Consider the following 112,044-nt stretch of genomic DNA (forward strand, 5'->3'; position numbering starts at 1 on the left):
GAAACCGCCCTCGGCATCCTCCTTGGCCGGGTGCCGCAAGGCTACACCGCTCCGCAGGCTGACATACTCTCCATCGCGCTGCCCGCCGCAGAACCCGGCCTGCCATCCGATCTGCTGCTGCGCCGGCCAGACCTGATGCAGTCCGAGGCCAGCCTGCGCGCAGCCAATGCCAATATAGATGCGGCCCGCGCCGCCTTCTTCCCCAGCATCGATCTGGGGGCAGGGCTCTCCAGCGCGTTGACAGGGGGCACCGACCTTATCGGTTCGCTTTCGGCCTCGCTCGCCCAGACGATCTTTTCCGGTGGCCGCCTTGATGCCCAGCTCGAGGGCGCTCAGGCCCGCCGCGAAGGCCAGCTCGCCGGTTATCGCCAATCGATCCTCAGCGCGCTGCGCGATGTCGATGTCAGCCTCAAAGCCATCGACGCGAACGAAGTCCGCGAAGACCAGCTGCTGATCGCGCGCGACGCCGCCGAAGACGCGCTGCGCGCCGCTGAAATCCAGTACCAGGCAGGCACGGGCGACCTCACAAGCCTCCTGAACGCCCAGCAGAACTATTTCGATGCCGCCAACAGCTATGTGCTGGGCCGGCTCGACCGGCTGACCGCCGCCATCAATCTCTATGTGGCCGTTGGCGGCGGCTACTGACCATAAATCGGGCAGGCGAGGTGGTGGCGCCCGCTCAGACGCGTGCGGCACAAAATTCAATGGTGCCAAGGGGATAAACGCCCCTGCGACACCTTGAACAAACCGGGCTTTCAATGTGAGAATGACTTGCAATTGCGTCTGAAGTCGGGCAGGTGCAGTGCCAACAGATCACCGGTCCGGGCCACTCGCATTGAAACAGTTTTTCGCCACCGCACGCGCTTCCGATGCCTGGAGCAAATCGCCCCTCCGACATCTGGAGAAGTGGCGCACCTATGCCTTCTGGAAGCGTCAGGCCCGCACCTGGCACTGGATGTCCGGCGCCATCTGCCTCATCGGTATGCTGCTGTTTTCGCTCACCGGCATCACGCTCAACCATGCCCACCAGATCCCGGCAAAGCCGAAGATCACCGAGTTGGAAATGGTCCTCCCGGAAAGCGCCCTGGCGGCCATTTCACCCGACATCGACATTGCGGACGCGTCCGCCGTGCCGCCGGAAACGGCTGCTGAAATCCGCCGCGAACTGGGCGTCGATCTCTCCGGCGTCAAAGGCGAATGGACCGATATTGATGTCTATGTCAGCCTTCCACGCCCCGGCGGCGACGCCTGGATGAGTATCGACCGGGAAACCGGAGACGTATTCTACGAACATACCTCCCGCGGGCCGATCTCCTATCTCAACGACCTTCACAAAGGCCGCAGCACCGGCCCGGTCTGGTCGCTCTTTCTCGATATTTTCGCCGTGGCCACCATCGTCTTCTGCATGACCGGGCTCTGGCTGCTGCAAATTCACTCCCAGCGCCGGGGCTCCACATGGCCGCTGGTCATGGGCGGTCTCGCCATCCCTGTCGTCATTCTCCTTTTCTTCCTTCACATATGAGGTGCTCTGTATGCGTGCAGTTCTGACAATCGCGGGTCTCTCCCTACTCACGGGACAGGCGGTGGCCGATGATGTCGCCATCGAAGTCGGCATTCCGCGTCTGGATGTGGCCGAATATCACCGCCCCTACGTCGCCCTCTGGATCGCCAATCCCGATCACTCGGTCGTCAATAATATCGCTGTCTGGTATCAGCAGGGCGAAACCGGCGAGGGCAAGGGCGAAACCTGGCTCAAGGACATCCGCCAATGGTGGCGCCGCACGGGCCGCGAACTGGCGATGCCGGTTGATGGCGTCTCCGGTCCCACGAAAGCGCCGGGTACGCATGAAATCGTCCTGCCAACAGACAAGGGCGCCTTCGCGGGCCTGAAGCCGGGCGAGTATCAGCTCGTCGTTGAAGCCTCGCGGGAAGTCGGCGGCCGTGAACTCGTCAGCGTGCCGTTTACCTGGCCGCTCAAGAAAGACGCGCTCTCCGCCGCTGGCGAGCGCGAACTCGGTAAAGTCACCCTCCGCCTTGCGGGCAACTAGCGCCCCTCCGGGCGACACCATAACGGGAGTCACACTATGAAAACGACCTTTCTCAAAGCCTGCGCCGTCGCCGCTCTTGCGCTGACGATTGCCGGATCTGCCAGCGCCCACCGCGCCTGGATGCTGCCATCCTCCTTCACCCTCTCTGGCGAAGGCCAGTGGGTCACCGTCGATGGCGCCATCTCCAACAACCTCTTCTACCCCAACCACCACGCGATGAACCTCGACTCCGTCACGGTCACCGGCCCCGATGGCGCGGCGGTCGAAGCGCAGAACAAGGCGTCAGGCAAATATCGCTCGGTGTTCGATGTCGCCCTCGAAAAGGAAGGCACCTACCGCATCTCGTCTGGCGGCGACGGCTACATGGCCAGCTGGGAAGAAGCCGGTGAGCGCAAGCGCTGGCGCGGGGATGCTGAAAAGCTGAAAGCTGAAGGCATCGAAGCCAAGCCCGGCGTTCAGGTCTCCCGCAGCGTTCGCCGCATCGAAACCTTCGTCACCCTCGGCGCCCCCAATGAAGCCGCCTTCGCGACGGATGGGACAGGTCTTGAACTCAAGCCCGTCACCCACCCCAACGATGTGTTTGCCGGCGAAGAGGTCTCCTTCCAGCTGCTGCTCGATGGCGCTCCCGCCGAGGGCATTGAAGTCGACATCATCCGGGGCAGCGACCGCTACCGCAATTCCGAAGATGGCCTGAAGCTCACCACCAATGCCGACGGCACGATCACCTTCACGCCTGAAGAAGCCGGTGCCTACTGGCTGAACGCAGGCGCCGAAGGCAAGAGCACACTCAATGGCAAGGAAATTGATGTGCGCTCCAGCTATGTGGTCACCTTCGAGGCCCTGCCTCTTTGAGCGGGGCCAACCTCATCATACCTGACGATTTCGGCCGCGGTGACATCACACCGCGGCCGGACGCATTTATGGGCCAGCGCCTCACCGGCGAAACCATGGGCACCACATGGTCGGCCAGCTGGTGCGCCGCCCCCGGACTATCCGAGGAGAGGGTGAAGGCGGCGCTGGAGGCCAACTTCGCAGCGATCATTTCCTCCATGAGCCCGTGGGAGCCTGCCTCCCTCATATCGCAATTCAACCGCCTTCCGCGCGGCGGCAGTCTCGCCATCGACACGGCCTTTGCCGAAGTGATGGCGATGGCGCTGGAGGTGGCTGATGCCTCCGGCGGCGCCTTCGATCCCTGCCTCGGCGGCGCAGTCATGCGCCGGGGGTTTGGCCCTGCCGGTATTGGCGCGGGGCAGGAGGGCAGGGCGCATGGCCCCGCCGTGTGGAGCCAGCTGCTGCCCGAACCTGTCCGCCTCTATCAGCCCGGCGGTGTCACGCTGGACCTCAACGCCGTCGCCAAGGGCTACGCCGTCGATCAGATGGGCCGCGTGCTTGAGGGGCTTGGCCTCACCCAGTTCCTCGTCGAAATCGGCGGCGAGTTCACCGCGCGGGGCGTGAAGCCGGACCGGTCGCCCTGGTGGGTCGATCTGGAAAACCCGTCACCTCAAGAGGCGCCGTGGCGTCTTGCGCTGGTCGGTCATGGTGTGGCGACGTCTGGCGACTATCGGCAGCAAGTTGTCCAGAATTGTCTCAAAGTGTCCCACATCGTCCCGGCGATGACCCGGCAATGTAGCCAGTTGGACCTCGCCTGCGTCACGGTTGTCCACGATAATTGCGCCCTTGCAGACGCCTGGGCCACCGCGCTTTTCGCCATGGGCGATACAGCCAGCCTCACCCTCGCCAACCGTCTGAACCTCCCCATCCTCCTGCAATACCGCGACGCCCCTGCCAGGGCGTCGACCCTCATGTCAGGCTGGCTCATCTGACCTTGGGGCAGGGCGCTCTGCGGCTGCGTCAGCGTGGGTGAATATCCATCTGACACCCAGGCTGACGAAATAATACCCTGTAAAATATAGATATATAAATTGAGAATGATAATCATTTTTGCTTGATCCGCTGGGCGTATGCACGTAGGGAGACTGAGAATAATTCGCAATCGCAGGGGTCTGCAATGAAATCCTATCTCGCCCGGAAGGCCGTCATCAACGGCGCCATGCTCGCCGCTGTCCTCTCAGGACCGGCCGCTTTCGCTGATGAAACCGATACAGAACGCCAGATGCGCCTCAACGAGATCGTCGTCACCGCCGCCGGCTTCGAACAGAAGCTCGTCGACGCCCCTGCCAGCATCAGCATCGTGACGGTAGAGGAGCTCAAGGAGCGCCCTTACATGACCCTCATTGATGCCGTCCGCGATCTGGAAGGCGTAGATGTCGGAGAAACCTCAGACAAAACAGGGCAGCGCACGATCAGCATGCGCGGGATGGGCTCCGACTACACGCTCGTCCTGATCAACGGCAAACGCCAGAACAACCATGGCGACATCTATCCCAACAATTTCGGCGGCAACCAGTTCAACCACATTCCGCCCCTGGACACGATCGAGCAGATCGAGGTCATCCGCGGTCCAGCATCCACCCTCTATGGCTCCGATGCGCTGGGCGGTGTCATCAACATCATCACCAAGAAGGTCGCCGATCGCTGGACTGGCTCGGGCACCATCAGCCGCAGTATTCAGGAAGACAGCGCCTTCGGTGACGATACGACCGTCGACCTCTTCGCCTCCGGCCCGCTGGTGCCAGGCAAGCTCAATCTGAGTGGCCGGGGCAGCTGGTACAAACGCGATGCGTCCAATCCGGCCTATGAGCCTGTAACGGATCCCGACGGCAATATCGTCAACCGCTCACTGGGCTTTGGCGGCGGCGGCAAGACAGTGGACAACACCAACATCTCCTACGGCTTCACCCTCGCCTGGGTGCCCACCGCCAACCAGACCATCACATTCGACTATGATGGCTCCAAGCAGGACTACGACAACAAGATCAAGATCAACGACGAGGGCGAAGAAGAATACCCGGTCGGTACGGTCGACAACATCAACAGCATTTTCACCGCCGGCAACTATTGCCTGGGCGCCGCCGGGCGGAACGAAGAAGCCTGCCTTGAGGGCGGCGGAACCTGGGCGCGCCGCGCCAATCCCCGCGTCGGCTACAGCCCGACACAGGAGTTCACGCGCGACAGCTGGTCATTGACGCATGACGGGGAGTGGGGCTTCGGCAACAGCTTTGTCTCGCTGGCCTATTTTGCCACCAACAATAATGGCCGCACATTGCCGTTCAGCGTGGCAGAGCGTGAACTGCTGCTCGAAATCGTTGATGGCACCGGCGAATATGCCGGTCTGACTGAGGACGAGCGCCGCAACATTGCCGAGACCACCTTCCTTCCACGTCCCAAGCGGACACTGGAAAGCGCGCAATATACCCTCGATGCCAAACTCGACATGCCGTTTGAATTTGCTGGCAAGCACACCGTTGTTGTGGGTGGTCAGGTTATTCAGGGCGAGTTGACCGATGGCGTGTTCGGCCTGGAAGATGGTACGGCCGGTGAGGCGCAGGAACACAACATGTTCTCGCTGTTCGCCGAGGATACTTGGGAGATCGTCGAGCCCTTCTCGCTGACGGGCGGTGTGCGCTATGACAATCACGATGTGTTTGGAGATCAGGTCAGCCCGCGCATATATGGCGTCTACACCATTTCGCCGAGCCTGACGCTGAAAGGCGGCGTCAGCACCGGTTTCAAGACGCCCAAAACCACCCAGCTCTATGACGGTGTCGTCGGCTTTGGCGGACAGGGAACATCACCCTTCTTCGGCAATCCGGACCTTGAGCCGGAAACCAGCACGAGCGCTGAAATCGCCGTCTACTGGCAGCATTCCAATGGCCACAACTTCAACGCAACCGTGTTCCGCAACGAGTTCAGCGACAAGATCGCTTCGCAGCCTTGCGGCATCGGGCTGGAGCTCAGCTGCTCCAGCACCGGGGAGTATGCTGACCTGGGGTATGCCACGAGCAGCAAGACGGTGAACATTGACGAAGTGGTGATTGAGGGGGCCGAACTGGCCGGCCGCTATGAGATCCTCGACAATCTGAGCTTCCGTGCCAACTATACGTATACGGACAGCGAACAGAAAAGCGGCGCGCAGGCGGGCCAGCCCCTGAACAATACCGCCAAGCACATGGCCAATGCGACGCTCGACTGGTCAATTACGGACAGGTTCAGCACGCAGCTGTCGGTCGAAGCCCGTTCCAAACGCTATCGGGGTGTGAGCAGCACGACGGGGGATCATCTGTACTACAAGGACTATGAGCTGTTTAATCTTGGCGCCCAGTACCGCGTGAATGACTTCGTGACGCTCAGTGGCCGGGTGAACAATCTGCTGGATGAGGATTTCACCAGCTACCAGTATGAATTCCTCGACAATGGCGACGGCACATATGAGCTGAGCACGCAGGACAACTACAACATCAAGGACAAAGCCCGTAGTTTCTGGGTCAGCATGAACGTCCGCTTCTGATCCTGTAATTCCGGCATCAGAATTGACCTGAAACAGACAGGCGCTCGCGACATGCGGGCGCCTGTTCATTTTCTGGGGAATTCTACCGCAATGCCTTCATTCGCTTGATGGTTTCCCGGTGACGTGGATCATCACCGGAATATTGATGATACCTAATCGGCATGATCTCAGACGCCGCCTTGATTCGAGAACTCAAAGTCATTGTCGGCTCTGGTCATGTAAACGTGCGTGACGACAGGCGGGCCTCTGGCAAGCCGGTTACATTTGTGCGGCCGCGCACGCTGGTTGAGGTATGGCGCGTGGCCAGGGCGAGCGTGCGCGCCGGGCGGATCATTCTGATGCGGGCGGGCGGCACCAGCCTTACGGGCGGATCGGCGCCGAACGGCGCGTATGATCGCGGTGTGGTGGTCATCAACACGATGCGCCTGAAGGGTATTCACATGTTGAATGCCGGGGCGCAGGTGCTTTGCCTGCCGGGCACAACGCTGTTCGAACTGGAACGGGAATTGCGCCCCTTGCAGCGGGAGCCACATTCCGAGCTCGGATCAACCTGGCTCGGCGCTTCCGTGATTGGGGGGGTCTGCAACAATTCCGGCGGCGCGCAGGTGCGGCGTGGCCCGGCTTATACTGAAGCGGCGCTTTATGCGCATGTGGATGAGACGGGCGAACTGCGGCTGGTCAACGAGCTGGGCATGGATCTTGGGCGCGACCCGGAGGAGCAGCTGGAAAGTCTGGAGCGTGGAGAATTCGTGCGGGTACTGCATGACATGCATGAGCGCGCCTGCTCGGCACATGGCTTTGTGGAGCGGGTCCGCGATGTGGACGCCCCGTCTCCGGCGCGGTTCAATGCTGACCCGCGATACCTGAAGGGCGCGTCCGGAAGTGCGGGCCGGTTGATCGTGTTTGCCGTGCGCCTGGATACATTTCCAAGGGCGGCGAATACCCAGGTGTTTCATGTCGCGACCGACGATGCCGGTGTGCTGTCGGATGTCCGGCGGCGGATGCTGGGGCAGGCGGCTCTGGTGCCGATTTCGGCCGAGTATATGCACCGGGACACATTCCGGATGGCGGAGCGCGAGGGGAAGGATCTTCTTCTGGCCGTGCGGACGGCCGGAGCCGACAGGTTGCCTTTCCTGTTTGGATTCAAGGCTGGAGTTGATGGGGTTGCCCGATGGCTCGGATTTGGCCGTGCGTGTTTGACGGACCGGCTGCTTCAGGCGGTTGGGCGGCTGGCGCCGCCGCAACTTTCCGAGACGTTGCGGCAGATGGGCGAGCAATATGCGCACCACCTGTTCCTCAAGGTGGAGGCCGATCAGGCCGCTGGCGTGCGCGCGCTGCTGGCCGATGTGGTGCCCGCACTTAAGGGCGCGTGCCATGAATGCTCACCCGCAGAAGGCAGGCAGGTGTTCCTGCATCGGTTTGCGGCAACTGGCGCGGCGGCGCGCCATGCCGCTATGAGCCGAGGCAAGGCGGGCGCCGTGGTGGAGTTGGACGTGGCGTTGAGGCGGAACGACAAGGCCTGGTGGTATGTGTTGCCAGATCACCTGAAGGGCATGGTTGAGCATACGCTCGTACACGGTCATTTCTTTTGCCATGTGTTTCAACAGGATTACATTCTGAAGAAGGGCGCTGACGCTGCCGCGTTCCGGCGGGGCATGGCGGCCCATTATGAGGCGCGGGGCGCTGAATGCCCGGCAGAACATAATGTGGGGCATCGCCACAAGGCCAAGCCGGCGCTGGCGGCGTTTTACCGGAAGCTTGATCCCACGAACACGCTCAATCCCGGCATCGGCAGGACATCGCGCGACAAAAACTGGAAATAGACCGGCCTAGCTGTGGTCGTGCCAGACCACGCGCTTGGCAAGCTCGCGTGGGTACTCTGTCCGCATGGTGGCCAGATAAGCCTCTTCCAGCCGCCGCAAGGCGTTGGCCGCGCCGGCAGGATCATTGGCCGCGACAGAATCCCGAAGCGTGCAGAGGCCGCCCAGCGCTGCTTCGCGCTGGGCTTCATTCGGCCGGATGCCCGAGGTCCAGGTGATGCGGCGCAAGGCGGGTAGCAGAAAGAGGAACAGCGGATTGCGGGCGGTCAGGGCCAGCTGGTCCCAGAATTCCAGATAGAGCTGATAAAAGGCGTCATAGTCGCCGAGATTGAGTTTGAGCTCGTCCAGAAGATCGCTCAATTCCCGGACGTCATCGGGCGTGGCACGCTGGGCGGCGAGCGCGGCCATGCCCGGTTCAATGGCAATGCGGGACTCGATGAGGGATTCAATGGTGGCTTCCGAGAACTGGAGCAGGAGGGCGATTGTGGAGGCCAGGTTTTCCCATTGCGGATTGGCGACGAAGTGTCCGCCATTGGGGCCGGTCCGGATTTTCAGGACGCCCTGAAGCTGGAGATAGCGCAGTGCTTCGCGCAGCGTGCCTCTGGCGACGCGGTAACGTTCGAGCGCGTCAGCTTCCGAGAGGTATTTCTGACCGGGGGGAATGCGTTCCTCATAGATATGGCGCACGATTTCGCGCGCGACTTTCAGAGCGCCTTTTTCCCGGTCCTTGCGAGGCGCGGTCATCCCAACGGGATTGCGCCCAGCAGGCCGCTGGTTTTCCGTAAGTGTGTGTTTCATTCCCCGTCCAGACTCGTAACCAATGCTGTGCATTCCGGGAGTATTCCCAGGCAGTGCAGCGTCCCCTTGGCTAATATGGTTAATGCGCCGTCCTTGGTCTGGCAGTCAACCTTTACGGAGACGGTGCACGGGTGAATGGCGCGAGGGAAACTGAAATCAGGGGTAAATTCCGGGCGGCAACAGCGACCGCAGCCGTTTTGCCCGGAACACGCGATGGGCGTGGCCGGCAGGGGCTGAATTGGTGGCAAAGGCGGGCGTCAGGACGTGTCCGCGAAGTGGCCGGGCGCAGCGCGCGCCTTTGGCGGCGCGGCATGATTGAGAAGCGCCCAGAGTTCGGCGCGGGGGATAACCGGTTTGACGCGGCGCATGGGAATGCCGGCCGCTTTCAGAAGAGAGGCGAACCGGATGGCATGGGCATGGGGATCGTCGAGGATCGCCCGCATGGCCTTGAGACGCGCATCGAGCAGGCTGAGGGGATCGGCGACGGGCGCAGCGGCTGTCGGGCCGCGCGGTGTCTGCGAGCGATCTGGTGTCTGGGTGGGCGATGACCGGCGTTTCTTGCGGTTTGCCAGGGCGGGCGCAGGCGCGCCGTATTTTTCCAGGTCTTTGGCCAGCTGTGAGAGATTAAGGGAAAAACGCGCCGGCAGGCGGCGGGGCCGGGGTGGCCGTGGCGCGCAGGCCGAAGCGCGGGGCGTGAAGGGCGCGGGTTTGGGGGCGTGCGGGGCAGCGCGCATGCAGATGAGGAGGCAACGGAAGATGTGTTCCATCCTGCCGGTGCGCGCTTGCAGAAACCGCAGGAGCCGCGTGCGGGTTTTGCCGCGCGTCATGCCGGGCAGGCAGCGGCAGGCAATGATCAGCGCAAGGAGCAGGCTGCGCGCCAGCGTCCAGGCGGCAGAGCCGGGACGGGGACGGCGCGCGCGGGCGTAGGAGGACGTGCCTTTGATCATGCCGTCAAATGTGGCGGCAGAGCCTATCCCGGCGGATTCGATGGCGGGGATGTGTAATGGTTACAGGAAAACCCCCGTGGACAAGGGCTTTTCCTATCCCCGCAATTTACGTCTCAGCGATCAATCTCCAGATCGTTTTCGCCCGCTTCGCCCATGGAGACCTCGTTCCACATAGCGTTGAGGATGCTGAAGGTCAGCGCGAAGCCGAGGCCGAGTATCCAGGTGAAGTACCACATTGTTTTCGTCTCCTCAGTATTTGCCTTCGCTGGTGGCTTCTTCGACGGTCAGGCGGCCCCAGAGAACCTTGAAGACCCAGGCCGTGTAAGCGAGCACGAGCGGCAGGAAGATCGCGGTGGCGATCAGCATGATGAACAGCGTGATATGGCTGGAAGAACTGTCCCAGACGGTGAGGCTCACCGACGGGTTCACGCTGCTGGGCAGGATGAAGGGGAACATCGAGGCGCCCACGGACGCGACGATGCCGGCCGATGCGAAGCCCGAACCTGCCAGTGCAAGCGAGGATTTGCGCCCCAGCGCCCAGAGCGCAAGCAGGCTGCCGCCGAAGCCGGCGAGCGGGGCCAGCAACAGGAAAGGATAGCGGGCATAATTGCCCATCCACGCGCCGGCCTCGACGACCACATCCTTGCGCAGCGGGTTTGCCGGGCCGTGGGGGTCGATGTCGGACACGATGCGGTAGCCCATGCCGGACTGCCAGAGCCAGATGCCGGCGATGGCGTAGAAGGCGATGACGGCGATGGCGGCCAGGCGGCCATACAGGATGGCGCGGTCCATCACCGGGCCATGCTCGATCTTCACCACCAGCCAGGAGGCGCCGTGCACCACCAGCATGGCGACGGAGGCCAGACCCGCGAGCAGGGCGAACGGGTTCAGCAGGCCGAGGAGGCCGCCGTCATAGGTGGCGCGCATGGTGCGGTCGATGTCGAACGGGACTCCCTGCAACACGTTGCCGAGGGCAACGCCGAAGATCAGTGCCGGGACGAAGCCGCCGGTAAAGAGGGCCCAGTCCCAGTTGCGCCGCCATTGTTTGCCGGCGCGTTTGGAGCGGTATTTGAAGCCCACCGGCCGCAGGATCAGCGCGGCAAGCACGACAAACATGGCCAGGTAAAAGCCCGAGAAACTGATGGCGTAGACATAGGGCCAGGCGGCAAACAGCGCGCCGCCGCCGGTGATCAGCCAGACCTGGTGGCCTTCCCACATCGGGGCAATGGAGTTGATGACGAGGCGGCGCTCATCATCGGTCTTGCCGACGAAGGGGAGAAGGGTGGCAACGCCCAGATCATAACCATCCGTCACCGCGTAGCCGATGAAGAGGACGCCGACGAGCGCCCACCAGATGACCTTCAGCGTGGCATAGTCGAGTGGGATGTCCATGTGTGTTCTCCCTCAGACGTCGAATTGAACCGGACGGCCACCGGTGGGGCCTTCGCTGGTCACACCCTCCGGGAGGATGCGTCCACCAGGCCCGGCCTTGATGGCGCGGAGCATGAGGCTGATCTCGATCACGGCGAGTGTGCCATAGATCAGTGTGAAGCCCACCATCGTCATGATGACCTGCGTTGCCGACAGGCTCGAGACGCCCAGGAAGGTTGGCAGGACACCGTCGATCACCCAGGGCTGGCGGCCGACTTCGGCCAGTACCCAGCCAAGTTCGGCGGCGATCCAGGGCAGCGGGATCGTGAACAGCGCGACCCGAAGGAACCATCGGGGGACTTTCCGCTTCATGCTGATGAAGAAGAAAGCGAGGCTGAAAATGACGATGCAGAGAATGCCGATGCCGGCCATGATGCGGAAGGAGAAGAACGCCATCAGGACGTTCGGGACCGTATCGAAGGCGGCTTTGGTGATGGTGTCGGCGTCAGCGGTGCGCGGGTCTTCGACATACCGCTTCAGGAGGAGGGCGTAGCCGAGATCCTGTTTGGTGGTTTCAAAGGTTTCGCGGGCGGCCAGATTGGCGGGATCATCGGTGATAAATTGCAAGGCATCATAGGCGATGAGGCCATTTTCGATGCGGTCTTCGGCGATGGCGACGAGCGGCAGAATGCCTTCGACTTCACCGTCCAGCGAGCGGGTAGCGATGAGGCCGAGGACCCAGGGGATCTGAATTTCAAAGTGGTTTTTCTGGGCGCCCTGATCGGGAAGGCTGATCAATGTCAGCGCGGCGGGGGCTTCTTCCGTGTGCCACATGCCTTCGAGGGCGGCGAGCTTCATCTTCTGGTTATCGGTGAGCGCGTAGCCGCTTTCATCGCCCAGGACGACGACGGAAAAGGCGGAGAGGAGACCGAAGCTGGCAGCGACCGTCATCGAGCGTTTGGCGAGGCCGAGATGGCGGCCTTGCAGTACATACCAGGCCGAGATGCCGAGCACGAAGACCGACGCGGTGACGTAGCCGGCGCTGACGGTGTGGACAAATTTCGCCTGGGCGACGGGGTTGAAGATCACTTCCATAAAGTTGGTGATTTCCATCCGCATGGTTTCGGGATTGAAATCGGCGCCGACGGGGTTCTGCATCCAGCCATTGGCGATCAGAATCCACAGGGCGGAGAAGTTTGACGCCATCGCGACCAGGAAGGTAACCAGCCAGTGGATGGGCCGGGAGAGCTTGTCCCAGCCAAAGAACATGAGGCCGACGAGCGTGGCTTCCAGGAAGAAGGCCATCAGGCCCTCGATGGCCAGCGGGGCGCCGAACACGTCGCCGACATAGTGTGAGTAGTAGGACCAGTTGGTGCCGAACTGGAATTCCATCGTGATGCCGGTGGCGACACCCAGCACGAAGTTGATGCCGAAGAGGTTTGCCCAGAACTTGGTTGTCCGTTTCCAGACTTCCTTGCCGGTCATCACATAGGCGCCCTCCATGATCACCAGGATCATCGAGAGGCCGAGCGTGAGCGGCACGAACAGGAAGTGGTACATGGCGGTGAGGGCAAACTGCCAGCGTGACAGGTCTGCTACGAGGAGGTCGGGCATCGTCCCAGCTCCGTTGAGTTTGCAGCGTGGTGCTGCCTTATTTCACGAATCTCTAATGTAATTCGCGGGGGAAGTCTCGCCGCGATAAGTCGCATGCGTCACTTGGAGCGTCCACAGTACAACTACGTAGATGGCTGAGACAGGCAGAGAGCGCGGATCGGGGGCGAAGCACTGGCTCAAACGCTGGCGCGCTGCGGCGCGTGGGGCGGCGGGACTGGCGCTGCTGATGCAGGTTGTGGGGCTTCTGGCCTGGATCGCCATCGCGTTTGGCGTTGGGTATGGCGTGGATAATCTGTCGCGCGGGGAGCCGGTAGGCTGGGCGCTGGGCATTGCAGCGGGTGCGGCATTTGTGCGTGCGCTGGCGGGCTGGGCGCACGATGGCGCGGCGGCGCGGGCCGGTGTGGCAATCGTTGACGCTGGGCGCGCCGAGATTTTTGCAGCGCTGAAACTGCGCGGGGCGGGCCTGCTGGAAGGCGCGGACGCCGGAACGCGGACATCGCAGGTGATCGACCGGACGCGCAAGCTGGCAGGCTATGCCGCGCGGTGGTTGCCGGGGCAGCAGATGGCGGTGATCGGGCCGGTGATCGTGCTGGTGGCGGTTGCGACGCAGAGCTGGCTGGCGACGGTGTTGTTGCTTGTGTCGGTGCTGGTGTTGCCCGGATTTATCTGGCTGACGCTGAGCGAGGTTGCGGCAGTTGCGCGGGCGCAGCAAGCCTCGCTGGATCAGCTGTCGGGCGCGTTTCAGGTGCGGGCTGCGCAGGCGGGGATCATTCGCGCATTCCGGGCGGTGACGCGGGAAACGGCGGCGTTGGCCGAGGCGTCTGATGCCCTCCGGGAGCGGACGATGAAAGTGCTGCGGGTGGCGTTTCTGTCGACGGCGGTGCTGGAGTTTTTTGCATCGGTTTCGGTGGCGATGGTGGCGGTTTATGTGGGGTTCAAGCTGCTGGGCGTGTTTCCCTTCGAGACCGGGGAAACGCTGACGCTGGCCGAAGGGCTGACGGTGCTTATTCTGGTGCCGGAATTCTTCGCGCCGATCCGGAAACTGTCGGCGTTGCACCATGACCGGGCCGATGGCACGGCGGCGGCGGAGTTTTTGGGTCGTTGGCTGGAGGGGGCAGCGGCGCGGCCCTTGCCGGTGAAACTGCCCAGCCTGGAGGGCGCGCTGGTGATCGAGTTCCGGAATGTGTCGGTGGCGTTCGGCGAGGGCGTGGGCCTTCAGGGCGTAAGTTTTACCGTGCGCCCCGGCGAGATGGCAGCACTGGCTGGGCCATCGGGCGCGGGCAAGACGACATTGCTGAAACTGCTTTTGGGGCAGGGCGTTGTGACCGGCGGCGAGGTTGTGGTGGACGGCATCGCGCTGGCGCCGGGGGCCAGCCTTGGCGACAGCGTGACCTGGATCAGCCAGACGCCATGGATGGTGGAGGGGAGCGTTGCCGAGAACCTGCAGATTGCGCGGGCGGACGCGACAGACGCCGAACTGCGCGCCGCTGTGATCGCCGTGGGGCTCGCGGATGAAGCCGGGGCCGGCGCGATGCTGGCGCGCAAGCTGGGGCGCGGGGGAAGCGGGCTTTCCGGTGGACAGCGGCAACGGATCGGGCTGGCGCGGGTCATGCTGCGCGGGTCGGGGCTGCTTCTGCTGGACGAGCCGACGGCGCATCTTGATGACACGTCAGAGGCGGACTTTATCGCAATCCTTCGGGACATCTGCCGGACACGCACGGTCCTTCTCGGGACACATTCGGACAAATTGAAGACAAACTGCGACACGGTGGTCGATGTTTCGCGCTCCCGGGTGGAGGGCGCGGTATGATGAGCCTCTGGTCAACGCTCGGCAGGCCCGGACGCCTGCAATTCTTCCTCGCGATGGCGCTGGCCGCACTGGCGGCGATTGCGGGCGTGATGCTGATGGGGTTGTCCGGATGGTTCCTGGTGGCGGGCGCGCTGGCGGGGATGTCCGGGCTGGGGCACAGTTTCAATCACCTCTATCCCAGCGCCGGGGTGCGCGGGGCAGCATTGGTGCGAGTGCTCGGACGGTACGGCGAACAGCTGTCGGGCCATGACGCCATCCTGAGCCTGTCGGCGCGGTTGCGGCCGCGCATCTTTGCGGCTGGCGCGCATGGCCGGCGGGGGCTGTCGCCGATGGCGTCGGCGGAGCTGACAGCGTTGGTGGACGACATGGACGCGGCCGAAGGCGCGTTCCTGAAGGTGGTGTTGCCGGCGATTGGCGTGATTGCCGGATTTGTCGTGGCGCTTGGCTTTGCGCTGGCGAGTGACGCGGTGGTGTTTGGCGCTGCGGCACTGGCGGCCGTGCTGGCGGGCGGCGCATTGCCTTACCTGGCAGTCCAGGCGGCGCAGCGGCGCTCGGCCGCGCTGAGCGCGCAGGCCGACGCCTCGCGCGCCGATGTGGCCCGCCTGATAGAGAATGCGACGGAGCTCGACGTTTATGGCGCGCTGAGCGGGTATGCCGATGAGGCGGAGACCTTGCTGCGCGGCTGGCAGGATCAGGGCGAGCGGCTGGAGCGGCCCTTCCGGGGATTGTCGGCGATGCTCAGCGCCTGCGGCGTGTTGATGGCAGTGCTGGCCCTGTGGCGGGTGTCGGTCACGGGCGGAGACCTGCCGGTCGCGGCAGGCGCAGCGCTGGCGCTGATGGCGGCGTTTGAGGCGGCGTCGGCAATGCTGAAGGTGATGGAAGCTGCGCCGAGGGCGAAGACGGCCTCCATGCGGCTTGCCGGCAAGCTGGCCGTGGAAGGCGCGGCCTGGGATGCGCGGCAGGACCGCGCGGTATCGCTTCAGAGCGTGCTGCCGATTGAAGTCCGTAACCTGACAGTTTGCGCGGAGCCGGGCGCGCCTCAGACCCCGGTTGCCAGTTTCACGGTTGAGCCCGGCACGGTGACCGAGATTACCGGCGCCTCCGGTATCGGGAAGTCAACTCTGGCAGAGGCGCTGATGCGGTTGCATCCTGTGCCCGAAAGCGCGGTGTTCTATGCCGGCGTGGAGGCGGGGAACGCGCGGATTGCATCTGTACTCGAACATATTGCGATGAGCTCGCAGATGCCGTCATTCCTGCCGGGGACCGTGGCGGACCTGTTGCGGCTGGCCAAGCCCAATGCGAGCGAGGCAGAGATGCGCGGCGCGCTGGAGACGGCGTTGGCGGATGTGTTTGTCTTTGCCCGGCCTGAAGGGCTGGACAGCGCTATCGGCGAGAATGGCACGGGGTTTTCCGGCGGGGAAATGCGCCGCCTGGGATTGGCACGGGCCATTCTGGCGGGGCCGGAAGTGTTGATCCTGGACGAGCCGTTTGCCGGTCTGGACCGGGCATTGGCCGGGCAGCTGGCCGGGCGGCTTTCAGACTGGCTCGCTGGCGGGCGGCGGGCGCTTGTCGTGCTTCAGCACAAGCCGGGCGCGGCGCTCTGGCGCGCGCAGGGCGTTCATCATGTGGCGCTGGACTAGAAGACGCCTTTTTCGGTGGTCGTGTAGCTGTCGACCAGCGCTTCTGCGAGGGCTTCGGCCAGCCGGTTATAGGCCGGGGGCACATATCCGGGCTCGGCGCTGGCGGGCAGGGCGGGGGCGCGGCTGACGCTGATGACGAAGGGTTTGCCGTCAACTTCCACAAAATCAATGCGGCCATAATCGAGGCTGAGATGGGCCCGCAGGTCGAGCAGTTCTTCGGGCGGGGACCATTCTTCCAGGCTCTGGGGCGTGGATGTGCGGATGATCGAGGCGCCGGATGTCAGCAAGCTGAGGAAATGTGCGTTTCCGAGGAAGTAATACTGGCGGAGAACATAACGTCCTGCGTCTGCTTCTGGCAGGAATTTCTGGACGATGTGGCCGGGGCCGAACTTTTCTGGCGGAACATCGTTCAGGGACGGGTAGATCCGGTAATTGTCATTGGCGCTGAGCGTCTGAAGGGCGGATGCTCTGGGACGCCGGGAACCGCTCAGCAGGCTGAAGAAACCGGCGCGGGGGGCTGGCGGGGTAATCGGCGTGATGAAGTCGTGATCGGCCTTGACGATGACTGCGCCTTTGTAGGGTGATCCGGCGCGCAGGAGACCATCGGCATAGAGATGTTTGCGCAGATCGCCCGCGCCGGCATTGAACGAGACCGGGTATTGCGCTGCAAAGCGGCGGTATTCTTCCGGCAGAACCGGGCGGCTGAGATTGAGGAACAGCAGGTCTGCTTCCACAAAGGTACCGGCGCCCGACAGTTCCATGACTTCGATTCCGGCGGCGCGCCACTGGTCGGCAAGGAGCGCCGTGAGGTGGGTACGGTCGCCCGGCGAGTGGCCTGAATTGTTCAGGATGGCGATACGATCGAGCGTGTGGCGCTGAGAGCGCGGCCCCATGGGGGGGATCGGTGGCCGGATTGGGGCCGCGTTAAGGTGAGGGACCGTCAGTTTGCGCACGGTGTATCCTTCCAGCTGTCACATAGTCTCGGCCGGACAAGGCATCCGGCAGGGTCAAGCCGGGACTGGTGCAAGTTCGGCGCCAGAAACGGGAGGGCGGGGCGACCGGTTTCGTGTGAATGGTGAATTTTCATGCCCGAAATCCTAACGAATGGGAGCGCCGAAGGGCTAATTGACACCAATCGTGCCAATAGATACCGTTTTCTGCAGGAATTTAAGGCGCCGTCTTTGATCGGGACCGGTGCCGAGAAGCAGCCTTGATGCTGCCGGGAGAGGAGGGGTCATGTCGCTCAAAACGAAGCTTGCCTCTCATGTGATGCAATATGTGACAGCGGAAAGCCGCCTGGCGAAGCAGCGCGCCGCCGTTGAGCGGCGCCGGCAAAGGGACGGGCGGATGCACCAGATCGAGTATTTCCATGTTGCCGGCGACCCGTATTCGCATCTCGTATTGCAGGCGTTGCCCGCGCTGATGGCGCGGTATGATGTGGCGGTGAAGCCGCATCTGGCGCCGCCGCCGCCGGATTGGGCGGCGCCGGAACGGCAGAAGCTGGAGGACTATGCGCGGGAGGATGCCGCGCGGTTGGCGGTGAAGGCGGGGCTGCGCTTTGTTGATCCGGGCGCGCAGCCTTCTGCGGAGCGGATTGCCGGGGCAGAAGCCGCGCTGGCAGCCATTCTGGAAGCGCCGGACTTTGCGGCAAGGGCGCTGGCGATCAGCGAGGCGTTATGGGCGGGCGAAGCCTTGCCCGGCGGTGTTTCGCCGGCGTCGGCGCTGGCCGAGGGCGCGGCGCGGCGGGAGAAGCTGGGCCATTATCTGGGCGGGATGCTGGCCTATGAGGGCGAATGGTATTGGGGCGTCGACCGGCTGCATTATCTGGAGCGGCGGCTGAGGGGACTGGGCGCGCAGAAGGCCGGCGCGCCGGACGCGTTTCTGTTTGTCCAGCCAGATAGTCCGCAGGCAGAATTAATGGCAGGCAGCGGCGCGGGCAAGGAAGTGCACTTCTACCTCTCCTTCCGCAGCCCCTACACCTATATTGCGGCAGAGCGCATTCGGGCGTTGGCGCGAGCCTATGGCGCGGAGCTGAAGCTGCGGTTTGTGTTGCCGATGGTGATGCGCGGGCTGCCGGTGCCGCGGATGAAGGGGTATTACATCACCACCGATGTGGCCCGCGAGGCGCGGCGGATGGGTATACCGTTTGGCAAGATTGCCGACCCTTTGGGCACGCCGGTGGAGCGGGGCTATTCGATCCTGCCGATGGCGATGGAGCAGGGCGTTGGGTTTGAGTTCTGCCAGTCTTTCCTGAAAGGCGTGTGGGCGGAGGGAATTGATGCGGGCAGTGATGCGGGGCTTAAGCAGATCGTGGAGCGGGCGGGGCTGGATTGGGCCAAGGCGCGGGCGCTGATCGGGGGCGATCACTGGCGCGCCGAGGCAGAGGCCAACCGGGCGGAGATGATGGATCTGGGCATCTGGGGCGTTCCGAGTTTCCGGGTGGGCGAGGTGGCGACCTGGGGGCAGGACCGGATGTGGATTATCGAGGACGCGCTGGCGGAATAAGCGGGAAATGCGTGTAGGGAGGATATGAATGCAGGTGATCAACGAAGTGTTTCCGAGCGATCCGGAACAGATCAAGGCGCTGATGCAGCCGGGGCCGGACGGGCCGATCTTCATGGTCAATCTTCTGAAGTTCAAGGCGCGGGCCGAGTATGAAGATGGCCGCGCGGCGGACATGACCGGCCGGGAGGCGTATATGATCTATGGCCGGGCCGTGACGGAGATCCTGCCGAAGTTTGGCGGACGGGCTGTGTTTGCCGGGGATGTGACGTTTCTCTCGCTCGGCAAGGCGGAGGAGCTGTGGGATGAGGTGGCGATTGCGATGTATCCCCGGCGCGCGGACATGGTGCGGATGTCGATGTCGCCCGAATGGCAGGCGGCGGCAGTGCATCGCACGGCGGGCCTGAAAGGGCAGCTGAACATCGAAACCGTGCTGCAAGCTGACATGAAAGAGGGCTTCCTGTCGCAACTCGGCATCTAGCCATAGGCAGGCGGGGACTTAACCGCTATTAAGGAGGCTGAAACTGGCCTCGCAAGGATGTGGAATGCCCGATCTTCTCGAAAACACTCCGGATATTGGCGATACGGCCACCGAAACCGAGGATGGGCGTAAGCGCCGTTCGGAACGGAGCCGTGAGCAGATCATCGAAGCGATGTTCGAGCTTGTACGCGGCGGCGAGCTGGACCCCGGCGCGGCGCGGATAGCCGAGGTTGCGAATGTCAGCCTGCGCACGGTGTTCCGTCACTTTGAGGAAGTCGACGGTCTCTATCTGGAGATGAACCGGCGGGTGAAAGCCGAAGTCATGCCCATCGTGGAGGCGCCTTTCAATGCCGACAACTGGCACGACAATGTGCTGGAGCTGGTCGGGCGCCGGTCTGAAGTGTTCGAGCGGATCATGCTGTTCCGTGTCTGTGGCAGCATTCGCCGGTACCGGTCGGCGTTTCTGATGCAGGGGCATCAGGATTTTGTGGCGCTGGAGCGCTCGATCCTGGATGCGGTGCTGCCCGAAGAGGTGCGCAAGAATGTTGTGCTGGAGGCGGCGTTTGATTCGGTGCTCGGCTTTGATACGTGGCGGCGGCTGCGTCAGGATCGGGGCCTGACCGTGGAAGAAGCGCGCGCGACCATGCGCAAGCTTGTTGAAGCGCTGCTCGCGTCAGTCTGATCTGCAGACCCATGCGCGGGAGACTTGCCCTTCTGTCTTTATGCGCGATTGCCGCGTGTGGCGCGTCTTCTTCTGACGATCCCGTCTCAGGGAGCTGTGGCCTGAACAGCGCCGCGATGGGCGCGTTTGTCGAGGTTCCAGGCGGGGTGCTTCAGAAAGGGCGCGGGGCGATCTATCCTGAGGAGCGGCCGGAAGTGACGCTGCATGTGGATGGGTTCCGCATCCAGGCGCACGAAGTGACCAATGATCAGTTTGCAGAGTTTGTGACGGCGACGGGATATGTGACCGATGCCGAGCGCGGCGTGATGGAGGACCGGCCGGGCGCAGGCTCTGCCGTGTTTCAGGGCGCACGCTGGCATCTGATGCGCGAGGCGAGCTGGAAAACGCCAGAAGGCGCGGGGTCTTCCATTGAAGGCAAGGGCAATTGGCCGGTCATGCATGTGTCGCTGGCTGACGCGGAAGCCTATGCGGCCTGGGCCGGTGGGCGCCTTCCGAGCGAGGAAGAATGGGAGCATGCCGCGCGCCTTGGCCTGCCAGACCCGGACCGCGAGACGTCGGGCGCCTTTGAAGACGATGGCAAGCCGCGCGCCAATACCTGGCAGGGCATCTTCCCGGTTGCTAATGCGGGCGAGGACGGATTTGCGGGCGCCGCGCCTGTGGGATGCTTTCCGGCGGACCAGTTGGGCCTTTATGACATGATCGGCAATGTGTGGGAGTGGACGGATACGCCGTTTGCGCCGGGCAACAATACGATCAAGGGCGGCAGCTATCTGTGTGCGGACAATTTCTGTCAGCGTTACCGGCCCGCGGCGCGCCACCCGCAGGAGATTGATTTCTCCTCCAACCATATCGGCTTCCGGATCGTGAAAGAGCTGGAAGCCGAATAGGCCGGGTCAATTGGGCCAGTAGACGTATTCCTCGCCTTCGACATACGGCGCGTCGATGGTGTGGTCGATCTTGATCGGGCTTTCGATTGTATAGGGATAGAGCGGTTCGCGTGCGTCTTTCCAGTGCGCGTCGATAAGGGCTTGCAGTTCTGCCAGCTTCTCGGGCTCGGACGCGGCAAGGTTTGTCTGTTCGGTGGGGTCTTCGTTCAGATTGAACAGCCAGCTTTTTTGCTGGCGGCCGTTGACCTGAAGTTTCCAGCCGCCAGCGCGCACGACTTTGTAATAGCCGCTGGACCAGAAGAGCGCGTCATCCGGGCGGGTGATGGGTCCGGTGCCGGTTGCCAGCGGCAGGAGGTTCTGGCCATCAATCTCGACGCTTGAGGGGAGGCGCGCGCCGGTGGCGGCAGCAAGGGTCGGCATCAGGTCGATATGTGCGACAGGTTCGTCGATCACGGTGCCGGGCTGGATGGTGCCGGGCCATTTCATGAAGAGGGGTACGCGGATGCCGCCTTCAAACAGAGTGATCTTCCAGCCGCGATAGGGCGCGTTGACTTCGGGAATGCCGATATAGCCCGCGCCGCCATTATCGCTGGAGAAGACGATGATGGTGTTGTCGGCGAGACCTTCTTCTTCGAGTTTTTCCATAATGCGGCCAACGCTGCGGTCTACCGCGCGCAGCATGGCGGCGTAGACGCGCAGGCGATGGGGCTCAATGTCGCCGACAGCTTCATAGTCTTCCTTTGTGGCCTGAAGCGGCGTGTGGACGCCCCAATGGGCGAGATAGAGGAAGAAGGGACGGTTCTTGTTGGCGTCAATGACCTTGAGGGATTCGTCAGTCCAGTAATCGGTGAGGTAACCGCCCGGCTCGAACCAGTCGCTGCCATTGTAGCTGGCGGCGAAATCCATGCGTGCCCAGAGGAATTTGTCGATGGGGTCAAAGTCCAGCCTGGCTTCGACGCCGCGGGGATCGCCGGGCGGCAGGAACAGGCCGCTGGCCATGTCGAGGCTTTCATCAAAGCCCTGATCGTTTGGCCGGAAGGGGCTGGTGTTGCCCAGATGCCATTTGCCGATATGGACGGTGTGGTAGCCGCGATCTTTCAGCACTTCGGCAAGGGTGACTTCTTCTGTTGGAAGGCCCTGTTCGGCGAAGGGCGGCATCAGCTTTTCGTTTTCCTTGACCTGTTCCGTTGGCGGAAGGCCGGTTTTCATATCGTTGGCAAACATCGGCACGATGCGGGACATGCCCGGTGGGGTGGGGGTGTACTCAAAGCCGGTGCGCGTGGGATAGCGGCCGGTCATGAGCATGGCACGGGAGGGCGCGCAGGTGCCTGTGCCGGAATACGCGGTGGAGAACAGGGCGCCTTCTGCGGCGAGGCGGTCGATGTTGGGCGTTTGTACGCGCCCGTCGGCCATGCCACCGCCGAAGGTGGAGATGTCGTTTATGCCGAGATCATCGGCCAGGATGAAGATGACATTGGGCGGGCGGACAGCCTGCGCCGGACCGGCCGTCTCTGGTCCCTGCATCCATTCCACAGGGCGGTTTGGCGCGACCGTGGGGCGGTCGGCATTGGTGACGAGGTAAAGGATGATTTCCTTGCGGTTGAAGAAGGCGATTGCAGCAGCGGCAACGACAACAAGGAGGACGCCAATTAGGATCTTACGCAGCATTGCCTTGGGCCTTTTTCTTCCGGTTGCGGAGAATGTTGTAGATCAGCCAGACGAGCCCGCCGAGGAGCAGGAGGCCACCGATGCTGAAGGCGATGATCTTTGGCATAGCGCGTTTCAGGACGGCGGCGGTCATGTTCTTTTCGACTTGGGCAACGGAATCGTAGCCTGAAGGCACCTCCAGCACGCCGACGCGGGCGGCATAGGCGGCGTAATCGGCCTGCATCTGTTCGAACAGGGCGGCATTGGCGGCGCTCAAATCCTGCGTCTCGCCGGGATCGGTTTCGAGATTGAACAAGCGCCATTGGCCATCGCCCCAGGGGGTGAGGTTGCGGGTGATCTTCCACGGGCCTTTGTAGAGGGCGGCATTGCCGGACACTTCGATGCCGATGGCATCCTCGTCGCTATAGACGGTAGGCGCCGCGCCGGAGAGGACCGGTAGAAGGCTGCGGCCATCCAGCGTGACGGCGCCTTCCGGGGCAGGACCGGCGTTGACCATTTCGAGCAGGGTGGGCGTCACATCTGTGACCATCGCGAAGGCATCCACCCGGCCGGGCGCTATGCCGGGGCCGGCCATGATGAGAGGTACGCGGAGGCCGCCTTCAGAGACGTAGAATTTGAACAGGTAGCTTGGCGAGGACGCGGCGCTGGCAAATTCGGGACCGATGAAACCATAACTGCCCTTCTCGCCGATGCCTTCGATGCCGACATGATAGCCATTGGCGCTAAGCCAGGTTTCAAAGCGGGGATCTTCGGCGGAGGACGGCTCCGGGCCGTTATCGGAGGTGATGACGAAGACGGTGTTGTCGTAGGTGCCGTTGGTTTTGAGGTGGTCGATCAGGCGGCCGACATGATGGTCCATCGCTTCAAGCATGCCGGCATTGACGGCCATGCGGGCGGCGAAGAGGCGTTGTTTGTCCTCGGGCAGGCCATCCCATTTGCGCAGGTCCGGGTGGAGCGCGGGTTGCGCGGCGCCCTCAGGCACGAGGCCGATTTCCTGAGCGCGTTTCCAGCGGCGGGTTTGCAGGGCTTCCCAGCCATCGCTGTAGGTATCGAGATAATTGGCGGTGAATTCCGGGGGGGCTTGCACCGGGATGTGGAGCGCCTGGAAGCCGAGATAGGCGAGGAAGGGCGCGCGGTTCGTGTCCTCGTCCATATATTCGATCATCTTGTCGACGATGAAGGTGGAGGAATAGAAATCTTCCGGCAGAGCAGCTGCCTGCCCATCTTCATACCAGGGCGCGTCGGCATAGAAGGGCATGTAGGATTTGTCTTCCCAATTGTCCGCCCCCGAAGCGTCCAGCGCGAAGGAGCGGACAAAGCCGTGGCTGTCGGGCAGGTCGCCTTCGCCGCTGCCAAGATGCCATTTGCCGGTCATCAGGGTACGGTAGCCCAGCGGCTTGAGGCGGGCGGCGAGGGTGGTGACGCCGGGCTCGAGGCTCATCGTGTAGCCCGGCTGGCCGACATGTTCCGGGGGGAGGACTTCGGGAATGGTGGAGATGCCGGTGCGGTGGTTGTCGATGCCGGTGAGCAGCATGGCGCGGGAGGGGGAGCAGAGCGGTGAGGAGCGGTATTGCGTGAACATGGCGCCGGCGCCCGCGAGCGCGTCGATGTTGGGTGTGGCCGCTTCGCCGCCATAGATGCCGAGGTCCATCAGCGCGCCATCATCGATCAGCAGGATCACGATATTGGGTTTTTCGGGTGATGCCTGCGGGAGAGCCGGGGCCGCAATGGCCGTAAGAGCCGCCAAGGCGGCGAGAAGCCTGAGCTTCATGGTGGAACCCTCCCGGATCGTTTTATTTTCACCATCAAACATTATGGCACGATCCGCGTCAATTGAATCCTGAGCGTCTGCTTGCCTGCCAGCCGGAAAGGGCCAGATTGAACCTTCAGGGACGCCGGTGCGTTCTGCTGTGAGGATGAGTTTGCCAATCGACTGGATAAAGCCCGGCGCAGGCGGAATTGAGGTGGCCGGCGGGGCGGCATTTGTCGACCCGTCGCTGCCCAAGCCGCTCGCTATCGTCACGCATGGTCATGCCGACCATGCGCGCGCCGGCCATGGGAGAGTGATCGCTACGCCCGAAACACTGGCCATCATGGAGGCGCGCTACGGGCCGACGGAAGGTTGGCCGGTTGCGTATGGCGAGACGGTTGAGGTGGGCGATGTACGGGTGACGCTATATCCCGCCGGGCATGTGCTGGGCTCGGCGCAGGTGTTGCTGGAGCGGGCGGGGGAGCGTGTGATCGTGACGGGCGATTTCAAGCGCGCGGCGGACCCGACGTGCCCGCCTTTTGTGCCTATTGCTTGCGATGTGTTGATCACCGAGGCGACGTTTGGGCTGCCGGTGTTCCGGCATCCGCCGGCTTCCGATGAAATAGCCAAGGTGATGGAGCGCCTGGCCGAGAGCCCGGAGCGGTGTGTGCTGGTAGGCGCGTATGCGCTGGGCAAGGCGCAGCGGGTGATCTGCCATCTGCGCGAGGCGGGGTATGACAAGCCGATCTATCTGCATGGCGCGATGGAGAAGCTGTGCGCACTGTATGAGGCGCATGGGGTGGCGCTGGGGGAGCTACGCTCTGCGACCGGGGCGGAGGCGGCTGAGATGGCCGGACATGTTGTGGTGGCGCCGCCGAGCGCGCTGCGGGACCGCTGGGCGCGGCGGTTGCCTGATCCTGTGCTGGCGATGGCGTCGGGCTGGTTGCAGGTGCGCCAGCGTGTGCGGCAGAACAATATCGATCTGCCGCTGGTGATCTCCGATCATGCCGACTGGGAGGAACTGACCCGGACGATCCGCGAGGTGGCGCCGTCGGAAGTGTGGGTGACACATGGCAGCGAGGCGGGGTTGTTGCGCTGGTGCGAGCTGAACCAGATTCGCGCGCGGGCGCTGCATATGGTGGGGCGGACGGATGAGGGCGAGGCATGATCGCCGACTTTGCCCGCCTGCTGGACCGGCTGATCATTACGCGTTCCCGCAATGAAAAGTTGAGCCTGATTGCGCGGTATCTGCGCGAGGCGGACCCCGGAGACCGGGGCTGGGCGCTGGCGGCGCTGGGCGGGTCACTGGACCTGCCGCAGCTGACCTCCAGCGTCATTCGCAAGATGGCGGCCGAGCGGGTGGATGAGGAGTTGTTGCGGCTGAGCCGGGAGTTTGTGGGGGATACGGCTGAGACCGTCGCGTTGATCTGGCCCGCGATGGAGGGCGCTGAGCAAGGGCCGCCTCTGACGCTGCGCGGTGTTGTTGAGGCGTTGCAGAACGCCCGGAAGGGCGATGCGCCGGGGCTGCTCGCGCGGTGGCTGGACCGGTCTACGGCGGAGGAGCGGTTTGCGCTGTTGAAGCTGGTACTCGGCAATTTCCGCATTGGTGTTTCCGAGCGATTGGCAAAGACCGCTTTTGCCGAGGCGTTTGGTGTGAGCCTCGCGGATGTCGAGGAATACTGGCATGCGAGCCCCGCGCCGCATGATGACCTTTTTGCCTGGGCGACCGGGGTGGCGCCTGCGCCGGATGTGAGCGCGGTGGTGCGGTTCCGGCCGTTCATGCTGTCTGTGCCCGTCGAAAATACGCCGCCGGACCTGACGGACTTTGCGGCAGAATGGAAATGGGATGGCATTCGCGTTCAGCTGGCGCGGGCGGCAGGCGAGGTGCGCCTCTACAGCCGGGGCGGGGAGGATATTACCGGCGCGTTTCCGGAATTCGCTGATGCCCTGCCAAAGGGCAGCGCGGTGGATGGGGAGCTGCTGGTGGCAGACGAGGCGGCGCCTTACCGTGTGGCGCCATTTTCCGAGCTTCAGAAGCGCCTCGGCCGCAAGGCGCCGCCGCGCAGCCTGCTGGAGGCGTCGCCCGCCTTCATTCGGCTCTATGATCTGCTGGAACATGAGGGGGAAGACCTGCGGCCCCTGAGCTGGACCGAGCGCCGGGCGCGGCTGCAAGAATTTGCGGCGACACTTCCGGCAGACCGGTTTGATCTCTCGCCTGTAATTGATGTGGCGGATGTGGGCGTGCTGGAACAGCTTCGCCGCGAGCCGCCCGCGCCCGCCATTGAGGGCGTGATGCTGAAGCGGCGCGCCAGCCCCTATACCGCGGGGCGTATTTCGGGGCTGTGGTATAAATGGAAGCGTGATCCGCATACGGCCGATTGCGTGATGATGTACGCCCAGCGCGGATCGGGGAAGCGGTCCTCCTTCTACTCCGATTACACGTTTGGCTGCTGGACGGAGGACGGCCAGCTTGTGCCGGTCGGCAAGGCGTATTCCGGCTTTACCGACGAGGAGCTTGTGCGTCTCGACAAGTTTGTGCGGGGGAACATCACGGCGCGGTTCGGGCCGGTGCTGGAGGTACGCAAGGAACTTGTGCTGGAAGTGGCGTTCGACTCGATTGCCGAAAGTAAGCGGCACAAATCCGGCGTGGCCATGCGCTTCCCGCGTATCAATCGCATCCGCTGGGACAAGCCTGCGGCGGAAGCCGATACGGTCGCCAATCTGCGTGCCTTGATGGGGCAGGCTTCTTCCGCCGCAGAGTGAAGGGCGGGGTTGGCAAGGTGCTCGAGGGGCGATAGCTGTTCTAACACGAGACGTGCCAATACAGACACGCCGAGAACTTCCGGGAGGACACTCATGCGCCGTTACATTCTGGTGGGCGTTGCGGCCCTGTTGGCGCCCGCAATAACAGCTGTGGCCGAAACCGGCACAGCCACGCAGGCGACGATCGAGGCCAATCGCGCCTTTTCAGAGGGGCTGCCCTGGGACGACACGACTGAAGCGGAGCTGTCTGATCGCGGCTTTGTTGCCACGCGGGAAGACCCCATCATTCTGGGAGCCGATGGCGAAGCTGTGTTTGATCTCAACGCCTATGATTTCACGGCTGGCCCAGCCGCCGAGACGATGAACCCCAGCCTCTGGCGCCATCTCAGCCTGCTGAAGAAGCACGGGCTTTATGAGGTGACGCCGGGCATCTGGCAGGTGCGCGGGTTTGACCTGTCGGTGATGAGCATCATAGAGGGCGAGACAGGCTTCATCATTGTTGATCCGTTGACGGTAACGGAATCGGCAGCGGCGGCGTTTGAGCTGGTGAAGCAGCATCTGGGCGACAAGCCGATCCATGCGGTGATCTATACCCACAGCCATGCTGATCATTTTGGCGGGGTCAAAGGCATCGTAACGGTTGAGGATGTGGCCGCTGGCAAGGTTCAGATCATCGCGCCGGACGGCTTCATGGAACATGCGGTCAGCGAGAATCTGATTGCGGGCGGCGCGATGAGCCGGAGGGCGAATTTCCAGTTCGGATCGCGCCTGGAGCCCGGCCCGGCGGGGCAGGGCGGCGCCGGCATCGGCACCGGCATTCCCCGCGGCACGATGAGCCTTATTCCGCCCACCCATTCGATCACGGAAACCGGCGAGACGATGGTGATCGACGGGATCGAGATCGAGTTCCAGCTGACGCCCGGCACCGAGGCGCCGGCTGAGCTGAACTTCTACCTGCCGCAACTGCGCGCGCTATGCCTGGCGGAGAACGCCAATGCGACGATGCACAATGTGTTGCCGCCGCGCGGGTCGCTCGTGCGCGATGCCAAGGCGTGGGCGGATTATCTGACCGAGTCGATTGCGCTCTATGCGGACAAGACCGACGTGATGTTCGTGTCCCATGGCTGGCCGCGCTGGGGGCAGGCGGAGGTGACCGAGTTCATGAGCCATCACCGCGACGCGTACAAATTCCTGCATGACCAGACCATCCGCCTGATGAACAAGGGCTATACCGCGAGCGAGATTGCCGAAGTGATCGCGCTGCCCGAAAGCCTCTCAAGCAAATGGTACAATCGCGGCTATTACGGCACGATGGCGCACAATTCGAAGGCGGTCTATCAGCGCTATCTCGGCTGGTATGATGGCAACCCGGCAAACCTCAATGCCTGGCCGCCGGAAGAAGCGGGCAAGCGCTATGTAGCCGCCATGGGCGGCGCAGCGAAGGCGCTGGCTGTGGCGCAGTCGGCCTATAACGCGGGCGACTATCGCTGGGCGGCGCAGGTGGCGAGCCATATCGTGTTTGCCGATGATACGGACGCGAGCGCGCGCGAAGTGCTGGCCAAGGCATTCGAGCAGATGGGGTATCAAGCCGAGGGGTCTCTTTGGCGGAACATGTATCTCACCGGCGCGGCCGAGGCACGGGAAACGCCGGCGGATCGTCAGATCACGACCGTTTCGCCGGACATGATCGGCGCGATCACCACGCCGCAGGTGTTCGACATGCTGGCCATCCGTGTCGATCCGGCAAAGGCTGAGGGGATCGATACCTCGGTGGCGTTCGTGTTCCCGGATCGGGAGGAGACCCGGCGCGTTTCGTTGCGCAATTCGGTGCTGGTGCATGAGGAGGGCGTGACCGGGCCTGTGGCGGCCACTGTCACCATTCCGCGCCCGGCATTTCTGGCCATGCTGTTTGCCGGGCAGACGCCGGCTGCACTGATGGAGGCAGGCATCATGAAGGTGGAGGGCGAAGCGGGCGCGACGGCCGCGCTGATGTCTGCCTTCGAGCCTGCAGACACGGGCCCCCCTTTCGAGATTGTCACGCCATAATGCAAAAGGCCGGGTGATGAGCCCGGCCTTTCAGTTTCCGATTTCGGCGGCGCGCTTATTTCTTCGCGCAACGGCTGTTGAAAACGGCAATGTCGTCATTGTAATCGCTGACGCTTGCCTGAAGCGCCAACTCGCGCCGCGCAAGAACCTGTTTGGCAGCGTCATACGCCGCTTTGGCTTGGTCCGCCGTGGCGGCATGGCCTGAAGACACGAGCCGATGGGTTTCGGCGTCTTCCCAGGCTGTGCCCGCCGTCTCGACTGTTTCGGCGGCGGCGTCACGCGTTTCCGTCATCCGGGTGATGTCGGTTTGTTTTGGCGGCAGGGTTGCCGCCATCGCCTTGCAAGCTTTGACATCCGATGCGCCATTGGCGCTGGCGGTCGCCGCAACGGCGCCGAAGACGATCACCGAAAGCACAAGAGGGCGGATTACTGGCATGGGGAACCTCCGAATTTCTGCACGCCAGTATCAAAATTTCCGATGAAGCCAAGCTGAACGCGCGCGCCGTGAAATGGCCCCATTTCAATCGTGGTGCTGTTCCACCCTGATCTGCCCGGCGGTGATCTCATCGATGATGTTGAAGACCGCTTCAAAATCCTTGAGCAGATCGCGGACACGGTCAGCGCTGTCCAGCGGTTTGAACATGCTGCCGGGCTCGAAGAGGTTGCCACCCTGAACGGTAATCAGGCATTCGCCGCCATCAAAACAGGCCTTCAGTTTCCCGCCTTTGAAGGCGTTTTCGATATCCACCAGTTTCTGCATGACATCCGGTGTCAGCAGGTAACGGCTTTCCACCTGATCGGTGGTGTAGACTTCAAAGATCTTTTCAAAGGTGGGGTCTTCCAGGCTGGCGCGCTGCATGCCTTTGCTTCCGCCGCCGCCAAAGCGGTTGAAGAATCCGGCATCGCGGGTGATCAGTGTGCGGCCATAGAAGGTTTTGTGAAAGTCCAGCCGCAGGCACTGGCCCTTGAAGACGGTGACCCAGGTGGTGCGTGTCCGGCCTTTGGAGTCTGTCGTTGTACGCCGCTCCTCGAGGTGAGCTTCGAACAGCTCAAAATTCACCTCACGGCGAACGCCTGTGATGAAATCCTCATACTTGGCGCGGTCCCAGCCGGGTACGACACCGAGTTCCTTGTGGCGTCTGATGGACGCGACCTCCCCCGGATCAGCGGTGAAATTCAGGCCGAGTTGTTCTGCGATGGGCAGGACGATCAGCGACTTTGCCTCTTTGGAAAATTTGGTGATGCCGTGTTCGCCGCCGGCATAGGCGACAATGCCCAGAAATCCGCCGATGAAGCCGACCCATATCTGCTGGGTCACGGCAGCGATCGCGATGCCGGCAAGGAAGACACCCCCGGCAATCCAGCGGCACAGGATGGCCCGTTTGGCCGCCTTGATCCGGTCAGCTTCCCGCTCCAGCAAGGCGGGGCGGATGCGTTCCTCGAAGATCTGCCCGAAGCCCTGAAACTCTTTCGGGAGGCCTGACAATGCATCCAGAACTGATTTGTCTGCCGGGGAGGGCGCCTTGGGGGTTGTGTCATCCGTCATTCAAACTGTGTCCCGATCTGCCGTCTTTTGTGGGAAGCTTAGGGCGAGTTGGCGCCGGCTGAAAGGCCCTGTTCGGGGGTGTCAGAGTTTCAGACGGAGCAGGAATTCGAGATCTTCGTGACGGCCGACCGGGAAGATGAACTCGCCAACCTTCTCCCAGCCATAACGGGCGTAAAGGCGTTGGGCGCCGAAATTTTCCGAAAATACGCTGAGATACATCTCTGGCGCGTTCCGCTTGCGCGCCCAGGCCAGCGCTTCATCGACAAAGCGCGAGCCGAGGCCCTCGCCCTGAAGCGGGGTATCGACATAGAGGCGCTTCATCTCCACTGCGCCGGGCAATGCGCCCTCCGCGGGCAGTGAGAGCGGGCTGCACAGGAGGTAGGCGCCGAGCTTGCCATCGCCATATTCGGCGACACGGACAAGATTTTCCGGGCCGGTCAGATAGCCCCGATAGGCATCCATCCCATGGGATTCTTCAAGAAAGGCCGCGAGGTCTTCCGGGTTGTAAAGCTGCCCGAACTTGTCCGTGAACGTTTTCTGCGAGAGGGCGGTGAGCGCGGCAAGGTCTCCCGGCCCGGCATCGCGCACCTTGAGGGACGTCAGATTAATCGGCATCGTCTTGGCCATAGATAGCTGTGCCCGACCCTGACGCATCGATCCAGCCGCGATACATGCCGGCGGAGTTGAACACGAAGCCATAATCGCCCGTTCCGCCGATCACGATGACGCCGCCATCTCCGCCCAGCGCGGCCACTTCACCCAGCGCAACGCCAGCGGCGGTCTTCACGTCTTCCCCGCCAAGTTTCACGCGGTCGCAGATCGTTTTGGCAACGCCGACGCGGATGAAATATTCGCCATGCCCGGTGGCGGAGACCGCGCACACGCCGTTTTCGGCATAGGTGGCTGCGCCAATCAAAGGCGCGTCGCCCACGCGGCCTGCGGCTTTGGCGGTCATGCCGCCCGTGGTGGTGGCGGCGGCGAGGTTGCCTTCAAGGTCCATGGCGACGGCGCCCACCGTACCGTGACGATCTGCGGCGGTGCGGGCCCGCTCGCGCAGGACACGGTCCAGCGCTTCGCGGCGGCGGTCGGTATCGAAATATGTGTTGTCCACCATCTCGAGGCCCTGGTCCTGCGCAAACGCATCGGCGCCTTCGGCCGCAAACATGACGTGTTCGGATTTTTCCATGACGGCGCGGGCCGCTTTGATCGGATTTTTCACGCGCATCACGCCGGCCACGGCGCCCGCATTCCGGTCGCGTCCATCCATGATGGAGGCGTCAAGTTCGTGCGTGCCTTCAGCCGTGAAGACGGCGCCTAGCCCGGCATTGAACAGCGCGTCGTCTTCCATCGTCAGCACGGCGGCTTCAACGGCGTCAAGCGCGCTGCCGCCTTCGCGCAGCACGGCGGCGCCCGCCTCAAGCGAGACGTTCAGCGCGGCAATATAGGCCGCCTCCATTTCAGGCGTCATGGAGCCAGGCAGGATCACGCCGGCCCCGCCATGGATCACGAGGCGCCACTCGGGCGTCGCAGAGGCAGGGGCGGCTATTGGCTCAGAAGAGGCACTGGCGCAGGCGCTCACGATCAGTCCACTGAGGGCGAGGGCAACATGCGTCAGTCTCTTCATGGGTCAGATACCTTCCAGGCTTTTGCGGGCAGCTTTGAGTTTTTCCCGGCGGGCGCCCCAGTCGCGGATACGCTCGCGGTTTTCCTCAACGATCTCTTCGGGCGCCTTGGCTACGAAATCGGCATTGGCCAGCTTCTTTTCAGTGCTGGCAATGTCCTTGTCGAGGGTGGCGATTTCCTTGTCGAGGCGTTTGCGCGCTTCGGCCACATCGATCAGGTCGGCAATGCTCATCGCCGCTACCGTTGATCCGACTACGGCAGAAACCGCGCCGGCAGGCATCTCGTTGGGCAGGGTCACGTCTTCCACGCGCGCCATGCGGCGCAGGATTTCCTCATGGGCGCCAACGCGCATGAGGTCGATGTTGGACGCATTGACGATTGCCAGCGGAACTTTTGCGCCGGCGGGCACGCCCAGATCATTCCGCAGCGAGCGTATCTCGCTGATCAGGTCGATCAGCCATGTAATCTCGTCCGTGGCGGCGCCGTCGCGCCAACCGGCGCTCTTTGGCCAGTCCTGACGCATCAGGAAGCCTTGATCATTCGCGCGGCCCGGCGCGCGGCGTTCCCAGAGTTCTTCTGTCACGAACGGCATGAACGGATGCAGCAGCTTCAGCGCTTCATCAATCACATAGCCACAAACCATGCGGGTTTCGCTCTTGGCGCCGTCATCCATCCCCGCGAGGAGGGGCTTGATCAGCTCCAGATACCAGTCGCACAGCGTGTTCCAGATGAAGCGATAGAGCGCGCCAGCGGCCTCGTTGAAACGATACTCCTCCAGCCCGCGCGTGACATCGGCTACACAGGCATCGAGTTCGCTCAAGATCCAGCGGTTCACCGGGCGTTCAATCGTGGACGGATCAATCGGGCCGGGCGCGCCGCACTCGTTCATCTCGGCAAAGCGCACGGCGTTCCAGAGCTTGGTCGAGAAGTTCCGGTTGCCTTCCACCACCTGTTTGGACAGGCGGATATTGCGGCCTTGGCCAGCCAGACGGCTCATCGCAAAGCGCAGCGCATCGGCGCCATACTCGTTGATGAGGTCGAGTGGGTCCATGACGTTGCCCTTGGACTTCGACATCTTCTGGCCCTTCTCGTCGAGGACGAGGGCATGGATGTAAACGTCCTTGAACGGAACCTGGCCGGTAAACTCCATGCCCATCATCATCATCCGGGCAACCCAGAAGAAGATGATGTCAAAGGCGGTAACCAGCGTGGCCGTGGGGTAAAACGTCTTCAGCGCATCGGTCTCATCCGGCCAGCCCTGCGTGGAGAACGGCCAGAGTGCGGAGGAGAACCAGGTGTCGAGGACGTCTTCGTCTTGAACCAGTTTTTTGCCTTTACCGGCAGCCGCCTGCGCTTCCTGCTCAGTTGCGGCGACGAAGACATTTCCGTCCTCATCATACCATGCCGGAATCCGGTGGCCCCACCAGAGCTGGCGCGAAACGCACCAGGGCTGGATATTGTCCATCCAGTTGTAATAGGTCTTCGACCAGTTCTCGGGAACGAAGCGCGTCGCGCCGTCCTGTACCGCCTTGATGGCCGGCTGGGCGAGGGTGTGCGCATCGACATACCACTGATCGGTGAGCCACGGCTCAATGACAACGCCGGAGCGGTCCCCGAAGGGCTGTTCGATCTTGAGCTTTTCGATCCGCTCAAGGAGTTCCAGCGCTTCAAAGGCTTCAACCACCTTGTCGCGTGCCTTGAAGCGGTCGAGGCCGCGGAAATCTTCCGGAATGCCCGCGGCGTCTGCCTCGGCGCCGTTGACGATGGCGGCCACGGCAGTGAGAATATTCAGCGGCGCATGGCCCGCGCGCTTGCCCACTTCAAAGTCGTTGAAATCGTGCGCCGGCGTGATCTTAACGGCGCCGGAACCCTTCTCGGGGTTGGCATATTCATCCGCCACAATCGGCACGCGGCGGCCAACGATGGGCAGCTCCACGAATTTTCCGACGAGACCGGCATAGCGCGCGTCTTCGGGATGAACCGCAACGCCGGTATCGCCCAGCATCGTTTCCGGGCGAGAGGTGGCGACCACGATGTAATTGCGCGTCTCTGTGCCCGCCGGATTGCCGTCTTCATCCTTGACCGGATGTTCGTAGGTAACACCATCGGCGAGGGGATAGCGCAGATGCCAGTAATGCCCGTCGACTTCCTTCTGCTCGACTTCGAGATCGGAAATCGCCGTCTGGAAATGCGGATCCCAGTTCACGAGGCGCTTGTCGCGGTAGAGCAGTTTCTTGCGGTAAAGGTCCACGAACACTTTGGTGACGGCTTTGGAGAGGCCCTCATCCATCGTGAAGCGCTCCACGCTCCAGTCGCAGGAGGCGCCGAGGCGCTTCAGCTGACCAACAATTGCGCCGCCGGATTCTTCCTTCCATTTCCACACGCGCTCGACAAAGGCCTCCCGGCCCATGGAGCGGCGATCCGTGTTGCCTTCCTGGGCCAGCTGGCGCTCGACGACCATCTGCGTGGCAATGCCCGCATGGTCGGTGCCTGGCTGCCAGAGCACGTTCTTGCCGCGCATCCGCTCGAAGCGGATCAGCACATCCTGAAGGGTGTTGTTGAGCGCATGGCCCATGTGCAGCACGCCGGTAACGTTGGGCGGCGGAATGACGATGGAATAGGCTTGGGCGCTGGTATCGCCCGATGGATGGAAGCAACCCGCTTCCTCCCAGGCTTTATACAGCCTTGGTTCGGCTTCGGCGGGGTCAAATCTTTGATCAAGCATCGGTTCTTATGGGCTTTACGGGCAGGGCAAAAAGAAAAAGCGCGCCTGTGAAGGCGCGCCGTTCCCTATAGCAAGTTTGAGGGATGAGGCTAGCGCGCCATGCGGGCAATCCGCTGTACTTCGGCTTCTACCTTCTCTTCGACGATACGGGCGAGGTTGGCATCGAGCCATTCCTTGACCATCGGCTTGAGCAGTTCGCGCACCAGGCCTTCCAGCGTGTTGTCGCTGCCCATGTCCATCTTGGAGATCAGCTTGCCCAGCGCACCAGCGGCCGATTCGGCCGTATTTGCGTCAGTCAGCGGCTCATTCGCATAGCGCGGGGCGGCGGGCATCTTGGGCTCCGGTTCGGGTGCGGGTTGAAAGGCGCGGGCCACAGGTTGGGCGGCTGGGCGATAGGGTTCAGGCTCGGGTTCGGGCAGTGGCGCTGGGGCGGGCTCGGCCTCACGCGCCTTCGATGCGCCGAGAATCGCTTCGAAGGAGAATTCCGGGCCCTTGATCTCGGTCGTGAACTCTTCGGCGATTTCATCGGCGATGTCGTCTGCCAGATCGGGCTCGTCACCCTCGAACATGCCGAGGTCATCGGCGTCGTTATCATAGGAGAAGTTCGGGCGGCTGCCGGCGCTCTCCGGCGCTGCGTCCCGCATGACCGGCTGGCCCGCAGTCGGGGCAGGGCCGTCATCCGCGATGATCTTGCGGATCGATGCGAGGATTTCCTCCATCGTCGGTTCTTTATGCGCTTCGTTGGCCATCTCAGCCCCTCGCTGGTGGAATCACAATCTCTGAATACCACCGATAGGGTGGTGGGGTTAACAAGCGTTTGACATCGTTAACGCTCAGGGCCCCGGTGTATCAGCCAATCGTGCCAAGAGCGCCGGTCGCGCGCAGCAGGTTGTGGGCGGCCACATAAGCGTCGCGCTCTGCCGCCACGAGGGCCAGGCGCGCGTCAAACAGCTGCTGTTCCTGATCGAGCGTGTCGAGCGTCGAGCGGACACCGACGGACAGCTCCTCCATGGCGCCCTCATAGGCGATCTCGGACGCCTCGACCTGACGGCGGGAGGCCTCAATCGACCGCAGGGAGGCGTCATAGCTGTACCAGGCCTGGGTCACCTGGGCGCGTACCTGCGTTTCCAGATTGTCGATGAAGCGGCGGGCCTGTGCCCGGCGCAGTTTAGCGCTTTCAGTCTGCGCCTTCACGACGCCGCCCGAAAGCAGTGGAATGCGCGCCTGCGCAAGTGCGGAAACGCTGGTGTCCCGCTGGTTGGCATCACCGAAGGTTTCCTGCGCGCTTGCCGTGCCGACAAGGCTGATCTGCGGCCGGCCATCGGCGCGGGCCGAATCAACAGCCGCTTCGGCCGCGCGCAAATCCTCGCGGGCAGCTGCAATGGATGGGTTATTTATTGTCGCCGCGGCGAGCGCGTCTTCAAGGGTCGCGGGCAGGGGCGGAACCGGCGGGGGCGGGGCAAGGTCGCCCGCCTGAAGGCCGGTGAGAAACTGATAGTTGGCCTCACTGGACTGGAGGGTCGCCTCTGCGCCCGCCAGCGCCGCACGCGCGCCTTCCAGACGCGCCTGTGCCTGGGCAACATCCGTGCGCGTTACAACGCCCACTTCGAAACGGTCACTTGCCGCGCGAACCTGTTCGCCGGTCACGGTCACATTGTTCTGGCGGATGTTCACCGCTTCCCGGTCGCGCACCACATCCATGTAAGCGGTCACCACCTGGAGGATCAGATCCTGGCGCGCCGCCGAGAATCCCAGATCGGCCGAGCTGATGCCTGCCTGTGCCTGGCGGATGCCTGCCGAAATCTTGCCGCCGGTATAGATGGGCTGGATCGCCTGCAGCTGCGCCGTGGCAATCGGGCGATCTCCCACGCTGAAGGCAAAGGGGCTGGTCGTGTCGATGTATTCGTAGCCGCCTGTGGCCGAGAAATTCACCGTCGGGCGACCGGCGCCGCGCGCCACTTCGAGGTTCTGCCGCGCAATATCCGTGTTGTAGCGCTCGATCTCGAGCTGCGGGTTGGTCGCAAACGCTGACTCAATCGCTTCGGGCAGCGTTTCGGCCATCGCCGGAGATGTGATGCAGATTGCGAGGAGGCTGGTCCCGAGCAACAGCCGGGGCGAAAGCTTGCGCATGATGAATACCCTGTTGGTCCTTACAGCAGGATATATATGCCTTTATTGGGATAAGGTGAACGCTGTTCACCAAACAATAAAGACGCAGGCATTTTCAGAAGGTGAAGCTGGCCTTGCGATCAAATTCTGCGAGCTTTGGCGGAGAGGCGTCAAACCCATCGCGTGAGGACAGCGTGTCTCCGGCCTTCGTGAATACCTTGCCGCGGCCAAGGCGGCGGTTGTCGTCGGCCATCACGGCCACCAGGCGGCCACCTTCAGCAAGCTGTGCGCCCCAGGCCTCGGGCAGCGTTTCGACCATGCCGCAGACATAGATGACGTCGAAGGGCGCCTGTGCGGGCAAACCCTCGGCGATCTTGCCTTCCACGGGCGCGATGCGATCAATGCCCAGGTCCGCGAAACGGCTGGTCATGGCGTCCACCAGGCCCGGCTGATCATCCAGCGCGATGACCGTGTCGGCGATATGGCTGAGCAGCGCGGCCTCATAGCCCGAGCCCGCCGCGATCACGAGGACCACATCGGTGGGTTTTACCTGCGCCATCTTCACCAGCTTGGCGGTGTCGCGCGGGGTCCACAGGGCGCGGCCTTCGGATGTCTGGATTTCCATTTCCGAATAGGCGACGGAGCGGCGCGCGCTGGGGACGAATTCTTCGCGCGGTGTGCGCATGAAGGCGCCCACGATCGCCGGGTCGGTCACATCATTCGGGCGGATCTGGCTGTCCACCATGATTTCGCGCGCTAGGTCGAAGTCCATCTTGAAATCGCCGTTTCTGAATCGCTGGATCGGTATGCCCCCTCTAGCATGACGGCGCGCCCGCGCAATGCGCAGGATCGCCGCGACATGCTTCTTCTGTGAAAGGTGATGAAAGGCCGATTGTCTCCGCCGCGAAGCGCTGCTAGAGGGCCTTTCTCCTGAGGCCCTATGGCGGAGTGGTGACGCAGCGGATTGCAAATCCGTGCACCCCGGTTCGATTCCGGGTGGGGCCTCCACCGACTTTCCCGACACTTCAACATCCGCGCGTGCAGCCCGCCATGCTGAACGCCAATATTCTCATTTGTTGCAAACTGTTTACCCGGCATTAACCATTTCGGGCGAATTTGGGCATGTCTTCTCTTGGAGACACCCACCATCACCCAACGCCTTCGGCGGGAGCTTGTCTCCCGCCTCTTTTCTTTCTGGGGCAGGGTTTTCGTCAGGGGTCTGCGCCATGGCTGTTCAGCGGGCGCGCTTTCCACAGTTCCAGCCACCATCGCAGCGTATTTTCTGCGCGAGGCGCTATTTGCCTCTTGAACCTGCGTGCCGGTCTGGCTATTCCCCCGTCTTCCAGCTGTTCCGCGATAGCTCAGTTGGTAGAGCAGGCGACTGTTAATCGCCCGGTCGCAGGTTCGAGTCCTGCTCGCGGAGCCACTCTCTTCCCCACATGAAATGCGCAGTCACTCCCTCGGGAGAGACCATTCGCCTTCGCCCAGATGGCGCTGCATCATCACGGTGTCTTCCCACTGGCCGAATTTCAGGCCGACGGCTTTCAGTGTGCCGACATTGCTGAACCCCAGGCTACGGTGCAGGGCGATGCACGCCTCATTGCGGCCCGTGCCCATTACCGCCAGCATCTGCCGCCACGGCCCGGCTTCGCACCGCGCGATCAGCTGGCCCAGCAGCGCGCTGCCCACGCCGCGCCCGCCAAATGCTTCGCTCACATAGATCGAATCCTCGACCGTGTGGCGATACGCGGCCCGGCTGCGATAGGGCGAGGCATAGCAAAAGCCCACCACGAGACCGTCAGCTTCCGCGACCAGGAAGGGCAAGCTGCTGGCCAATACACCAGCCCGCCGCATCTTCATCTCGGGCAGCGAAGGCGGCACTTCCTCGAAAGTTGCCGGGCTGGTCAGAACAAAGTGCGCATAGATGGCCTGGACGGCCTCCATGTCGGCGTCGTCAGCGTCGCGAATGGTGAAGGCCGCATCAGGCCAGCCCGTTGAGGTGTCGGATTTCAGCGCGTATCCCATGGGGTCTCCAGCTGGGGTGTTTGGTTTCCCCAAAGAGAGCCCCCACTGTGGCCCGAAAGCAACAATCGCCTGCGACGGGAGGGCGAACCCTGCGCCGCCTCCCGTTTTTTGAGCAGAGATTTGCGTGAAAAGGCGTTTTCCGGGCAAAGGCACGGAAAACCGGGATTTTTCATGTGTACGTTGTGTAAAGGTAAGTGTTGGCGCCTTCGTTCATGAGCCGCCCTCAGAGCGTCGGTATGGTTCCGCCATCAATCACATACTCAGCGCCGTGAATGGACCCGGCCCGGTCAGAGACGAGAAACGCGATCAGGTCTGCCACTTCTTCGGGAAGGGCGGGGCGTCCGATGGGGATGCCGCCCAGCGCGTCCAGAATGGATTGACGCGCCGCTTCTTCACTGCCGCCGCTGCTCTCGGCAATGCGCTTCACCATCGCTTCGGCGGCGCTCGTATAGATCCACCCCGGAGAGACCACGTTCACCCGCACGCCTTTAGGGCCGACCTCTTTGGACAGCGCCTTACTGTACGCTGCCAGCGCTGCCTTCGCCGCGGCATAAGCGGTAGTGGAATCGTAGAGCGGAAGCCGGCGCTGGATGGAGGCGGTGTGAATGATCACGCCTTTTCCGCGCTCGATCATTTGAGGCACCAGCAGCCGGTCCAGCCGCACGGCAGACATCAGGTTGAGGTCCAGCTCCGCCTGCCACACATCGTCTCCGCTGGCGGCAAAGCCGCCGCCCGGCGCTTTTGATCCGCCCAGCACATGCACCAGAATATCGGCGCCGCCCATGCGTTCGAGGGCAGCGTGTGCCAGCGCGTTGGCGCCCTCGGCTGTGCTGAGATCGGCGCGAACGAAGCTCGCTTCGGGAATAGTGTCGGGGCGGGCAGAGCGTGCAGCTGTCACAAGGGTTGCCCCCGCCGCTGCAAGCTTCTCGAACACGGCATAGCCCGCGCCTTGCGTTCCGCCGGTAACGACAACACGCTTCCCGGAAAATTCATTCGTAGACTGCGTAATCATGGGGCAATCTCCAGATGTGCGATCTTGTCCTCGCTGAGGCGAAAGCGGAATGTCAGCATGACGGGGCTGCCGGGAAACGCACCGGCCACATTTGCCGTCACAATATGCGTGCCATCTTCGCTGGTCGCCCAAACGGGTGTGGCAACGGCTTTGGCACCCAGGGTGGCTTCAGTGATCCATGCGCGCAATTCTTCCGTTCCCGAACGGGTTTTGCTTTCGTCGACCACGACGGCGTCGGCCGCAAAAGGCGACAGCATCCGCTCGACATCAAACTCCGGATTGTCGGCAAAATACCGGTCAATGGCAGGGGGCAACGGGGTGGGCAGGGTCATGGCATCTCTCCTTTGAGGGGCGGCAATATTGCCTTCCCCCATCAAATGCGGCTAAGCATTCAGAACGGCAAGAACCTACTAAAAAGTAAGGTACATACTTATGAGTAAGCGACCGGACTATACGGCCCCTCTGGCTGCGGAAGGTGTGCAGAATGCGCTGCGTATTCTCGAAGGGCGCTGGAAACTGGTCATCCTGTTCCAGCTGTTTGGCGGCAAGGTGATGCGCTTCTCAGAGCTTGAGCGCGCCATCCCCGGCATCTCGCAGAAAATGCTCATCCAGCAGCTTCGTCAGATGGAGAAGGACGGCGTGGTCACCCGCATCATCCATCACGAAGTGCCCCCTCGCGTGGAATATCACCTCACAGAATGGGGCCAGTCCCTTTGCCCGGCACTCGACGCGCTGTTGCTGTGGGCGGAAAATGCGCCCGCAGACATACGGGCAGTTCTGCTGAGCGGGGTGGCCGCAGACTAGTCTCCCGCAAACGCAGGGCATCTTTGGGCAAAGTCTGTCAGGAGAAATGGTGCCCGGGGGCGGAATCGCGAGCGCCCTTACACCTCTGTTTTGATTTCAGAAATAAATGTGGAGCGTCGTCGAATGCCAACAATCTGCCAACAATTCGGTAGTTGTTGGCATGGGAGAGTGGTTCGATTCCGATTTCCACAGGAAATCCGATAAATTGATCTCCCTGACTCTGAGATGTGGGTCAAGAGGGCCTCATCGACGAGGTTGGCGATCCATCTCGAACGATGAACTGTGGAGCGAGAATTGAGGTTAGAGATACGTCACTGACATATGGGTCGATGACGCATACGACGGCATGGCGCGACGTTGAGGCTGACCGTTGTGGAACCATCGGAGTTTATTGGTCGATCAAGTTCGGCTGGCATGACGAATGAAGAGAAAGCGCAGCTGATCTCGCCAATCGGCGCGCCGAACTGATCGAACATTGAGACCTCATCGCCGATACTTATGGAAAGTGACATGACCAACGCCGCCACAAGCATCAAAAAAGGCCTCCAGGAGGCGCTCACCCACGCCAAAGGTCACAAGACGGGCGCATGGGTTCATCATATCGAAGTGCCTGAGCCTGATGTGGCCGCAATCCGCGAGCGCTCGGGATTGTCGCAGGCCGAATTTGCTTGCAGCATTGGCGTCGCCGTAGGTACCCTGCGAGGCTGGGAGCAGGGGCGCAGACGCCCTGAAGGCGCGGCGCGGGTACTGCTCGCGCTCATCGAAAGGCGACCCCGGATCGTGCAGGACGAGCTGCTGACCTAGACGCGGATCGCCGACAGCAAACTGCCAGCAGGGTCGAGGTTGTCCATTTCTTCAATTAGGGACAGCGGGCGACGAGACTTCGCGGCTTGGGCGTTAGTCTCAAAAATCCTGGCTGTTGTCGCGCCTTAGCTCGACGAGCGTTCGTCTGAGTAGGAGCGGACAGGCCTGAATAGATGTTTGCGGCAACACCTGTTCACCGAGATTCAAAAAGCTTGTCCGTCAACGCACAATCAGATGTTTGACCTCCGGTGCAGCCGATCATGATCTCACTGAGCTGCCTCTCCATCTGCTGCAGATCCAGGATACGATTTCTGATGTCCTTTAGATGCGCTTCGGCAAGGACCATCACTTCGGCACAGCTAGGCATGCCATCATTGATCCCCAGGAGCGAGCGAACGTCCTCTGTTCGGAAGCCCAGATCGCGCGCCCGCAAGATAAATCGCAAACGCAACTGATCCACGTTTGAATAGAGCCGGTGGCCACTGGGTGAGCGCGCTGGTTCTGGTAGAAGTCCGATCTTTTCGTAATAGCGGATGGTTTCAAGGTTGCAGCCAAGCCGGCTGGCCAACTCGGCCCGCCTGAGCATCGCTCGCGACGATGTGATGTCCATGCTCAATTCTCCGCTTGCGTCTGTACCAACTACAGACCGTATCAAGCAGACGAACACAAGGCCAAGGACAACGACGCGTATGTCAGACAAGACAAACGGTTCTGGAAATGATCGTCGATCAAGCTGGCTCATCGCGGGTGGCGTGCTGGGGACCTTCCTCGCGTCGTCTTGTTGCATCCTGCCTCTGATACTGATCAGCGTCGGTGTGACGGGAGCTTGGATCGGCCAGCTGACGCTGCTGGAACCCTACAAGCCGGTATTCATGCTGATTGCAGCTGGGTTTCTCGCGGCTGGCTTTTGGGAAGTCTATTTTCGGAAGGGCAAGCATTGTGAGGATGGCAGCGACTGCGCACGTCCCGCACCCTCCTGGATCAAGCAGGTGGCCCTATGGGGCGGCGCGCTTATCGTGTTCGCGGCGCTGACCATCGAAACTTGGGCACCACTATTTTACTAAGCAAGGAGAGCAGGGATGAAGCGAACGTGGATGATTGCCGGCCTCGCCGGATTGGCGATTATGGGCGGAATGGCGCTTGCTGGCGCGCAGTTCTCGCAGACAGAGGTCGCAGAAGTACAGCAGGCCACGGCCCGCTTTTCCGTCGACAACATGACCTGCGCAACATGTCCCATATCGGTGAAAAAGGCGATGCTGCGCGTCGATGGCGTCAAGTCTGTTGAGATCGATTTTGGGACGAAGACTGCAGAGGTCGTGTATGATCCGGCGATCACGTCTCCGGAAACAATTGCCGCCGCATCGGCCGGCGTCGGGTATCCGGCGGTCCAGACCAGTTGATTGATCAGAACGCAAAAGAACAGCTGCGCGGCTTGGTACATCGAAGGCGGACACCGGGACCGGATCGTACCGCTTGAGTTGCTCTGGTGATTTCAGGACCGCTACCCGCAATCAATGATTCAAGGGGCCTCCAAGTTTCGCGTCTCTTGCAACTTCACGAGACAAGTCTCGAAGGAAAACTCAATGAAACACGAATGCTGCGCGCCGAACTGTGAGTACGACCTCGCCGTGATTGGTGCCGGATCGGCTGGATTCTCCGCCGCTATTACGGCCGCAGAGGGCGGTGTGCGCGTGGCTCTTATAGGGCACGGTACGATTGGCGGTACCTGCGTGAACGTCGGATGCGTCCCCTCCAAGACGATGATCCGCGCCGCTGAGGCGGTGTTTAGTGCGCAGTCGGCGCATCGGTTCCCGGGACTCAGGGGAGAAGCGCAGGTTTCTGACTGGGCGGCGCTGATCGCAGCAAAGGAAGATCTCGTCGCGTCACTGCGGCAGAAAAAATACGCCAACTTGCTACCAGGCTATCATGGTGTGACTTACATCGATGAGGGGCCAGCGCGGCTCGTACTTGGCGGTGTGGAGGTCGGCGGACGGAAGATCAAGGTATCCAAGGTCATCGTCGCCACTGGCGGCCGCTCGGCCGTTCCTGACGTCGCCGGTATTTCGGAGGTGCCGACGCTCGACAGCACGGCGCTCCTGGAGCTGAAGGCGCTGCCCGAGAGCCTGATCTTCCTCGGCGGCGGCTATATCGGTGTGGAACTCGCACAGATGATGGCGAGGCTGGGTACCCGCGTCACGATCGTGTGCCGCTCGCGGTTGTTGCCGCGCGCTGAACCAGAGGTGTCCGAGGCGCTCGCGAAGGCACTGCGCGCCGAGGGCATCTCGGTTGTGGAAAAGGTAACCTATGACGCCGCACGGCTGGACGGCAGCCGCACAGTCGTGACGGTAACGGTGAACGGTGCCGCCAGAGACCTGGCGGCTGATCACCTTGTCCTGTCGACTGGGCGCATTCCCAACACGGATGGGCTGGGGCTCAAAGAGATGGGTGTCGAGACTGATCAGCGGGGCGCGATCATCGTTGGCGATGATATGGCCACCACACGTTCCGGTGTATACGCAGCAGGCGACGTAACTGACCGGGATCAGTTCGTATACATGGCCGCTTATGGCGCCAAGCTGGCGGCGCGAAATGCGGTACTGGGAGGGAAGGAATGCTACGACAACGCCGCGATGCCGTGGGTGGTTTTCTGCGATCCGCAGATTGCAGGTGTCGGTCTGACCGAGGCGCAGGCTTACGCCGCAGGCTATGATGTCAAGACCAGTGTGCTTCCGCTTGAGAATGTTCCTCGGGCGCTCGCGGCACGCAATACCACAGGGCTGATCAAGTTGGTCGCAGACCGGGCTAATGACCGACTGCTCGGCGGTGTGATCATGGCGCAGGAAGGCGCTGATAGTATCCAGACACTTTCACTGGCACTGAAGTTCGGCATGACGACAAAGGCGCTCGGCGAAACCATTTTCCCTTATTTAACGACAGTCGAGGGGTTCAAGCTGGCGGCGCAGACTTTCGACAAGGATGTCGCGAAACTCTCCTGTTGCGCGGGCTGAGTCGCCGATTGGCACGCATTTCCTTTTTGCCGGTCAGTCACACCGCTCCACAAAGCGGCCGGGAGCATCACCGGCATCAAGCGCGAAGTCTCAGACCGGCACAAACCCGCCGGCGTCCAATCCGGCTCATTCGGGGTTGCCCGGACGTGCGATTCTGGTGTCCAGGCAATCAGCGCCCTCGGTCCCTGTGTTGCAGATCGACATGATACGGTAGCTTCCGTCGCGGCCTTGCTTGACCTCGAACGCGACAGTGTCGCCTTCGGAAAATCCAGTGAGGTCGACATCACCTGCGATATCGAAACCCATGGTCATCGCGCCCATGCCAACGCCGTCAATGGGGCCGTGATCGATGGTCAGGAAGTCCGATTGGCCCGCCACGGATTTGATCGTGCCCGTCGCACGGCCGATCCGCTCGCTGGCACCGGACATGTCAGAACTGGCCATCTCCGTCGGCGCGGTCTCGGCCGCCATCTCCATCGGCGCCTCCGCTGCCATTGTTTCGGCTGGGCGGACTTCCTGCGGGTTGCCGCAGGCGGCGAGACCGAGTGCGGCGAGGCTCGCGGTGATCAGGTTAAGGGTGTTCATGTCAGGTCTCCTTTTGCTTCAGTTAAGTCGGGGTGGGCGTCATCGGATATGGTTTCTGCGCCCGCGGAAAGCTGGAACCCGGTCCGGATATAGTAGATCGCCGGGATGACGATCAGGGTGAGGATCAGCGTCGAGGCCATGCCGCCCAGCATCGGCAGGGCGATCCGGCGCATGACGTCTGAACCCAGCCCTTCGGTCAGAAAGATCGGGGCGAGCCCTACCAGCAGCGTAAATACGGTCATCAGCTTCGGCCGGACGCGCATGGCGGCGCCGCGGCTAATGGCGGCAAAGAGGTCGGCATGTGTCCGGGGCTGGGCTTTGCGCACTTCGCCGTCGATATAGAGCAGCATGATCACAGCGGTTTCCGCAGCTATGCCGCCAAGTGCGATAAAGCCCACGGCGACCGCGACTGAGAGGTTGTAGCCTGCCAGCCAGACCGCCCATATACCGCCTATCAGGCCGAAGGGCAGGCTTGCCATGATGATCAGTGTCCGGTCGAGCCGTCCGAAATGCAGCATCAACAGAAGGAAGATCAGGGTGATCGCGGCGGGGATGGCGATCGCTAGGCGGGCATTGGCTTCTGCGAGTTGTTCGTACTGGCCCGAGAATGTCACGGCATAACCGGCGGGCAGCTCGACGGCTGCGGCGACGGCTTCGCGTGCTTCGGTGACATAGCTACCCATGTCGCGTCCGGCGATATCGACGAACACCCAACCGGTGAGCCGGGCATTCTCGGAGCGTATCATCGGCGGGCCCTCGGTATAGGCGATGGCCGCGAGTTCTCCGAGCGGGACGTGTGCGCCCGTTGGAGTGGGTACGAGGATCGTTTCGAGGTCGCCGGCGACTTCGCGGAAAGGCCGGTCATAGCGCAGGATGATGTCATAGCGTTCCCGGCCCTCGACGGACTGGGCGAGCCGCATGCCGCCGAGGGCGCTTTGCACCACGGTCTGAAAGGTTCCCATGTCGATATTGCGCCGGGCAAGTTCGCCCCGGTCGGGCGTGATCTCAAGAAATTTGCCGCCGAGCACCCGGTCGGCAAAGGCTGACCGCGTGCCGGGCAGTTTGGCCACGACCGCTTCGATGTCGCGGGCGATGCGCTCGATCTCCGCGAGGCTGTCGCCGGTGACTTTCACGCCGATAGGCGTGCGCACGCCAGTCGAGACCATGTCCATGCGGATCTTGATCGGGTAACCCCAGGAATTGACGAGGCCTGGCATCTGGAGGCGTTGGTTGAGTTCGTCCTGCAGGGCTTCCGGCGTCAGGCCGGGCCGCCACTCTTCTTTCGGCTTCAGGTGGACCCAGGTCTCGATCATGGTCAGCGGCGCGGGGTCGGTGGCCGTGTCGGCGCGGCCGGCCTTGCCGAAAACGCGCTCGACTTCCGGCACGGTCATTATCACGCGGTTCGTCTGGCCGAGGATTTCGCGCATCTTGGTCGCGGAGGCGCCGGGCAGGGTGATCGGCATGTAAAGGAGTTCGCCCTCGTAGAGCGCGGGCATGAATTCCGAGCCGATGCGCTGCGCAGGAACAATCACGCTGGCAGTGAGCGCAAGGGCGACGCCAACGGTCACCCACTTGAACCTCAACGCGAGGTGCAGGATGGGCTTGTAGGCCCATATGAAAAATACGTTCAGCGGATTAGCTTCCTCGCGCCGGAACTTGCCGCGCATCAGATGCAGCATCAGGACCGGTACCAGCGTGACTGACAGGATGGCGGCGAATGCCATGGCATAGGTTTTGGTGAAGGCGAGCGGGCTGAACAGGCGGTAGCTTTCACCGGTCAGTGCGAACACTGGCAGGAATGAAACGGTGATGATCAGGAGCGAGAAGAAGATGCCGGGACCGACTTCCTGCGCCGCCTCGATGAGGGCGGCGCGGCGGGCTTTCGCATCGATCCTGTCGCCAAGTTCTGAGAGCCTGCGGCTCGCGTTCTCGACCAGCACAATTGAGGCATCCACCATGGCGCCTATGGCGATGGCGATGCCGCCAAGGCTCATGATGTTGGCGGTGACGCCTTGCAGCGACATGATGAGGAAAGCGCCAAGCACGCCGAGCGGCAGGGTGATCACCGCGACCAGAGACGAGCGCACATGCAGTAGGAAGACAAGGATCACCAGCGCGACCACGATGCCTTCCTCGATCAGTTTCTCTTTGAGATATGCGACGGCGCCTTCGATGAGCGGGGCGCGGTCATAGACAGTGACGATCTCGACGCCGTCCGGCAGGCCGCGCTGGAGTTCGGCGAGCTTGTCCTTTACACGGCTGATGACCTGCAGAGCGTTCTCGCCATCGCGCATGATGACGATGCCTGCGACAGTCTCTCCTTCGCCGTTCAGTTCCACAACGCCGCGGCGCAGCGCCGGGCCTTCAATGATGCGCGCGACATCGCGCAGGAGGACGGGTGTGCCATTCTGTGCATAGAGAACCACCTCTTCAAGATCGGCGCGTTCATCAACGTAGCCGGACGAGCGGATGACGAACTCGGTTTCGGCCTGTTCGAGAACACGCCCGCCGACTTCGCTGGACGCCGCGCGCACTGCGTCCCGGACCCGGCCGATGGGTAGGTCATAACTGCGCAGCGCGTTGGGATCGATCAGGACCTGGTATTCGCGGACGAAGCCTCCTACCGATGCAATCTCGGCGACGCCTTCCACGCCGGCCAGTTCGAGCTTCAGGAACCAGTCCTGGAGGGAGCGAAGCTCGGCAAGATCAGTGCTTCCCGTCTTGTCGACCAGCGCATACTGGTAAACCCATCCCACGCCGGTCGCGTCCGGCCCGATCCGAGGGACTGCGCCATCGGGCAGAGCCGAGCCCAGACGCGAGAGGGCTTCAAGGACGCGCGAGCGGGCCCAGTAAAGATCCACATCGTCCTCGAAGATCACGTAGACAAAGCTTGTCCCGAACATCGAGGTGGCGCGTACGTCTTTCGTCTTCGGCAGGCCGAGCAGGTTCGTCGAGAGCGGATAGGTGACGAGGTCTTCGACGATTTGCGGGCTCTGACCTGGAAAGTCGGTGCGGATGATGACCTGCGTGTCTGTGAGATCGGGTATCGCATCGAGCGGTGTGCGCTCCACCGCCAGCCAGCCAGCAACCGCCAGCGCGGCGGCGAGGACGAGCACGATGAGCTGGTTCCGAACCGACCAGGAAATGAGGCCCGCAACCCAGGAACGAGACGGATCGCGGCCGGAGAGATCGTCTGGCGCGCTCATGGCTGGGTACCCGCCATCGGGTCAGGCCAGGCGACAGGCTCTGCCTGCCCATCTGTATACGGATTGCGCGGCGTCGTGCCTTCCTGCAGCCAGAGCCGGCCTGTTCCGGTCTCCTTGAACAAGGTGAGGCCCGCTTCGCGGTAATGGACAGGCGCGCCGTCGAGGAGCCAGGGTTCGAGCGCGGTCATCAGCCGGGCGAGATTATCCGCCAAGGCGGAGCCATCATCTGCCGTCTTCGCGGCGCGAAGGGCGGCCTCTGCCTCTTCGAGAACAGGCTCAAGCTTGGTCTGCGCAAAACGTGCGCGCAGCGTTTCGCCAAGGAAGAGGGCAGGGTCCACGAAGCGCGCATCGATCCGGTAGTTATCCGTCAGCGCTTCGTGGAAATAGAGCGCCATGTCCGTAAAATGATCTATATTCGCAAGTGTCGCCGCATCGACCGGCAGTTCCGACAGCGGCGTATCCGGTCCGGCCGTGACAGCGGCGGGCCCCTGCAGCTTGGCGAGACCTTCACGAAGGTTGGCCTCGCTGTCGAGCAGGAACTGGCCGCTCGCGACGACTTCGTCACCAGCGGTCAAACCCGACAGGATCTCCGTGCGGCCCTTGGCCTGGATGCCGGTCGTCACGGCCCGGCCCGTGAACCGTCCCTCTCCAAGTGCGATGATCACTTGTGTGCCACGGCTGTCCTGTAGCACGGCTTCGCTGGGCACAGACAGGTGGGACTTGCCGGGGATATCGATGGCGATGTCGGCATACGCGCCCGGACGAAGGAAACCGTCGGCATTGTCGATCTCAATGCGTACCTGGGCAGTGCGGGTTTTCGGATCGATGGTCGGATAGATATAGTCGATCACGCCGGTACCGGGCGCCTCTGGCGCGCTGGGGAAGGACAAGCGAACCGGGAAACCGGTCTCGATCAGCGACAGGTCCGTTTCCGGAACCGCCGCCATTATCCAGACGCCCGCATAGGATTGCAGGCGCAGGATTGGCGTGCCGGGTTTGACATAGTCGCCTTCGCGCACCTCGAGAGCCGCGACAGTCCCACCTGCTTCGGCATAGACAGGTACCCGCTCGATGACCGCACGGGTCTCGGCCACGCGGTTGATCGCGGCGTCCTGCATGCCGAGCGAGCGCAGGCGCTGGCGCACGGCGGCAATCCGCTTGTCGTTGCCGATGGCGAAGGCGTTGAGATAATCTTTCTGCGCGGCGATCAGGTCAGGGCTGTAGACGCGGTAGAGCAGAGCGCCCGGTCGGACCAGGTCGCCTTCGGCGCGCACGGTCAGAGTATCGATCCAGCCTTCGAGACGCGCGACGGAGACGTTTTCGAGACGGTCATTGGTCTCGACCGTGCCGAACGCGCGCAGCGAGCGCCCGAAGGCCGCGGTCTCTGCCCTGACCGTCCGTATCCCCATCGTCTGGATCATTTCCGGGGAAACGACAACGCCAGGTTCGGCGGCTTCATCTGCATAGACCGGTATGTAGTCCATCCCCATGAAGTCTTTCTTGGGAACCGGCGAAGTGTCCGGCTGACCCATAGGGTTCTTGTAATAGAGGATATCACCGCGCCCCGCGCTTGCGGTGGTCCCGCTGACCGGCACGAGGTCCATGCCGCAGATCGGACAGGAACCGCCTGCGTCTGTCGAGATATAATGCGGATGCATAGGACAGGTGTACGAGGCCGCCTGAGCGTCAGTTGAAGTCCCCGCGCCCGCAGAGCTGCCCTGGGAGCGCACGCCAGAGGCATCGCTGCAGGCGGCAAGCAGCGCGGCGGAAGTCGCAACGGTGAGGAGGAGAAGGCGGCGGTTCATGGTTGCACCAGAAGGGCGTTGATACGCGACGCGGCCCCCGCCCTGCGCGCCTCTTCGGCGGCGATATCCGCACGCAGTTTAAGGATCGCGATCTCGCCGTCGATGATCGGGGCATAGGTGCCGACGCCGGACTCGTAGATCGTCAATTGAGCGGCGATCTCGTCGTCCACGGCGGCGATGTTTTGCGCGAGGACCGCAATCGTTTCTTTCGCAGCCTTCCAGGCGGCTGTTTCGGCAGCGTACCGGGCGGCAGCGCTGCGGGCAGCAGCCTGATACTGCATTTCGGCGCTCGCCCGGTCGGCTTTCGCGGCCCGCAGTCGCGGCGCCTGACTGCGGCCGGACCAGAATGGAACGCTGAAGGTCACCATGCCTGAGACCCAGTCATCACCCGCAAAGTTGGCGCCCGCGTCGCGCTGCTGATAGGTCAGCTGCGCGCCCCAGTTGGGTTTCCAGGCCGCCTCTGCGCCGTCGATGGCGTAGCCTGCGACATCCATCCCGGCCTCGGCGACCCGGACGGCGTGAAAGTCGCGGGCCTCGCCGCTCCAGCTGGCAGGCTCGACCGGCGGCGCGGGGGTAGTCGGCACGAGACCTGTCAGGTCGACAAGGCGCGCATCGATTTCAGCCTCACGCTGCTTCAGGACGACGAGCTCTCGGGCGACGCGGGTGCGTTCAGCCTCGATCTCGGCGAGCCGGAAAACGGCAGGACGCCCAGCATCGATTTCGGCCGCGGCAACCTCTGTCAGTTCGTCATATTTTACGCGGCGGCTTTCTGCGAGTTCCTGCTGGCCGGCGATGCTTTGCTTCTCGTGAAGCAGTGCGACGAGTTCGCCGTGCAGCATCGCCAGCTGGGCGTCCCGCAGCCGATCGGTTTGCACAGCCATGGCGCGTGCCTCGCCGGATCGAGCCTCGCGGCCCGCACGGCTGGGAATGGCCTGGCTGACACCGACGGCCTTGTTGGTCGGGAGGAACGCGTTGAACGACGGATCGAAGATCGGGAAATTGTTGACGCCGAGCGAGACCACGGGATCGGGCAGGGCGGTCGCAGCGACGGCCCGCTCGCGGCCCGCATCAGCTCGTTGAGTGAGGGCTTCTATCGATGGATGCTGGCGCAGACGCGCATCGAGTTCTTCAAGCGATTGAGATGCGGCCGGCAGTGCGACTGCCGCGAGCGCCAGGGCTGCGAAGAGCAGCCCGTTTCTGAGTGGAGAATACATGGGAGTAGCGCCTTGATGGTTTGAGACGAGGGGCTAGACACCGCGTTTGCGGGCCGCTCCGTCTCAGATCTGCAGGCGCTGCTTCAGGGAAATCGGCGTATAGAGCGGTGGCGAAAAATTTCGCGGTGGACCGGTCGAGAGGACGAGGAGACGTGGTTCGAACTCCTCAGATCGTGCTTCCGCAGCGATCAGTCCCGGATCATCAAATACGTTGGCCGTCACAAGACCCAAGTTGTCCGGGGCCGGCGCTGCTAACATCAGCATGTCGCAATCGACGCATCCCGGGCAATCAGAAGGTGCTGAGGCGTTGCCCTTGTTATCCGAAGAATCTGTCGTGCCCTCGTTCACAGCGTCGTGACAGGGCGGTTCTGCGTGCTCGACCGTCGCCTGCGCACTTTGATGCCCGGTCAGACAGCATGCCATGACGGGCTGAGCCGCGAAAACCGCAATCATCAGGGTCATCAGGAGGCGGTAAAGCAGACGCATGAACCAACTTAGGACGATCTTTGTTAATATTTCAACGTTGAAGGCCCAACGTCACAGCAACGTGAGGCGATTTTGCGTTGACGAATACAAAGGCTTCATTGACGCGTCGGGCAACACAGCGGCGCAATTTACTACAGGCGAAACATGTCTTTTCGACTGTTCCTTGCAGTGCAGGGGTCCAGCAAACGGCGGTTCCCGACACGGCACGGCAAGCATGGGCAGTCTTGACTCCGCAACGGTTGCGCACGGCATTAGCTCTGAGGCTTCGATATGTGAGCGACGCCATCGAGGACATCAGAAGTCGCGCCTGCTTTGCCTTTTTCGCAGCAGGAACGCGTCTTCTCTTTTGCTTCAGGCGCCGACTTCATCATGTCGTCGCCGCATTTCATTGGATCTGGCTTCGCAGGCGCGGCTAGGGAGGCTGCGCGGATGGGTCGGAAATCGGGGTGACCCACCTTATGATGGGCGAAAGCGGGCATGGGCGCCATCAGTGCCAGTGTGGCAACTACGACGGCGGCGGAGAACTTTTTCATCACAAAGGTCCTTTGATGGCAGCTTTTGGCTGGTTGGATGCAGACTGACTGCCAGTCTGTCCTTTTGAATTCGAAGGACTGAGCCGATTGGTTACACTCTTTCTGGAAAAAGGCCCTGTATCGCTTGATCATGGCAAGCTCCGGAACAGGTACTTTTGGGTTCGCGAACCCGCGGCAAAGGTTTTGCGCCTGGCCTGTAACCTTTTGCTTTGAAACGCGAAGGAACCTTCAAGGACGCTGGTCTGGTGAAGGGCTCGTGACTGCAATCATGCTGTTTGTGCAAGAAGGTGGAAGTTTCGACGTCCATCTTTCGCTGCGAGAGACCAGGCCGAAATGTCGGCCTGTGCCTGTTGCAACAATCAGCACTGCGATACGGTCAGAAAATCAGAGGATTGAGGCGTGCGGGCGAATGAACCGATATGAACCTGAATTGCACGCACTGATGATGAAAAGCCTCGCCGGGGAAGAGTTTTCCTACAATGCGCTTCTCACCAAGTTGAGCAGCCTTTTTCGCTCGTTCTTTCGTCACAAGTTATTTGGCCACGATGAAGCAGCGGTCGAGGACCTTGTCCAGCAGACGCTGCTGGCAATTCACTTGAACAGGCACCGATATGATCCCGGTCGTCCCTTCACAGCTTGGGTCTATGCTATTGCTCGTTATAAAATGATGGATCATTTCAGGCGTCAGCCAGCTGGCCGGGTATTTGTTCCGGTGGATGATGTTGAGGGCCTCTTCTCCGCCGAGACTGCGGATCATTCAGACTCCAGTCGCGACATCGAAACGTTGCTAACGCAACTGCCGGAGAAGCAAGGCGGAGCAATCAGGCTCGTGAAGTTGGAGCAGCTATCGGTTCAGGAGGCGTCAGAAAGAATGGGTATTTCCGAAGCGGATATCAAAGTCAGCATTCACCGTGGACTAAAGAAACTCATGTCACTTGTTTCAAAGGAAAAGTTGCCGTGACAACCGACGATCTCGTAGCAGACCTTTCCCGCGGACTATCCGCGGTTCGCCCTTCGAGACATCGTCTGCGCCTGGCGGTGGCGGCGGTCGCAGGTTTGGCCCTATCGATGATCCTGCTTCTTCTGATTTTTGGTGTGCGCGCGGACTTTTCTCCGACTAGCGGTCCTGTTCTGTTAAAGGCTGTCTATGGTCTGACGGCTGCTGCTGCTACCGCGCCGTTCCTTCTGGAGGTGTCGCGTCCAAGCACATCGGTCGGACGAGAATTCTTGCCGATCTGGATATTTGCGGCCCTGAATGTTCTGGTGGGGATTCTTGTCATGGTGCTGACCCCGTTGGATTTGCGCATGAGCGCCTGGACAAGTGATCAGTTCCCAGAGTGCCTTTACAGGATTCCGTTACTTTCTCTTCCCATCGCTATGGCCCTGACGCTTGCCGTCCGTGGACTCGGCGCAACGCGCCTTGCGCTTGCTGGCTCTGCCATCGGAGCAGTTTCAGGCTCGCTGGCGGCCATTGTTTACGCCGGTTGCTGTCCGGCTGATTCAATTCTCTATGTTGTAAGCTGGTACCTTGCTTCAGTGTTGTTGTGTGCAGCAGCCGGTGCTGTGGTTTTGAGCAGGATGCTTAAGTGGTAGTGATCGAATTTGCTCGCCGTAGCAGCGGCGGCCTCAGGTGACCTGGTCGCTTACGACGCGGCCCACGAAGTCATCACGCGCAAATTGCACCTGCTAACCTCGCGGCTACCATAGTGAATCGGGGACTTTGCGATCCCAAAGCGGAAGATGCTTTGCTGATCGATCGCGGTATCAGGGATGACGAGAGACCTTGCAGGGCGCAACAGATACCTCTTCCTGGCACGGTTTCGTTCTGAGGCTGTCTGGCTGGTTCGGCTGGCAGCAAGATAATGTCGCATCAACGCTGCCGAAGCCTTCGGCTGCAGTTGATTGATCAGTCACTCCGGAACGAGCCAACAGCTACCCAACTGTTTCGAATCCACACGATTTTCAACATTGCAGTCCGCAGGGCGAGTCTGGAAAAGCCTGGGCGATATCATTGTCTTGCCGATCGGCTTAAGCGCGATGCGTTAATGATAACGGAGACAGAAGAGAGAGCCATCGCGGCAGCTGCGATCATGGGAGAGAGCAGGGTGCCGGTGAGGGGGTACAGGACGCCTGCAGCAATGGGAATGCCGGCAGCGTTGTAGGCAAAAGCAAAGAAAAGGTTCTGCCGGATGTTCCGCATGGTTGCCCGCGAAATAGTCCGGGCCCGTACAATTCCGCCAAGATCTCCCTTGAGTAGGGTGACGCCCGCGCTTTCGATGGCGACATCCGTGCCGGTTCCCATCGCGATGCCGACATCGGCGGCCGCCAGGGCGGGAGCGTCATTCACACCGTCCCCCGCCATGGCAACGACCCTTCCCTCGGCGATCAGGCGTTTCACAATCTCGGCCTTCTGGGCGGGTAGGACTTCCGCTTCAACAGCATCGATGCCAAGCGAGCGCGCGATTGCGTCAGCCGTCGTGCGGTTGTCCCCTGTTGCCATGACGATGTGCAGGCCTGCCGCTCGCAGCGCGCTCAGGGCAGCGGGCGTTGAAGGTTTCACAGGATCTGCAATCGAAAGCACGGCTTGTACTGCGCCTTCGACGGCCAGATAGATGGCTGTTGCGCCGTCCGTCCTGCGGCGTTCCGCAAGGGCTTGGAATTCGCCTGTGCTGATGCCGAGTTCATTCATGAACCGCTCGGCGCCAAGAGCGACCTTCTGTCCCTCGACGATCCCCACAACACCTTTGCCCGTCGGCGAATCGAAGTCTGAGGGTTCAGCGAGCGCCAGGCCCTTTGCACGGGCTGCGGCGACAATCGCCGCGGCGAGAGGATGCTCGCTGTGGCTCTCGAGACTCGCGGCAATGCGCAGGGCAGAGGTTTCATCCGCGCCCGGCATCATGTCGATGGCAACAAGAGCCGGCTTCCCTTCCGTGAGGGTTCCGGTCTTGTCGATCAGTAACGTATCCACTTTTTCCATACGCTCGAGCGCTTCGGCATTCCGGATCAGAACGCCAGCGCGCGCCCCGGCTCCGACACCGGTCATGATTGACATCGGCGTGGCAAGACCAAGCGCGCACGGACAAGCGATGATCAGTACCGAGACGGCGGCTATGAGACCGTAAGAGAAGGCAGGGTCCGGCCCGAATATGAGCCAGCCAAAGAAGGCTGCTATGGCGACAACGATCACTGCCGGAACAAACCAGCCCGACACTTGGTCGGCGAGGCGCTGGATAGGCGCGCGGCTGCGTTGCGCGTCGGCCACGAGATGGACGATCTGGGAGAGCATGGTCTCGCTGCCGACCCGCTGCGCTTCAACAATCAGGCTGCCGGTCTGATTGACGGTTGCGCCAATCACGCGGTCATTTACCGATTTGGTCACCGGCATTGATTCCCCAGTGACCATCGACTCGTCGATGGAGGAGCGCCCTTCGGTGACGACGCCGTCTACCGGTATCTTTTCCCCGGGCCGCACCCGCAGGCGATCACCAGCAACGACCGTCTCGAGCGGTACATCTTCTTCATTGCCATCCGCATTGATCCGGCGGGCCGTTTTCGGCGCAAGGTCAAGCAGCGCCCGGATCGCGCCTCCTGTCGCTTCCCGCGCCTGGAGTTCGAGCACCTGCCCGAGCAGCACCAGCGTGATGATGACCGCAGAGGCTTCAAAATAGACGGGCACGGTGCCGTGCGCCGAGCGCAATTCGGCCGGGAACAGGCCCGGCGCAATCGCGGCTATCATACTGTAGATCCAGGCCGCGCCGGTACCGAGTGCGATCAGCGAAAACATGTTGAGGCTGCGGTTTCTGACAGATGCGGCGCCCCGCGCGAAGAAAGGCCAGCCTGCCCAGAGCACCACGGGCGTTGCCAGAGCCATCTGGATCCAGGGATTGATCGTGGGCGGAATGAACCGGTCAATACCGAAGACGTGCCCACCCATTTCGATGACCAGCAGGGGTAACGACAGCACCACGCCGAACACAAAGCGCCGTTTCATGTCGCGCAGCTCGGGATTGGAGCCATCGCCTGCGCTGGGCGTCATCGGCTCGAGGGCCATGCCGCAAATCGGGCAAGCGCCGGGGCCGTCCCGCACGATCTCCGGGTGCATGGGGCAGGTCCACTGACTTCCTGCAGCTGCCATCTTAGCTGGTGTCGCGCTGGCATGACCGTGGCAGCCAGCCCCGTGGCCTGAGTGGTCATGCATATCCGCCTCATGCGCCGTGAAGGCATTCATGTAGGTGGCGGGATTTGCTTCAAACTTGGATTTACAACCTGCGCTGCAGAATACGACCTCGGCACCTTCATGAATGAGCCGGTGCGGGGTGTCTGCCTTCGGGGTCATGCCGCAGACCGGGTCGCGCGTCGGTGACGGATCCGCTGTTGTCGTAGTTTCGCTTGAGGACATGCCGAGCTCCTGCGTGTTTTTTGCTACGTTTTCAAATATACCCCTATACCGTATCGGTCAATTACCCCGTGGGGGTATAGTTGATCTTGCCGGCGCTCTTCAGCCATCGCCTAGGAACGGCCGGACGAGCTGACCTGTATAGGTTGAGGGATAGTCCGCTGCGTTTTCGATCCCAAGGTCGCCCGAGAAAAAGGGGCGATCCGCATCGAAGTGGGCCGTTCCGAGCAGCCTGTCCCAGAATGTCGTGAAGAGACCAAAGTTGACGTTGCCCTCAGCCGAAGATTTGAGGTGATGAAACCGGTGGACGGGCGCAAGTGCGAGCACATGGCGAAGCGCGCCGATCTTCATGTCGGTGTTCGAGTGCTGGAGGAGCAGCTGGACCGCCACCGCGAATGCAAGCAGTACGGCGACGTCCAGCGGCATGCCAGCGAGAATGAGCGGCGCTGTCCCTGCCATCAGTTCGATCGCCTGATGGACGGGATGTTTCATGAGGCCGTTGAAGCCGTACATTCGCGTAACGCTGTGATGCACCGCATGGAAGCGCCAGAGGAACTTGTTGTGATGGCTTGCCCAGTGAATGACGGTGATACCGGCGTCGGCGACAAGTATTGCAAGCAGCAGCTGAGCCCATAGCGGCCAGCTGCCGGGCCAGATCGGAGGGAAGGGTACGATGGCAGCCATGATCGGGATGAGGAGCACCGACACGGCAATCGAACCTTCATTGACGAGCGCGTGAAGTCCATCTCTCAAAGTATCGCCCTTTGGGTGGTTCCAGTCCTCATGGTACGGAATAAACCGCTCAGCAAGAAATGACATCGCGATTGCCGCGAGCAACAGCCCCGCAAGACTAGCTTTGGGCGCACCTGAATGCACGAGTGCGATTGCGGCGCCATTGAAGGTCAGCAGCATCAGCGGCGCATAGGTCCACTTGGTGATTTGCTTTAAAGTGGGCATGGGGATTCCGTTTGACTGCACGCAGGCGAGTGTCGCCTCATCTGATCACAGGGTAACGGGCGCGGCTCAGCCGTCTTGAACGATTCAACAACCTTGCCGCGTCGGGGCAATCCGGACTTCCAGGCCAGAAAGACCTGCGCCGGGCGAAACACCGAACCAGCGGCGCATGCGGCGCGTGAAATGGGATTGATCGGAAAAGCCGCCGGCCTCAGCCGCTTGAGCCAGACTTGCGTTGCCTGAAAGTGCGCGCGCTGCGCGCTGCAACTGCCGCCACTGAAGAACGTGGGAGATGGGCGCCCCGAATGTTGCATGTGACATCTGGCGCAGGCGACTGGGCGACACTCCAAGGTCGTGAGCAATCGAGCCTGGCGTGGCGGAGTCCGGGGCGCCATCAAGCAGCTGTGTCAGCGATCTCTCTGGCTGTGCGGATTGTTCTCCAATCGTGAAGACACCCATCAGGCTAGCCGGCGAGCCGGTTTCGTTGAACTCATCCAATGCGGCTGACAGGCGCGAACCTGCAAGGCTGAAGCCGCGTTCCTGACCCGAACCCGCTGGGGCGGCGCTTGCGCGGTCAAAGTAGATGCTCCGCAACCTTGTCTCGATTGGACCGATGGCGTGTGCACATCCCGACGGTATGATCACGTACTGCCGAGACGGGATGATCTGGAGCCTGCCGAAGCACTCGACTTCAAGCGGCCCATCGATCCCCGCAGTCAGCTGGTGAGCGAGATGGGTATGGGGCGCGTTGGCGCCCGCCACGCCTTCCAGTATCGCCCAACCGTCTCCGATGGTGAGCGAGCCACGCCAGCGCTCTGCCTGCATCAATGACTGTCACCTTCGGATATCTTGGCCGAAGACCAGTGTATGTGGACAATCTTCCAGTCTCCGTCCGTCTGTTTGAGGACCATCGTCTCCATCAGACGACTGTTGACGTCCTTGCCGCGGAACGTGCCGGTGGACACAGCTTCGGTCATGACTGTTGCAAGGCCTTCGCCTTCAAAAACGTGGCGGCTGAGGACCTTTGTCTCAACCGCTTTTGAGAACTCGATATCTGCGCCCATATGATGGGAGCGGTATTCTTCGAGAGAGCGCTCGATTCCGCCGCTCTCGGCGATCTGAATGTCTGGGGCCATCAAAGCGGACAGGGCGGCTGTATCGCCCGCATCAAGCGCCGCAGCAAAGGCATCGACGATCCCGGCAGGTGACCCTGGTGCTTCCGGGTGGGCGCTTTCATGGGCAGAGGCAGGGCCCGCAACACCCAGGAGAGCTGCGGTAAAGATGGCGATGATGTAGGTTTTCATTCGGGTTTCCTTATTCAACTGGGCCAGAAATTGTTGTCGCGGCGGCAATGATACCGAGAATCAGCACAAAGAGCACCGCATCCACCCGGAGCGTCGCCCGGAGGTTCGCCCGCCCGCTGACGGCATCAGTGGCGAGCTGGTGTGTGACACGGGTCATGTTGAGGGCGCCAAGTCCGAGGATCAGTAGTGCGGCCAGAAACTTAGTAGCAAGGAGCCGTCCGTATCCGGAGTTGAGCGCCGATGTCAGGTCGCCATTGATCCGCCAGAAAAGGTAGACGCCGGATACAAACAGCAGCGGCACGATGAACCGGGCGACACGGCTGAACGATTCCGCGCGGGCAAGAACATCTCGGTCAGTCAGCGCAGGGGCAGGCCAGAGCGTAACGGGCGCCGCCAGCCAGAAGCCGGCGATCAGGACATGGACCGCAACGACCCAGGGGGCGAGCCCCGGCGCCTCAAGACCTGCCGTATGCCCCGTGAGGCCAAAGCCTGCGCTGATGCTGACAGCTGCGAGCATCGGAAGGATACGACCTTTCGCTATGCTTGCCGCAAAGAGGAGGACAGCGCCCGCGAACAAGGCCAGCGCAGGCCTTCCGCCGCCGGCCCAGGTCCACCCGAACTGATCAAGCGACAGCGCCGCGCCGAGGCTGCCGCCCATCTGTGCGTTGAGAATGAGCAGCCGGATCAGCGTGGTGGCAGCCACCAGGGCGGCGAGCCATGTGTAGGCGCGACGGTTGGTGTGCAGTCCGAGCGCCCCGTGAAGCGCCGCCCCGATCGCTGCGAGGCTGGCGCCATACAGCAGGATCTTGGTTGCAAGATTGGCGGCGTCCAGCAGGGGCATATGGGTCCGGCCTATTTCAGTTCGAAAGTCGATTTGCCGGTCATCGGATGACCATCCTTCGACATCGTACGCCATTCGACGGTGTAGAGACCTGGCGCGAGTTCCGGCAGCGGCACCGTGAATGTGGCTGCCGGTGCTTTTGGCGGCGTGAATCCGAGATCGACCTTTTCTCCGGCCTGTGTCTGGATAGAGAATGATATCAGACCGACCGGCTGGCTGAAGCTGAACGAGAAGTCTGCAGGAGCGGAGTCGATGACGGCCGCATTCTCGATGCTCGTCGATTTGACACTGATGTGGGCAAGCGCGGGAGCAGCTGAGAGAGCGAGCGCCAGAAGTGTTGCGGCGATTAATTTGGGCGTGTGCATGAGATGTCCTTTCCGGACCGAGAGTTTCAATTAGATACGCTTCAGAACCAGAGCCTGATGCCGGTGACGAAGGAGAGGGTTTCTGTGTCTCCTCCACGGGCCCGGACAAAGCCGGCGGTCTCGCCGGTCGAGGCTTGCCAATTGACCCCGACATAGGGCGCGAACTGACGATCGAACTCATAGCGAAGGCGCAGGCCAAGTTCCGCTGTCGATAGTCCGGCGCCGGTTTCAAGTTCGGGCACATCTTCAGCCGCGAAGTTCAGTTCCGTGCGCGGTTGAAGCACGAGACGCTGGGTCAGCAGGAATTCATACTCGGCTTCGAAGCGGGCAGAGAGATCACCTTCTTCACTAAGGAACACTGCGCCGTCGACTTCGAACCAATAAGGGGCGAGACCCTGGATTCCGGCTACCGCGTAAGTGCGGGAAGGGCCCGGCTCGAAATCATGACGCACACCTGCCTGCAGGTCGAAGTACCGCGCGACGGGCCGGGACCAAAGTGCCTGCAGTTCGGTTTCTTCAAAACTGCCAGCATCCAGATCATAGTCGATCTCGGATTTTATCCAGAGCCGGTTCTCGTCCGTACCCCACCACCCCTGACCCTCCAGAAGAAGAGCGGGAGAGCCCTCGCCTGATTGGTATTCGAACCGGTCGGCGAGGATCATGTAATTTGTCCCTCCGCCATGTTCTTTTTTCAGGGCATCCTGAGACGCCTTGAATTCATTCTTATCCCAATAGGCTTCGGCCTGCGATCCAGGTACGGGCGTCTCCTGAGCAAAGGCAGGCGCTGCTGCGAGCGGTGAAAGCAGGATAATCGTCGCAATCATCTGAGCGCGGGTCATTAACGGTGTCCTTCGTGGCTCATGCCCGTCATTGGGGCTTCTTTTGGCGGAGGCTCGTCCGTCGGCAGAGTAGACGAAGTCATGTGATCCCTGTGCGGAGCATCCATGCCAGCCGCCGCACTTCGTGGGAGGACGGAGACGACCTGCATCATGCCAGCATGCATATGGAAGAGCAGGTGGCAGTGAAACGCCCAGTCTCCGACATGGTCCGCTGTCACGTCAAAGGACAGGCGCTCGGCAGGTTTGACGGTGACCGTGTGCTTGCGCGGCTTGTGATCGGTGTCCCCGACAACGAGATCGAAGAACATGCCATGCAGATGGATCGGGTGCGTCATCATCGTATCGTTAACGAGCGTCACGCGCAGGCGTTCGCCTTCATGGAAGATGATCGGACCGGTAACCTCGCTGAGCTTCACGCCGTCGAAGGACCACATGTAGCGTTCCATGTTGCCGGTGAGGTGGATCTCTATCTCGCGGCCCGGCGCCCGTGTGTCGGGGTTGGGTGTGAGACTCCTCAGCTGTGAATACCGGAGCGCCCGGTGCGGGACTGATTCGAGGCCCAGCCCCGGCTCATCGATCCGGCTTACCTGAACCATGGCGACGTTATCCACACCGGCGCCCATCCGGTGTTCATGACCCTGCGGGACTGACACAGCCATGTCCATCGCGCCGTGATCCATGCCGGGCATGGCGCTATGGTCCATGCCGGCCATTGAGCCGTGATCCATGGATGCCATGTCCATGCCCATGTCGCGGTGGGTCAGAACGGGCGGCTCGCGCAGGAGAGGCGCGGTGGCAACCAGGCCCGCCTCGGGCGCCAGAGTGGCGACCACCTGACCGGACCGGTCGATCGATTCCGCGACCAGCGCAAACGGCCGCGCTCGGGTCGGACTGACAATCACGTCATAGGTCTCCGCCACCCCGATCTGGAACTCGTCGGTCTCCACCGGTTGGACATTGAGCCCGTCAGCGGCAACCACCGTCATCGGCAGTCCCGGAATCCGGAAATTGAAGATCGTCATCGCCGAGGCGTTGATGATCCGTAGCCGGATGCGTTCACCGGAATTGAAGATTGCAGTCCAGTTGTCTCGCGTCGCATGACCATTGATCAGGTAGGTATAGACCGAGGCCGTGACATCCGAGATATCGGTCGGCGACATGCGCATGGCGCCCCAGGAAGTCCGGTCGGCAAGCGCTGTGCCGAGACCGTCTTCACGGGCGTCCTTCAGGAAGTCACCAACCGTGCGCTGCTGGAAGTTATAAACGGCCGCATCTTTCTTCAGGCGGGCAAACACCTTGTGCGGATGCTCGAACGTCCAGTCGGACAAAACAAGCACATACTCACGGTCTGCTTCGACGGGATCGGCGCCGGCAGGATCGATGATCAGCGGGCCGTAATGGCCCAGCTGTTCCTGAAGTCCGGAATGGGAGTGATACCAGTAGGTGCCGCTCTGCGGGACCGCGAACTCATAGGTGAAGGTCGACTTCGGCTTGATGCCGGGGAACGAAACACCGGGCACACCGTCCATATGGAAGGGCACCAGAAGCCCGTGCCAGTGGATCGATGTGTCTTCGTCGAGGGTATTGTTGACCTTGAGGGTCACCTTCTCGCCCTCGCGGAACCGGATAAGCGGCCCGGGCAGTGTTCCGTTGATCGTGATGGCATGGCCGGAGCGGCCTGCTATCTTTACGGCGCTGTGGCCGATGGTCAGGTCAAACGCGTTACCGCGTGTTTCGAAGATGCCTGTGTTGCCAGCATTGGCGCTTCGCGCCCAGGCGGGCAGGAGGGACGTGGAGGCGGCGAGCACGCCGCCAGCGGCGGCCGTGCGGAGGAGACTGCGTCGTGTGAACATGTGATTTGCCTTGTCGAAGGGGAACTGAGTCCCTGCGCAGGGCCGGAGCAGCGCAGGGACCTCACCAATTAGTGCTGTGAATGGTCGGCGGCTGGCTTGGCGGCATCCGTCGCGGCGGGCGCAGCTTCTGGCGCCATGCCCGGCATCTGCGAGTGGTCCATGCCTTTCATGTTGCCGTGATCCATGCCGGGCATTGTGCCGTGATCCATTCCCTCCATCGCGCATGGCTTGCCGCTGGCTTCGGCGGCCGACATGGCCGTCTCGTGCATCTTGCCCATGCAGGCGTCGTGCAGGCCCTCCGGGGCATCGAGCGAACACATCGCTTCGATCCGGTAGGATTTTGACTTTGCATCTTCCGCTAGGAGGAAGTGAACCCGGTCGCCGGCCGCAAACGCCGCAAGGTCAACGCCTTTCGCGGCCTTGAAGTCCATCGTCATGGCGTCCCAGTCCAGCGCGGCGATGGGGCCGTGGTCGATCGTGGCTTTCGAGGTTTTGACATCGAGGGCGGTCACTGTCCCTTCGCCCACTGGAAGGCCGCAATGATCCGTGTGCTGCATCGATGCGGCTGAACTGCCGGCTTCCAGAGCAAATGCGGGGGCGGCAGAAAGTACCATCGCAAGCGCGAGGATTGAATGAAAGAGTTTCATGGGTAGATATCCTGTGATTGATCAGCTTGAGCAGAGAGCGCCAAGAGCGCTCACTTCAGTTGAGTGAGACCAGTCGCGCCGACCAGAGGCTGGCGCACCGATCATCTCAGGATCAATTCTGCAGGCGTATTTTCAGAGTTACGAGCGAAGGGCTCGGCCGAGGCGGGCCTCGGGTTGGTTCAATTCTCAAGTCAGCGAGTTGGAACACTCCGAGTGTCTCAGTGACGGGCTTCGCGGGTAGAATAGCGACGTCGGCCGGAAACGGGCTGACCGACTTGGTTAGGGAATCGGCCGGTAGGGCAACTGCTTCGCACCCGGTGCAGTCATGACCCTGATTTTCGGACTCTCGGTCACAATGGTCAACGTCTGGCACCTCAACAGCGACCGTGTGACCGGCGTGCCCAGTCGTTTCGGCCACTGCGACTTCTGGCCCGGTGAGCGCTTGTGCGACGGAAGCGCATGCACACGCGGCGTGGCAGCCGCCCAACACGAGCAGGGTGAGGGCAACTATCGCGCTACGGATCGAATCGACCATGATGCGTTGACCAGCCTTTATCTTCTCGTTATGTATACCCCCAAGAGGTATATGTCAAATGCAACACGCGCCGCCTAAATCAGTTGTAACCCGGTTAAAGAGGATTGAAGGCCAGGTACGCGGCGTGTCCGGAATGGTCGAGGATGGCCGGTATTGCATCGATATCCTGACCCAAGTCCAGGCAATCAAGGCTGCACTTGGGAAGGTCGAAGATGAGCTCCTGAAGAACCACGCGGCTCACTGTGTGGAAGAGGCCATCCGGGAGGGCGATGCCGAGAGCCAGAGGCAGAAGTTTTCTGAGCTTGTGGATTTGTTCGGCAGGTATCGAAGCTGATTGAACGGTCCATACATGCGCTGGCTATCCGGCAAAGATCAGAAAGCGCGTGAAATCACAATGACGCCGATCAGGGCTGCCAGAAGAAAGCTCAGCTGACGTATCATATCCGGCTTTGGAACCAGACCTGAAAGCGACGTGGGAACCGGCATGGGTTTGAGTGCCGATACATTGGCGCCGCCAGTATTTCCCAAGGGGACCCAGCCCGCAATGAATCCGGGCACAGTGGCGGCCAGCCGCGTGATCTGGCCCAGGATCTCGCGCCTATCCTGCCTTTTTTTGCGGCAACACGAAGCATCCAGGCGTGAACCGTTATGTGCGGCAGCAAAAACTGCTGGCCAAGGACGTGCGCGATCTCAAGGTGGGAGAAAGCGGCGTCATGATTTCCGGCTCGGTAACTGGACTTCGCCGCGTTAAGATTTTGCGTGTAAGCGGCGCGAAGCTCGGGGTTCATTGCGGGTCCTCTTCTGCACTGAGCGCTGCATTTTCACGCGCCTTGCAAGCCCGGTAAAGCACGAGCCGAGCCGAACGGTGAGACCTCATCCGGCCGGCAGGCCGGGGCCCGCAGGAGGCTTGCGCGTCAACGGTCGGAGCGTGTGTTTCAGGCTGCTGCGGTATCGTGGTGGTCGCGCACGCGCTCAGCGCAAGGAGCGCCGCTGACGACAGGATTGCTTTCATTGAAAAACCCTCTGCTTAGAAAATCCGAAATGGCCGGCGATGCGTTGCGCGTCTTCCGGAAGAGATTTGGTGAGCACTGTCGTCGTCATTTCAGCGGCCTCCATCAGACGTGAGCAGGGCTCTGTTCATCGCGATAGGCCAGCAGCCTGAGGGCGTTGCCAACGACGATCAGCGTTGAACCTTCGTGCAGAAGAATGGCAGGGCCGATGCCGACGCCGAAGAGCGTCGCTGGAACAAGAACGGCCACGACACCAAGACTGACCCAGAGGTTCTGGCGAATGTTCCGGCTGGTCGCGCGGCTCAGCCCAACAGCAAATGGTAGTGTGTCGAGATTGTCCGCCATCAGGGCGATGTCGGCGGTTTCCAGAGCGACGTCAGAGCCCGCCGCGCCCATTGCAATTCCGACATTCGCGTTCGTCATTGCCGGGGCATCGTTGACGCCGTCGCCAACCATCGCGACACCGCCTTGCTGTTTCAGTTCCTTGATCTTTGCGACCTTGTCGTCCGGCATCAGGTCTCCGAACGCCTCGTCCAGTCCGAGATCGCGGGCGATGGCGTTGGCGACACGGTGATTGTCGCCGGAGATCATCATCATCCGCGTGATGCCCAGCTTTCGTATCTGCGCGATCACGCGTTTGGTGGCGGGACGGGGCGTGTCCATCAGGCCGATGGCGCCCAGGAAGCGGCCGCCCTGCGCGACCACCATCATCGTGCGGCCCGTGTCGAAAAGCGTGTCCACTTCCCGCGCGAGCGTTTCGGGCATGGCAGGACCGCTTTCGCCGTCGAACATCGCAGGCTTGCCGATCAGGACGAGTTCGCCCCCGACCATCGCGCTGACGCCCTTGCCGGTGAGGCTTTGGAACTCTGCCGCCTCCGGACCTTTCGGAAGATCCTTCTCGCGTGCCGCCGCTACGATAGCACGCGCAAGGGGATGATCGCTGAAGGCCTCCACAGCGGCGGCGGTCGCCAGCAGCGCGCGCCCGTCGGCTCCTTCGAAGGCAACGATATCGACGACCTTGGGCTCACCGATGGTCAGCGTGCCGGTCTTGTCGAATGCGATTGCGTTCAACCCGCCAAGCGCCTCCAGCGGCGCACCGCCCTTGATCAGTACACCGCCATTTGCTGCCCGGGCGATACCGCTGAGGATCGCGCTCGGCGTGGCAATCGCCAACGCGCAGGGGCTTGCTGCAACCAGAACGGCCATCGCGCGATAGAAGCTTTCGGAGGGTGCCTCGTCCAGGAAAAGCCATGAAAACCCCGTCAGCACCGCGAGGGCGATGACCAGCGGCACAAAGATCTTCTCGAAGCGCTTGATGAACGTCTGTGTCGGGGACTGTCGTGTTTCGGCTTCAGAAACGAGTTTGACAACGCGGGCGAGCGCAGACTCAGACGAGAGCCGCGTGACGTAAATGTCGAGACTGCCGCTCCCGTTGATTGATCCCGCGAAGACCTTGTGCTGCGGCCCGGCTGCCTCGATCTCGGCAACCGATGTGCCGGGCAGGGGGCGTTTGTCGACCGGCGCGCTTTCGCCGGTGATCGGCGCCTGGTTGACGCTGCTTTCGCCGGCAGTCACGACCCCGTCCACCGGCAGCCGCTCGTTGGACCGCACGACAACGATGTCGCCAAGCTGAATGTTTTCGATGCGCATCTCGACGGTCTCGCCATTGCGCCTGACGAGGGCGGAGTCAGGGGCGAGCTCTGCCAGCGCCTGGATGGCCCGCGTCGCGCGGCCCATTGCATAGTGTTCGAGCGCGTGTCCCAGGCTGAATAGAAAGAGCAATAGCGCTCCTTCGGCCCAGGCGCCGAGGATGGCGGCGCCGGCAGCGGCGACGAGCATCAGGAAGTCGATCTCGAACTTTGCGTCCGCGACTTTCTCAATTGCTTCTTTCAGTGCGAAGAAGCCGCCAAAGATGTAAGCGCCGACGAGCAGGAGGATGGAAAGCCAGCCAGGGACAATGCCGAGCTTTGGCCCCAGCCACCCAACGACCAGCAAGGCGCCGCAGGTCAGGGAAAATATCAGCTCGAGATTGTCGGATTTGCCGTGATCGTGCTTGTCGGGCGCATTCGGTTGATGTGTGGCAGGTTCAATTGACATGGTCGCAAATCCTGACGGGCTGATCCCCTGGCTTGTGAACAGGGGCGGCGCTGGTTGGGCGCCGCCCCTCTGATGCTATTCCGCCGGTATGGCGGGGCGCTCATGTTTGCCCTCGACCAGCGAGTGGTGCCCGTCCGGTTTGGGGGCAAACCAGCGATGGAGCGCCGGCACCACCAGCAACGTCAGCAAGGTCGATGAGACGAGGCCGCCGATCACCACAGTGGCGAGCGGGCGCTGCACTTCGGCGCCCACGCCGGTGGCGAAGAGCAGCGGGGCGAGGCCGAGCGCCGTTGTTGCCGCCGTCATCAACACCGGAAGTGCCCGCAGACCCGCAGCTTCGATGGCGAGGTCCTCGAGATTGCGTCCGGCCCTTGCAAAGTCATCCATGAAGCTGACCAGCACCATGCCGTTTCCAAGGGCGATGCCGAACAGGGCGATGAACCCCACCGTGGCAGGCACAGAGACAGGCAACCCGGCAATCCAGAGCGCCAGTGCCCCTCCGGTCAACGCCAACGGAATGTTCAGCAGGATAAGCACCGCCGACATCAGCCGCCCGAACGTCAGGAGGAGGATCAGGAAAACGATGCCGAGCGTAATCGGGATCACGACCGCAAAGCGCGCATTGGCTTGCTGTTGCAGTTCGTACTGTCCACCCCACTCCACACGATATCCGGCAGGCAGGTCCAGACCCGCCGTCACGGCCGCCTGAGCTTCCTCAACATAGCTTCCGATGTCACGGTCCCGCACATTGAGCTGCACGGTGATGAACCGCTCGCCATTCTCCCGGGTTATCTGGCGAGGCCCAACGATCTCCCGGATATCAGCAATGCTCTCCAGGGGAATGCGTGCACCGCTGGAAGACTCCAGGATAATGCGCCCGATGGCTGCCGGCGTGTTGCGGCCGGCTTCGTCGTAACGCACCACCACCGGAAATTGCCGGACACCCTCGAAGACGACGCCCGCTTCGGCGCCGCCGACGCCTGACCGCAAGGCCTCAAGCGCTTCTTCGATGCTGAGGCCGTAGCGGCCAAGCGCAACCCGGTCGAGCGAGACGACAAGCTGCGGCGCGCCGGTAATCTGGTCGGCCTGGACATCGCTGGCACCAGGAACCTCCTGAAGAAGGGATTGAAGGGCTTGCGAGCTTTCGAGAAGCACTTCGGAATCAGGTCCGAAAATCTTCACGGCAAGTTGTGCTTTGGTACCGGTCAGTAGCTCATCGATGGACATGGCGATCGGCTGGCCGATATTGACCCTCACCCCGGGGAATGCGCTGAGATTGTCTGAAATCGCTTCACGCAACTCTTCCGGATTGAGCCCCTTGCGCCATTCCTTTCTGGGTTTCAGCGCAACAAATGCTTCGATACTGTTGACGGGGTCGGCATGGGCGCCAACTTCGCCCCGCCCGATCCGGCTGACGATGGAATCGATTTCGGGAAACGCTTCCATAAGCCGTTTCTCGATCCGGGTTGATGTGGCGCTGGCTTCCGTTAGCGAAATGGAGGGCGCCATGGCGACCCTCAGCAGGATGTCACCCTCTTCAAGCGCCGGTGTGAACTCCGACCCCAGGCGTGTCGCCGCAAGGCCGCCAGCGACCAGCAGGACGCCTGCCAGGGCAAGAGCAGCAATCCGTTGGCGGACGAAAAATGCGGCGAACGGTTTGATGATCCTGGTGAGCCGGCTGTCGCCCGCAGTCTGGGCCGATCGCGACGGCCGCATGAGGCCAAGGGCCATTGCCGGCGCAATCAACGCTGCGTAGATCAGCGATCCGGTCATTGCGAGCGCGGCCGAGGCCGCCAGCGGCCGGAAGGTTTTGCCCTCGGTGCCTTGCAACGAAAATAGCGGCAGGAACACGATGATGACCACCGCTACGGCCGCGATCAGCGGTGCAATCACTTCTGCGCTCGACCGTGCGACCGTCATTCGGTTGTCCTCACCCTCCGGTCTTTCACGGAAACCGCGCGCAACGTTCTCCGCGATCACGATGGCCCCATCGACCATCATACCGATGGCAATGGCGACCCCTCCGAGCGTCATCAGATTGGCGCCGATGCCGAAAACGTTCATCGCGATGAACGCAAATCCGACCGAGAAGGGGATCGAAAACACGACGACCAGGCTTGGGCGCCAGCCGCCAAGCAGCAGGAACACGACAATCGCAACGAGCAGGCCGCCTTGCCACAGTGCTGTCGTCACCGTTGCAGCGGCTTTTTCCACAAGGGTACCCTGGTCATAGTAGGGTATTGCGCGCACGCCGTCGGGCAGGGAGGCGTTGATTTCATCAAAGCGCGCCTTGGCGTTCTCGATGACATCGGACGTGTTGCTGCCATAGAGTTTGAGGACGAGACCGGCAACCACCTCGCCTTCGCCGTTCGCCGTGGCCATACCCTGGCGAACGGCGCCGCCGATTTCGACCTCTCCCAGATCGCCAACCCGGACGGTGCGTCCGTCGACTGTCTTGACCGGCGTTTCCACGAGATCGGCGATCGTTGTCGCCAGACCAACGCCGCGGACCGTGTATTGCTCGGCGCCCAGCTCGATGAACTGCGCACCTGCCGTTCTGTTGGCGCTCTTCAGGGCGTCGATCACTTCACTGATCTGAATGTCCTGCGCGAGCAGTGAATCCGGATCGAGGTTGACCTGGTACTGCTTCTCATAGCCGCCAAGCGCCAGGACTTCGGTAATGCCTTCGACCGACTGGAGCGGGTACTTGATCATCCAGTCAGCGATTTCGCGCATTTCAACCAGCGACCGGGTGCCGGAGTCATCAACGAGCCGGAAATACATGATGATGCCGAGGCCGGTCGAAATCGGTCCCATCTTCGGCGTACCAAAGCCTTCGGGAATAGCCTCGGCAGCTTCTCCGAGACGCTCGCCCACAACCTGGCGGGCAAAATAGACGTCTGTGCCGTCCTCGAAATAGATGTTGAGTACGGATAATCCGAAGTTCGATGTCGAGCGCATTTCCCGGACCTTGGGCAGGCCGGACATGGCGGTCTCGATCGGAAAGGTCACATACCGCTCGACCTCCTCCGGGGAGAGGCCTTCGGTCTCGGTGAAGATCTGGACAAGCGCGGGAGACGGATCCGGAAAAGCGTCAACCGGCAGACTGCGGAAGGCAAAAAGTCCGCCCAGGGTCATTGCGATGACAGCAATCGCTGCCAGCAGGCGTCCGCCTGCAATTCTGTGCATGAGGTTCAGCATGGGGTGGGGTGTCCTTAGTGGGCGTGGCCGTCGCCGAAAGCGTCTTTTTCAAGCTGCGCTTTCAGGGTGAAGGCACCGGCCGAGACAAAGCGCTCGCCTTGCTCCAGCCCGTCGAGGATTTCTGTGAGACCCGCGCTGGCGCGGCCCGGCTTTACTGGTCGCGGCGCAAATCCACCTTCGACGGGGACAAAAACTGACGGTTTGTCCTCGACAACCACGATCGCATCGGACGGAACATGCAGCGTGCGGCCGGATTCGCCGACCGAGATTTCGGCGGTAACGAACTGGCCCGGGCGGAGGCGGCTTTCCGGGTTGTCTACGATCACGCGCGCCGTGCTGGTGCGGGTCGTTTCGCTGATAACGGGGAGTATCAGCGCAATCTTGCCGCGGGCGGCTTCCGCGCCATCCCGCGTTCGCAGGATGACTGGCTGGCCAGTTTCAATTGCGCTGGCATCATCCTTGTAGACCGCGATGTCTGCCCAGAGTTGGCTGTCATCCACAATGATGAACAGCGCCTCGCCACCTGCTTCAACGCTTGAACCAATCGAAACACTCCGGGAAATGACCGTGCCGCCGAGAGGGGCAATGAGGGCTGCGTTGGCCAGGGAGCCATCCGGTGCTTGGCCGAGCCGCTCAAGCACGCTATCGCTGATTCCGACGGCGTGGAGCTTGTTCTCCATCGCTTCCCGTTCGGCGCGGGCGCTGATCAGGGCGGCTTGGGCGGCATCCAGTTCAGCCTGCGACGTAATCTTGTCGGCAAACAGACGCTCTTCACGGGCAAACTGCGAGGCCGCAAGGCTTTCTGCGGATTTCGCTGTCAGGAAGTCCGCCTTCAGACCGGCGAGTTCGCGGCTGGACAAGACAGCAAGGCGTTCGCCGCGCTTGACCTTGTCGCCTTCGCCCTTGTCCAGTCTCGAGACCAGGCCGCTGACGGGCGCAGCAACCTGCGCCACCCGGTCGGCATCAAAACGAAGCTCTGCTGGCAAAGAGAGCGTTTCACTGAGCGGTCCGGTCTCCGCCGGTGACAGGGCGATCCCGGCTTCAGCTGCGGCAGCCTTGTCGAGCAGAACAACGTCACCGTTCGCTTCGTCGCCATGATCGTCATGATCGTCATGACCTTCTTCTTCGCCGTCGGCATGGCCTTCCTCTTCAGAATGCCCGTCTTCTTCTTCGGCGTGATCGTCATGATCCGCGTGCTCGTCGGTTGTCGCTCCGGCGACCGCTGCAGCATCTGCGCGGGCCGTGTCACCGGAACCGCCGCAGCCGGCGAGCGTCATGGCCAGCACCAGTGCCAGCCCAGTCAGTTTGGGGTCGATCATTGTGTGTCTCCGTCAAAGGGGGCCGCGCCGATCAGGCTGCGGAGCAAAAGGTCTGCCGCGCGCGCATCCCGGCGGGCGGCAATGGTGGCCTGGCGCACGTCGATCAGGGCCGCGCGCGCCTGGAGGGTGGTGGTGAGGTCGAAACGGCCGATCGCGTAACCCTGGTCAGCGGCTTCGAATGCGGCTTCTGCCTCTGGCAGCGCCTCTTTGGTGAGAATTGATAGCCTCGTGTTCGCCGCGCGGGCGGTAGCGGTGGCTGCCGCCTGTTCGGCCCTGAGCCGCGCCTCGACCGCTTCGGCAGAAACCTTTGCGGCGTCGCCGCGAAGACGGGTCGCCCGAACGGTATCGCTGCCGCGGTCAAACAGCGGCAGAGGCAAGCTCAGCCCGGCAACGAAAGCGCTATCGCCTGTCGCTTCGAACCGGCGGACCCCACCTGAAAGTGTGACGTCCGGAATAGCTTCAGCCCGGGCGCGCTTGAGTTCGGCCTCTCTGGCGTCCACCGCAGCCTTGGCGGCAGCCAGGTTCGGATGAGGCGCCGTACCCGATTGGGCGGCGGCAATGATCTGGAACTCTGAGGGAACGGCAAAACGCAGATCGGCTTCGCCCCAGAGACTTGCGAGCGCATACGCCCTCGCCTCGACTTCGCCCCGGGCCAACGCCGCTTCGGCACGTAGGCTCGCGGCGTCTGCGCGGGCGCGGGCAAGCTCAGGAGGCGCCGCAGCGCCCGCCTCCACCCTTTTGCTGACGGTTTCTGCCAGGGTTGAGCTGAGGTTTGATGCCTCATCGGCGAGCCTTGCCGCTTCGGACGCGGCGACCAGGTCGGCATACGCAAGCGCTGCCTCGCGTTCGGATTCGCGAAGGATGACAGCGCATTCAGCAGTCCCCAGCGCCGCCCGGGCGCGGGCTGCGCGTTCTTCCAGGCCCCGCTTATTGCCCAGCCGGAAGGTCTGTTCGACCCCGAATGTTGTCTCGGACTGGTCGAAGCCGGACAGGGCGCCGCCGCCGGAGAAGTTCTCGAAATCTGCGGTGAGCGTTGGATTGAGCCACCTGCCGGCCTGGTCCGCATCTGCATTGAGCGCGCGGGCTTCAAGTCCGGCGGCCCGTATATCCGGAGATGTTCGGCGGATTTCATTGAGCGCCGCCTCAAGCGTCAGGGGCACATCTGGAGAGAGCGCGCTCGGCGCGGCAACATGGTCTGGCATGCAAGGGCTTGCAGAGGCGCTGCCTGCCGCGACGAATGCGGCGAGGGCGAACGCCGGGGCGGCAAGCGCGCCCCGATAAAGGAATGTCATGGAAAGATTTGATCCTCAGGCTGATGTCTCGGCAGGCACCGGACGCGAAGGACGCATCCGGAAACGGTTGCAGAGGATCAGGCCCGAGGCGGACGCAGCAGTTCGTAGGGCGGGGCTTTCAACACAGCAGTGTCGGGCTTCAACGAAAAACGTGGGCTCGTTGTAATCAGGTCAAAGGTGACGCCTTCGTTGGCACGCCAGATGGGATGATGGCAGGCGCCGCAGGTGTGCACAGCGTGCTCGTGCCCGCCGGATGGGTCGGAATCTTCCGGCGCCGCCGTATCAGCCGTGTGATCGACATAGCAGATCGTTGACCGCTCGGCGGCGTGCGCATCTTCCGCCAAAGGTCCGGCAACGAAGGCCAGCGCAACAAGCGCGGCCATTAAAAACCGGAACCAGGAAGACGCGACTGTCAGCACCATAATGCCCAGATAGCATCGAATAGTTGTGTTTGCATGAAAAATTTGCGGCAAGCCGTTTTGCCGCACGCGCTGGGTCAGCTTGCGAGATGTAGGCCGCACGGGCGCATTTCTGCGGCTTGCAACACTATTACACACCGACAGCTGTAATAAAGTATCGTAGCGTTGGCTTGGTTGGCGCATGTTTGCCTATCTTCGACATCACTGCAGTGCAGCGCCTCGCGCAATTGTTATGGCTGGCTTCGACCCGGACGCTTCCGGAATGAACCCGGCAACATTTTTTGCAATAGCGGCGGTCTAGCGAAATAACGAAACGGCCTTCAGTTAACCATGTCGCAAGGGATAGACCGTTGTGAAAGACCCTCGGCCGCGCGGTCCATCGCGGGTAGCCTTCCCCCGGTCAAATAGGGCCCAGATTTGATCTGGCTACGGCCCATATCGGCGCGACGTTAAACGGGACCAAAGCGAGTGGATCCTGGCCATTGCGCCCAATCCTTTGTCGCTTTGACCAAGGCGTTTGCCTCAGTCGCAACTGAGCATGCTACGGGCGATTCAGCCCGCGCTGCAAGGCAAACAAGTGCGGACCGCCCGCGCATTACCTTCGCGCTGTGCTCAGAACGGCTCGCATATAGCTCTCGACTTCGTTCTCAACCCAAACGCTCCGACGGCCAATGTGAATGGGCGCCGGGAAGGGCTGGACCGGATCCTTGATCAGTTCGTAGAGAAGCGACCGGCTGATTGTCAGCCTGTCAAGAACATCGCGAAGTGACAGAAAGCGCAAACCCATCTCACTTTCCCGCTCATTCGAGTGGGTCAGTGTCGGCGGTCGTTCTGACGCTTCGCGTTCAGCTGCCATGCGAATAAACGCGCGTGGGGGGAACTGGCTCATTTGGGACGGTTCCAGACAAGGACGCCGGTGCCTTCTTTTTCGTTTTCGAAGAAGGCGGCGCGCATCGGCTGGGCGAAGCTCGGATCATCGAGTTTCACAGCGAGATAAGGCGTTTCGCCATCCTTTGAGTCCTCGCGCCAGGCGGCGCCAAGCTCTGCGCCGCCGGCATAGAGCCGGAAATCCGGCGCGCCTTGTGTCTTGTCCTTGTTAGGAACAAGCTGGGCTTTGACATTGATGGTTAGTGTACGGAGGGTTCCGGTCCAGGTTCCGTCCTTCAGGGTGAATGCGCCGATCTGTGCCATGGGTCAGTCTCCTTTGCTGGCAGGTTTGGGCAGGGCTTTGCGGGCCCGTCTGAACCCGGCATCTGAGGCCAGGAACATGTCGATCATGGCCGCGGCGAGCGTTTCTACGCGTTCGCCTTCGCCATAAGTCTCCTGATAGAGCGCCGCATAATCCTGCAGCGCGGCCGCGGTATCCGGATCGAGCGCCAGGGTGAGCTTCACCGGCGTGCGGTCAGGGAGTTTTGCAAGGCGCAGGTTCACGGGGCTGTCTCCGGATAGGGACGCAGGACGAGGTCCTTTGTCACGAGGACGCGGACGGGCCAGCCCGGACGGATGGTGATCGAAGGCTGGACCCCGAGGCTGCGATCGACCGCGCGCTGGCCGGCTTCGTTGATTGTATCGGTGGTGCCCCGGCGGATCGCGCGCTCGATATCTCCGTCTTCGCTGGGGCCGAGCTCGGCGCCGATGCCGAGCATCGTGGCGAGACCAGCGGCAGCAAAGACCCTGTCCCAATGATGATCGGTCCGGTCTTTGAGGCCCGCATATCCTGCGGTATCGCTGCCCGGCTCCGAGATCGTGATCGAGCTGCCATCGGGCATCAGGATCCGGTCCCAGACGACCAGCGCCCGGTCCTGGCCGAACGAGACTTCCGACTGGTAGCGCCCGATCAGGCGGCTGCCCTGGGGGATCAGGCGGTGCTGGCCGCGAACGGTGTCATAAACGTTCTGCGTGACCTGGGCGATGACCGCGCCGGGAAGATCGGAGTTGATCCCGGTGATCAGGCTGGCCGGGATCAGGGAGCCCGCCATCAGCTGGTAGGGCGAAAGCGGATCCTGAACCCGGTCGGGATTGTAGATGGGGCCCCCTGCACGGTCGCTGGCAAAGGCGGCCTTCCGGGCCTGGAGGTTTGGATCGGGCGGGGGGCTCGCTCCGGCGTTCGGGGATGGCCGCGCCAGGGCGAGGAGTTCCGAAGAGAGATCAAAGCTGGCGTCTGTGGGGCGTGCCGGAGCGGGGCCAGGCGCGGCCGCATTGCCGAGCCGGAACAGGAGCGGCGCGCGGGCCGCCTCTTCGGCCAGGGCGGCGGCTTCCAGCCGCGCGGTGCGGGCCGCTTCCTCTTCCGGCCGTGGCCGGAAGTCGGTGCGGTACTCGGTCTGGAAGTCCGGTTCGATGCCATAAGCCTCCTCAGCGGCCCGGATGGTCGCGCCGAGATCCCCAGAGACGGGCGTCCCGAGCACGGGCACGTCCCCGAGCGCGGTATAGTCGGCCGGGAGCGCCGAAAACCCATCGGGCTTGCGCTTGCCCGCCACGAGCAGCTCATCCTGCGGGGCGGGCTCTGGGGGCCGGGGCGGGGCCAGCGCAAAGGTGGCGGCGGCGAAGAGGCCGAGCGCGCCGAGGCCCGCGCCAGCGAGCAGCAGTTTGCGGTTGATCCGGGTGGCGGGCTTCGGCTTTGAGCGGATCTCCAGCTGGCGGGCGGTTTCCTTGAGAGGCGGCGGCTGGGTCATGGGCTCAACCTCTCCGCCAGCGGGACCTGGGCTCCGCGCTTGCTTTTGATATGCGCACGACCGTCTGAGGCTTTGTCCCGTGCCGCAGCTCGGCGGCGGTGAACAGGCGGTCGACGATGTAGTAGGTCCCCCGGACCCGGTAGTTGACGAGTTCGGCCGTGCCCCCGGATGACAGCACAAAGAGGGGCGGCATTTCGGAGGCAGCTACGCCCGCTGGCATCTGGATGAAGACCTGGCGGCCGTCATCGAACACGCGGACGGGTGTCCAGTCCGGGCTGTCGCCGGTGATGCGGTAATCGAAGGAGAGGGTCTCGAGGCTCAGGCCGCGTTCGACGGGAACGGCTTCCTGTGCTGCGGCGTTCGCATTGCGGGCGGTGAGGCCGGCGAGTTCATCCTGCGGATAGCGCCAGGAAAGGGCGGCCATGTAGGTGGCAGGCGTCGATTCCAGGTCGAGGTGATAGGTCCGCCGGTCGGTGGCGATCATCAGGTTTGTCTGAAGGCCCGCGGCGACGGGCTTGACCAGGATATGCGCCCGGGCCGCGCTGCCAGAACCCGACGCCGTGTCCCCGACAATCCAGCGGACGGTGTCGCCCGCCGACACCGAGACCAGCGTCTCCCCGGGCTGGAGCGCAATATCCGTGACCTGGCCGGGGCTCGCATAGAGACGGTAGAGCGCCCCTTCCGTATAAGGATAGACCTGGACGGCATTGAGGAACCCCTCCGGGGAGGGTTCGATCACCGCGCCGGCGCGGCCTGCCTCAATGGCCCCTTCGGGGCTCAGGGCGGGCTTTTTTGCAGGCTCAGGATCAAGGGATTTTAGCTGGCCAGGCAGCGGCAGCGGGATCGCTGTTTCCACGATTTCGACGCGCTCGGGTTTCGGGTCTTCTGTGGGGCGGGCCTCCACGAACCGGGCAGGATCGAACAGGGGCTCGGGCGGGGGCGGTGTACCGAACTGGTCGACCACGGCGCTCGATGTGAAGCTGAAACACAGCCGCTGGTTTCTATGAGCGGCGTGATCGAAAGCCCGCTCGCCGCGATTCTGGCGGAAACGCGGCGGCAGCTGGGTCAGGACTATGCATGGCCGGATCCTTCAAGCGGGTTAGCGTATCTTCTGCTAAAACGTCATCAAAAGTCCTTGAAAGGTGTTATGGCGTCAACGCCGCCATCGGTTGATGCGCAGTTATTGCGCCGATCGCCAGTGCTTGCGGCATATGGATACCTTGCTGATCAGTTGAGCGATGGCGACCAAAGCAGTTGGATGGAAGCCGTAGAGCATCTGCGCGGGCGAGATCCGTACCCGGCCAATCGCGATTCCTTCGTGCACAATCCAATCGAAGTGCTAGGCCTTGCTCATGGATTGACGATCCTCAGAGACGATCAGGCAGGGCATCGCTCTTGGCTGTCTTCGGTTTTGAGACGGGGGTTGAACAAGAATGAACTTGAGACCGCGTCTACGCGCTGCGCCGCCAATCTGGCCATCGCGCAGCTAGAGGGCGCACCAGCTGAACCGAATGCCACCCCGGATTATCAAACGCTCCCCATGCCGGATCTCATTTTGCTCTCAGCATTGGCGTTGGCTTTTCCTTCAGAGGGTGTACTGGAGATTCACGACATTGAGGCCGCCCTGCAAACCAAGCTTCTGCGTGAAGCGATCTCAATCAGCGATGTGGCTTCGGCAGCTGCACTCAGCGTGTTTGCTGAACGGCTGATTGATCGGTTTTCCCTTGGCCCTCAATCCTCCACGACCCTTGAAAAAGTCGAGGCACTATGTCGGCGCTTTCCTCTGCTCTCCCATGCGCTGCAAAGACGTTATGCCGGTCGCCCTAGTTTTGAGATCAATGATGAATATGATGTACAAGATCTTTTTGGCGCGATCCTCCATCTTCATTTTGATGATGTTCGCTCGGAAGAGGTAACGCCCTCATATGCGGGGAATAGCTCCCGGGTTGATTTCTACTTACCTGAGGCGCGGATGATTGTTGAGGTCAAAATGACCCGAAAAAGTCTGGGTCAAAAAGAGGTCGTAAACCAGCTTATAGAGGACGCCGCCCGGTACGCTGCTATGGACCATGTTGATACACTAGTATGTTTGGTCTTTGACCCTCATAGATACTGTAAGAACCCAGCCGCGATCGAGGCGGATGTAGCAGAAAGCGGACGGCGCCTGCGCGTGGTACCAATCGTTTGTCCCAAAGGCCTATGAAAACGCCCTCCACTCTGCGGACCCTATTTCAGAAGGGAGAGCCTTTTCTCATGCATCCGCGAGACCTCAACCGCATTGGGCAAGCTGATCATGCGGCCCTCGAGCGACGCATCGGCGAAAAGCTGATCTTGGTCACGGCCAATGCAATCGGATTCAGAAAGCCGGTCGAGTGCGGCTATATTGATCCCAGTCTGATCATTATCCCAGGCCTCGCCGCTGCCGATAGCGAAACATTTATTCAGGCATCGATCGATCTCCCGGAAGCTCAAGGTGATCCCATGGATGTCATGGTCAACCATGTGCTTGAAATGGGCGTCGATCGTCCGCCGGGGCTCTATCCGCTGCCGGGTGAGGCGCGATAGCCATGCCAATGTCCTTCACTCCGATTTCCCATGAACAGCGGTGGACCGGATCAACGTGGTCCGTTGATGATGAAGACACGTTAGCTGAGCTCATCGCTCGCATAGCGCTCGGTCAAGCGCAGACGGTTCAGTCAATCCTGCATGAGCTTGGCAACAAGCCTGTATCGCCCACTGCCGGGTTTGAAGGCGCCAAGGCGACGCTGACGGCGGCCACCGAGGACGAGATCTTCCATCGAGACGGCTGGGTCTTTCAAGTCATGGCCTGGATTGCCGCGCATCAGCAGGACGATACGGCGCTTATCCATGCGCCGCATATTCGGCTTGCTGACAAAGGGACGGATGGTTTGATCATCGAATTCCAAGATCGCGGTATCGCTCGTGTGGTGATCTGCGAAGAAAAGGCCACGGAGCACCCCCGCGACCGAGTGCGTGACAGCGTTTGGCCTGAATTCAAAACCTTTGAGTCGGGCCGCCGCGACAATGAGTTGATCGCGGCGGTGAGCGACATGCTTTCCAAGAATGGCGTTGGGGACGCCGATGCGACCGTGGCGAGCATCTTTTGGAATAAGCAGCGGGCTTATCGCATCTCTACAATCGTAGGCGCGACGCATGCGACAGAGGCTGGCCGCAAGCGTCTGTTCAAAGACTATGAAAAGACGGTTCTTGGGGACTTGACGCGGCGTCGAGCAGAAACGCTTCATTTAGCCGATATCAGACCGTGGCTCGCCGAGCTTTCAAACAAAGCGATTGGATGGATAGAAGACGCAGAAGCGGTGCACGATTTGGAGGCAAAAGATGTATGACCCTCAAACCGCAGCGCTTATTCGTCAGACACCAGAGCTACCAGGATTAGACCGCGAAGATTTGCCAGATGTGCTTTCAAGAGCGTATGCGGAGATCGCGTCAGCGCGGGTGATGCTTCGTGACGGGCAGCCAAGTTTAGAACAGCTCTCAGAGACCATTGGTTTTGCTCAGAGGCTTGCGCGCACGAATGAGGCGCTGATTCTGGCTTCGCCAGACCGCGATGACAAAGCGGCGGCTGCTTTTGTGGCGGCAACGGCCTACCAGCTGGTGCGCCAAGCCGAAGCCATTCGTAAGGATACGGCCGGAGCGGCTTACCTGCGCGGAGATGCGATCAGTCCCGAGATCTCGGCCATGCTCTTGTTTCTAGCCGCTGAGGCGTCGGCGGACGCGGCAGAAGTGTCACGTCATATCAACTTCCCAGAAGACGAACCGCTCCAAGCCAATTTGATCTGGACCTTGATCCGTCTGGCCCGAGGTCAAGTCGGCGCAATAACCGACAGTCGCAGCCTGGGACGTCGGCGAGTTGTCGTGGGTACTGACTATCAGCAAGCTGTCGCTGCGTTGTACTATCAATTGCTTCGCGGCGTGAGAGCCCTAGCCTTTCGTCTCCAAGGGCGTCGCATCACCGATATGGCTGATCCCATCGCCGTATTCGAAAGGGTGAAAAGCCTAGCATCACCGACGGCCACGGATGCCTTAGGCGATCTGAACGCGCAGGCCCTCGTCGCTTTCTCAGGTCCGTTTCATTTGGCGAGCCTGCTCATCATTCTTGGGCGCTCATTATTGGACGGTGCGGTCGTCAATTTGCCGGCACCGGATGCGACCGATCCTGCTAGATGGCGCAAAGCGATGCAGGGCGTTGCGGCAAACCGACGCGAACAAGCGCGCGATCGATGCGATGCTTTGTATCTTGATGATCGCGCGGATCGCCCCGAGTGCCGACTTTCTCCTGCTTTCGGCCATGATGAAAAACACCGAGGAGCTTGCTGGATGGATTGAGGAGCTAACAGGCCGACCATCACTCTCGTTCGACGATAGCTGGAAGCCAACCCGTCAGATACGAGGGTGTGTTGTTTATGATTTGGCCCAGTTGAGAGCGCTCCAGAAAACCCTCACCACCGCCAAAACCACAGCAACAAGTGGCGTTCCTAAACGCCTCAAAGATCAAATTTCGGCCCCAGTGTTTGGTTTTTTCAGTGTGCAGCAGACTTGGGCGACTACCGAGCGAGAGCGCTACGTTCTTTTGCCTTTTCACCGCGATCCTCTGCCGCTGGCGACAAACAAGTTTTGGAAACTGACCCCAAATGCCGGAGAGGTCGCATCGGCTCTCGCGGCTGACGCGGCGCGCGCCCACATTCGAACTTTGGTCTTTGCCACAACCATTCCCAATGCCTCATCCATCGCGAATAGAGCAGCGGAAGCACTAGGCCCATGTAGCGTCGATCTGAATGAAGCTGAACAACGTTTGCTAGATACGATAATCGACGAAGTCGGGCATGTTCGGCACCTCTATCTTCCGCTCAAAGACGGAAAACTCATTGGTCGCGCAGCGTGCCATCATGGGCAATTGTTGCCGGAGGAGCGCCAATTAGTCGAACGTCTTTATCGACGAAACGGCGCGATTTCTGTGCTTGCAGCCACGTCAACCTTGGCGCAGGGGATGAATCTACCGGCGGAATTGGTTATCCTTTCAAGCGACAGCGAGTTTCAGCCGGATACTGGCAAGCAAAGCATTCTGAAAGCAGAAGATCTCTTAAACGCCGCCGGCCGTGCCGGACGGGCTGGAGAGAACGCGACCGGGATGGTCTTGATCATTCCGAGCAAAGTGACAGGCATTGATGATCAAGAAAACCTGATCGGCACGCAGTGGAGAAAGCTTCAAGAGATTTTTTCGCAAGCGGATCAATGCCTCATCATCGACGATCCATTGATGGCGGTGATGGACCGCATCCATATCGAGACGGATGCTGTGTCTCGCGCACCAAACCCCTGATGCGGCTTGTTCTCAACCAGATTGCGCGCCGGCTGACCGAGCAGGAGCCCGATCCCTCGCGGCGGAAGCTGCTCCTGATGCTGGACGAGTTCCCGGCCCTGGGGCGGATCGATTTCTTCGAGACGGCGCTCGCGTTCATGGCGGGGTATGGGGTCCGGGCGTTCCTGGTTGCCCAGTCGCTGAACCAGATCGAGAAGGCGTATGGTCCCAACAATGCTATTCTGGACAATTGCCATGTGCGCGTGGCCTTTGCGACCAATGATGAGCGCACGGCCAAGCGGATTCACGATTTGAAGATTGTCCTGTGCGATTGTTCGCGCATCCTCGCACGTGCTCGCGGGCCTGCTGGAGAGGTCAAGAAGTGCGCGGATCTGGTCGAGACCGAAACCAAGCTGCCTGGCGTTCTGAATAAATGCGAGCCGGGAGATCTCGGTCTCGCCGTAAACGCGTCGCCCGTTTGGAGCCCGCTGCGGAGCTGGCAGCAGACCGATCTCCTCATAAAAACGTATGGTGGGAATCTTGAGTTTCGTGCGGCGCGCCACCTCGCCGATAGGGAGATGCAACATTGAGCTTGATCCTCTAGTTACTTGAGGATGTACCAGTAAAACTGAACTGGAGGAATACACCATGAGCGGATGCGAAGATGGATGCGGAGCGAAGGCAGTCGAAGCGGCGACCACGCCCGCTTATGTGCGCACGTTATGGCTCGTCGTCTTCCTGAATGCGGGCATGTTCCTGATCGGTTTGATTATCACTGTTACCGGCGGGTCGGTGTCCGTCCGTGCGGATTTGCTGGATTTTCTAGGCGATGCGCTCGCAACCGGCATTGGCCTGCTGCTGGTGGGCCGTTCACGCCGCGTGCGCTCGCTGGCCAGCCTTTGGCAAGGGTTTGCCCTCGGTGCATTGGGACTGTTCGTGCTGGGCACTGCGTTGTCCCGAATGGCGGGCGGCGTTGCGCCTGAACCATTCGGAATGAGCGTCTACGGGGTGCTCGGGCTTTGCGTAAACATCGGTGCCGCCTTGTTGCTGCTGAAGCACCGCAATGGCGACGCAAGCGTGCGCGCCGTCTGGTTGTATAGCCGCAATGACGCGATCGGTAACTTGATTGTCTTGGCTGCTGCGGCACTCGTGGTTGTTTCGGGGTCGTATTGGCCCGACCTTATCGCGGGCGCAGCCATTGCATTCCTTTTCCTGCACTCGTCGCTGCAGATCATCCGGGATTCGCGCCGTGAACTCCGTGAGGTGGTGGAATGAACAGGCTATTGGGCGCAACTGCATTGCTCGCCGTTCCGGCACTCGACCTCGGGACGAAGGCTTGGGCGCGATCGCGCTTGCACGAAGCACAACCGTTGGAGTTGCTGCCATTTTTCGACCTGACACTAAGCTTTAATCGCGGCGTATCTTTCGGGCTCTTCGGAACGGCATCGAGCGCTTGGCCTGTCATTGTCATCACAGCGGCAATCACGGTGGCTTTGGCATTTTGGTTCTGGCGCACGACGCGATCAGGTGAGCAGCTTGCGTTGGCGCTAATCGTCGGCGGCGCATTAGGGAACCTAATCGACCGGGTGCACCGCGGCGCTGTGACGGACTTTCTCGACTTCCATGCCGCCGGTTGGCATTGGCCGGCTTTTAACCTGGCCGACACCGCAATCGTGTGTGGTGCGGTCTTGCTTCTTTGCCATTCACTTAGCCCGCGCAATCAGACTTCCACTTAACAACCTCAGTGGTACGTGCCCCGCCTGCTACGGGACAGATTTCAGGCTTCAACGAAGGAATAATCTCTCGCTCGGGTCCCCGCATCCTGAACGACCGCTGGAAGCATCCGATGAGGAGCGCCAAGTATATCTTGTGCGAGTGCCCTCAGTAGACAGCGTCAGCACCCTGGAAAGCTCGATAATGGACGAGGTTTAAGCGACCCATCCTGTATATTGCGGACTCACGAATATGGAGCGGGTAGAAGGTCTGCATCGACCCCGTTTTTGACGCGAGCATCCGCATTAAATTTTTGGCGACCGACTTGTTGTGTGCGCGCGCGCCAGTCAGTTCGCTAAACGGTCTTGATGGGGGTGTTTACGTTTTCATGGAGCTGCAAATCTCATCACTTCTGCCGCCCACCATTCCGCCATGCGGACGCGTTCGTCCCAGTAGGTTGCTCGGTGATAGGCCTTGCGCACATGATTGTCGCCGACATGGGCGAGCTCGGCTTCGATGGCGTCAGGGTGCCATTTCCCACTCTCATTGAGGAGGCTTGAAGCGCTGGCCCGGAACCCGTGGCACGTATGGACGTCTGCTTGGATATCGAGCCGGCGCAGCGCGTAGTTCATGGTGTTCTCGCTGAGGGGCCGTCCGTCCGACATCTGAGACGGAAGGACGAGCGAACCTTTGCCTGTGAACCGCTTCAGATCCTTCAGGATCTCAATGGCGGGTCCGGGCAGGGGCTTTGTGTGCAGTTTGCGCGTTTTGGTCCGGTCGGCCGGGATGGTCCACATCCGCTCTTCAAAGTCGAACTCGCTCCAGTGGGACAGGCGTAGTTCGCCAGGACGGGGATAGAGCAGCGCCAGCAGCTTCAAGGCAGCCTGGGCTTCGATCGTGCCCTCATACGACCAGACGGTCCTGATCAGCTTCGCAAACCCCTTGCGGTCGGTCACGGCGGCCCTGTGCTGGACCTTGGGCGCGATAAGCGCCCCCTTCAGCGCCACGGTCGGGTCACCGTCCGCCCGGGTCGTTGCGATCGCGTAGCGGAAGATCTGACCGATCAGGGCACGAAGCCGGCGTGCTGATTCGTAGTTTCCCTCTTTCTCGACCCTTCGAAGGGTCGCGAGGATTTCGGGTGCCTTGATATCCCGAATGGGCTTCGGGCCAAGGTCTTCGCATGCAAGGCGCGCGAGCCAGCGTTTCTTCTTGAGCGTGGCCGGGGCGAGTCCCTCGATCTCCTCCTTCTGGAGCAGCTCATCAGCGATCCGGGCGAAGGTATCTTCGATTTCAGCGCGCCGCGCTTCCTGGTCAGCCTTTTTGGTAGCCGAAGGGTCAACGCCTTCGAAAAGCATCGTCCGAGCTTCTAGGCGCCGCTCTCTGGCCCGCCCAAGGGAGATCTCGGGGTAGGGGCCGAACGACAAGGTCTTCTGCTTGCCCTCAAAGCGGTAAGCCATCTTCCAGAGCTTTGACCCCCCAGTTGTTACCTCCAGATAGAGGCCGTAGCCGTCACTATAGCGCTTCGTGCGGCTGTCCGGTTTGAGGCCGCGGATTCGTGTGTCTGTCAGGGGCATTTTGTTGGCATCGTCAAAAAGTGTTGGCATTTTCCGGCCGTTGCGATTCCGGGCCGTCTCGATGCCAACAAAATGCCAACAAAAAAAATTTCTTCCAACGATTTTGGGTGGACGTTGGCGGACGAAGACGCTGGTGGCGCCGTCCTAAGTCCTTGTTTTTATGGATACTGGTGGAGGCCCGCGGACGTCGCTGGAAGCCTGAATGGTGCCCGGGGGCGGAATCGAACCACCGACACGCGGATTTTCAATCCGCTGCTCTACCCCTGAGCTACCCGGGCGGGCCGAACGGGGAAGCGGCTACTTAACGAAGGCGGCGGGGCTTGTCTACGCCCAAATCAGTGGGAATCTGTGTCATCCTCAGCGGCGCCCGGACCTGCCGTGTCATCGGCCTGTTCGGCGGCGGCGCCTGGGATCACATAACCGCCTTTGAGCCACTGGCCGAGATCGGCGTCAGCGCAGCGCTTGGAACAGAAGGGGCGATACTCGGCGGCGACCGCCTGCTTGCGGCAGCGCGCGCAGAGCGGGGTTCTCTGGCTTGGGTTCACAGGTTTGCTCATCCTTCGGGGGATACCTCAGGGGCCGCCCTGGCGTGAACCCCGATTGTCAGCCGCGCGCCATATTTTGAGGCGAGCTGCGCCTCTGCGTCCATGCCGCTGGCGGTTAGCCAGGCGAACGCCGCTTGGGGCAGGGACAGCTTCAGCCGCCCCATCCGGGTCTGGCGTGCCTCGGCTTCCAGCAGGCGCAGCCCTGCAAGTGCCAGCGTCTCCGCCGTCGGCAGGCCCGCCATATCCAGCAGCATCTCGTTCAACGGCGTAATCCGCCACTCGGTCGACAGCTCCATCAGCCCCAGCGCCGAAGGCGCCAACACCCGCGCCGGGCGCGCCGTCATGCCATCCCACGCTGCCAGGAACGCCTCGCGCAGCTTTGTGGAGGTCTCCTTGGTCAGCGGGCTCACACAGTCGAGCACGAACAGCCCGCCCAGCCCCCGAATGAGGATCTGCCGGGCCAGCGCCTCGGCCGCCTCCTTGTTGAGCGAAAGCGCCCGCGCTGCGGCGCTGCCCTTCATCGCCCGGCCCGCCGAATCGATGTCGGCCGCCGTCAGCGCGCGCGTCCGTTCAATCCGCAGCCGCCCGCCGCCGGGCAAGGTGACGTCCGGGCTTAGCGCGTCCTCAAATGCAGCGGCCATCCGGCTGTCACCGGCGGGCACGTCTTCAATCGGTGTTGTGGGGCTGGCTCTCAGTGCGGCCCGCCAGGCATTGGCGCCGGAGGGGGCAGGGTGGCTGCCGGGGGGCGCGAGCTTGACGCGCGGCAGCTTTCCGGCGCGCCCTTCTGCCACCACGTCCACCGTGACGAGACTGCCCTCGCTTGGTAGCAAAGTGTCCTGATTTGTCCCGGATTGTCCCGGATTTGTCCTGAGAAAGGCGCCCGACTGTCCTGGAATATCTATAAAAGTCCCGCCTGCGCCGGGCTCTGTCTTGCCGATGCGGGCCTCAAGACGGGCGCCGAGCACCACCGGTTTTGTGGGGCGTTCAATATAGAGCGCGAGCGGCCTGTCCTGCAAATCGAGCGCCGCCCAACGGGTCTCGCCCAGCGTGGCTTCTCGCAAGAACCGGGCAACTGTCATCCGCTCAGAAAATCTGCTTGAGCAGCGCAGCCGTTACAGGATCGGCGGCAATCTCAGGGGTTTTCAACACCGCCTTGATGCGCCCGGCCATCGTCTTGCCACGCTCCACGCCCCACTGGTCGAAGGGGTTGAGGCCCCACAGCTGTCCCGCAAAATATGTGCGGTGTTCATACAGCGCCACCAGCGCGCCAAACGCCTCAGGACCGAAACTGGCGTGGGAAAAGAGGGTGGAAGGCCGCCCGCCGGCATGCACTTTCTGCGGGGCGACCGCGTCGCTTATCCCCGGCTCCTCAGCGCGTACTTCCGCGATGCTACGGCCGTTCGCGAGCACTTCGGCTTGTGCCAATGCATGGGCGGTCAGCGCGTCGAGCCCCTCAGAATCTCTGTTGTAGTCAGGCGCCAGGATGAACTCGCAGGGCACATCCTGCGACCCTTGATGCAGCCACTGGTGATAGGAGTGCTGACCCACAGATCCTTCGCCGCCCCAGAGGGCTGGCGCCGTAGGCGGAGCCACCGAATTGCCTTGGGAATCAACGGACTTTCCGTTCGATTCCATCTCCAGCTGTTGCAGATATGTCGGCAGCAGCCGCAGGCGGTTGGCGTAGGCCAGCAACACCCGCATCGGCTTCTCGCGGATCGAGGTATTCCAGAAATCGAGCAGCGCCAGCCGCATCGCGGCATTCTGCGCCAGCGGCGCCGTACGTACATGTTCATCCATCTCATTGGCGCCATTGAGAATGCTCCGGAAATTCTCAGGCCCCAGATAAATCATGCAGGCCAGCGACGCCGCCGACCAGAGCGAAAATCGCCCTCCGACGGAGATTGGCATGTCGAAGGTGTAGGCCGCGCGCCCGCCAAGCCAGGCTTTGGCCTTGTCCGGATTGGCCGTCACTAAGGCCAGATGCTTGCTGGCATCATCTCCCAGCTTTTCCTCCAGCCACCGGCGCGCACGCCCCAGATTATAAAGGGTTTCTTCGGTGCCGAAGGATTTGGAAACGCCTACCACCAGCGTGTTCTCGGGTTTCAGCCCCGCCATGGCGCGGTCGAGATCATAAGGGTCTACGTTCGCCGCAAAGCGCAGCTTGATGGCGGGGTGGGCGAGGTCTTCGAAGGCATCCGCAATCAGCCGTGGCCCGAAATCCGATCCGCCAATGCCGATGTGCAAGACTGCGGTGAAGGCTTCGCCGCCGGCCGTGCGCACTTCGCCGGTTTGAACTTTCCCTGCAAATTCAAGCGCGTCGATGACGCTCTGCCGGACACTTTCTGCTTCGCCCATCAGGCGGGCGGGCGCGCGCAATGCCCAGTGCAGGGCCGGGCGGCCCTCAGACGGGTTCACAATGGCTTCGCCAAAGAGGGCCTCTGCGGCCTTTGTCAGCCGGGCCTCGGCGCCAAAGTCGAGCAGGCTTTGCTCCGCTTCAGTGTCGAGGAAATGCCGCGCCAGGCTGATTTTCCAGCCCGCTGCGGACAGGGGCTCGGTGCCGGCACGCGCGGCTGAAAGAGCCTTCAGGGGCTGCCGACTCAGGCGGGCGGCGTGCACTTTGAGTTCGTTACGCATTCGGTCCTCAATTCCCTAAAGGCAGACCGGCTGCTTATCGGCTGCGTCGTTTGGCTTCGCAAGGCCTGCAGAGGCGGAGCTTTCCCCCGCAAAACCCCGCTTGAAACCCTTGTCACACATGGCTATTAGGCGCCGCTTGAAGGCTGTATGGCCCGAGATCAATCTAGGTTGAACCTGTCCGGCGGGCCGGACGAACCCAAATATAGGAGAGGCCCGATGGGCAAGGCAAAGTTTGAGCGTAACAAGCCGCACGTAAACATTGGCACGATTGGCCACGTTGACCACGGCAAGACGACGCTGACAGCGGCGATCACGATCACGCTGGCGAAGACCGGTGGCGCGACGGCGAAGAATTACGCCGACATTGACGCGGCGCCGGAAGAGAAGGCACGCGGGATCACGATCAACACGGCGCACGTCGAGTATGAGACGCCTGCCCGTCACTATGCTCACGTCGACTGCCCCGGCCACGCGGACTATGTGAAGAACATGATCACCGGCGCGGCGCAGATGGACGGCGCGATCCTGGTGTGTTCGGCCGCTGACGGCCCGATGCCGCAGACGCGCGAGCACATCCTTCTGGCCCGCCAGGTTGGCGTGCCGGCGCTGGTGGTGTTCCTCAACAAGGTCGACATGGTCGACGATGAGGAGCTTCTGGAGCTGGTCGAGATGGAAGTGCGCGAGCTGCTTTCGTCCTACAACTTCCCTGGCGACGACATTCCGATCATCAAGGGCTCGGCTCTGGCGGCTGTTGAAGACCGCAACCCTGAAATCGGCCAGGAGCGTATCCTGGAGCTGATGGCCGCTGTGGACGAGTACATCCCGACGCCTGAGCGTCCGCTGGACAAGCCGTTCCTGATGCCGGTTGAAGACGTGTTCTCGATCTCGGGCCGCGGTACGGTTGTGACCGGCCGGGTTGAGCAGGGCATCGTCAAGGTTGGCGAAGAAATCGAGATCGTCGGCATCCGCCCGACGGTGAAGACGACCTGCACGGGCGTTGAGATGTTCCGCAAGCTGCTCGACCAGGGCCAGGCTGGCGACAACATCGGCGCGCTGCTGCGCGGTGTTGACCGTGAAGGCGTTGAGCGCGGGCAGGTTCTCTGCAAGCCGGGCTCGATCACGCCGCACACGCTGTTCGAAGCCGAAGCCTACATCCTGACGAAGGAAGAGGGTGGCCGTCACACGCCGTTCTTCACCAACTACCGTCCGCAGTTCTACTTCCGCACCACCGACGTCACCGGCATCGTGAAACTGCCTGAGGACAAAGAGATGGTTCTGCCGGGCGACAACGTGAAAATGGATGTCGAGCTGATCAACCCGATCGCCATGGACAAGGGCCTGCGCTTCGCCATCCGCGAAGGCGGCCGTACCGTCGGCGCCGGCGTCGTCTCCGAAATCAAGAAATAAGCTTCTCGCTCCGGCGAAAAGTGAAGCGGGCGGCAGGCAACTGCCGCCCGTTTTCTTTTGTAGCTAACTAAGCGCGGTCCACGATGGCCGTGCCCTTTGGCCCGCCTTCTTCGATGTCGACACCGAAGGTTTCGAGAAAACGGCAGACCATCATGTAATAGCCGATCAGCAGGACGAGTTCCTCCAGCCCGGCGAGACCGAAATGGCCCTTGGCCGCCTCAACCTGCGCATCAGAAGGGTGGGGGTGGGCGACGAGATGATCGGTGAAGCTGAGCGCGATCCGTTGTTCCTCGGTCAGCCCCTTGGCGTCAGGGCCTTCCTTAACCGCTTCGATCAGCGCCGGTGTCATGCCGACGGCCAGCCCGATGGCTTCATGCTGCGTCGTTTCGTAGAGCGCGCCCGAAAGATAGCCCACGCGCAGCACCACGCATTCGCGCGTTACCGGGTCCATCTTGCCCTTGATGAGGAAGGCTGTGCCCATCGAAACAAAGGGTTTGAGCATGTGCGGGGCATGCGCCAGCATTTTAAAAACGTTCAGCGGGGCGAGATTGCTGAGCAGTTTATCGCCGCCGGGGGCGAACATGCTGAGGTCTTCGGGGTAAGGCAGGCGTGGCATGGTATGGAAACTCCCTTGTGACTTTATCAGGCACAGGCTTGCAGCAATCACAGAGTTGGGGCAAATGCCTTCCAGCCTTAGGGGTATAGCTCAGTTGGTAGAGCGGCGGTCTCCAAAACCGCAGGCCGTGGGTTCGAGTCCCTCTGCCCCTGCCAGGCCTAATTCCAGATTTTTCAAGACGGTGGCCTGGTGCTTTTCAGCACCTGGGCCCCCTTGTCATTCGTGACGCAGCGGCAGAGACCTTGAGGGAAGCAATCTGCGGAGTTTCCCATGAGCCCTGAGACGCAACCCTGGTGGCGCGGCGCTGTGATCTACCAGATTTATCCGCGCTCTTATCAGGACTCCAATTCGGACGGGGTGGGCGATCTGCCGGGTATTACCCGCCGGCTGGATCACATCGCTTCCCTTGGCGTCTCCGCGATCTGGATTTCGCCGTTCTTCAAGTCGCCGATGAAGGATTTCGGCTACGATGTATCGGACTATTGCGATGTCGATCCGGCGTTCGGGACGCTGGCGGATTTCGATACGCTCATGGAGCGAGCGCGCAGCCTTGGCCTGAAGGTCATTATTGATCAGGTGTATGCTCACACATCTGACGCGCATGCCTGGTTTGCTGAAAGCCGGGCATCGCGGGCAAATCCCAAAGCTGACTGGTTTGTCTGGCGCGATGCAAAGCCTGATGGAACGCCGCCCAATAACTGGCAGTCCGTTTTCGGCGGTCCGGCCTGGACCTGGGACGCGCGGCGCGGCCAGTATTTCATGCACAACTTCCTTTCCAGCCAGCCTCAGCTGAATGTCCATAATCCGGAGGTTCAGGACGCGTTGCTAAGCGTGGCAAAGTTCTGGCTGGACCGGGGCGTGGACGGTTTCCGGCTCGATGCGATCAACTTCGCCATGTTCGATCCCGAATTTCGGGACAACCCACCCTGGCCTGCGGAAGGGCGCACGATCACCCGGCCGTTTGACCTTCAGCATCACATTCACAACCAGTCCCATCCTGATATTCCGGTATTCATGGAACGGGTGCGCGCCCTGGCCGACACCTATGGGGATATTTATACCGTAGCAGAGGTGCCGGGCCCCGATCCGCTGCCGGAAATGCGGGCGTTCACGTCCGAGGGCCGGCTAAGCTCTGCCTACAGTTTTGATTTTCTTTACGCCAAATCGCTTTCGCCGCGGCGCGTAAAAGCTTCCCAGATGAACTGGGCGGGGCCGTTGAGTGAAGGCTGGGCGGCATGGGCCTTTTCCAATCATGACGCGCCGCGCTGCATCAGCCGTTGGTGTCCGCCCGGCGGTGATCTTGAAGCGTATGCCAAGATGACCAATGCGTTGCTGCTGTGCCTGCGCGGCAACCCGATCCTCTATCAGGGAGAGGAGCTGGGTCTCACCCAGGCAGAGATTGCTTTTGAGGATTTGCAAGACCCCGAAGCCATCGCCAACTGGCCGCTGACACTGGGCCGGGACGGTGCGCGCACGCCGATGCCCTGGATCAACGACAACAGCTATGCCGGGTTCTCCGAAGTCAAACCCTGGTTGCCGGTGGGCGCGGGCCACGCCTTGCGGGCGGCAATGGCCCAGTATGGGCAGCCATTTTCCGTGCTCGAATTTACCAGGCTCGTAATCTCACTGCGCAGCAGTTCCGACATTCTGAAGTTCGGAAGCGTCAGCTTTCCAGAAACTCAGGGCGACCTGCTGGCCATTGAGCGTCGCCTCGGAGAGGACCGTCTCCTCTGCCTCTTCAATCTGGGGATCAAAGCTGTGTCAGTGGACGTCGCCCTGCCAAGGTTCGCCACGACACTGCTGTCTTCGGATGGGCGACTTGAGGGGCCTGAAAATCTGCCTCCATTTGGAGTCTGGATTGGAACTGTCGGGCCGCACTCCGACTGACCAACGTTGTCATTTTGATCCAAAGCGACTTATAAGACCTGGAACGGCTTCGGGTATCCCGAAGCCCCCTCAGAAAGGAAGCGCCCACGGTGGCAAAGTTCGTTCCTGTTGAAGCCTTCGACATCGTCATCTTTGGCGGCACGGGCGATCTGTCCCGCCGCAAGCTGCTTCCTGCGCTCTATCACCGCTGGGTGGATGGCCAGATTCCGGAAAACTCGACGATCGTCGGAACGGCTCGCTCCGAGCTGGATGCGCAGGCTTATCGGGACCTTGCGCGGGAAGCTTGCGAGAAAGCCTCAGGCAAATCGTGGGACGCTGACGCTTGGGAGAAGTTTGCTCAGATCCTCCATTATGTCGCGATCGATGCGACCGATCCGGAAGGGGATTGGGAGGGGCTCAAGGCCAGGCTGAAGGCAGAAGATGGCCGTCCACGGATATTCTATCTGGCAACGTCGCCTCACCTTTATGTCGATATCTCCCGCGCGCTGGGAAAGGTCGGCCTTGTGGACGGCATGTGCAGGGTCGTGCTGGAAAAGCCCATCGGTACGGACCTTGCATCCGCGCAGGCGATCAATGACGGCGTCGGCGAGGTGTTCACCGAACGGCAGGTATTCCGTATTGACCACTATCTGGGCAAGGAAACCGTCCAGAACCTGATGGTTTTGCGCTTTGCCAATATCCTGTTCGAACCGCTCTGGTCGCAGAATTATATCGATCACGTTCAGATCACTGTCGCTGAAGATCTCGGCCTTGAAGGGCGGGCCGACTATTACGACCGGTCCGGCGCGCTGCGCGACATGGTCCAGAACCACCTGTTGCAGCTCCTGTGCCTCACGGCGATGGAGCCCCCCAACGACATGGATGACGACGATATACGCACAGAAAAGATCAAGGTTCTGAAGGCCCTGCGGCCGGTATCGTCTCAGGATGCAAAGCGGCTGACCGTGCGCGGGCAATACGCGGCAGGCATGCATGCGGGCAAACCGGCTAAAGGCTATGTCGAGGAGCTCTCCGAAACCGGGGGCAGCAAGACCGAAACATTTGTGGCCATCAAGGCAGAGATCAACAACTGGCGCTGGACGGGCGTGCCATTCTATCTGCGCACCGGAAAACGCATGTCGTCGCGCCATTCCGACATCGTGATCCAGTTCAAGCAGGCGCCCCACAATCTGTTCGGTGAGCAATCGGGAAATGTAAACCAGCTTGTAATCCGTCTGCAGCCGGATGAAGCGGTTCGCCTGTATGTTCAGATCAAGGAACCCGGCCCTGGTGGCCTGCGCGTCAAATCGCTCCCACTCAACCTTTCCTATGCGGAAAGTTTCACCCTACGCTATCCCGACGCCTATGAGCGGCTGTTGATGGATGTCGTTCGCGGAAACCTTTCCCTGTTCATGCGCCGGGACGAGGTTGAGGCCGCCTGGCGCTGGGTTGATGGCCTGATCGATGCGTGGGACACCAGCGGCTATCAGCCTGAAGCCTATCCGGCGGGTACGGATGGCCCGATGTCGGCCGCGATGCTGATGGACCGTGACAATCGTAGTTGGTGGAAAGAAAGCTGAAGCCATGGAATCCAGACTGATCGTTCTTGATGACCGGGAGGCTGCGTCTGTCCTCGCGGCGGAGCTCGCCTCTCTTCACCTGTCCCGCGCAATTGCGAAAGATGGTCATGCCAGTTTCATGGTATCGGGTGGATCTTCGCCCGCCCGTATGCTCAGCCTGCTGTCGCAGGACGCTTTGGACTGGGCCAGCGTCACGGTAGGTCTGGTTGATGAGCGCTGGGTGTCCCCCGATCATCCGGGATCAAACGAAAAGGGTGTGCGCGAAAAACTGCTGAAAGGCCCAGCTGCCGCCGCCCGGTTTATCCCGATGAAGACAGATGATGCCGATCCGGCCAGCGCCGTTGCCGATCGGGCCGCCGCCTATGCGCCGCATGTCTTGCCGATCTCCTGCATTCTGTTGGGAATTGGCCCGGACGCGCACACGGCGAGCTGGTATCCCGGATCGATGGGGCTGGATCAGGCGATGTATCCCGAAGAGGGCGCCATCATAGCGGCCGTCGATGCGGGAAACACGCCCGTCTCCGGAGACTTTCATCAGCGCATGACGCTCACCGCCGGTCCGATTTGCAGCGCAGCCTCCGCCATCCTGCTGATGTTCGGCGAAGACAAGCGATCCGCTCTCGAACAATCTCTCAAGGGCGATGAAAAACAGTTCCCGGTGCGCCGCGCCATTGAGGGTCTGGGTAGACGTCTCTCCATCATCTGGGCACCCTGATCATGACCCCACTTCATCCGGTAATCGCAGACGTCACGCAGCGGATAGAGGCCCGCTCCAGAGACTCGCGCGCCGCCTATCTCGAGATGATCCGGTCGCGCAGGCCCAAGACCTTCGCGCGCACACGGCTGCACGAAGGCAATATTGCCCATGCCTCCGCAGGCTGCGCAGTCATCGAAAAGTCTCAGGTCCTCGGCGCAGGCTGGCCAGTCATCGGCATCATCACCTCCTACAACGACATGCTCTCGGCCCATGCGCCGTTTGAGAATTTCCCGCAGATCATCCGTGAGGCGGCGCGCGAAGTGAACGCAGTCGCGCAGGTGGCAGGCGGGGTGCCGGCGATGTGTGACGGCGTCACGCAAGGGCAGGAGGGCATGGAACTGTCGCTGTTCTCGCGCGACATCATCGCCATGGCATCGGCCATCGGCCTCTCGCACGATTCTTTTGACGCGGCGCTGCATCTGGGTGTCTGCGACAAGATCGTGCCGGGGCTCGTGATCGCGGCCCTGCGCTTTGGTTGGCTCCCGTCGATCTTCGTCCCCGCCGGTCCGATGCCTTCCGGCCTGCCCAATCCGGAGAAAGTCCGTATCCGGCAATTGTTCGCCGAAGGCAAAGTAGACCGCAGCGCTTTGTTGAAGGCCGAGGCGGAAAGCTACCACTCGCAAGGCACCTGCACGTTTTACGGCACAGCAAACTCAAACCAGATGATGATGGAGGTGATGGGCCTGCATCTTCCTGGCGCGGCCTTCACCAATCCCGGTACACCCCTGCGCGCCGCGCTCACCCGCGCCGCCACGCAGCGCGCCGCCGCCATTACAGCGCAAGGGGATGACTACCGCCCCGCTGGCGAAATGATCGATGCCCGCTCCATCGTCAACGCCATCGTTGGCCTGATGGCCACGGGTGGCTCCACCAACCACGCTCTGCACATCCCCGCGATGGCCGCAGCTGCGGGGCTTGATGTAACGCTTGAGGATTTCGCAGACATCTCGCATGTCACCCCGCTGCTCGCGCGGATCTATCCCAATGGCGGCGCCGACGTGAACCACTTCCACGCGGCGGGCGGGATGGGCTTTCTCGTGCGCGAACTGCTCGACGTTGGCCTTTTGCACGGTGATGCGCCGGCTGTTTCAGGCACGATCGCTGATTATGGTCAGGAACCCTTCTTGAAGGATGGCGATCTGGCCTGGCGTCCTGCGCCGGAAACGAGCGGAGACCTGGACGTGCTTCGCCCGGCAAGCGATCCGTTTTCGGCCGATGGCGGCCTTCGGCTGATGGATGGCCCGCTTGGGCGGGGCGTTTCCAAGGTGTCCGCCGTCAAGCCGGAAAACCGCATCGTTGAGGCGCCAGCCATCGTGTTCGACACGCAGGAAGCTCTGCGGGAAGCGTTCGATGCGGGGCGTCTTGATCGGGATTTTGTTGCGGTGGTCCGCTTTCAGGGGCCAGCGGCAAACGGAATGCCGGAATTGCATGGGCTGTCGCCCGTGCTCGGCGTGCTCCAGGACCGGGGCTTCAAGGTTGCCCTCGTCACCGATGGGCGGATGTCCGGCGCCAGCGGGAAGATAACGGCTGCCATTCATGTGGCGCCCGAAGCGGCGCGGGGCGGCCCGCTGGCGCGGGTTCAGGATGGCGACATCATTAGGGTGGACGGAGAATCAGGCCGGCTGGAGCTCAAAGTGGATCAATCAGAATTTGCGGGCAGGGCGCCGGCTGAATTCCGCCCCAACCGGCCCGCAATGGGGCTCGGTCGTGAAATGTTCGATCTTTTCAGGCAGTTCGCCAGCACAGCCGATTCCGGCGCCAGCCCTTTCCGCTTCCTCGGTCAGGAAACCTGAAGGATGGAAGGTTCCGTCCTGGTCGGAGATGTCGGCGGCACAAATGTGCGCTTTGCCCTCGCGGCGCGCCGGAACGGCGCTCTGAGTATCGAGCATTTTCAGAAGTTTCAGGGAGATGATTTCGAGTCGTTTGAGGATGCTCTGAAGCAGTATCTGGACAAGACAGGCGTGAGGGCAACTGTAGCCTGCTTTGCGATGGCTGGCCCTGTAAGGGATCAGAAAGTCACGCTGACAAACCGGGCAAAATGGCAAGTTTCATCGACGGGATTGGAGGCGCGATTCGGCTTTGAGGCCGTGCGCCTCATCAATGATTTCCAGGCAATGGCCCGCTCGGTGCCAGAATTCTCCGTCTCGTCATTTGAGGAAATCCTTCCGGGAACGTCCCAGACAGGCGCGCCGATGCTGGTGGCGGGGCCGGGCACAGGATTCGGCGTGGCAACGCTGCTGGCAGGCGCGAACGGTCAGTGGAGCGTCGTATCGGGCGAAGGTGGCCATATGGCCTACGCGCCGCGCACAGACATCGAGCATGATCTGGCGCGGCTGTTGGCGCGCGATCATGGCTATGTGTCGAATGAGTTGGTCGCCTCCGGCAGCGGTCTTGAAGAGGTTCATCGGGCATTTTGTGAGATATTTGATCGCGATTGTCTCAATTTGTCTCCGGAAACGATGCGTCAACGGGCGGATGACGGCGATGAGATGTTCCAAACGCTCATTGAAGTGCGGGCACTCGCTGTCATGGGCGCGGCAGGTGATCTCGTGCTGGCAAATGGCGCCCTGGGCGGGGTCGTGCTGGCGGGCGGGGTCAGTGAGCGTATTTCTGAGTTCCTGAAAACGCCCCTCGCGCGGCAACGCTTCACCTCTCGTGGCCCCATGAGTGACTACCTTGAGACTTGCCCGGTGTGGCTGATGCGCGATGCATCCGCGCCCCTGATTGGCGCCGCAGCCTACTTTGAACAGCCTTCCCGAATCTAGTTGCGAATTAATCGCAAATTCAGGGGCTTCCTGCGCGCTCCGTGACCGACAGCCGCACTTGGTGACCCGTGAAATTGCGTTTCAGCAGGATATACTGCGAGGCGCTGTGATTACAGTTGAGCGTCAGTTGCGCCGGGCGGGAAACCGTCCTAATCGGGCGGCAACGCAATGGGAGCAAATGCGCTATGACGGATGTTGAACGGCTCGCCCTCGACTATCTACCGGTCATCATCTTTCTGGTGATCGGTGCAGCGATTTCCGGTCTTTTCGTGATCGGAAACGTGCTCCTGGCGCCCTCTAAGCCGGACCCGGAAAAGAATTCGGCCTATGAGTGCGGTTTCCCGGCTTTCGATGATGCGCGCATGAAATTCGACGTGCGATTCTATCTCGTCGCCATTCTCTTCATCATTTTCGACCTCGAAGTCGCTTTCCTGTTCCCGTGGGCCGTCAGCCTCGGTGAGATCGGTATTCTCGGTTTCTGGTCTATGGTGGGTTTCCTGGGCGTCCTGACGGTCGGCTTTATCTATGAATGGCGCCGTGGCGCGCTGGAGTGGGAATAATGTCTGACAACTCCTACAAGCCCTATGCGCTCGGTGCAGCGCGGGCAGGGGTCGATGGCGGGTTCAAGCCCGGCAATGACGATCCGTTTTATTCGGGTCTCTCCGACCAGCTGGCTGACAAAGGCTATTTCACCGCTGCCGCAGATGACCTGATCAGCTGGGCACGCACCGGCTCGCTGATGTGGATGACCTTTGGTCTCGCCTGTTGCGCCGTTGAAATGATGCATGCCGGCAACCCACGCTACGATCTTGAGCGCTTCGGCATGGCCCCGCGCGGGTCGCCGCGGCAGTCGGACGTGATGATCGTCGCCGGTACGCTCACCAACAAGATGGCGCCCGCCCTCCGCAAGGTCTACGACCAGATGCCGGAGCCACGTTATGTGATCTCGATGGGCAGCTGCGCCAATGGCGGCGGGTATTACCATTACAGCTACAGCGTCGTTCGCGGCTGTGACCGGATCGTTCCTGTGGATATCTACATCCCAGGCTGCCCGCCCACCGCTGAGGCGCTCGTCTACGGCTTCCTTCAGCTGCAGAAGAAGATCCGCCGCGAAGGTTCGATCGAACGCTGATGGTGACGATGATGGATACTCAGGCGCTTTCCGATCTTGCCGCCCATATCGAAGGGCGCATGCCCGATGCTGTGCGTAGTTGGCAGATCCATGTCGGCGAACTCACGCTGCTCGCCGAGCGGGACCATATTGTCCCGCTGCTTCGCTTCCTGCGCGACGATCAGCAATGTAACTTTGAAACCTTCATCGATGTCTGCGGCGTGGATTATCCCGAGCGCTCGGAGCGTTTCGAGGTGGTCTACCACCTGCTGTCGATGCGCATGAACCACCGCATCCGCGTGCGTATCCGCACCGATGAGGAAACTGCGGTGCCCAGCGTCGTGTCCCTCTGGCCGGCCGCCAACTGGTTCGAGCGCGAAGCGTTCGACATGTATGGCATCCAGTTTGCCGACCATCCCGACCTGCGCCGCATTCTGACTGACTATGGCTTCGAAGGCTGGCCGCTCCGCAAGGACTTCCCGCTGACGGGCCATTACGAGGTGCGCTATGACGACCTCGAGAAGCGCGTGATCTACGAGCCGGTGAAGCTCGCCCAAGAATACCGCAATTTCGATTTCCTCTCGCCCTGGGAAGGCATGACGACCGTCATCCCCGGCGACGAGAAAGCGAAGGAAGGCTGATCAGATGGCCGACACCGTGCACATCGCAGACATGGACGACCGCAAGTTCACGCTGAACTTCGGCCCTCAGCACCCCGCCGCTCACGGCGTGCTCCGCATGATCCTCGATCTCGACGGCGAGATCGTTACCCGCGTGGACAGCCATATAGGCCTTCTCCACCGCGGCACGGAAAAGCTGCTCGAATACAAGACCTACCTGCAGGGCATGCCGTATTTCGACCGGCTCGATTACTGCGCGCCGATGAACCAGGAGCATGCCTGGTGCCTCGCCATCGAGAAGCTTCTCGGTGTCGAAGTGCCCCGCCGCGCCAGCATCATCCGCGTCATGTACTCGGAAATCGGCCGCATCATGTCCCACCTCCTCAACGTCGGCACCGGCGTGATGGACGTCGGTGCCCTGACGCCCATTACCTGGTGCTTCGAGGAGCGCGAGAAGCTCTGCGTCTTCTACGAGCGCGCCTCTGGCAGCCGGATGCACGCGGCCTATTTTCGTCCCGGCGGCGTCCACCAGGACCTGCCCCAGCGCCTGATCGACGACATTGCGACCTGGTGTGACCAGTTCCCCGGCAAGCTCGACCAGATCGAAGGCCTCGTCACCGAGAACCGTATCTTCAAGCAGCGCAACGTGGACATTGGCGTAGTCGACCAGCGCACGATCCTCGATTGGGGGTTCAGCGGCGTCATGGTGCGTGGTTCGGGCCTCGCCTGGGATCTGCGCCGTTCGCAGCCTTACGAGTGCTACAGCGAACTCGATTTCAAAGTCCCGGTCGGCCGCCACGGCGACAATTACGACCGTTATGTCTGCCGCATGGATGAGATGCGCGAGTCCGTGAAGATCATCCTCCAGTGTATCGACCTGATGGCCAAGGACGGCCCCGGTCCAGTCCTGCTGGCAGGCTCCAAGCTTTCCCCGCCACGCCGGGCTGACATGAAGAATTCGATGGAAGCGCTGATCCATCACTTCAAGCTGTACACGGAAGGTTTCCACGTTCCGGAAGGCGAATGCTACGCTGCCGTCGAAGCGCCCAAGGGCGAGTTCGGCGTGTATCTGGTGGCCGACGGCACAAACCGTCCCTACCGCGCCAAAATCCGTGCGCCGGGCTATCCCCACCTCCAGGCCATGGACTATCTCTGCAAAGGCCACCAGCTGGCCGACGTCTCGGCCGTTCTCGGAACGCTCGACATCGTGTTCGGGGAGATTGACCGTTGACCGCGTCTTTCGACCTCATCCAGCGCCAGCTTGACGCCTACAATGCGCAGGACATCAACGCCTTCCTCGCCTGTTATGCTGACGACGCAGAGCTCGCGACCCTCAATGGTGGCGTGAACCAGAAGGGCCTCGACGCCATCCGCAAGCGCCACGAAGACCTCTTCGCCCAGTTCCCACAGAACCGCGCAAAGCTCGTCAACCGCATCGATCTGGGCACAACCGTGATCGACCATGAAGCGGTCGAGCGCTCGCCCGGCGGTGAAACCTTTGATGTGGCCGCCGTCTACACTCTCCGGGATGGCAAGATTGCCCGTGTGGACTTTGCGAGGGCAGGGGCGGTCTGATGGGCGTTCTGCCGGAACAGCGTGTATCGGTCATCACCGTCGGGGTCCGTGACCTCGCCGGCATGATCCGTTTTTACACGGAAGTTTTGGGTTTCGAGGATCGCGGCGTCAAAGGCGAGGTCGCTTTCTTCAATGCAGGCGGCCTGGTGATCGGGCTCTGGGACGAGACCAAGCTCGCCGCCGACGCCGGCGTTGCAGACGACCGTAAAGGCGCCTTCAAAGGCTTTGCCTTAGCATTCAATGCGCGGTCTACGGATGAAGTAGACGAGATTTTTCAGCGGCTGGAGCGCGCAGGCGCGCAAATATCCAAGCCGCCGCACAAGACATACTGGGGCGGATATTCCGGCTACTTTGCGGACCCTGAAGGGAATGCCTGGGAAGTGGCTCACAATCCGTTCTGGCCAATTGACGAAGCGGGCCGCGTCAGCATCCCGCTTGCGAAGGAGCAGTAGATGGCATTGCGCCGGTTTGATCTCGAGGCGGGGGGCGACAGCTTCTCGTTCAAGTCCGAGACGGAAGAGAAGATCACATTCTGGCGGGCAAAATACCCGGCAGACAAGCAGCGTTCGGCTGTCATCCCGATGCTGTGGCTGGCGCAGAAAGACAATAATGGCTGGCTATCCGAGCCTGCCATGCGCGAAGTCGCAGACCGTCTGGAAATGCCCTATATGCGGGTCTACGAGGTCGCGACTTTCTACACGATGTTCCGCCTGCAGCCGGTCGGTAAATTCCACGTCCAGCTCTGCGGTACTACGCCTTGCCAGCTTCGCGGCGCCGAAAACCTCAAGGAAGTCTGCACCCGCGAGATCGGCAAGCAGATGTATGTGACCGACGATAAACGTCTGTCCTGGGAAGAAGTCGAGTGCCTGGGCGCTTGCGTGAATGCGCCGATGGTTCAGATCAATGACGACTATTACGAAGACCTCACGCCGGACTCGCTGGCCCAGATCATCGGCCGTCTGAAGAATGGCGTGGAAGTTACGCCCGGCCCGCAGATCGACCGCGTGAACAGCGCGCCCGAAGGGGGCAACGCAACACTGACTGAACCTGCCCTGTTCGATGGCAGCCGCAATTCCGTCAGTACGCTTCCAAACCTTCCGGAGCCCCCGGCGCCCGAGCCGGCGCCCAAGCCAGAAGCGACGGCAGAAGCTACCGGCCAGCCAGAAAAATCTGCGCCGACGAATACCGATCGCGAAGAGCCCTCCAGCAAGGACATCAAGGAATAGGCCATGTTGCAGGACAAGGACCGCATTTTCACAAACCTTTACGGCCTTCATTCGCCGGACCTCGAAGCTGCGAAGAAGCGCGGCGCGTGGCATCTGACACGCGAGATGCTGGAGCAGGGGCCGGACTGGATCTGCAACCAGATCAAGGCGTCCGGCTTGCGCGGCCGCGGCGGCGCCGGCTTCCCGACGGGCCTTAAGTGGACCTTCATGCCCAAGGAAGTGCGCGATCGCCCGCACTATCTCGTGGTGAATGCCGACGAGTCCGAACCCGGCACCTGCAAGGACCGCGAAATCCTGCGCCACGATCCGCATCTGTTGATCGAAGGCTGCATGGTCGCCAGCCGCGCCATGCGCGCGCACGCCTGCTACGTCTATATCCGGGGCGAATATATCAACGAGCGCCACGCGCTGGAGAAAGCCGTCAAGGAAGCCTATGAGGCAAAGCTGATCGGCAAGGACAATGTGAATGGCTGGGATTTCGATCTCTACGTCCATCACGGCGCCGGCGCCTATATCTGCGGCGAAGAAACTGCGCTGCTCGAAAGCCTTGAGGGCAAGAAGGGCCAGCCACGCCTGAAGCCGCCATTCCCGGCGAACGCGGGCCTCTATGGCTGCCCCACCACGGTGAACAACGTTGAGTCTATCGCCGTTGCGCCCACCATCCTGCGGCGCGGCGCGCAATGGTTTGCCGGCTTTGGCCGCCCGAACAATGCAGGCACCAAACTGTTCTGCATTTCCGGCCATGTGAACACGCCGTGCAATGTCGAAGAAGAAATGTCGATCACCTTCCGTGATCTGATTGAAACCCATTGTGGCGGCATTCGTGGCGGCTGGGAAAATCTGAAAGCGGTCATTCCGGGCGGTTCGTCGGTTCCTATGGTTCCGGCTGAGCAGATTATGGACGCCCACATGGATTTCGACACGCTCCGGGATCTGAAATCGGGCCTGGGCACAGCGGCCGTGATCGTCATGGACAAGCAGACAGACCTTATCCGTGCCATCGCGCGCCTGGCTTACTTCTACAAGCATGAGAGCTGTGGCCAGTGCACGCCGTGCCGGGAAGGCACCGGCTGGATGTGGCGCGTGCTGGAACGTATGGCACGCGGCGAGGCCGAGCATGACGAGATCGACACGCTGCTGGATGTGACCAAACAGGTCGAAGGCCACACGATCTGCGCCCTTGGCGATGCAGCTGCCTGGCCAATTCAGGGCCTCATCCGCCACTTCCGCCATGAAATCGAAGACCGCATCACCCAGTACCGTCTGCCGCGCGCGATGGTGCAGGGCGCCGTGGTCACGGCAGCAGAATAGAGAAAGGCGGCACGTGAGCCTCACCCGCGCCATCCTGATCGTGTCCTGGTGCCTCTCGCTGGCTACCATTCACGCGGTCGTGGCCTTCATTCTGGGCTATCTGATGCCCCGGAATGGAGGGATCGCGGAGCATATGCGTCTCTATGTGATGATCGTTGCGGGGGCGTCTGCGCTGTCAGCGGTCCTGGCCCTTCTGGCGATCATCTATGTGAAGGCCCTCTGGGGCGTGATGGCGCTTTCCTTCATCAGCGCCGGACTCTTTCTCTATGGCATGCTGGAGTATGCAGTGCCGCTTAATCTGCTGGTCATCGGTGTGCTGATTGGTCAGTTCCTGTTCTCTCGCTTCGCCATTGGCCTCAATGCCATCGACAATCCCGGCAAGCCCCGCATCAATCCTTCCGAAGAGTTCTGAAGTCCCATGTCCGACACTTTCAAGCTGAACATCGACGGCCAGGAAATCGAAGTGCCCAAGCATTACACGCTCATGCAGGCGTGTGAGGAAGCAGGCGCCGAGATCCCGCGCTTCTGTTACCATGAGCGTCTGTCGGTGGCGGGTAACTGCCGTATGTGCCTGGTTGAATGGCAGGGCGCGCCCAAGCCGATCGCCTCCTGCGCCCAGATCGTCGGCGATATGCGCCCGAACCAGGATGGCTCTGCGCCCATCGTGCGCACCGGCGGCGCCTATGTCGAAAAAGCCCGCAATGGCGTGATGGAGTTCCTGCTTATCAATCACCCGCTCGATTGCCCGATCTGCGATCAGGGCGGCGAGTGCGATCTTCAGGATCAGGCTGTCGCCTATGGCCGCTCGAACTCCCGCTTTGAGGAAAACAAGCGTGCCGTCGAAGACAAATACATGGGCCCGCTGGTCAAGACGATCATGACACGCTGCATCCAGTGCACGCGCTGCGTCCGCTTCGTCGCCGAAGTGGCGGGTGTCGAAGAGATGGGCATGATCAGCCGCGGCGAGAATGCCGAGATCACCACCTATCTCGAAAAGTCGCTGACCTCCGAGCTTTCCGGTAACGTCATCGACCTGTGCCCGGTCGGTGCCCTGACCTCGAAGCCTTACGCCTTCAACGCGCGCCCCTGGGAGCTGCGCAAGACCTCCTCCATCGACGTGATGGACGCCATGGGCGCCGCCATCCGGATCGACGCCAAAGGCGACGCCGTGATGCGCATTCTGCCGGAGCTGAACGAAGAGGTGAACGAGGAGTGGCTTTCGGACAAGTCCCGCTTCGTCTGGGACGGTCTCGGCCGCCAGCGTCTAGACCGGCCCTACATTCGCGAGAATGGCAAGCTCCGCGCCGCCACTTGGGGCGAAGCCTTCGAAGCCGTGAAAGCTGCCCTCGCGGTCGGCCCCGACAAGACCGGCATTGTAGCCGGCGACCTGATCGAGGTTGAGCAGGCCAAAGCCGCTCTGGACCTCTTTCGCAGCCTCGGTGTGAAGAACACCGACTGCCGCCCTGCCGGCGCCGGTTACGGCACCTCCGGCGTGCGTGAGCATTACATCCTCAACCCCACCCTGATGGGCGTGGAAGAGGCTGATGCTCTCCTGCTGATCGGCACAAACCCGCGCGTTGAAGCCGCTGTCTGGAATGCTCGCATCCGCAAGTCATGGCTCTGGGGCAACCTGAAGGTCGGCCTGGTGGGCGAGGCGGTCGATCTCACCTATCCGTATGAACATCTGGGCACCGGCCCTACCGACCTCGGCAAGCTTGCCTCGAGTGATTTCTACAAGGTGCTCAAGGACGCCAAGCGGCCGATGATTGTGGTCGGCGAGCGTGCGCTTGTTGGCCCGGATTGTCACGATTTGTCCAATTTTGTCCGGAAATTGTCTCAGGATGTCGGCGTTGTGACCGAGGGGTGGGCCGGTTTTGGCGTCCTGCATGCGGCAGCTGGCCGCGTCGGCGCGCTCGATGTGGGCTTCGTTCCGGCCGAAGGTGGTCTGGCGACGGCAGACATTCTCGGCGGCGGTCTTTCCACAGTTATCCTGCTGGGCGCCGATGAGATCGATCTCTCAAAGCTCGGAAATGCCAAGGTTATTTATGTTGGCTCCCATGGGGATGCCGGCGCCAGCCGCGCAGACATCGTCCTGCCCAGCGCCGCCTACACCGAAATGACTGCCACATACGTCAACACCGAAGGCCGGGTCCAGATGACCACACGCGCCACCCAGCCCAAAGGTGAGGCTCGCGAGGGCTGGGCAATTTTCCGTGCCCTTTCAGAGGTTTGCGGAAAACCGCTGCCCTATGACACAGCCGATCAACTGCGCGCGCTGCTGCGCGGCAAGGAAGGCGAAAATACCGTCTTCTCGGGCCGCGGATATGCGCCAGGCGCTCGCGGTGTCACGGCGCTCTCGGAGCCGGTTCCCGAAGTATCAAGCTCACTCTCAAGTGCGTCTTTTGCTGCTCCGGCTGTGGATTTCTACCTCACCAACCCCATTGCACGGGCATCCAAGACAATGGCCGAGTGTTCTGCGCTGGCAAGCCGCCTAGACACTCCGGTAGCGGCAGAGTAGGGCGGCGCCATGAGCAACGCGATCGAGTCTCTTGGCAGCCTCTGGGGCCCGCTGCTGGTGCTGGGCCAGATAGGCCTGTTCACCCTGGTGCTCTTGTTGTCGATTGCCTTCCTTCTGCTGCTGGACCGCAAGGTCTGGGCAGGGGTGATGATGCGCAAAGGGCCAAACGTTGTCGGCCCCTTTGGTCTGCTTCAGTCCTTTGCCGACTTTGGAAAATTCCTTCTGAAGGAAATCGTCATTCCGGCGGGCGCCAACAAGGCGGTGTTCATTCTCGCGCCGATCCTGACCTGTACGCTGGCTTTCGTGACATGGGCGGCCATTCCGGTGGCGCCAGGCACGGCAACCGGGACAAGTTGGGTCATCGCCAACCTGAATGTTGGCGTCCTCTACCTGTTCGCCATCTCTTCCCTGGGTGTCTATGGCATCATCATGGGCGGCTGGGCCTCAAACTCGAAATACCCGTTCCTGGGCGCCCTACGTTCGGCGGCACAGATGGTCTCCTATGAGGTATCCATCGGCTTCGTGATCGTCACGGTGATCCTGCTGGTAGGGTCGATGAACCTGACCACCATCGTGAACAACCAGGACGGCGGCATCCAGAACTGGCACGTGTTCAGCTTTCAGTATTTCCCGCTGATTGTCGTCATGGTGCCGATGTTCGTGATTTTCTTTATCTCGGCGTTGGCAGAAACCAACCGGCCACCTTTCGATCTGCCTGAAGCGGAGTCCGAACTCGTGGCGGGCTATCAGGTCGAATATGGTTCGACGCCGTATCTCCTCTTTATGCTCGGGGAATATCTCAACATTGTGCTCATGTGCGCGATGATGACGATCCTTTTCCTGGGGGGATGGCATGGCCCGATCTCGCTAGGACCGGAATTGACGGCAAATCTGCCGCCGTTGCTTCTCAGTCTTTCCGGGCTAGCCTGGTTCATGGGCAAGGTGCTGTTCTGCTTCTTCCTGTTCGCACTGGTGAAGGCCATCGTGCCGCGCTACCGCTATGATCAACTGATGCGTCTAGGCTGGAAAATCTTCCTGCCGACATCGCTGGCGGCGGTCATCATCGTGGCAGGTTATGTGACATTCGTGGGAGGTCTCTCATGAGCCTTGCGCAGACACTTCGCGGCGCGCTGCTGACAGATTTCATGGGCGCAGCCTGGATTGCGGTGCGGGAAATGTTCCGGCGCAAGGCGACCGTGAATTACCCGTTTGAGAAAAACCCGCTTTCGCCGCGGTTCCGGGGCGAACATGTTCTGCGCCGCTATCCGAGTGGCGAAGAGCGCTGCATTGCGTGCAAACTCTGCGAGGCGATCTGCCCCGCACAAGCGATTACGATTGAGGCTGAGCCTCGCGAAGACGGGGCGCGCCGGACGACGCGGTACGACATTGACATGGTGAAATGCATCTATTGCGGCTTCTGTCAGGAAGCCTGCCCGGTGGACGCCATCGTTGAAGGGCCAAACTTCGAGTTTGCAACAGAAACACGGGAGGAGCTGTTTTATGACAAGGAGCGCCTCCTCGCGAATGGCGACCGCTGGGAACGGCTGATTGCCAAGAATCTGGAATTGGATGCGCCGTACCGCTAAGGGCGGCGCTGGGTTGAAGCAGGGCCAGCCCAATCGGGTTATGGCGTTTATCAGGAAGGGGCGGACAGGCCGTGGCGTTGATCGCTTTCTCATTGATTGCGGCGATTGTCGTGCTTGCAGCGATGTTTGTCATCGCGGCGCGCAATCCCGTGCATTCCGTGCTCTGGCTAATCCTGACGTTCTTTTCGGCGGCAGGGCTCCTCGTCCTGATCGGCGCAGAGTTTCTCGCGATGCTGCTGGTTGTTGTCTATGTGGGCGCCGTCGCGGTGCTTTTCCTGTTTGTCGTGATGATGCTGGACGTGGACTTCGTGGAACTGAAGCAGGGCACCCTTCGCTATTGGCCCTTCGCGCTGCTGGTCGGCGTCATTCTCCTCGCGGAACTTGCGCTGGTGTCTGTTGCCGGCGACGCGATACCGGAGGGCAACATGAATGCCTCGCCGAACGCGCCGACAAATGCCGAAGCGATCGGATATGTAATGTACACAGACTACCTTCTGCTGTTCCAGCTGTCGGGTATTGTGTTGTTGATCGCCATGGTGGGGGCAATCGTTCTCACGCTGCGCCACCGCCCGCATATCAAGCGCCAGGATATTGCCAAGCAGACCGGCCGCCGGCGCGTGGACGCTGTTGACCTAAAAGACCCAACACCTGGGCAGGGGATCTGACGGATGGAACTCGGCCTACCTCATTATCTAGCCGTCTCGGCAGCGCTGTTCACGATTGGTGTCGTTGGCATCTTTGTGAACCGCAAGAACATCATCGTCATCTTGATGGCGATCGAACTGATCCTTTTGTCTGTGAACATCAATCTCGTTGCGTTTTCCGTCTTCAGCGGAACCATTGAGGGACAGATATTCGCAATGCTTGTGCTGACCGTTGCGGCCGCTGAAGCCGCGGTCGGGCTTGCCATCCTCGTCGTATATTTCCGTAACCGTCGCGACATCTCGGTTGAGAATGTCGACCTGATGAAGGGCTGATAAGGGTATGCTTCCTGATAGCCTTCTTCTTTTTATTGTTCTGGCGCCGGGCATCGCCGCTCTTTTTGGCTTGTTCCACAAGGTAGTCGGCGATCGCACTGTGATGCTTGTCACCACGGGAACCGTCCTGACGGCCGGTGCCCTTTCCCTGTTTCAACTGTTCGCTTATGTAGCCGGACTTGGGCATGTTGGGGCGCCGGAAGCGCATGCCGCCGTAGACGCCTATCTGACCGCCGGGCCCGCGCACAGCACGCAGGAGCTGAAGCAGCATATCATTACACTCATGCCCTGGATTGAAGTCGGGAACTTCAAGGCTAACTGGGCAATCCGGGTTGATGCGCTGTCGATTGTCATGATGGCGGTGATTACGGGCGTTTCTGGTCTCGTTCACCTCTATTCCTGGGGCTATATGAGCGAGGAGCCGCACAAGTCGCGCTTTTTTGCCTACCTTTCACTCTTCACCTTCATGATGCTCATGCTGGTGGTGGCCGACAACTTCATCCAGCTGTTCTTCGGCTGGGAAGGCGTGGGGCTCGCCTCCTATTTGCTGATCGGTTTCTGGTACACCAAGAAGGCGCCTAACGACGCGTCCATCAAGGCATTCGTTACCAACCGCGTCGGAGATTTCGGGCTGGCGCTCGGTATCATGGCTGTGTTCTTCGTGTTTGGCAGTGTCGAATTTGGTCCCGTCCTGGATGCGATCCGCACCAATGCCATCGTCACGCCGGTTGCTTTTGCAGAAGCCGCTCCCGCGCGGGAAGCGGTGATCATGTTCCTTGGGCAGCGCGTCTATGCGCTGGAGCTGATCGGCATCCTTCTGTTCATTGGTGCTATGGGCAAATCGGCTCAGTTCTTCCTGCATGTCTGGCTCCCAGACGCCATGGAAGGTCCGACCCCTGTATCCGCGCTCATTCATGCGGCAACGATGGTGACGGCGGGCGTGTATCTCGTCTGCCTCGTCTCACCGATTTACGAATACACGTTCTATGCAGCTGGCATGATCGCCCTGGTGGGGGCAGTCACGGCGCTCTACGCCGCCACCGTCGGCATGGCGCAGAACGACATCAAACGCGTGATTGCGTATTCGACCTGTTCGCAGCTTGGCTACATGTTCTTTGCCGCCGGTGTCGGCGCTTATGAAGCCGCGATGTTCCATCTTTTTACTCACGCCTTCTTCAAGGCGCTGCTGTTCCTCGGGGCCGGCTCGGTCATCCACGGTATGCACCATGAACAGGACATGCGCCGCATGGGCGGGCTCGCGAAGTTCATGCCGCTGACCTATGCGGCGATGATGATCGGCACGATCGCCATCATCGGCCTCGGCATTCCGCACACGAAGTTGGGCTTTTCAGGCTTTTTCTCAAAGGACGCCATTCTCGAAAGCGCCTTCGCTGGTGGCACAGCGCAAGTCATGTTCGGCCAAATGGCATTTTGGTTTGGTCTGCTAGCGGCGTTTCTGACCAGCTTCTATTCCTGGCGCCTCATTTACATGACCTTCCATGGACCGCGGGTTGTACTCGAAGATCATGGCCACGATCATGCGCACGCGGATGAGCACGCTGAGGATGACCATCACGGTCACGATCACACGCCGCACGAAAGCCCGATGGTGATGCTTATCCCATTGGCGCTCTTGAGCCTCGGGGCAGTTTTTGCGGGGTTCTATTTCTACGACGCATTTGTCGAGGCCAATAACGAAGCCTTCTGGGCGGGCGCGATCTATCGCGCTACGGAAAACCACGTACTGCACGATCGCCACAATGTGCCGGAATGGGTTCTATGGGCGCCGCTTGTCGTAACGATCGCCGGCTTCGCTCTGGCGAGCATGACTTACTTCTTCAATCGCGGTGTTGGTGCGCGCATCGCCGCAAGTGGTGGCCCGCTCCACTCGCTTTTCTCCAATAAATGGTATTTCGACGAGATCTACCAAGCCACGCTGGTTCGCGGGTCAGCTTTCCTCGGCAATATATTCTGGAAAGCAGACAAGAAGATCATTGATGGTGCCGGCCCTGACGGAATGGCTGCGCTTGCAGGCATTGGCGCCCGGCGTCTGGCAAAAATGCACACGGGTTATCTGTATCACTATGCCTTCGTGATCATCGGGGCGGCCATCGTATTTGGCGCGATCCTGTGGTTGCGGGCAGGAGGGGCCAACTGATGGGCGGTTTCCCCATTCTTACCGCGATGACGTTCCTGCCGTTGATCGGCGCGTTGCTCATCGTTCTCGTCCGCGCGGCCACTGCAGGAAGCCGCGCTGCGGCGGATGATGGTCGTCAAAACCGTGCCATCCTCATGGCTTCGCTGATTATTTCAGCAGCGACTTTCGTGCTGTCTGTTGCGGCGTTTCTGTCGTTCGATCCAGGGCAGATGGGTTATCAGCTGGTCGAACAGCACGCGTGGTATGGTCCGATAAGCTATAAGCTCGGTATCGACGGGCTTTCCATGTCGCTGATCCTGCTCACGACGTTTCTGACGCCGATCTGCCTTCTGGCGAGCTGGAATTCCATCGACAAGCGCGTGACTGAATATGTCGTCGCATTTCTGGTGCTCGAGACATTCATGATTGGTGTCTTTACGGCGCTCGATCTGGTGCTGTTCTACATATTCTTCGAGGCTGGCCTGATCCCGATGTTCCTCATCATCGGTATCTGGGGTGGGAAAGACCGTATCTATGCCTCGTTCAAGTTCTTCCTCTACACGCTGATCGGCTCACTGCTGCTTCTGGTGGCCGCGATCTACATGATCCAGGTGGCCGGTTCAGCCGACTTCGAAGTGCTCGAGCAGTTTGCGTTTGATCCGGGCGTTCAGACCTGGCTCTGGCTTGCCTTCTTGGCGTCGTTTGCCGTCAAGCTGCCGATGTGGCCGGTTCACACATGGTTGCCGGATGCGCACGTTCAGGCGCCAACGGCCGGGTCGGTTGTCCTCGCCGGTGTCCTGCTGAAAATGGGCGGCTACGGCATGCTGCGCTTTTCATTGCCGATGTTTCCCGATGCCAGCGCATACTTCCAACCGATGATGTTTGCCCTTGCGGTCATCGCGATCATTTACACGTCGCTTGTCGCCTGGCGTCAGACGGACATGAAAAAACTCATCGCCTATTCGTCGGTCGCGCATATGGGCTTTGTTACGCTCGGTATTTTTGCCTTCAATGAAACGGGGATACAGGGCGCCATCTTTCAGATGCTGAGCCACGGCCTGATTTCCGGCGCGCTGTTCCTGATCGTGGGTGTCGTCTACGACCGCATGCACACTCGCGAGATTGCAGCCTATGGCGGCCTGGTTGGCCGCATGCCGATCTATGCCGGCTTCTTCATGTTGTTCACCATGGCCAACGTAGGTTTGCCCGGAACAAGCGGGTTCGTAGGAGAAATTCTTACGATGATAGGTGGCTTCCAGGCAGCAACATGGGCAGCCTTTGGCGCGGCATTCGGTGTGATCTTTTCTGCCGTCTACATGCTGACGCTTTATCGCCGCACCGTCTTCGGTGAGATAACCAATCCACTGCTTGAAGACATCAAGGACATGAACCGGATCGAATGGGTCTGCATTGCACCGCTTGCAGTCCTCACAGTTCTTTTTGGTGTTGCCCCCAACCTCATTTTCGCCGTCACCAATGGTGCTACAGGGCGCATTATCGCGCTCATGGCGGGAGGCCAGTAAGCCGATGCTTGATACTCAATCCATCATACAGGCCATGGCTCCAGAGCTTTGGCTCGCCGCATCCGGTCTCATGCTGGTGCTCGTGGGGGCAATCGTTGGAGAGCGCTTCAACAGCCTTTCCTATAAAGTCGGCGCACTCGTCATGTTTGGAGCAGCCGCACTTTCGGCCATGCATCTTCAGGGCGGCGAAGCCTTCAA

General features: G+C 61.4%; 105 protein-coding genes, 4 tRNA genes and 3 pseudogenes (2 of these 112 running past the window's edge). 58 read left to right on the top strand and 54 right to left on the bottom strand.

Features of this window, described 5'->3' with window-relative positions; translation table 11 throughout:
• From HNE_RS08135 to dld, 7 genes are all read left to right on the top strand, one after another.
• Nucleotides 1-645, top strand: partial view of an efflux transporter outer membrane subunit gene (locus tag HNE_RS08135; protein ID WP_011646656.1) — the final stretch only. The gene continues 708 nt to the left of window position 1, outside the view; 645 of the gene's 1,353 nt are visible here — the last part of the coding sequence; its start codon lies beyond the left edge, outside the window; the stop codon is at nucleotides 643-645.
• 190 nt (nucleotides 646-835) lie between these two features.
• On the top strand, nucleotides 836-1,522 hold the full coding sequence (locus HNE_RS08140; protein ID WP_011646657.1) for a PepSY-associated TM helix domain-containing protein: 687 nt from the start codon (nucleotides 836-838) through the stop codon (nucleotides 1,520-1,522).
• Between the two features lie 10 nt (nucleotides 1,523-1,532).
• The gene (locus tag HNE_RS08145) at nucleotides 1,533-2,048 is read left to right on the top strand and encodes a DUF2271 domain-containing protein (protein WP_011646658.1); all 516 of its coding nucleotides are present in this window, start codon (nucleotides 1,533-1,535) and stop codon (nucleotides 2,046-2,048) included.
• Between the two features lie 36 nt (nucleotides 2,049-2,084).
• Nucleotides 2,085-2,900 (top strand): DUF4198 domain-containing protein, encoded by an 816-nt coding sequence (locus HNE_RS08150; RefSeq protein ID WP_011646659.1) that lies wholly within the window; start codon nucleotides 2,085-2,087, stop codon nucleotides 2,898-2,900.
• Nucleotides 2,901-2,968: 68 nt separating this feature from the next.
• Nucleotides 2,969-3,871, top strand: a complete 903-nt coding sequence (locus tag HNE_RS08155) for an FAD:protein FMN transferase (protein WP_049755082.1) — start codon at nucleotides 2,969-2,971, stop codon at nucleotides 3,869-3,871.
• A gap of 185 nt (nucleotides 3,872-4,056) precedes the next feature.
• Nucleotides 4,057-6,456, top strand: coding sequence for a TonB-dependent receptor domain-containing protein (locus HNE_RS08165; RefSeq protein WP_011646661.1), 2,400 nt, complete (start codon nucleotides 4,057-4,059; stop codon nucleotides 6,454-6,456).
• Between the two features lie 161 nt (nucleotides 6,457-6,617).
• Nucleotides 6,618-8,279, top strand: a complete 1,662-nt coding sequence (gene dld, locus HNE_RS08170; protein WP_011646662.1) for a D-lactate dehydrogenase — start codon at nucleotides 6,618-6,620, stop codon at nucleotides 8,277-8,279.
• A 6-nt stretch (nucleotides 8,280-8,285) separates the two neighbouring features.
• Here dld and HNE_RS08175 read toward each other — a convergent pair whose 3' ends face one another.
• From HNE_RS08175 to HNE_RS08195, 5 genes are all read right to left on the bottom strand, one after another.
• Complete coding sequence (locus HNE_RS08175; protein WP_160162613.1) at nucleotides 8,286-9,074, bottom strand: FadR/GntR family transcriptional regulator; 789 nt, start codon at nucleotides 9,072-9,074, stop codon at nucleotides 8,286-8,288.
• A gap of 257 nt (nucleotides 9,075-9,331) precedes the next feature.
• On the bottom strand, nucleotides 9,332-10,021 hold the full coding sequence (locus tag HNE_RS08180; protein WP_011646664.1) for a hypothetical protein: 690 nt from the start codon (nucleotides 10,019-10,021) through the stop codon (nucleotides 9,332-9,334).
• Between the two features lie 113 nt (nucleotides 10,022-10,134).
• Nucleotides 10,135-10,257: a cytochrome bd-I oxidase subunit CydX gene (gene cydX, locus HNE_RS08185; RefSeq protein ID WP_011646665.1), complete on the bottom strand. Its 123-nt coding sequence runs from the start codon at nucleotides 10,255-10,257 to the stop codon at nucleotides 10,135-10,137.
• A gap of 13 nt (nucleotides 10,258-10,270) precedes the next feature.
• Nucleotides 10,271-11,413 (bottom strand): cytochrome d ubiquinol oxidase subunit II, encoded by a 1,143-nt coding sequence (gene cydB / locus HNE_RS08190; RefSeq protein WP_011646666.1) that lies wholly within the window; start codon nucleotides 11,411-11,413, stop codon nucleotides 10,271-10,273.
• A gap of 12 nt (nucleotides 11,414-11,425) precedes the next feature.
• Nucleotides 11,426-13,006, bottom strand: a complete 1,581-nt coding sequence (locus tag HNE_RS08195) for a cytochrome ubiquinol oxidase subunit I (RefSeq protein ID WP_011646667.1) — start codon at nucleotides 13,004-13,006, stop codon at nucleotides 11,426-11,428.
• A 130-nt stretch (nucleotides 13,007-13,136) separates the two neighbouring features.
• Between HNE_RS08195 and cydD the strand changes: the two genes are divergently transcribed.
• Together cydD and HNE_RS08205 are read left to right on the top strand one after the other, a co-directional pair.
• Entirely contained in the window at nucleotides 13,137-14,816 is a 1,680-nt protein-coding gene (gene cydD / locus HNE_RS08200; RefSeq protein ID WP_011646668.1) for a thiol reductant ABC exporter subunit CydD, read from the top strand.
• Complete coding sequence (locus HNE_RS08205; RefSeq protein WP_011646669.1) at nucleotides 14,816-16,456, top strand: ATP-binding cassette domain-containing protein; 1,641 nt, start codon at nucleotides 14,816-14,818, stop codon at nucleotides 16,454-16,456. Before cydD ends, HNE_RS08205 begins: the two co-directional genes overlap by 1 nt.
• Here HNE_RS08205 and HNE_RS08210 read toward each other — a convergent pair.
• Nucleotides 16,453-17,349 (bottom strand): hypothetical protein, encoded by an 897-nt coding sequence (locus tag HNE_RS08210; RefSeq protein WP_035591809.1) that lies wholly within the window; start codon nucleotides 17,347-17,349, stop codon nucleotides 16,453-16,455. The genes HNE_RS08205 and HNE_RS08210 overlap by 4 nt on opposite strands.
• A 343-nt stretch (nucleotides 17,350-17,692) precedes the next feature.
• Here HNE_RS08210 and HNE_RS08215 point away from each other — a divergent pair, with 343 nt between their 5' ends.
• The 4 genes from HNE_RS08215 (at nucleotide 17,693) to HNE_RS08230 (ending at nucleotide 21,008) form a co-directional block, all read left to right on the top strand.
• Nucleotides 17,693-18,961, top strand: coding sequence for a DsbA family protein (locus HNE_RS08215; RefSeq protein ID WP_035591806.1), 1,269 nt, complete (start codon nucleotides 17,693-17,695; stop codon nucleotides 18,959-18,961).
• A gap of 28 nt (nucleotides 18,962-18,989) precedes the next feature.
• Nucleotides 18,990-19,439 carry a DUF1330 domain-containing protein gene (locus HNE_RS08220; RefSeq protein WP_011646672.1) on the top strand — a complete coding sequence of 150 codons (450 nt, stop codon included), beginning with the start codon at nucleotides 18,990-18,992 and terminating at the stop codon, nucleotides 19,437-19,439.
• Nucleotides 19,440-19,503: 64 nt separating this feature from the next.
• Nucleotides 19,504-20,121 carry a TetR/AcrR family transcriptional regulator gene (locus tag HNE_RS08225; RefSeq protein WP_011646673.1) on the top strand — a complete coding sequence of 206 codons (618 nt, stop codon included), beginning with the start codon at nucleotides 19,504-19,506 and terminating at the stop codon, nucleotides 20,119-20,121.
• Between the two features lie 11 nt (nucleotides 20,122-20,132).
• A complete protein-coding gene (locus HNE_RS08230) occupies nucleotides 20,133-21,008 on the top strand; it encodes an SUMF1/EgtB/PvdO family nonheme iron enzyme (RefSeq protein ID WP_233352026.1) in 876 nt (291 codons plus the stop codon).
• Nucleotides 21,009-21,014: 6 nt separating this feature from the next.
• Here HNE_RS08230 and HNE_RS08235 read toward each other — a convergent pair whose 3' ends face one another.
• Nucleotides 21,015-22,676: a sulfatase gene (locus HNE_RS08235; protein WP_193334336.1), complete on the bottom strand. Its 1,662-nt coding sequence runs from the start codon at nucleotides 22,674-22,676 to the stop codon at nucleotides 21,015-21,017.
• A complete protein-coding gene (locus HNE_RS08240) occupies nucleotides 22,666-24,447 on the bottom strand; it encodes an arylsulfatase (RefSeq protein ID WP_011646676.1) in 1,782 nt (593 codons plus the stop codon). Before HNE_RS08240 ends, HNE_RS08235 begins: the two co-directional genes overlap by 11 nt.
• Nucleotides 24,448-24,592: 145 nt before the next feature.
• Here HNE_RS08240 and HNE_RS08245 point away from each other — a divergent pair, with 145 nt between their 5' ends.
• The 3 genes from HNE_RS08245 to HNE_RS08255 all read left to right on the top strand — a co-directional run bounded on the left by HNE_RS08245 (nucleotide 24,593) and on the right by HNE_RS08255 (nucleotide 29,235).
• Nucleotides 24,593-25,594 (top strand): ligase-associated DNA damage response exonuclease, encoded by a 1,002-nt coding sequence (locus tag HNE_RS08245; protein WP_011646677.1) that lies wholly within the window; start codon nucleotides 24,593-24,595, stop codon nucleotides 25,592-25,594.
• Nucleotides 25,591-27,189, top strand: a complete 1,599-nt coding sequence (locus HNE_RS08250; RefSeq protein WP_011646678.1) for a cisplatin damage response ATP-dependent DNA ligase — start codon at nucleotides 25,591-25,593, stop codon at nucleotides 27,187-27,189. The genes HNE_RS08245 and HNE_RS08250 overlap by 4 nt, the downstream gene beginning before the upstream one ends.
• A 93-nt stretch (nucleotides 27,190-27,282) precedes the next feature.
• Nucleotides 27,283-29,235: an alkyl/aryl-sulfatase gene (locus HNE_RS08255; RefSeq protein WP_011646679.1), complete on the top strand. Its 1,953-nt coding sequence runs from the start codon at nucleotides 27,283-27,285 to the stop codon at nucleotides 29,233-29,235.
• Between the two features lie 55 nt (nucleotides 29,236-29,290).
• On the opposite strand, the gene HNE_RS08260 is transcribed toward HNE_RS08255, so the two are convergent.
• From HNE_RS08260 to HNE_RS08295, 8 genes are all read right to left on the bottom strand, one after another.
• Nucleotides 29,291-29,671: a hypothetical protein gene (locus tag HNE_RS08260; RefSeq protein WP_011646680.1), complete on the bottom strand. Its 381-nt coding sequence runs from the start codon at nucleotides 29,669-29,671 to the stop codon at nucleotides 29,291-29,293.
• An 84-nt stretch (nucleotides 29,672-29,755) separates the two neighbouring features.
• Nucleotides 29,756-30,781 (bottom strand): DUF3137 domain-containing protein, encoded by a 1,026-nt coding sequence (locus tag HNE_RS08265; RefSeq protein WP_049755084.1) that lies wholly within the window; start codon nucleotides 30,779-30,781, stop codon nucleotides 29,756-29,758.
• Nucleotides 30,782-30,862: 81 nt separating this feature from the next.
• The gene (locus tag HNE_RS08270; RefSeq protein WP_011646682.1) at nucleotides 30,863-31,396 is read right to left on the bottom strand and encodes a GNAT family N-acetyltransferase; all 534 of its coding nucleotides are present in this window, start codon (nucleotides 31,394-31,396) and stop codon (nucleotides 30,863-30,865) included.
• Nucleotides 31,386-32,405, bottom strand: a complete 1,020-nt coding sequence (locus tag HNE_RS08275) for an isoaspartyl peptidase/L-asparaginase family protein (protein WP_035591802.1) — start codon at nucleotides 32,403-32,405, stop codon at nucleotides 31,386-31,388. The genes HNE_RS08270 and HNE_RS08275 overlap by 11 nt, the downstream gene beginning before the upstream one ends.
• Before the next feature lie 3 nt (nucleotides 32,406-32,408).
• On the bottom strand, nucleotides 32,409-35,129 hold the full coding sequence (locus tag HNE_RS08280; protein WP_011646684.1) for a valine--tRNA ligase: 2,721 nt from the start codon (nucleotides 35,127-35,129) through the stop codon (nucleotides 32,409-32,411).
• 89 nt (nucleotides 35,130-35,218) lie between these two features.
• Nucleotides 35,219-35,878 (bottom strand): PopZ family protein, encoded by a 660-nt coding sequence (locus HNE_RS08285; RefSeq protein ID WP_011646685.1) that lies wholly within the window; start codon nucleotides 35,876-35,878, stop codon nucleotides 35,219-35,221.
• Between the two features lie 100 nt (nucleotides 35,879-35,978).
• Entirely contained in the window at nucleotides 35,979-37,259 is a 1,281-nt protein-coding gene (locus HNE_RS08290) for a TolC family outer membrane protein (RefSeq protein WP_011646686.1), read from the bottom strand.
• A 94-nt stretch (nucleotides 37,260-37,353) separates the two neighbouring features.
• Nucleotides 37,354-38,010 carry a protein-L-isoaspartate O-methyltransferase family protein gene (locus HNE_RS08295; protein ID WP_011646687.1) on the bottom strand — a complete coding sequence of 219 codons (657 nt, stop codon included), beginning with the start codon at nucleotides 38,008-38,010 and terminating at the stop codon, nucleotides 37,354-37,356.
• Between the two features lie 162 nt (nucleotides 38,011-38,172).
• Between HNE_RS08295 and HNE_RS08300 the strand changes: the two genes are divergently transcribed.
• Nucleotides 38,173-38,246: transfer RNA gene (locus tag HNE_RS08300), tRNA-Cys, on the top strand.
• A 342-nt stretch (nucleotides 38,247-38,588) separates the two neighbouring features.
• Nucleotides 38,589-38,664: transfer RNA gene (locus HNE_RS08305), tRNA-Asn, on the top strand.
• 26 nt (nucleotides 38,665-38,690) lie between these two features.
• Here the strand turns inward: HNE_RS08305 and HNE_RS08310 are convergent.
• The 3 genes from HNE_RS08310 to HNE_RS08320 form a co-directional block, all read right to left on the bottom strand.
• Nucleotides 38,691-39,263, bottom strand: a complete 573-nt coding sequence (locus tag HNE_RS08310) for a GNAT family N-acetyltransferase (RefSeq protein ID WP_011646689.1) — start codon at nucleotides 39,261-39,263, stop codon at nucleotides 38,691-38,693.
• Between the two features lie 223 nt (nucleotides 39,264-39,486).
• Nucleotides 39,487-40,275, bottom strand: coding sequence for an SDR family oxidoreductase (locus tag HNE_RS08315; RefSeq protein ID WP_011646690.1), 789 nt, complete (start codon nucleotides 40,273-40,275; stop codon nucleotides 39,487-39,489).
• Entirely contained in the window at nucleotides 40,272-40,607 is a 336-nt protein-coding gene (locus HNE_RS08320) for a nuclear transport factor 2 family protein (RefSeq protein WP_011646691.1), read from the bottom strand. The genes HNE_RS08315 and HNE_RS08320 overlap by 4 nt, the downstream gene beginning before the upstream one ends.
• A 100-nt stretch (nucleotides 40,608-40,707) precedes the next feature.
• On the opposite strand from HNE_RS08320, the gene HNE_RS08325 reads away from it, so the two are divergent.
• Both HNE_RS08325 and HNE_RS08330 read left to right on the top strand, forming a co-directional pair.
• Nucleotides 40,708-41,079: a winged helix-turn-helix transcriptional regulator gene (locus HNE_RS08325; protein ID WP_011646692.1), complete on the top strand. Its 372-nt coding sequence runs from the start codon at nucleotides 40,708-40,710 to the stop codon at nucleotides 41,077-41,079.
• 510 nt (nucleotides 41,080-41,589) lie between these two features.
• On the top strand, nucleotides 41,590-41,883 hold the full coding sequence (locus HNE_RS08330) for a helix-turn-helix domain-containing protein (RefSeq protein WP_035591881.1): 294 nt from the start codon (nucleotides 41,590-41,592) through the stop codon (nucleotides 41,881-41,883).
• Between the two features lie 193 nt (nucleotides 41,884-42,076).
• Here HNE_RS08330 and HNE_RS08335 read toward each other — a convergent pair whose 3' ends face one another.
• Nucleotides 42,077-42,493, bottom strand: coding sequence for a MerR family transcriptional regulator (locus HNE_RS08335; RefSeq protein ID WP_035591799.1), 417 nt, complete (start codon nucleotides 42,491-42,493; stop codon nucleotides 42,077-42,079).
• A gap of 79 nt (nucleotides 42,494-42,572) precedes the next feature.
• On the opposite strand from HNE_RS08335, the gene HNE_RS08340 reads away from it, so the two are divergent.
• The 3 genes from HNE_RS08340 to merA all read left to right on the top strand — a co-directional run bounded on the left by HNE_RS08340 (nucleotide 42,573) and on the right by merA (nucleotide 44,891).
• On the top strand, nucleotides 42,573-42,947 hold the full coding sequence (locus HNE_RS08340; RefSeq protein ID WP_011646695.1) for a mercuric transporter MerT family protein: 375 nt from the start codon (nucleotides 42,573-42,575) through the stop codon (nucleotides 42,945-42,947).
• A 15-nt stretch (nucleotides 42,948-42,962) separates the two neighbouring features.
• Nucleotides 42,963-43,283, top strand: coding sequence for a heavy-metal-associated domain-containing protein (locus tag HNE_RS08345; RefSeq protein WP_035591796.1), 321 nt, complete (start codon nucleotides 42,963-42,965; stop codon nucleotides 43,281-43,283).
• A gap of 183 nt (nucleotides 43,284-43,466) precedes the next feature.
• Entirely contained in the window at nucleotides 43,467-44,891 is a 1,425-nt protein-coding gene (merA, locus tag HNE_RS08350; protein WP_011646697.1) for a mercury(II) reductase, read from the top strand.
• 126 nt (nucleotides 44,892-45,017) lie between these two features.
• Here merA and HNE_RS08355 read toward each other — a convergent pair whose 3' ends face one another.
• The 6 genes from HNE_RS08355 to HNE_RS08380 all read right to left on the bottom strand — a co-directional run bounded on the left by HNE_RS08355 (nucleotide 45,018) and on the right by HNE_RS08380 (nucleotide 52,852).
• A complete protein-coding gene (locus HNE_RS08355; RefSeq protein WP_011646698.1) occupies nucleotides 45,018-45,476 on the bottom strand; it encodes a copper-binding protein in 459 nt (152 codons plus the stop codon).
• On the bottom strand, nucleotides 45,473-48,682 hold the full coding sequence (locus HNE_RS08360) for an efflux RND transporter permease subunit (protein ID WP_011646699.1): 3,210 nt from the start codon (nucleotides 48,680-48,682) through the stop codon (nucleotides 45,473-45,475). Before HNE_RS08360 ends, HNE_RS08355 begins: the two co-directional genes overlap by 4 nt.
• Nucleotides 48,679-50,487, bottom strand: coding sequence for an efflux RND transporter periplasmic adaptor subunit (locus HNE_RS08365; RefSeq protein WP_011646700.1), 1,809 nt, complete (start codon nucleotides 50,485-50,487; stop codon nucleotides 48,679-48,681). Before HNE_RS08365 ends, HNE_RS08360 begins: the two co-directional genes overlap by 4 nt.
• Nucleotides 50,484-51,701 carry a TolC family protein gene (locus HNE_RS08370; protein ID WP_011646701.1) on the bottom strand — a complete coding sequence of 406 codons (1,218 nt, stop codon included), beginning with the start codon at nucleotides 51,699-51,701 and terminating at the stop codon, nucleotides 50,484-50,486. Before HNE_RS08370 ends, HNE_RS08365 begins: the two co-directional genes overlap by 4 nt.
• Nucleotides 51,702-51,764: 63 nt before the next feature.
• The gene (locus HNE_RS08375; protein ID WP_035591794.1) at nucleotides 51,765-52,187 is read right to left on the bottom strand and encodes a hypothetical protein; all 423 of its coding nucleotides are present in this window, start codon (nucleotides 52,185-52,187) and stop codon (nucleotides 51,765-51,767) included.
• A gap of 251 nt (nucleotides 52,188-52,438) precedes the next feature.
• Nucleotides 52,439-52,852, bottom strand: coding sequence for a hypothetical protein (locus HNE_RS08380; protein WP_148205848.1), 414 nt, complete (start codon nucleotides 52,850-52,852; stop codon nucleotides 52,439-52,441).
• 277 nt (nucleotides 52,853-53,129) lie between these two features.
• On the opposite strand from HNE_RS08380, the gene HNE_RS08385 reads away from it, so the two are divergent.
• Together HNE_RS08385 and HNE_RS08390 are read left to right on the top strand one after the other, a co-directional pair.
• Complete coding sequence (locus tag HNE_RS08385) at nucleotides 53,130-53,681, top strand: sigma-70 family RNA polymerase sigma factor (RefSeq protein WP_035591789.1); 552 nt, start codon at nucleotides 53,130-53,132, stop codon at nucleotides 53,679-53,681.
• Nucleotides 53,678-54,313 carry an NrsF family protein gene (locus tag HNE_RS08390; RefSeq protein ID WP_011646705.1) on the top strand — a complete coding sequence of 212 codons (636 nt, stop codon included), beginning with the start codon at nucleotides 53,678-53,680 and terminating at the stop codon, nucleotides 54,311-54,313. The genes HNE_RS08385 and HNE_RS08390 overlap by 4 nt, the downstream gene beginning before the upstream one ends.
• Before the next feature lie 415 nt (nucleotides 54,314-54,728).
• On the opposite strand, the gene HNE_RS08395 is transcribed toward HNE_RS08390, so the two are convergent.
• From HNE_RS08395 to HNE_RS17945, 9 genes are all read right to left on the bottom strand, one after another.
• Complete coding sequence (locus HNE_RS08395; protein ID WP_011646706.1) at nucleotides 54,729-57,119, bottom strand: heavy metal translocating P-type ATPase; 2,391 nt, start codon at nucleotides 57,117-57,119, stop codon at nucleotides 54,729-54,731.
• A 99-nt stretch (nucleotides 57,120-57,218) separates the two neighbouring features.
• The gene (locus HNE_RS08400) at nucleotides 57,219-58,073 is read right to left on the bottom strand and encodes a sterol desaturase family protein (RefSeq protein ID WP_011646707.1); all 855 of its coding nucleotides are present in this window, start codon (nucleotides 58,071-58,073) and stop codon (nucleotides 57,219-57,221) included.
• Between the two features lie 84 nt (nucleotides 58,074-58,157).
• Nucleotides 58,158-58,895, bottom strand: a complete 738-nt coding sequence (locus HNE_RS17940) for a helix-turn-helix transcriptional regulator (RefSeq protein WP_011646708.1) — start codon at nucleotides 58,893-58,895, stop codon at nucleotides 58,158-58,160.
• Nucleotides 58,895-59,374, bottom strand: coding sequence for a YybH family protein (locus tag HNE_RS08410; protein ID WP_011646709.1), 480 nt, complete (start codon nucleotides 59,372-59,374; stop codon nucleotides 58,895-58,897). The genes HNE_RS17940 and HNE_RS08410 overlap by 1 nt, the downstream gene beginning before the upstream one ends.
• A 10-nt stretch (nucleotides 59,375-59,384) precedes the next feature.
• Nucleotides 59,385-60,215: a copper resistance D family protein gene (locus HNE_RS08415; RefSeq protein ID WP_011646710.1), complete on the bottom strand. Its 831-nt coding sequence runs from the start codon at nucleotides 60,213-60,215 to the stop codon at nucleotides 59,385-59,387.
• 11 nt (nucleotides 60,216-60,226) lie between these two features.
• Nucleotides 60,227-60,580 carry a copper resistance CopC family protein gene (locus HNE_RS08420; protein WP_011646711.1) on the bottom strand — a complete coding sequence of 118 codons (354 nt, stop codon included), beginning with the start codon at nucleotides 60,578-60,580 and terminating at the stop codon, nucleotides 60,227-60,229.
• Nucleotides 60,581-60,621: 41 nt separating this feature from the next.
• Nucleotides 60,622-61,419 (bottom strand): copper resistance protein B, encoded by a 798-nt coding sequence (locus tag HNE_RS08425; RefSeq protein WP_035591786.1) that lies wholly within the window; start codon nucleotides 61,417-61,419, stop codon nucleotides 60,622-60,624.
• Entirely contained in the window at nucleotides 61,419-63,272 is a 1,854-nt protein-coding gene (locus HNE_RS08430) for a copper resistance system multicopper oxidase (protein ID WP_011646713.1), read from the bottom strand. Before HNE_RS08430 ends, HNE_RS08425 begins: the two co-directional genes overlap by 1 nt.
• A gap of 68 nt (nucleotides 63,273-63,340) precedes the next feature.
• On the bottom strand, nucleotides 63,341-63,919 hold the full coding sequence (locus tag HNE_RS17945) for a copper-binding protein (protein ID WP_011646714.1): 579 nt from the start codon (nucleotides 63,917-63,919) through the stop codon (nucleotides 63,341-63,343).
• A 593-nt stretch (nucleotides 63,920-64,512) separates the two neighbouring features.
• Between HNE_RS17945 and HNE_RS08445 the strand changes: the two genes are divergently transcribed.
• The gene (locus HNE_RS08445; RefSeq protein WP_011646715.1) at nucleotides 64,513-64,788 is read left to right on the top strand and encodes a metal-sensitive transcriptional regulator; all 276 of its coding nucleotides are present in this window, start codon (nucleotides 64,513-64,515) and stop codon (nucleotides 64,786-64,788) included.
• Nucleotides 64,789-64,826: 38 nt separating this feature from the next.
• Here the strand turns inward: HNE_RS08445 and HNE_RS19135 are convergent, their stop codons facing one another.
• From HNE_RS19135 to trbG, 12 genes and pseudogenes are all read right to left on the bottom strand, one after another.
• The gene (locus HNE_RS19135; protein WP_011646716.1) at nucleotides 64,827-65,012 is read right to left on the bottom strand and encodes a DUF3703 domain-containing protein; all 186 of its coding nucleotides are present in this window, start codon (nucleotides 65,010-65,012) and stop codon (nucleotides 64,827-64,829) included.
• Between the two features lie 107 nt (nucleotides 65,013-65,119).
• Nucleotides 65,120-65,242, bottom strand: a pseudogene (locus tag HNE_RS19140) (DUF3703 domain-containing protein); the annotation flags it as partial.
• Nucleotides 65,243-65,569: 327 nt separating this feature from the next.
• Entirely contained in the window at nucleotides 65,570-67,561 is a 1,992-nt protein-coding gene (locus HNE_RS08450) for a heavy metal translocating P-type ATPase (RefSeq protein WP_011646719.1), read from the bottom strand.
• A gap of 75 nt (nucleotides 67,562-67,636) precedes the next feature.
• Entirely contained in the window at nucleotides 67,637-70,762 is a 3,126-nt protein-coding gene (locus HNE_RS08455; RefSeq protein WP_035591782.1) for an efflux RND transporter permease subunit, read from the bottom strand.
• A gap of 14 nt (nucleotides 70,763-70,776) precedes the next feature.
• On the bottom strand, nucleotides 70,777-72,081 hold the full coding sequence (locus HNE_RS08460; protein WP_011646721.1) for an efflux RND transporter periplasmic adaptor subunit: 1,305 nt from the start codon (nucleotides 72,079-72,081) through the stop codon (nucleotides 70,777-70,779).
• Nucleotides 72,078-73,373, bottom strand: a complete 1,296-nt coding sequence (locus HNE_RS08465) for a TolC family protein (protein WP_011646722.1) — start codon at nucleotides 73,371-73,373, stop codon at nucleotides 72,078-72,080. The genes HNE_RS08460 and HNE_RS08465 overlap by 4 nt, the downstream gene beginning before the upstream one ends.
• Before the next feature lie 77 nt (nucleotides 73,374-73,450).
• Nucleotides 73,451-73,975 (bottom strand): hypothetical protein, encoded by a 525-nt coding sequence (locus HNE_RS08470; RefSeq protein WP_011646723.1) that lies wholly within the window; start codon nucleotides 73,973-73,975, stop codon nucleotides 73,451-73,453.
• A gap of 412 nt (nucleotides 73,976-74,387) precedes the next feature.
• A complete protein-coding gene (locus HNE_RS19145; RefSeq protein WP_083759053.1) occupies nucleotides 74,388-74,681 on the bottom strand; it encodes a helix-turn-helix transcriptional regulator in 294 nt (97 codons plus the stop codon).
• Nucleotides 74,678-74,983: a DUF736 domain-containing protein gene (locus HNE_RS08480; RefSeq protein WP_011646725.1), complete on the bottom strand. Its 306-nt coding sequence runs from the start codon at nucleotides 74,981-74,983 to the stop codon at nucleotides 74,678-74,680. The genes HNE_RS19145 and HNE_RS08480 overlap by 4 nt, the downstream gene beginning before the upstream one ends.
• Nucleotides 74,984-74,986: 3 nt before the next feature.
• Nucleotides 74,987-75,223: a DUF2274 domain-containing protein gene (locus HNE_RS08485; RefSeq protein WP_083759054.1), complete on the bottom strand. Its 237-nt coding sequence runs from the start codon at nucleotides 75,221-75,223 to the stop codon at nucleotides 74,987-74,989.
• The gene (locus tag HNE_RS08490; protein ID WP_011646726.1) at nucleotides 75,220-76,464 is read right to left on the bottom strand and encodes a TrbI/VirB10 family protein; all 1,245 of its coding nucleotides are present in this window, start codon (nucleotides 76,462-76,464) and stop codon (nucleotides 75,220-75,222) included. The genes HNE_RS08485 and HNE_RS08490 overlap by 4 nt, the downstream gene beginning before the upstream one ends.
• A 4-nt stretch (nucleotides 76,465-76,468) precedes the next feature.
• The gene (trbG, locus tag HNE_RS08495; RefSeq protein ID WP_011646727.1) at nucleotides 76,469-77,428 is read right to left on the bottom strand and encodes a P-type conjugative transfer protein TrbG; all 960 of its coding nucleotides are present in this window, start codon (nucleotides 77,426-77,428) and stop codon (nucleotides 76,469-76,471) included.
• A gap of 39 nt (nucleotides 77,429-77,467) precedes the next feature.
• Here trbG and HNE_RS17950 point away from each other — a divergent pair, with 39 nt between their 5' ends.
• The 6 genes and pseudogenes from HNE_RS17950 to HNE_RS18365 form a co-directional block, all read left to right on the top strand.
• Nucleotides 77,468-78,667 carry a hypothetical protein gene (locus HNE_RS17950; RefSeq protein ID WP_011646728.1) on the top strand — a complete coding sequence of 400 codons (1,200 nt, stop codon included), beginning with the start codon at nucleotides 77,468-77,470 and terminating at the stop codon, nucleotides 78,665-78,667.
• 50 nt (nucleotides 78,668-78,717) lie between these two features.
• Nucleotides 78,718-79,029 carry a hypothetical protein gene (locus HNE_RS08505; RefSeq protein WP_049755086.1) on the top strand — a complete coding sequence of 104 codons (312 nt, stop codon included), beginning with the start codon at nucleotides 78,718-78,720 and terminating at the stop codon, nucleotides 79,027-79,029.
• A gap of 2 nt (nucleotides 79,030-79,031) precedes the next feature.
• Entirely contained in the window at nucleotides 79,032-79,832 is an 801-nt protein-coding gene (locus tag HNE_RS08510; protein WP_011646730.1) for a hypothetical protein, read from the top strand.
• Nucleotides 79,825-80,832 (top strand): hypothetical protein, encoded by a 1,008-nt coding sequence (locus tag HNE_RS18725; RefSeq protein ID WP_160162614.1) that lies wholly within the window; start codon nucleotides 79,825-79,827, stop codon nucleotides 80,830-80,832. The genes HNE_RS08510 and HNE_RS18725 overlap by 8 nt, the downstream gene beginning before the upstream one ends.
• Nucleotides 80,798-81,826, top strand: a complete 1,029-nt coding sequence (locus HNE_RS18360) for a helicase-related protein (protein ID WP_233352049.1) — start codon at nucleotides 80,798-80,800, stop codon at nucleotides 81,824-81,826. The genes HNE_RS18725 and HNE_RS18360 overlap by 35 nt, the downstream gene beginning before the upstream one ends.
• Nucleotides 81,805-82,116: pseudogene (locus HNE_RS18365) on the top strand (type IV secretory system conjugative DNA transfer family protein); the annotation flags it as partial. The gene HNE_RS18360 and the pseudogene HNE_RS18365, both read left to right, overlap by 22 nt.
• 60 nt (nucleotides 82,117-82,176) lie before the next feature.
• Here HNE_RS18365 and HNE_RS19150 read toward each other — a convergent pair.
• A pseudogene (locus HNE_RS19150) lies at nucleotides 82,177-82,455 on the bottom strand (MerR family transcriptional regulator); the annotation flags it as partial.
• On the opposite strand from HNE_RS19150, the gene HNE_RS08525 reads away from it, so the two are divergent.
• Both HNE_RS08525 and lspA read left to right on the top strand, forming a co-directional pair.
• Nucleotides 82,454-83,080 carry a cation transporter gene (locus tag HNE_RS08525; protein ID WP_011646733.1) on the top strand — a complete coding sequence of 209 codons (627 nt, stop codon included), beginning with the start codon at nucleotides 82,454-82,456 and terminating at the stop codon, nucleotides 83,078-83,080. The pseudogene HNE_RS19150 and the gene HNE_RS08525 sit on opposite strands and share 2 nt — an antisense overlap.
• Nucleotides 83,077-83,541, top strand: a complete 465-nt coding sequence (lspA, locus tag HNE_RS08530) for a signal peptidase II (RefSeq protein WP_011646734.1) — start codon at nucleotides 83,077-83,079, stop codon at nucleotides 83,539-83,541. Before HNE_RS08525 ends, lspA begins: the two co-directional genes overlap by 4 nt.
• A gap of 363 nt (nucleotides 83,542-83,904) precedes the next feature.
• Here the strand turns inward: lspA and HNE_RS08535 are convergent, their stop codons facing one another.
• The 5 genes from HNE_RS08535 to pgi form a co-directional block, all read right to left on the bottom strand.
• The gene (locus HNE_RS08535; RefSeq protein WP_035591850.1) at nucleotides 83,905-85,092 is read right to left on the bottom strand and encodes a tyrosine-type recombinase/integrase; all 1,188 of its coding nucleotides are present in this window, start codon (nucleotides 85,090-85,092) and stop codon (nucleotides 83,905-83,907) included.
• Nucleotides 85,093-85,295: 203 nt separating this feature from the next.
• Nucleotides 85,296-85,370, bottom strand: a tRNA-Phe gene (locus HNE_RS08540).
• A gap of 57 nt (nucleotides 85,371-85,427) precedes the next feature.
• Nucleotides 85,428-85,649, bottom strand: coding sequence for a DNA gyrase inhibitor YacG (locus HNE_RS08545; protein ID WP_011646736.1), 222 nt, complete (start codon nucleotides 85,647-85,649; stop codon nucleotides 85,428-85,430).
• The gene (locus HNE_RS08550) at nucleotides 85,646-86,716 is read right to left on the bottom strand and encodes a ribonuclease E/G (protein ID WP_011646737.1); all 1,071 of its coding nucleotides are present in this window, start codon (nucleotides 86,714-86,716) and stop codon (nucleotides 85,646-85,648) included. Before HNE_RS08550 ends, HNE_RS08545 begins: the two co-directional genes overlap by 4 nt.
• 4 nt (nucleotides 86,717-86,720) lie before the next feature.
• Nucleotides 86,721-88,271, bottom strand: a complete 1,551-nt coding sequence (pgi, locus tag HNE_RS08555; protein ID WP_011646738.1) for a glucose-6-phosphate isomerase — start codon at nucleotides 88,269-88,271, stop codon at nucleotides 86,721-86,723.
• A 216-nt stretch (nucleotides 88,272-88,487) separates the two neighbouring features.
• Here pgi and tuf point away from each other — a divergent pair, with 216 nt between their 5' ends.
• Nucleotides 88,488-89,678: an elongation factor Tu gene (tuf, locus tag HNE_RS08560; protein WP_011646739.1), complete on the top strand. Its 1,191-nt coding sequence runs from the start codon at nucleotides 88,488-88,490 to the stop codon at nucleotides 89,676-89,678.
• Nucleotides 89,679-89,745: 67 nt separating this feature from the next.
• Here tuf and HNE_RS08565 read toward each other — a convergent pair whose 3' ends face one another.
• Nucleotides 89,746-90,294 carry a carboxymuconolactone decarboxylase family protein gene (locus HNE_RS08565; protein WP_011646740.1) on the bottom strand — a complete coding sequence of 183 codons (549 nt, stop codon included), beginning with the start codon at nucleotides 90,292-90,294 and terminating at the stop codon, nucleotides 89,746-89,748.
• Between the two features lie 79 nt (nucleotides 90,295-90,373).
• Between HNE_RS08565 and HNE_RS08570 the strand changes: the two genes are divergently transcribed.
• The 23 genes from HNE_RS08570 to nuoN all read left to right on the top strand — a co-directional run.
• Nucleotides 90,374-90,449: transfer RNA gene (locus HNE_RS08570), tRNA-Trp, on the top strand.
• Nucleotides 90,450-90,564: 115 nt separating this feature from the next.
• Complete coding sequence (locus HNE_RS08575; RefSeq protein ID WP_011646741.1) at nucleotides 90,565-92,181, top strand: alpha-amylase family glycosyl hydrolase; 1,617 nt, start codon at nucleotides 90,565-90,567, stop codon at nucleotides 92,179-92,181.
• 89 nt (nucleotides 92,182-92,270) lie between these two features.
• On the top strand, nucleotides 92,271-93,740 hold the full coding sequence (zwf, locus tag HNE_RS08580) for a glucose-6-phosphate dehydrogenase (RefSeq protein ID WP_011646742.1): 1,470 nt from the start codon (nucleotides 92,271-92,273) through the stop codon (nucleotides 93,738-93,740).
• Nucleotides 93,741-93,744: 4 nt separating this feature from the next.
• Entirely contained in the window at nucleotides 93,745-94,455 is a 711-nt protein-coding gene (pgl, locus tag HNE_RS08585; protein WP_011646743.1) for a 6-phosphogluconolactonase, read from the top strand.
• A gap of 2 nt (nucleotides 94,456-94,457) precedes the next feature.
• On the top strand, nucleotides 94,458-96,290 hold the full coding sequence (gene edd / locus HNE_RS08590) for a phosphogluconate dehydratase (protein WP_011646744.1): 1,833 nt from the start codon (nucleotides 94,458-94,460) through the stop codon (nucleotides 96,288-96,290).
• Between the two features lie 3 nt (nucleotides 96,291-96,293).
• Nucleotides 96,294-97,262, top strand: a complete 969-nt coding sequence (locus HNE_RS08595; protein ID WP_011646745.1) for an ROK family protein — start codon at nucleotides 96,294-96,296, stop codon at nucleotides 97,260-97,262.
• A gap of 185 nt (nucleotides 97,263-97,447) precedes the next feature.
• Complete coding sequence (locus HNE_RS08600; protein ID WP_011646746.1) at nucleotides 97,448-97,822, top strand: NADH-quinone oxidoreductase subunit A; 375 nt, start codon at nucleotides 97,448-97,450, stop codon at nucleotides 97,820-97,822.
• On the top strand, nucleotides 97,792-98,394 hold the full coding sequence (locus HNE_RS08605; protein ID WP_162467551.1) for a NuoB/complex I 20 kDa subunit family protein: 603 nt from the start codon (nucleotides 97,792-97,794) through the stop codon (nucleotides 98,392-98,394). Before HNE_RS08600 ends, HNE_RS08605 begins: the two co-directional genes overlap by 31 nt.
• Before the next feature lie 11 nt (nucleotides 98,395-98,405).
• Nucleotides 98,406-99,014: an NADH-quinone oxidoreductase subunit C gene (locus HNE_RS08610; protein WP_011646748.1), complete on the top strand. Its 609-nt coding sequence runs from the start codon at nucleotides 98,406-98,408 to the stop codon at nucleotides 99,012-99,014.
• Nucleotides 99,015-99,018: 4 nt separating this feature from the next.
• Complete coding sequence (locus HNE_RS08615) at nucleotides 99,019-100,224, top strand: NADH-quinone oxidoreductase subunit D (protein WP_049755091.1); 1,206 nt, start codon at nucleotides 99,019-99,021, stop codon at nucleotides 100,222-100,224.
• The gene (locus HNE_RS08620) at nucleotides 100,221-100,568 is read left to right on the top strand and encodes an SgcJ/EcaC family oxidoreductase (RefSeq protein WP_011646750.1); all 348 of its coding nucleotides are present in this window, start codon (nucleotides 100,221-100,223) and stop codon (nucleotides 100,566-100,568) included. The genes HNE_RS08615 and HNE_RS08620 overlap by 4 nt, the downstream gene beginning before the upstream one ends.
• Entirely contained in the window at nucleotides 100,568-101,020 is a 453-nt protein-coding gene (locus HNE_RS08625) for a VOC family protein (protein WP_011646751.1), read from the top strand. Before HNE_RS08620 ends, HNE_RS08625 begins: the two co-directional genes overlap by 1 nt.
• Nucleotides 101,021-101,794 carry an NADH-quinone oxidoreductase subunit NuoE gene (nuoE, locus tag HNE_RS08630; protein WP_011646752.1) on the top strand — a complete coding sequence of 258 codons (774 nt, stop codon included), beginning with the start codon at nucleotides 101,021-101,023 and terminating at the stop codon, nucleotides 101,792-101,794.
• Nucleotides 101,795-101,797: 3 nt separating this feature from the next.
• Nucleotides 101,798-103,105 carry an NADH-quinone oxidoreductase subunit NuoF gene (gene nuoF / locus HNE_RS08635; protein WP_011646753.1) on the top strand — a complete coding sequence of 436 codons (1,308 nt, stop codon included), beginning with the start codon at nucleotides 101,798-101,800 and terminating at the stop codon, nucleotides 103,103-103,105.
• Nucleotides 103,106-103,118: 13 nt separating this feature from the next.
• Nucleotides 103,119-103,517, top strand: a complete 399-nt coding sequence (locus tag HNE_RS08640; RefSeq protein ID WP_011646754.1) for a hypothetical protein — start codon at nucleotides 103,119-103,121, stop codon at nucleotides 103,515-103,517.
• Nucleotides 103,518-103,523: 6 nt separating this feature from the next.
• On the top strand, nucleotides 103,524-105,623 hold the full coding sequence (gene nuoG, locus HNE_RS08645; RefSeq protein WP_011646755.1) for an NADH-quinone oxidoreductase subunit NuoG: 2,100 nt from the start codon (nucleotides 103,524-103,526) through the stop codon (nucleotides 105,621-105,623).
• A 9-nt stretch (nucleotides 105,624-105,632) separates the two neighbouring features.
• The gene (gene nuoH / locus HNE_RS08650; RefSeq protein ID WP_011646756.1) at nucleotides 105,633-106,727 is read left to right on the top strand and encodes an NADH-quinone oxidoreductase subunit NuoH; all 1,095 of its coding nucleotides are present in this window, start codon (nucleotides 105,633-105,635) and stop codon (nucleotides 106,725-106,727) included.
• Nucleotides 106,724-107,209: an NADH-quinone oxidoreductase subunit NuoI gene (gene nuoI / locus HNE_RS08655; protein ID WP_011646757.1), complete on the top strand. Its 486-nt coding sequence runs from the start codon at nucleotides 106,724-106,726 to the stop codon at nucleotides 107,207-107,209. Before nuoH ends, nuoI begins: the two co-directional genes overlap by 4 nt.
• Nucleotides 107,210-107,280: 71 nt before the next feature.
• The gene (locus HNE_RS08660; RefSeq protein WP_011646758.1) at nucleotides 107,281-107,874 is read left to right on the top strand and encodes an NADH-quinone oxidoreductase subunit J; all 594 of its coding nucleotides are present in this window, start codon (nucleotides 107,281-107,283) and stop codon (nucleotides 107,872-107,874) included.
• A 3-nt stretch (nucleotides 107,875-107,877) separates the two neighbouring features.
• A complete protein-coding gene (gene nuoK, locus HNE_RS08665; protein WP_011646759.1) occupies nucleotides 107,878-108,186 on the top strand; it encodes an NADH-quinone oxidoreductase subunit NuoK in 309 nt (102 codons plus the stop codon).
• A gap of 7 nt (nucleotides 108,187-108,193) precedes the next feature.
• Nucleotides 108,194-110,344 (top strand): NADH-quinone oxidoreductase subunit L, encoded by a 2,151-nt coding sequence (gene nuoL, locus HNE_RS08670; RefSeq protein WP_011646760.1) that lies wholly within the window; start codon nucleotides 108,194-108,196, stop codon nucleotides 110,342-110,344.
• On the top strand, nucleotides 110,344-111,846 hold the full coding sequence (locus tag HNE_RS08675; protein WP_011646761.1) for an NADH-quinone oxidoreductase subunit M: 1,503 nt from the start codon (nucleotides 110,344-110,346) through the stop codon (nucleotides 111,844-111,846). The genes nuoL and HNE_RS08675 overlap by 1 nt, the downstream gene beginning before the upstream one ends.
• Nucleotides 111,800-112,044, top strand: the 5' portion of a protein-coding gene (gene nuoN / locus HNE_RS08680) for an NADH-quinone oxidoreductase subunit NuoN (protein WP_233352031.1). Its footprint extends 1,240 nt past the window's final position; only the first 245 of its 1,485 coding nucleotides appear in the window; it begins with the start codon at nucleotides 111,800-111,802; its stop codon lies off the right edge, out of view. The genes HNE_RS08675 and nuoN overlap by 47 nt, the downstream gene beginning before the upstream one ends.

Origin of the sequence: Hyphomonas neptunium ATCC 15444 (genome assembly GCF_000013025.1) — a bacterium.
GTDB classification, from domain to species: domain Bacteria; phylum Pseudomonadota; class Alphaproteobacteria; order Caulobacterales; family Hyphomonadaceae; genus Hyphomonas; species Hyphomonas neptunia.

What these genes read in the sequence shown, in the direction of transcription:
- HNE_RS08145 (WP_011646658.1), top strand. Translation starts at nt 1,533, where the DNA reads ATGCGTGCAGTTCTGACAATCGCGGGTCTCTCCCTACTCACGGGACAG.
- HNE_RS08150 (WP_011646659.1), top strand. Translation starts at nt 2,085, where the DNA reads ATGAAAACGACCTTTCTCAAAGCCTGCGCCGTCGCCGCTCTTGCGCTG.
- HNE_RS08155 (WP_049755082.1), top strand. Translation starts at nt 2,969, where the DNA reads ATGGGCCAGCGCCTCACCGGCGAAACCATGGGCACCACATGGTCGGCC.
- HNE_RS08165 (WP_011646661.1), top strand. Translation starts at nt 4,057, where the DNA reads ATGAAATCCTATCTCGCCCGGAAGGCCGTCATCAACGGCGCCATGCTC.
- dld (WP_011646662.1), top strand. Translation starts at nt 6,618, where the DNA reads ATGATCTCAGACGCCGCCTTGATTCGAGAACTCAAAGTCATTGTCGGC.
- HNE_RS08175 (WP_160162613.1), bottom strand. Translation starts at nt 9,074, where the DNA reads ATGAAACACACACTTACGGAAAACCAGCGGCCTGCTGGGCGCAATCCC.
- HNE_RS08180 (WP_011646664.1), bottom strand. Translation starts at nt 10,021, where the DNA reads ATGATCAAAGGCACGTCCTCCTACGCCCGCGCGCGCCGTCCCCGTCCC.
- cydX (WP_011646665.1), bottom strand. Translation starts at nt 10,257, where the DNA reads ATGTGGTACTTCACCTGGATACTCGGCCTCGGCTTCGCGCTGACCTTC.
- cydB (WP_011646666.1), bottom strand. Translation starts at nt 11,413, where the DNA reads ATGGACATCCCACTCGACTATGCCACGCTGAAGGTCATCTGGTGGGCG.
- HNE_RS08195 (WP_011646667.1), bottom strand. Translation starts at nt 13,006, where the DNA reads ATGCCCGACCTCCTCGTAGCAGACCTGTCACGCTGGCAGTTTGCCCTC.
- cydD (WP_011646668.1), top strand. Translation starts at nt 13,137, where the DNA reads ATGGCTGAGACAGGCAGAGAGCGCGGATCGGGGGCGAAGCACTGGCTC.
- HNE_RS08205 (WP_011646669.1), top strand. Translation starts at nt 14,816, where the DNA reads ATGAGCCTCTGGTCAACGCTCGGCAGGCCCGGACGCCTGCAATTCTTC.
- HNE_RS08210 (WP_035591809.1), bottom strand. Translation starts at nt 17,349, where the DNA reads ATGGGGCCGCGCTCTCAGCGCCACACGCTCGATCGTATCGCCATCCTG.
- HNE_RS08215 (WP_035591806.1), top strand. Translation starts at nt 17,693, where the DNA reads ATGTCGCTCAAAACGAAGCTTGCCTCTCATGTGATGCAATATGTGACA.
- HNE_RS08220 (WP_011646672.1), top strand. Translation starts at nt 18,990, where the DNA reads ATGCAGGTGATCAACGAAGTGTTTCCGAGCGATCCGGAACAGATCAAG.
- HNE_RS08225 (WP_011646673.1), top strand. Translation starts at nt 19,504, where the DNA reads ATGCCCGATCTTCTCGAAAACACTCCGGATATTGGCGATACGGCCACC.
- HNE_RS08230 (WP_233352026.1), top strand. Translation starts at nt 20,133, where the DNA reads ATGCGCGGGAGACTTGCCCTTCTGTCTTTATGCGCGATTGCCGCGTGT.
- HNE_RS08235 (WP_193334336.1), bottom strand. Translation starts at nt 22,676, where the DNA reads ATGCTGCGTAAGATCCTAATTGGCGTCCTCCTTGTTGTCGTTGCCGCT.
- HNE_RS08240 (WP_011646676.1), bottom strand. Translation starts at nt 24,447, where the DNA reads ATGAAGCTCAGGCTTCTCGCCGCCTTGGCGGCTCTTACGGCCATTGCG.
- HNE_RS08245 (WP_011646677.1), top strand. Translation starts at nt 24,593, where the DNA reads ATGAGTTTGCCAATCGACTGGATAAAGCCCGGCGCAGGCGGAATTGAG.
- HNE_RS08250 (WP_011646678.1), top strand. Translation starts at nt 25,591, where the DNA reads ATGATCGCCGACTTTGCCCGCCTGCTGGACCGGCTGATCATTACGCGT.
- HNE_RS08255 (WP_011646679.1), top strand. Translation starts at nt 27,283, where the DNA reads ATGCGCCGTTACATTCTGGTGGGCGTTGCGGCCCTGTTGGCGCCCGCA.
- HNE_RS08260 (WP_011646680.1), bottom strand. Translation starts at nt 29,671, where the DNA reads ATGCCAGTAATCCGCCCTCTTGTGCTTTCGGTGATCGTCTTCGGCGCC.
- HNE_RS08265 (WP_049755084.1), bottom strand. Translation starts at nt 30,781, where the DNA reads ATGACGGATGACACAACCCCCAAGGCGCCCTCCCCGGCAGACAAATCA.
- HNE_RS08270 (WP_011646682.1), bottom strand. Translation starts at nt 31,396, where the DNA reads ATGCCGATTAATCTGACGTCCCTCAAGGTGCGCGATGCCGGGCCGGGA.
- HNE_RS08275 (WP_035591802.1), bottom strand. Translation starts at nt 32,405, where the DNA reads ATGAAGAGACTGACGCATGTTGCCCTCGCCCTCAGTGGACTGATCGTG.
- HNE_RS08280 (WP_011646684.1), bottom strand. Translation starts at nt 35,129, where the DNA reads ATGCTTGATCAAAGATTTGACCCCGCCGAAGCCGAACCAAGGCTGTAT.
- HNE_RS08285 (WP_011646685.1), bottom strand. Translation starts at nt 35,878, where the DNA reads ATGGCCAACGAAGCGCATAAAGAACCGACGATGGAGGAAATCCTCGCA.
- HNE_RS08290 (WP_011646686.1), bottom strand. Translation starts at nt 37,259, where the DNA reads ATGCGCAAGCTTTCGCCCCGGCTGTTGCTCGGGACCAGCCTCCTCGCA.
- HNE_RS08295 (WP_011646687.1), bottom strand. Translation starts at nt 38,010, where the DNA reads ATGGACTTCGACCTAGCGCGCGAAATCATGGTGGACAGCCAGATCCGC.
- HNE_RS08310 (WP_011646689.1), bottom strand. Translation starts at nt 39,263, where the DNA reads ATGGGATACGCGCTGAAATCCGACACCTCAACGGGCTGGCCTGATGCG.
- HNE_RS08315 (WP_011646690.1), bottom strand. Translation starts at nt 40,275, where the DNA reads ATGATTACGCAGTCTACGAATGAATTTTCCGGGAAGCGTGTTGTCGTT.
- HNE_RS08320 (WP_011646691.1), bottom strand. Translation starts at nt 40,607, where the DNA reads ATGACCCTGCCCACCCCGTTGCCCCCTGCCATTGACCGGTATTTTGCC.
- HNE_RS08325 (WP_011646692.1), top strand. Translation starts at nt 40,708, where the DNA reads ATGAGTAAGCGACCGGACTATACGGCCCCTCTGGCTGCGGAAGGTGTG.
- HNE_RS08330 (WP_035591881.1), top strand. Translation starts at nt 41,590, where the DNA reads ATGACCAACGCCGCCACAAGCATCAAAAAAGGCCTCCAGGAGGCGCTC.
- HNE_RS08335 (WP_035591799.1), bottom strand. Translation starts at nt 42,493, where the DNA reads ATGGACATCACATCGTCGCGAGCGATGCTCAGGCGGGCCGAGTTGGCC.
- HNE_RS08340 (WP_011646695.1), top strand. Translation starts at nt 42,573, where the DNA reads ATGTCAGACAAGACAAACGGTTCTGGAAATGATCGTCGATCAAGCTGG.
- HNE_RS08345 (WP_035591796.1), top strand. Translation starts at nt 42,963, where the DNA reads ATGAAGCGAACGTGGATGATTGCCGGCCTCGCCGGATTGGCGATTATG.
- merA (WP_011646697.1), top strand. Translation starts at nt 43,467, where the DNA reads ATGAAACACGAATGCTGCGCGCCGAACTGTGAGTACGACCTCGCCGTG.
- HNE_RS08355 (WP_011646698.1), bottom strand. Translation starts at nt 45,476, where the DNA reads ATGAACACCCTTAACCTGATCACCGCGAGCCTCGCCGCACTCGGTCTC.
- HNE_RS08360 (WP_011646699.1), bottom strand. Translation starts at nt 48,682, where the DNA reads ATGAGCGCGCCAGACGATCTCTCCGGCCGCGATCCGTCTCGTTCCTGG.
- HNE_RS08365 (WP_011646700.1), bottom strand. Translation starts at nt 50,487, where the DNA reads ATGAACCGCCGCCTTCTCCTCCTCACCGTTGCGACTTCCGCCGCGCTG.
- HNE_RS08370 (WP_011646701.1), bottom strand. Translation starts at nt 51,701, where the DNA reads ATGTATTCTCCACTCAGAAACGGGCTGCTCTTCGCAGCCCTGGCGCTC.
- HNE_RS08375 (WP_035591794.1), bottom strand. Translation starts at nt 52,187, where the DNA reads ATGCGTCTGCTTTACCGCCTCCTGATGACCCTGATGATTGCGGTTTTC.
- HNE_RS08380 (WP_148205848.1), bottom strand. Translation starts at nt 52,852, where the DNA reads ATGATCAAGCGATACAGGGCCTTTTTCCAGAAAGAGTGTAACCAATCG.
- HNE_RS08385 (WP_035591789.1), top strand. Translation starts at nt 53,130, where the DNA reads ATGAACCGATATGAACCTGAATTGCACGCACTGATGATGAAAAGCCTC.
- HNE_RS08395 (WP_011646706.1), bottom strand. Translation starts at nt 57,119, where the DNA reads ATGTCCTCAAGCGAAACTACGACAACAGCGGATCCGTCACCGACGCGC.
- HNE_RS08400 (WP_011646707.1), bottom strand. Translation starts at nt 58,073, where the DNA reads ATGCCCACTTTAAAGCAAATCACCAAGTGGACCTATGCGCCGCTGATG.
- HNE_RS17940 (WP_011646708.1), bottom strand. Translation starts at nt 58,895, where the DNA reads ATGCAGGCAGAGCGCTGGCGTGGCTCGCTCACCATCGGAGACGGTTGG.
- HNE_RS08410 (WP_011646709.1), bottom strand. Translation starts at nt 59,374, where the DNA reads ATGAAAACCTACATCATCGCCATCTTTACCGCAGCTCTCCTGGGTGTT.
- HNE_RS08415 (WP_011646710.1), bottom strand. Translation starts at nt 60,215, where the DNA reads ATGCCCCTGCTGGACGCCGCCAATCTTGCAACCAAGATCCTGCTGTAT.
- HNE_RS08420 (WP_011646711.1), bottom strand. Translation starts at nt 60,580, where the DNA reads ATGCACACGCCCAAATTAATCGCCGCAACACTTCTGGCGCTCGCTCTC.
- HNE_RS08425 (WP_035591786.1), bottom strand. Translation starts at nt 61,419, where the DNA reads ATGACCCGCGCTCAGATGATTGCGACGATTATCCTGCTTTCACCGCTC.
- HNE_RS08430 (WP_011646713.1), bottom strand. Translation starts at nt 63,272, where the DNA reads ATGTTCACACGACGCAGTCTCCTCCGCACGGCCGCCGCTGGCGGCGTG.
- HNE_RS17945 (WP_011646714.1), bottom strand. Translation starts at nt 63,919, where the DNA reads ATGAAACTCTTTCATTCAATCCTCGCGCTTGCGATGGTACTTTCTGCC.
- HNE_RS08445 (WP_011646715.1), top strand. Translation starts at nt 64,513, where the DNA reads ATGCAACACGCGCCGCCTAAATCAGTTGTAACCCGGTTAAAGAGGATT.
- HNE_RS08450 (WP_011646719.1), bottom strand. Translation starts at nt 67,561, where the DNA reads ATGTCAATTGAACCTGCCACACATCAACCGAATGCGCCCGACAAGCAC.
- HNE_RS08455 (WP_035591782.1), bottom strand. Translation starts at nt 70,762, where the DNA reads ATGCTGAACCTCATGCACAGAATTGCAGGCGGACGCCTGCTGGCAGCG.
- HNE_RS08460 (WP_011646721.1), bottom strand. Translation starts at nt 72,081, where the DNA reads ATGATCGACCCCAAACTGACTGGGCTGGCACTGGTGCTGGCCATGACG.
- HNE_RS08465 (WP_011646722.1), bottom strand. Translation starts at nt 73,373, where the DNA reads ATGACATTCCTTTATCGGGGCGCGCTTGCCGCCCCGGCGTTCGCCCTC.
- HNE_RS08470 (WP_011646723.1), bottom strand. Translation starts at nt 73,975, where the DNA reads ATGCGCCAACCAAGCCAACGCTACGATACTTTATTACAGCTGTCGGTG.
- HNE_RS19145 (WP_083759053.1), bottom strand. Translation starts at nt 74,681, where the DNA reads ATGAGCCAGTTCCCCCCACGCGCGTTTATTCGCATGGCAGCTGAACGC.
- HNE_RS08480 (WP_011646725.1), bottom strand. Translation starts at nt 74,983, where the DNA reads ATGGCACAGATCGGCGCATTCACCCTGAAGGACGGAACCTGGACCGGA.
- HNE_RS08490 (WP_011646726.1), bottom strand. Translation starts at nt 76,464, where the DNA reads ATGACCCAGCCGCCGCCTCTCAAGGAAACCGCCCGCCAGCTGGAGATC.
- HNE_RS17950 (WP_011646728.1), top strand. Translation starts at nt 77,468, where the DNA reads ATGAGCGGCGTGATCGAAAGCCCGCTCGCCGCGATTCTGGCGGAAACG.
- HNE_RS08505 (WP_049755086.1), top strand. Translation starts at nt 78,718, where the DNA reads ATGCATCCGCGAGACCTCAACCGCATTGGGCAAGCTGATCATGCGGCC.
- HNE_RS08510 (WP_011646730.1), top strand. Translation starts at nt 79,032, where the DNA reads ATGCCAATGTCCTTCACTCCGATTTCCCATGAACAGCGGTGGACCGGA.
- HNE_RS18725 (WP_160162614.1), top strand. Translation starts at nt 79,825, where the DNA reads ATGTATGACCCTCAAACCGCAGCGCTTATTCGTCAGACACCAGAGCTA.
- HNE_RS18360 (WP_233352049.1), top strand. Translation starts at nt 80,798, where the DNA reads ATGAAAAACACCGAGGAGCTTGCTGGATGGATTGAGGAGCTAACAGGC.
- HNE_RS08525 (WP_011646733.1), top strand. Translation starts at nt 82,454, where the DNA reads ATGAGCGGATGCGAAGATGGATGCGGAGCGAAGGCAGTCGAAGCGGCG.
- lspA (WP_011646734.1), top strand. Translation starts at nt 83,077, where the DNA reads ATGAACAGGCTATTGGGCGCAACTGCATTGCTCGCCGTTCCGGCACTC.
- HNE_RS08535 (WP_035591850.1), bottom strand. Translation starts at nt 85,092, where the DNA reads ATGCCCCTGACAGACACACGAATCCGCGGCCTCAAACCGGACAGCCGC.
- HNE_RS08545 (WP_011646736.1), bottom strand. Translation starts at nt 85,649, where the DNA reads ATGAGCAAACCTGTGAACCCAAGCCAGAGAACCCCGCTCTGCGCGCGC.
- HNE_RS08550 (WP_011646737.1), bottom strand. Translation starts at nt 86,716, where the DNA reads ATGACAGTTGCCCGGTTCTTGCGAGAAGCCACGCTGGGCGAGACCCGT.
- pgi (WP_011646738.1), bottom strand. Translation starts at nt 88,271, where the DNA reads ATGCGTAACGAACTCAAAGTGCACGCCGCCCGCCTGAGTCGGCAGCCC.
- tuf (WP_011646739.1), top strand. Translation starts at nt 88,488, where the DNA reads ATGGGCAAGGCAAAGTTTGAGCGTAACAAGCCGCACGTAAACATTGGC.
- HNE_RS08565 (WP_011646740.1), bottom strand. Translation starts at nt 90,294, where the DNA reads ATGCCACGCCTGCCTTACCCCGAAGACCTCAGCATGTTCGCCCCCGGC.
- HNE_RS08575 (WP_011646741.1), top strand. Translation starts at nt 90,565, where the DNA reads ATGAGCCCTGAGACGCAACCCTGGTGGCGCGGCGCTGTGATCTACCAG.
- pgl (WP_011646743.1), top strand. Translation starts at nt 93,745, where the DNA reads ATGGAATCCAGACTGATCGTTCTTGATGACCGGGAGGCTGCGTCTGTC.
- edd (WP_011646744.1), top strand. Translation starts at nt 94,458, where the DNA reads ATGACCCCACTTCATCCGGTAATCGCAGACGTCACGCAGCGGATAGAG.
- HNE_RS08595 (WP_011646745.1), top strand. Translation starts at nt 96,294, where the DNA reads ATGGAAGGTTCCGTCCTGGTCGGAGATGTCGGCGGCACAAATGTGCGC.
- HNE_RS08600 (WP_011646746.1), top strand. Translation starts at nt 97,448, where the DNA reads ATGACGGATGTTGAACGGCTCGCCCTCGACTATCTACCGGTCATCATC.
- HNE_RS08605 (WP_162467551.1), top strand. Translation starts at nt 97,792, where the DNA reads ATGGCGCCGTGGCGCGCTGGAGTGGGAATAATGTCTGACAACTCCTAC.
- HNE_RS08610 (WP_011646748.1), top strand. Translation starts at nt 98,406, where the DNA reads ATGGATACTCAGGCGCTTTCCGATCTTGCCGCCCATATCGAAGGGCGC.
- HNE_RS08615 (WP_049755091.1), top strand. Translation starts at nt 99,019, where the DNA reads ATGGCCGACACCGTGCACATCGCAGACATGGACGACCGCAAGTTCACG.
- HNE_RS08625 (WP_011646751.1), top strand. Translation starts at nt 100,568, where the DNA reads ATGGGCGTTCTGCCGGAACAGCGTGTATCGGTCATCACCGTCGGGGTC.
- nuoE (WP_011646752.1), top strand. Translation starts at nt 101,021, where the DNA reads ATGGCATTGCGCCGGTTTGATCTCGAGGCGGGGGGCGACAGCTTCTCG.
- nuoF (WP_011646753.1), top strand. Translation starts at nt 101,798, where the DNA reads ATGTTGCAGGACAAGGACCGCATTTTCACAAACCTTTACGGCCTTCAT.
- nuoG (WP_011646755.1), top strand. Translation starts at nt 103,524, where the DNA reads ATGTCCGACACTTTCAAGCTGAACATCGACGGCCAGGAAATCGAAGTG.
- nuoH (WP_011646756.1), top strand. Translation starts at nt 105,633, where the DNA reads ATGAGCAACGCGATCGAGTCTCTTGGCAGCCTCTGGGGCCCGCTGCTG.
- nuoI (WP_011646757.1), top strand. Translation starts at nt 106,724, where the DNA reads ATGAGCCTTGCGCAGACACTTCGCGGCGCGCTGCTGACAGATTTCATG.
- nuoK (WP_011646759.1), top strand. Translation starts at nt 107,878, where the DNA reads ATGGAACTCGGCCTACCTCATTATCTAGCCGTCTCGGCAGCGCTGTTC.
- nuoL (WP_011646760.1), top strand. Translation starts at nt 108,194, where the DNA reads ATGCTTCCTGATAGCCTTCTTCTTTTTATTGTTCTGGCGCCGGGCATC.
- HNE_RS08675 (WP_011646761.1), top strand. Translation starts at nt 110,344, where the DNA reads ATGGGCGGTTTCCCCATTCTTACCGCGATGACGTTCCTGCCGTTGATC.